The 111,776-nt window shown below is 71.2% G+C and carries 115 protein-coding genes and 4 pseudogenes (1 of these 119 running past the window's edge); 47 read left to right on the top strand and 72 right to left on the bottom strand.

All coding sequences use genetic code 11. The annotated features are described in order from the left end of the window. From IE264_RS20920 to IE264_RS20805, 24 genes are all read right to left on the bottom strand, one after another. Positions 1–121, bottom strand: partial view of an MFS transporter gene (locus IE264_RS20920; protein WP_032758771.1) — the beginning only. 1,526 nt of this gene lie to the left of the window's left edge; the window shows 121 of its 1,647 coding nt (coding positions 1–121); its start codon is at positions 119–121; its stop codon lies off the left edge, out of view. A 68-nt stretch (positions 122–189) separates the two neighbouring features. Further along, complete coding sequence (locus IE264_RS20915; RefSeq protein WP_078657539.1) at positions 190–2,664, bottom strand: SDR family oxidoreductase; 2,475 nt, start codon at positions 2,662–2,664, stop codon at positions 190–192. A gap of 4 nt (positions 2,665–2,668) precedes the next feature. Further along, complete coding sequence (locus IE264_RS20910; protein WP_031124562.1) at positions 2,669–3,613, bottom strand: aromatase/cyclase; 945 nt, start codon at positions 3,611–3,613, stop codon at positions 2,669–2,671. 58 nt (positions 3,614–3,671) lie between these two features. Next, positions 3,672–4,457: a 3-oxoacyl-ACP reductase FabG gene (gene fabG, locus IE264_RS20905; RefSeq protein WP_015610256.1), complete on the bottom strand. Its 786-nt coding sequence runs from the start codon at positions 4,455–4,457 to the stop codon at positions 3,672–3,674. 185 nt (positions 4,458–4,642) lie between these two features. Beyond that, entirely contained in the window at positions 4,643–4,915 is a 273-nt protein-coding gene (locus IE264_RS20900) for an acyl carrier protein (protein WP_015610255.1), read from the bottom strand. 40 nt (positions 4,916–4,955) lie between these two features. Next, complete coding sequence (locus IE264_RS20895) at positions 4,956–6,188, bottom strand: ketosynthase chain-length factor (RefSeq protein ID WP_051821916.1); 1,233 nt, start codon at positions 6,186–6,188, stop codon at positions 4,956–4,958. After that, positions 6,185–7,480 carry a beta-ketoacyl-[acyl-carrier-protein] synthase family protein gene (locus IE264_RS20890; protein ID WP_015610253.1) on the bottom strand — a complete coding sequence of 432 codons (1,296 nt, stop codon included), beginning with the start codon at positions 7,478–7,480 and terminating at the stop codon, positions 6,185–6,187. Before IE264_RS20890 ends, IE264_RS20895 begins: the two co-directional genes overlap by 4 nt. Further along, on the bottom strand, positions 7,477–7,806 hold the full coding sequence (locus IE264_RS20885) for a TcmI family type II polyketide cyclase (protein WP_015610252.1): 330 nt from the start codon (positions 7,804–7,806) through the stop codon (positions 7,477–7,479). The genes IE264_RS20890 and IE264_RS20885 overlap by 4 nt, the downstream gene beginning before the upstream one ends. Positions 7,807–7,901: 95 nt before the next feature. Beyond that, the gene (locus IE264_RS20880; RefSeq protein ID WP_032758770.1) at positions 7,902–9,368 is read right to left on the bottom strand and encodes an FAD-dependent monooxygenase; all 1,467 of its coding nucleotides are present in this window, start codon (positions 9,366–9,368) and stop codon (positions 7,902–7,904) included. A 73-nt stretch (positions 9,369–9,441) separates the two neighbouring features. Continuing rightward, a complete protein-coding gene (locus IE264_RS20875; RefSeq protein WP_032758769.1) occupies positions 9,442–10,533 on the bottom strand; it encodes a questin oxidase family protein in 1,092 nt (363 codons plus the stop codon). An 11-nt stretch (positions 10,534–10,544) separates the two neighbouring features. Beyond that, positions 10,545–12,293, bottom strand: coding sequence for an acetyl/propionyl/methylcrotonyl-CoA carboxylase subunit alpha (locus IE264_RS20870; RefSeq protein ID WP_190167675.1), 1,749 nt, complete (start codon positions 12,291–12,293; stop codon positions 10,545–10,547). A gap of 1 nt (position 12,294) precedes the next feature. Next, positions 12,295–12,894 carry a flavin reductase family protein gene (locus tag IE264_RS20865; RefSeq protein WP_015610248.1) on the bottom strand — a complete coding sequence of 200 codons (600 nt, stop codon included), beginning with the start codon at positions 12,892–12,894 and terminating at the stop codon, positions 12,295–12,297. A gap of 70 nt (positions 12,895–12,964) precedes the next feature. Next, a complete protein-coding gene (locus tag IE264_RS20860; protein ID WP_015610247.1) occupies positions 12,965–14,677 on the bottom strand; it encodes an NAD(P)/FAD-dependent oxidoreductase in 1,713 nt (570 codons plus the stop codon). Between the two features lie 385 nt (positions 14,678–15,062). After that, positions 15,063–16,007, bottom strand: coding sequence for a MarR family winged helix-turn-helix transcriptional regulator (locus IE264_RS20855; protein ID WP_015610246.1), 945 nt, complete (start codon positions 16,005–16,007; stop codon positions 15,063–15,065). A gap of 174 nt (positions 16,008–16,181) precedes the next feature. Further along, positions 16,182–17,651 carry an MFS transporter gene (locus tag IE264_RS20850; RefSeq protein WP_015610245.1) on the bottom strand — a complete coding sequence of 490 codons (1,470 nt, stop codon included), beginning with the start codon at positions 17,649–17,651 and terminating at the stop codon, positions 16,182–16,184. Between the two features lie 84 nt (positions 17,652–17,735). Further along, complete coding sequence (locus IE264_RS20845) at positions 17,736–18,422, bottom strand: hemerythrin domain-containing protein (RefSeq protein ID WP_015610244.1); 687 nt, start codon at positions 18,420–18,422, stop codon at positions 17,736–17,738. A 110-nt stretch (positions 18,423–18,532) separates the two neighbouring features. Then, entirely contained in the window at positions 18,533–19,900 is a 1,368-nt protein-coding gene (locus tag IE264_RS20840; protein ID WP_015610243.1) for a cation:proton antiporter, read from the bottom strand. A gap of 33 nt (positions 19,901–19,933) precedes the next feature. Next, positions 19,934–20,527, bottom strand: a complete 594-nt coding sequence (locus tag IE264_RS20835; protein WP_051822011.1) for an NADPH-dependent FMN reductase — start codon at positions 20,525–20,527, stop codon at positions 19,934–19,936. 9 nt (positions 20,528–20,536) lie between these two features. Continuing rightward, positions 20,537–20,938: a nitroreductase family deazaflavin-dependent oxidoreductase gene (locus IE264_RS20830; RefSeq protein ID WP_015610241.1), complete on the bottom strand. Its 402-nt coding sequence runs from the start codon at positions 20,936–20,938 to the stop codon at positions 20,537–20,539. Between the two features lie 97 nt (positions 20,939–21,035). Continuing rightward, entirely contained in the window at positions 21,036–21,509 is a 474-nt protein-coding gene (locus tag IE264_RS20825; RefSeq protein WP_015610240.1) for an ester cyclase, read from the bottom strand. 57 nt (positions 21,510–21,566) lie between these two features. Then, positions 21,567–22,193: a nuclear transport factor 2 family protein gene (locus IE264_RS20820; protein WP_032759756.1), complete on the bottom strand. Its 627-nt coding sequence runs from the start codon at positions 22,191–22,193 to the stop codon at positions 21,567–21,569. Then, positions 22,190–22,564: a hypothetical protein gene (locus tag IE264_RS20815; RefSeq protein ID WP_015610238.1), complete on the bottom strand. Its 375-nt coding sequence runs from the start codon at positions 22,562–22,564 to the stop codon at positions 22,190–22,192. Before IE264_RS20815 ends, IE264_RS20820 begins: the two co-directional genes overlap by 4 nt. A gap of 292 nt (positions 22,565–22,856) precedes the next feature. Further along, complete coding sequence (locus IE264_RS20810) at positions 22,857–23,069, bottom strand: hypothetical protein (RefSeq protein WP_015610237.1); 213 nt, start codon at positions 23,067–23,069, stop codon at positions 22,857–22,859. Beyond that, entirely contained in the window at positions 23,066–23,692 is a 627-nt protein-coding gene (locus IE264_RS20805) for an OvmZ protein (protein ID WP_078657616.1), read from the bottom strand. The genes IE264_RS20810 and IE264_RS20805 overlap by 4 nt, the downstream gene beginning before the upstream one ends. Positions 23,693–24,573: 881 nt before the next feature. Here IE264_RS20805 and IE264_RS20800 point away from each other — a divergent pair. The 3 genes from IE264_RS20800 to IE264_RS20790 all read left to right on the top strand — a co-directional run bounded on the left by IE264_RS20800 (position 24,574) and on the right by IE264_RS20790 (position 27,441). After that, positions 24,574–25,233 carry an HAD-IA family hydrolase gene (locus IE264_RS20800; RefSeq protein ID WP_051822010.1) on the top strand — a complete coding sequence of 220 codons (660 nt, stop codon included), beginning with the start codon at positions 24,574–24,576 and terminating at the stop codon, positions 25,231–25,233. A gap of 71 nt (positions 25,234–25,304) precedes the next feature. Then, a complete protein-coding gene (locus IE264_RS20795) occupies positions 25,305–25,793 on the top strand; it encodes a MarR family winged helix-turn-helix transcriptional regulator (protein ID WP_015610234.1) in 489 nt (162 codons plus the stop codon). 157 nt (positions 25,794–25,950) lie between these two features. Then, on the top strand, positions 25,951–27,441 hold the full coding sequence (locus tag IE264_RS20790; protein WP_032759755.1) for an MFS transporter: 1,491 nt from the start codon (positions 25,951–25,953) through the stop codon (positions 27,439–27,441). A gap of 36 nt (positions 27,442–27,477) precedes the next feature. On the opposite strand, the gene IE264_RS20785 is transcribed toward IE264_RS20790, so the two are convergent. After that, a complete protein-coding gene (locus tag IE264_RS20785) occupies positions 27,478–28,311 on the bottom strand; it encodes a TetR/AcrR family transcriptional regulator (RefSeq protein WP_032759754.1) in 834 nt (277 codons plus the stop codon). Between the two features lie 15 nt (positions 28,312–28,326). Then, complete coding sequence (locus IE264_RS20780; protein ID WP_032759771.1) at positions 28,327–29,100, bottom strand: TetR/AcrR family transcriptional regulator C-terminal domain-containing protein; 774 nt, start codon at positions 29,098–29,100, stop codon at positions 28,327–28,329. 121 nt (positions 29,101–29,221) lie between these two features. Between IE264_RS20780 and IE264_RS20775 the strand changes: the two genes are divergently transcribed. Both IE264_RS20775 and IE264_RS20770 read left to right on the top strand, forming a co-directional pair. After that, entirely contained in the window at positions 29,222–30,199 is a 978-nt protein-coding gene (locus tag IE264_RS20775) for an ATP-binding cassette domain-containing protein (RefSeq protein ID WP_051822009.1), read from the top strand. Beyond that, positions 30,192–30,986, top strand: coding sequence for an ABC transporter permease (locus tag IE264_RS20770; protein WP_032759753.1), 795 nt, complete (start codon positions 30,192–30,194; stop codon positions 30,984–30,986). The genes IE264_RS20775 and IE264_RS20770 overlap by 8 nt, the downstream gene beginning before the upstream one ends. Positions 30,987–31,036: 50 nt before the next feature. Here the strand turns inward: IE264_RS20770 and IE264_RS20765 are convergent, their stop codons facing one another. From IE264_RS20765 to IE264_RS20755, 3 genes are all read right to left on the bottom strand, one after another. Further along, positions 31,037–32,287, bottom strand: a complete 1,251-nt coding sequence (locus IE264_RS20765) for a GNAT family N-acetyltransferase (protein ID WP_032759752.1) — start codon at positions 32,285–32,287, stop codon at positions 31,037–31,039. 41 nt (positions 32,288–32,328) lie between these two features. Further along, the gene (locus tag IE264_RS20760) at positions 32,329–33,303 is read right to left on the bottom strand and encodes an asparaginase (protein WP_032759751.1); all 975 of its coding nucleotides are present in this window, start codon (positions 33,301–33,303) and stop codon (positions 32,329–32,331) included. Between the two features lie 100 nt (positions 33,304–33,403). Next, positions 33,404–33,916, bottom strand: a complete 513-nt coding sequence (locus tag IE264_RS20755; RefSeq protein WP_032759769.1) for an RsiG family protein — start codon at positions 33,914–33,916, stop codon at positions 33,404–33,406. A 235-nt stretch (positions 33,917–34,151) separates the two neighbouring features. Between IE264_RS20755 and dtd the strand changes: the two genes are divergently transcribed. Beyond that, entirely contained in the window at positions 34,152–34,601 is a 450-nt protein-coding gene (gene dtd, locus IE264_RS20750) for a D-aminoacyl-tRNA deacylase (RefSeq protein WP_078657615.1), read from the top strand. Positions 34,602–34,650: 49 nt separating this feature from the next. Here the strand turns inward: dtd and ygfZ are convergent, their stop codons facing one another. The 6 genes from ygfZ to IE264_RS20720 all read right to left on the bottom strand — a co-directional run bounded on the left by ygfZ (position 34,651) and on the right by IE264_RS20720 (position 39,618). Next, complete coding sequence (gene ygfZ / locus IE264_RS20745; protein WP_015610224.1) at positions 34,651–35,616, bottom strand: CAF17-like 4Fe-4S cluster assembly/insertion protein YgfZ; 966 nt, start codon at positions 35,614–35,616, stop codon at positions 34,651–34,653. Positions 35,617–35,637: 21 nt separating this feature from the next. Continuing rightward, positions 35,638–36,090 (bottom strand): Fur family transcriptional regulator, encoded by a 453-nt coding sequence (locus IE264_RS20740; RefSeq protein WP_015610223.1) that lies wholly within the window; start codon positions 36,088–36,090, stop codon positions 35,638–35,640. A 95-nt stretch (positions 36,091–36,185) separates the two neighbouring features. Further along, positions 36,186–36,758, bottom strand: coding sequence for a heme-binding beta-barrel domain-containing protein (locus IE264_RS20735; RefSeq protein WP_015610222.1), 573 nt, complete (start codon positions 36,756–36,758; stop codon positions 36,186–36,188). A 297-nt stretch (positions 36,759–37,055) separates the two neighbouring features. Continuing rightward, complete coding sequence (locus IE264_RS20730; RefSeq protein ID WP_032759748.1) at positions 37,056–37,928, bottom strand: hypothetical protein; 873 nt, start codon at positions 37,926–37,928, stop codon at positions 37,056–37,058. After that, positions 37,925–38,848, bottom strand: coding sequence for a hypothetical protein (locus IE264_RS20725; RefSeq protein ID WP_032759747.1), 924 nt, complete (start codon positions 38,846–38,848; stop codon positions 37,925–37,927). The genes IE264_RS20730 and IE264_RS20725 overlap by 4 nt, the downstream gene beginning before the upstream one ends. Further along, complete coding sequence (locus IE264_RS20720) at positions 38,845–39,618, bottom strand: hypothetical protein (RefSeq protein WP_032759746.1); 774 nt, start codon at positions 39,616–39,618, stop codon at positions 38,845–38,847. Before IE264_RS20720 ends, IE264_RS20725 begins: the two co-directional genes overlap by 4 nt. Before the next feature lie 106 nt (positions 39,619–39,724). Here IE264_RS20720 and IE264_RS20715 point away from each other — a divergent pair, with 106 nt between their 5' ends. Next, positions 39,725–40,087 carry a DsrE family protein gene (locus IE264_RS20715; protein ID WP_015610217.1) on the top strand — a complete coding sequence of 121 codons (363 nt, stop codon included), beginning with the start codon at positions 39,725–39,727 and terminating at the stop codon, positions 40,085–40,087. 25 nt (positions 40,088–40,112) lie between these two features. Here the strand turns inward: IE264_RS20715 and IE264_RS20710 are convergent, their stop codons facing one another. The 8 genes from IE264_RS20710 to IE264_RS20680 all read right to left on the bottom strand — a co-directional run bounded on the left by IE264_RS20710 (position 40,113) and on the right by IE264_RS20680 (position 45,596). Continuing rightward, entirely contained in the window at positions 40,113–40,370 is a 258-nt protein-coding gene (locus IE264_RS20710) for a DUF3099 domain-containing protein (RefSeq protein ID WP_031125904.1), read from the bottom strand. A gap of 179 nt (positions 40,371–40,549) precedes the next feature. Further along, entirely contained in the window at positions 40,550–40,837 is a 288-nt protein-coding gene (locus IE264_RS20705) for a DUF1416 domain-containing protein (RefSeq protein WP_003968135.1), read from the bottom strand. Between the two features lie 40 nt (positions 40,838–40,877). After that, positions 40,878–41,717, bottom strand: coding sequence for a sulfurtransferase (locus IE264_RS20700; protein WP_032759745.1), 840 nt, complete (start codon positions 41,715–41,717; stop codon positions 40,878–40,880). A gap of 171 nt (positions 41,718–41,888) precedes the next feature. Further along, positions 41,889–41,969, bottom strand: a complete 81-nt coding sequence (locus IE264_RS38695; RefSeq protein ID WP_350240574.1) for a putative leader peptide — start codon at positions 41,967–41,969, stop codon at positions 41,889–41,891. Between the two features lie 194 nt (positions 41,970–42,163). Then, positions 42,164–42,853, bottom strand: coding sequence for an LmeA family phospholipid-binding protein (locus IE264_RS20695; RefSeq protein ID WP_032759744.1), 690 nt, complete (start codon positions 42,851–42,853; stop codon positions 42,164–42,166). A 134-nt stretch (positions 42,854–42,987) separates the two neighbouring features. Further along, the gene (locus IE264_RS20690; protein WP_032759743.1) at positions 42,988–44,352 is read right to left on the bottom strand and encodes a hypothetical protein; all 1,365 of its coding nucleotides are present in this window, start codon (positions 44,350–44,352) and stop codon (positions 42,988–42,990) included. Between the two features lie 10 nt (positions 44,353–44,362). Continuing rightward, a complete protein-coding gene (locus IE264_RS20685) occupies positions 44,363–44,617 on the bottom strand; it encodes a MoaD/ThiS family protein (RefSeq protein ID WP_015610212.1) in 255 nt (84 codons plus the stop codon). Positions 44,618–44,675: 58 nt separating this feature from the next. Next, positions 44,676–45,596: an alpha/beta hydrolase gene (locus IE264_RS20680; protein ID WP_015610211.1), complete on the bottom strand. Its 921-nt coding sequence runs from the start codon at positions 45,594–45,596 to the stop codon at positions 44,676–44,678. Positions 45,597–45,872: 276 nt separating this feature from the next. Here IE264_RS20680 and IE264_RS20675 point away from each other — a divergent pair, with 276 nt between their 5' ends. The 9 genes from IE264_RS20675 (at position 45,873) to IE264_RS20635 (ending at position 53,874) form a co-directional block, all read left to right on the top strand. Then, positions 45,873–46,679, top strand: coding sequence for a response regulator transcription factor (locus IE264_RS20675; RefSeq protein WP_015610210.1), 807 nt, complete (start codon positions 45,873–45,875; stop codon positions 46,677–46,679). Positions 46,680–46,703: 24 nt separating this feature from the next. Beyond that, entirely contained in the window at positions 46,704–47,744 is a 1,041-nt protein-coding gene (locus IE264_RS20670; RefSeq protein WP_015610209.1) for a LacI family DNA-binding transcriptional regulator, read from the top strand. 45 nt (positions 47,745–47,789) lie between these two features. Continuing rightward, a complete protein-coding gene (locus tag IE264_RS20665) occupies positions 47,790–48,401 on the top strand; it encodes a hypothetical protein (RefSeq protein WP_032759742.1) in 612 nt (203 codons plus the stop codon). 97 nt (positions 48,402–48,498) lie between these two features. After that, on the top strand, positions 48,499–49,581 hold the full coding sequence (locus IE264_RS20660) for a S1C family serine protease (protein WP_032759741.1): 1,083 nt from the start codon (positions 48,499–48,501) through the stop codon (positions 49,579–49,581). 67 nt (positions 49,582–49,648) lie between these two features. Next, positions 49,649–50,386, top strand: coding sequence for a response regulator transcription factor (locus IE264_RS20655; protein WP_032759740.1), 738 nt, complete (start codon positions 49,649–49,651; stop codon positions 50,384–50,386). Positions 50,387–50,454: 68 nt separating this feature from the next. Continuing rightward, positions 50,455–51,924, top strand: coding sequence for a HAMP domain-containing sensor histidine kinase (locus tag IE264_RS20650; RefSeq protein ID WP_051822014.1), 1,470 nt, complete (start codon positions 50,455–50,457; stop codon positions 51,922–51,924). A 61-nt stretch (positions 51,925–51,985) separates the two neighbouring features. Further along, positions 51,986–52,591 carry a hypothetical protein gene (locus IE264_RS38020; RefSeq protein ID WP_032759738.1) on the top strand — a complete coding sequence of 202 codons (606 nt, stop codon included), beginning with the start codon at positions 51,986–51,988 and terminating at the stop codon, positions 52,589–52,591. Between the two features lie 103 nt (positions 52,592–52,694). After that, positions 52,695–53,216 carry a hypothetical protein gene (locus IE264_RS20640; protein ID WP_032759737.1) on the top strand — a complete coding sequence of 174 codons (522 nt, stop codon included), beginning with the start codon at positions 52,695–52,697 and terminating at the stop codon, positions 53,214–53,216. Between the two features lie 82 nt (positions 53,217–53,298). Beyond that, on the top strand, positions 53,299–53,874 hold the full coding sequence (locus tag IE264_RS20635) for an SMI1/KNR4 family protein (RefSeq protein WP_032759735.1): 576 nt from the start codon (positions 53,299–53,301) through the stop codon (positions 53,872–53,874). A gap of 99 nt (positions 53,875–53,973) precedes the next feature. On the opposite strand, the gene IE264_RS20630 is transcribed toward IE264_RS20635, so the two are convergent. The 4 genes from IE264_RS20630 to IE264_RS20615 form a co-directional block, all read right to left on the bottom strand. Next, complete coding sequence (locus IE264_RS20630) at positions 53,974–54,924, bottom strand: endonuclease/exonuclease/phosphatase family protein (protein ID WP_032759733.1); 951 nt, start codon at positions 54,922–54,924, stop codon at positions 53,974–53,976. A gap of 60 nt (positions 54,925–54,984) precedes the next feature. Further along, positions 54,985–55,917 (bottom strand): phosphatidylinositol-specific phospholipase C, encoded by a 933-nt coding sequence (locus tag IE264_RS20625; RefSeq protein ID WP_032759732.1) that lies wholly within the window; start codon positions 55,915–55,917, stop codon positions 54,985–54,987. 81 nt (positions 55,918–55,998) lie between these two features. After that, entirely contained in the window at positions 55,999–56,406 is a 408-nt protein-coding gene (locus IE264_RS20620) for a RidA family protein (RefSeq protein ID WP_032759731.1), read from the bottom strand. A gap of 79 nt (positions 56,407–56,485) precedes the next feature. Continuing rightward, positions 56,486–57,580, bottom strand: a complete 1,095-nt coding sequence (locus IE264_RS20615) for an alkene reductase (protein WP_032759730.1) — start codon at positions 57,578–57,580, stop codon at positions 56,486–56,488. 124 nt (positions 57,581–57,704) lie between these two features. On the opposite strand from IE264_RS20615, the gene IE264_RS20610 reads away from it, so the two are divergent. Further along, entirely contained in the window at positions 57,705–58,082 is a 378-nt protein-coding gene (locus tag IE264_RS20610) for a MerR family transcriptional regulator (RefSeq protein WP_032759729.1), read from the top strand. Positions 58,083–58,103: 21 nt separating this feature from the next. Here the strand turns inward: IE264_RS20610 and IE264_RS20605 are convergent, their stop codons facing one another. The 4 genes from IE264_RS20605 to IE264_RS20590 form a co-directional block, all read right to left on the bottom strand. Continuing rightward, entirely contained in the window at positions 58,104–58,445 is a 342-nt protein-coding gene (locus IE264_RS20605; protein WP_032759727.1) for a cupin domain-containing protein, read from the bottom strand. A 59-nt stretch (positions 58,446–58,504) separates the two neighbouring features. Further along, positions 58,505–58,921 (bottom strand): hypothetical protein, encoded by a 417-nt coding sequence (locus tag IE264_RS20600; protein WP_032759725.1) that lies wholly within the window; start codon positions 58,919–58,921, stop codon positions 58,505–58,507. A 287-nt stretch (positions 58,922–59,208) separates the two neighbouring features. Beyond that, positions 59,209–59,403, bottom strand: coding sequence for a DUF397 domain-containing protein (locus IE264_RS20595; protein WP_018511138.1), 195 nt, complete (start codon positions 59,401–59,403; stop codon positions 59,209–59,211). Between the two features lie 13 nt (positions 59,404–59,416). Beyond that, complete coding sequence (locus IE264_RS20590; protein WP_099126758.1) at positions 59,417–60,268, bottom strand: DUF5753 domain-containing protein; 852 nt, start codon at positions 60,266–60,268, stop codon at positions 59,417–59,419. Between the two features lie 242 nt (positions 60,269–60,510). Between IE264_RS20590 and IE264_RS20585 the strand changes: the two genes are divergently transcribed. The 4 genes from IE264_RS20585 to IE264_RS20570 all read left to right on the top strand — a co-directional run bounded on the left by IE264_RS20585 (position 60,511) and on the right by IE264_RS20570 (position 64,538). Next, entirely contained in the window at positions 60,511–60,972 is a 462-nt protein-coding gene (locus IE264_RS20585) for an ATP-binding protein (RefSeq protein WP_032759723.1), read from the top strand. A gap of 96 nt (positions 60,973–61,068) precedes the next feature. After that, the gene (locus IE264_RS20580) at positions 61,069–62,595 is read left to right on the top strand and encodes an MFS transporter (protein WP_051822008.1); all 1,527 of its coding nucleotides are present in this window, start codon (positions 61,069–61,071) and stop codon (positions 62,593–62,595) included. A 54-nt stretch (positions 62,596–62,649) separates the two neighbouring features. After that, positions 62,650–63,189 (top strand): TetR/AcrR family transcriptional regulator, encoded by a 540-nt coding sequence (locus tag IE264_RS20575; RefSeq protein WP_032759722.1) that lies wholly within the window; start codon positions 62,650–62,652, stop codon positions 63,187–63,189. 131 nt (positions 63,190–63,320) lie between these two features. Next, on the top strand, positions 63,321–64,538 hold the full coding sequence (locus IE264_RS20570; RefSeq protein ID WP_032759766.1) for a hypothetical protein: 1,218 nt from the start codon (positions 63,321–63,323) through the stop codon (positions 64,536–64,538). 2 nt (positions 64,539–64,540) lie between these two features. Here the strand turns inward: IE264_RS20570 and IE264_RS20565 are convergent, their stop codons facing one another. Beyond that, positions 64,541–65,539: a GlxA family transcriptional regulator gene (locus tag IE264_RS20565; RefSeq protein WP_032759721.1), complete on the bottom strand. Its 999-nt coding sequence runs from the start codon at positions 65,537–65,539 to the stop codon at positions 64,541–64,543. Between the two features lie 166 nt (positions 65,540–65,705). Here IE264_RS20565 and IE264_RS20560 point away from each other — a divergent pair, with 166 nt between their 5' ends. Continuing rightward, complete coding sequence (locus tag IE264_RS20560; RefSeq protein ID WP_032759720.1) at positions 65,706–66,296, top strand: isochorismatase family protein; 591 nt, start codon at positions 65,706–65,708, stop codon at positions 66,294–66,296. A gap of 25 nt (positions 66,297–66,321) precedes the next feature. On the opposite strand, the gene IE264_RS20555 is transcribed toward IE264_RS20560, so the two are convergent. From IE264_RS20555 to IE264_RS20525, 8 genes are all read right to left on the bottom strand, one after another. Beyond that, positions 66,322–67,584, bottom strand: coding sequence for a hypothetical protein (locus IE264_RS20555; RefSeq protein WP_032759719.1), 1,263 nt, complete (start codon positions 67,582–67,584; stop codon positions 66,322–66,324). Between the two features lie 142 nt (positions 67,585–67,726). Beyond that, the gene (locus tag IE264_RS20550) at positions 67,727–68,203 is read right to left on the bottom strand and encodes a nuclear transport factor 2 family protein (protein ID WP_032759718.1); all 477 of its coding nucleotides are present in this window, start codon (positions 68,201–68,203) and stop codon (positions 67,727–67,729) included. An 85-nt stretch (positions 68,204–68,288) separates the two neighbouring features. Further along, entirely contained in the window at positions 68,289–68,939 is a 651-nt protein-coding gene (locus IE264_RS20545) for a hypothetical protein (RefSeq protein ID WP_032759717.1), read from the bottom strand. Between the two features lie 133 nt (positions 68,940–69,072). Further along, positions 69,073–70,563, bottom strand: a complete 1,491-nt coding sequence (locus IE264_RS20540; protein WP_032759715.1) for an amidase — start codon at positions 70,561–70,563, stop codon at positions 69,073–69,075. Between the two features lie 116 nt (positions 70,564–70,679). Next, entirely contained in the window at positions 70,680–71,018 is a 339-nt protein-coding gene (locus tag IE264_RS20535) for a hypothetical protein (protein ID WP_229887664.1), read from the bottom strand. A gap of 65 nt (positions 71,019–71,083) precedes the next feature. After that, entirely contained in the window at positions 71,084–71,212 is a 129-nt protein-coding gene (locus tag IE264_RS38440; RefSeq protein ID WP_267884125.1) for a hypothetical protein, read from the bottom strand. Between the two features lie 107 nt (positions 71,213–71,319). Further along, a complete protein-coding gene (locus tag IE264_RS38015; RefSeq protein WP_032759713.1) occupies positions 71,320–71,577 on the bottom strand; it encodes a hypothetical protein in 258 nt (85 codons plus the stop codon). A gap of 133 nt (positions 71,578–71,710) precedes the next feature. Next, positions 71,711–73,534: a bifunctional metallophosphatase/5'-nucleotidase gene (locus tag IE264_RS20525; RefSeq protein ID WP_015610180.1), complete on the bottom strand. Its 1,824-nt coding sequence runs from the start codon at positions 73,532–73,534 to the stop codon at positions 71,711–71,713. 362 nt (positions 73,535–73,896) lie between these two features. On the opposite strand from IE264_RS20525, the gene IE264_RS20520 reads away from it, so the two are divergent. The 13 genes from IE264_RS20520 (at position 73,897) to pstB (ending at position 86,943) form a co-directional block, all read left to right on the top strand. After that, on the top strand, positions 73,897–74,109 hold the full coding sequence (locus IE264_RS20520; protein ID WP_158706578.1) for a hypothetical protein: 213 nt from the start codon (positions 73,897–73,899) through the stop codon (positions 74,107–74,109). Positions 74,110–74,163: 54 nt separating this feature from the next. After that, complete coding sequence (gene mshD / locus IE264_RS20515) at positions 74,164–75,087, top strand: mycothiol synthase (RefSeq protein WP_031125874.1); 924 nt, start codon at positions 74,164–74,166, stop codon at positions 75,085–75,087. Positions 75,088–75,631: 544 nt separating this feature from the next. Continuing rightward, entirely contained in the window at positions 75,632–75,955 is a 324-nt protein-coding gene (locus IE264_RS20510) for a MerR family transcriptional regulator (protein ID WP_015610178.1), read from the top strand. A gap of 93 nt (positions 75,956–76,048) precedes the next feature. Next, positions 76,049–76,462 (top strand): GntR family transcriptional regulator, encoded by a 414-nt coding sequence (locus IE264_RS20505; RefSeq protein WP_032759764.1) that lies wholly within the window; start codon positions 76,049–76,051, stop codon positions 76,460–76,462. Continuing rightward, positions 76,462–77,391 (top strand): ABC transporter ATP-binding protein, encoded by a 930-nt coding sequence (locus IE264_RS20500; RefSeq protein ID WP_032759712.1) that lies wholly within the window; start codon positions 76,462–76,464, stop codon positions 77,389–77,391. Before IE264_RS20505 ends, IE264_RS20500 begins: the two co-directional genes overlap by 1 nt. Further along, positions 77,388–78,380, top strand: coding sequence for an ABC-2 membrane transporter-related protein (locus IE264_RS20495; RefSeq protein ID WP_032759711.1), 993 nt, complete (start codon positions 77,388–77,390; stop codon positions 78,378–78,380). The genes IE264_RS20500 and IE264_RS20495 overlap by 4 nt, the downstream gene beginning before the upstream one ends. 330 nt (positions 78,381–78,710) lie before the next feature. Beyond that, the gene (locus tag IE264_RS20490) at positions 78,711–80,963 is read left to right on the top strand and encodes an RNA degradosome polyphosphate kinase (RefSeq protein ID WP_015610174.1); all 2,253 of its coding nucleotides are present in this window, start codon (positions 78,711–78,713) and stop codon (positions 80,961–80,963) included. Beyond that, complete coding sequence (locus IE264_RS20485) at positions 80,932–82,128, top strand: CHAD domain-containing protein (RefSeq protein WP_032759708.1); 1,197 nt, start codon at positions 80,932–80,934, stop codon at positions 82,126–82,128. The genes IE264_RS20490 and IE264_RS20485 overlap by 32 nt, the downstream gene beginning before the upstream one ends. After that, entirely contained in the window at positions 82,125–82,562 is a 438-nt protein-coding gene (locus tag IE264_RS20480; protein ID WP_032759707.1) for an NUDIX hydrolase, read from the top strand. Before IE264_RS20485 ends, IE264_RS20480 begins: the two co-directional genes overlap by 4 nt. Before the next feature lie 198 nt (positions 82,563–82,760). Continuing rightward, positions 82,761–83,897: a phosphate ABC transporter substrate-binding protein PstS gene (pstS, locus tag IE264_RS20475; protein WP_032759706.1), complete on the top strand. Its 1,137-nt coding sequence runs from the start codon at positions 82,761–82,763 to the stop codon at positions 83,895–83,897. 148 nt (positions 83,898–84,045) lie between these two features. Next, the gene (pstC, locus tag IE264_RS20470; RefSeq protein WP_015610170.1) at positions 84,046–85,047 is read left to right on the top strand and encodes a phosphate ABC transporter permease subunit PstC; all 1,002 of its coding nucleotides are present in this window, start codon (positions 84,046–84,048) and stop codon (positions 85,045–85,047) included. After that, on the top strand, positions 85,044–86,126 hold the full coding sequence (pstA, locus tag IE264_RS20465; protein WP_015610169.1) for a phosphate ABC transporter permease PstA: 1,083 nt from the start codon (positions 85,044–85,046) through the stop codon (positions 86,124–86,126). The genes pstC and pstA overlap by 4 nt, the downstream gene beginning before the upstream one ends. A gap of 40 nt (positions 86,127–86,166) precedes the next feature. Then, positions 86,167–86,943, top strand: a complete 777-nt coding sequence (gene pstB / locus IE264_RS20460) for a phosphate ABC transporter ATP-binding protein PstB (RefSeq protein WP_032759705.1) — start codon at positions 86,167–86,169, stop codon at positions 86,941–86,943. A 127-nt stretch (positions 86,944–87,070) separates the two neighbouring features. On the opposite strand, the gene IE264_RS20455 is transcribed toward pstB, so the two are convergent. After that, positions 87,071–88,069 (bottom strand): inorganic phosphate transporter, encoded by a 999-nt coding sequence (locus IE264_RS20455; RefSeq protein WP_015610167.1) that lies wholly within the window; start codon positions 88,067–88,069, stop codon positions 87,071–87,073. 5 nt (positions 88,070–88,074) lie between these two features. Next, a complete protein-coding gene (locus IE264_RS20450) occupies positions 88,075–88,695 on the bottom strand; it encodes a DUF47 domain-containing protein (RefSeq protein ID WP_015610166.1) in 621 nt (206 codons plus the stop codon). A gap of 289 nt (positions 88,696–88,984) precedes the next feature. Between IE264_RS20450 and IE264_RS20445 the strand changes: the two genes are divergently transcribed. Continuing rightward, positions 88,985–89,395 carry a metal-sensitive transcriptional regulator gene (locus tag IE264_RS20445; protein WP_032759704.1) on the top strand — a complete coding sequence of 137 codons (411 nt, stop codon included), beginning with the start codon at positions 88,985–88,987 and terminating at the stop codon, positions 89,393–89,395. A gap of 1 nt (position 89,396) precedes the next feature. On the opposite strand, the gene IE264_RS20440 is transcribed toward IE264_RS20445, so the two are convergent. Continuing rightward, the gene (locus IE264_RS20440; RefSeq protein WP_032759703.1) at positions 89,397–89,822 is read right to left on the bottom strand and encodes a hypothetical protein; all 426 of its coding nucleotides are present in this window, start codon (positions 89,820–89,822) and stop codon (positions 89,397–89,399) included. Positions 89,823–90,000: 178 nt separating this feature from the next. Next, the gene (locus IE264_RS20435; RefSeq protein ID WP_032759702.1) at positions 90,001–90,870 is read right to left on the bottom strand and encodes an SCO4651 family lipoprotein; all 870 of its coding nucleotides are present in this window, start codon (positions 90,868–90,870) and stop codon (positions 90,001–90,003) included. Between the two features lie 166 nt (positions 90,871–91,036). Here IE264_RS20435 and IE264_RS38010 point away from each other — a divergent pair, with 166 nt between their 5' ends. Continuing rightward, positions 91,037–91,243, top strand: a complete 207-nt coding sequence (locus IE264_RS38010; RefSeq protein ID WP_032759701.1) for a hypothetical protein — start codon at positions 91,037–91,039, stop codon at positions 91,241–91,243. 201 nt (positions 91,244–91,444) lie between these two features. Here the strand turns inward: IE264_RS38010 and IE264_RS20430 are convergent, their stop codons facing one another. From IE264_RS20430 to IE264_RS20400, 7 genes are all read right to left on the bottom strand, one after another. Then, positions 91,445–92,176: a phosphatase PAP2 family protein gene (locus tag IE264_RS20430; protein ID WP_032759700.1), complete on the bottom strand. Its 732-nt coding sequence runs from the start codon at positions 92,174–92,176 to the stop codon at positions 91,445–91,447. A 376-nt stretch (positions 92,177–92,552) separates the two neighbouring features. After that, positions 92,553–93,509 (bottom strand): C40 family peptidase, encoded by a 957-nt coding sequence (locus tag IE264_RS20425; protein WP_051822012.1) that lies wholly within the window; start codon positions 93,507–93,509, stop codon positions 92,553–92,555. 208 nt (positions 93,510–93,717) lie between these two features. Beyond that, positions 93,718–94,326 (bottom strand): hypothetical protein, encoded by a 609-nt coding sequence (locus IE264_RS20420; RefSeq protein WP_078657612.1) that lies wholly within the window; start codon positions 94,324–94,326, stop codon positions 93,718–93,720. Between the two features lie 11 nt (positions 94,327–94,337). Continuing rightward, positions 94,338–96,710 (bottom strand): alpha/beta hydrolase, encoded by a 2,373-nt coding sequence (locus tag IE264_RS20415; RefSeq protein ID WP_032759698.1) that lies wholly within the window; start codon positions 96,708–96,710, stop codon positions 94,338–94,340. A gap of 228 nt (positions 96,711–96,938) precedes the next feature. Continuing rightward, entirely contained in the window at positions 96,939–97,421 is a 483-nt protein-coding gene (locus IE264_RS20410; protein WP_032759762.1) for a hypothetical protein, read from the bottom strand. A gap of 80 nt (positions 97,422–97,501) precedes the next feature. Continuing rightward, a complete protein-coding gene (locus tag IE264_RS20405; RefSeq protein WP_051822007.1) occupies positions 97,502–99,337 on the bottom strand; it encodes an alpha/beta hydrolase in 1,836 nt (611 codons plus the stop codon). Positions 99,338–99,360: 23 nt separating this feature from the next. Beyond that, the gene (locus IE264_RS20400) at positions 99,361–99,777 is read right to left on the bottom strand and encodes a hypothetical protein (protein WP_180288802.1); all 417 of its coding nucleotides are present in this window, start codon (positions 99,775–99,777) and stop codon (positions 99,361–99,363) included. 538 nt (positions 99,778–100,315) lie between these two features. Here IE264_RS20400 and IE264_RS20395 point away from each other — a divergent pair. The 6 genes from IE264_RS20395 (at position 100,316) to IE264_RS20370 (ending at position 107,682) form a co-directional block, all read left to right on the top strand. Continuing rightward, complete coding sequence (locus IE264_RS20395) at positions 100,316–100,624, top strand: DUF8827 family protein (RefSeq protein WP_015610155.1); 309 nt, start codon at positions 100,316–100,318, stop codon at positions 100,622–100,624. Positions 100,625–100,804: 180 nt separating this feature from the next. Continuing rightward, positions 100,805–101,677, top strand: coding sequence for a DUF8175 domain-containg protein (locus IE264_RS20390; RefSeq protein ID WP_032759696.1), 873 nt, complete (start codon positions 100,805–100,807; stop codon positions 101,675–101,677). Next, positions 101,667–103,052, top strand: a complete 1,386-nt coding sequence (locus IE264_RS20385) for a hypothetical protein (RefSeq protein WP_015610153.1) — start codon at positions 101,667–101,669, stop codon at positions 103,050–103,052. The genes IE264_RS20390 and IE264_RS20385 overlap by 11 nt, the downstream gene beginning before the upstream one ends. Beyond that, positions 103,049–104,599, top strand: a complete 1,551-nt coding sequence (locus IE264_RS20380; protein WP_032759695.1) for an SCO6880 family protein — start codon at positions 103,049–103,051, stop codon at positions 104,597–104,599. Before IE264_RS20385 ends, IE264_RS20380 begins: the two co-directional genes overlap by 4 nt. 70 nt (positions 104,600–104,669) lie before the next feature. After that, entirely contained in the window at positions 104,670–106,088 is a 1,419-nt protein-coding gene (locus IE264_RS20375) for an ATP-binding protein (protein WP_015610151.1), read from the top strand. A gap of 1 nt (position 106,089) precedes the next feature. Beyond that, entirely contained in the window at positions 106,090–107,682 is a 1,593-nt protein-coding gene (locus tag IE264_RS20370) for a type IV secretory system conjugative DNA transfer family protein (RefSeq protein ID WP_190167674.1), read from the top strand. A gap of 45 nt (positions 107,683–107,727) precedes the next feature. Here IE264_RS20370 and IE264_RS20365 read toward each other — a convergent pair whose 3' ends face one another. Next, entirely contained in the window at positions 107,728–108,279 is a 552-nt protein-coding gene (locus IE264_RS20365; RefSeq protein WP_032761070.1) for a GNAT family N-acetyltransferase, read from the bottom strand. 192 nt (positions 108,280–108,471) lie between these two features. On the opposite strand from IE264_RS20365, the pseudogene IE264_RS20360 reads away from it, so the two are divergent. The 4 pseudogenes from IE264_RS20360 to IE264_RS20350 all read left to right on the top strand — a co-directional run. After that, positions 108,472–109,262: pseudogene (locus tag IE264_RS20360) on the top strand (ATP-binding cassette domain-containing protein). 7 nt (positions 109,263–109,269) lie between these two features. Next, positions 109,270–109,608, top strand: a pseudogene (locus IE264_RS38805) (ABC transporter permease); the annotation flags it as partial. 178 nt (positions 109,609–109,786) lie between these two features. Further along, positions 109,787–111,181, top strand: a pseudogene (locus IE264_RS20355) (sensor histidine kinase). Continuing rightward, positions 111,178–111,687, top strand: a pseudogene (locus IE264_RS20350) (response regulator); the annotation flags it as partial. The pseudogenes IE264_RS20355 and IE264_RS20350, both read left to right, overlap by 4 nt. Positions 111,688–111,776: the final 89 nt, after the last annotated feature.

Here is a 111,776-nt window from a genome sequence, read left to right as displayed (position 1 = left end):
CGAGCGCGTCGATGAGCATGTTGCCGGCGAGCACGACCAGCAGCCCCCACATCCGGGGGCTCCACCGGGCGTGCGCCGGAGCGGGTGCGGTGTGCGAAGGGAGGAGGGGAGAGCTGGTCATGATCCGGCGGCTCCTGCGGGTCGGCAGAGGCGGAGACGGGAAAGGGCGGGCAGAGGGGGCGGTGGGGGTCAGCCGAGCAGGGTGCCGCCGCTCGCGTCGACGAACGAACCGGTGACCCAGCGGGCGTCGTCGGAGACCAGGAAGGCGATGACGTCGGCGACGTCCTCGGGTTCGCCCACCCGGTTGAAGGTGGAGAGCCCCGCCATGGCCGTGACGGCTTCCGGGATGTCGAAGACCGGGTTGCTGTTGCGGGTGATGCCGGGCGCGACGGAGTTGATGGTGATGTTGCGCGGGCCCAGCAGCTTGGCGAAGTGCAGGGCGAGCATCTCGACGGCGCCCTTGCTCATCGCGTAGGCGATCTCGTCCGGGTTGGCGAACCGGGTGAGTCCGGAGGAGATGTTCACGATCCGGCCGCCGTCGGGGATGTTCGTCAGCGCCCGCTGGATGATGAAGAAGGGCGCCTTCGCGTTCACCGCGAAGATGCGGTCGAACTGCTCGGGGGTCGTGTCCTCGGCCGCGACCCCGCCCATCACCCCGGCGTTGTTGACCAGGATGTTCAGCTCCGTGGAGCCGGTGCGCTCCTTCAGGCCCTCTTCGAGCCCGAGGAAGAGTTCGTGGACGCCGCCGGGCACCCCCAGCTCGGCCTGGACCGCGAAGGCGCGTCCGCCGTCCTTCTCGATGCGCTCCACGGTCTCGGCCGCCGCGTCCGCGCCGGTCGCGTAGTGGACGGCGACGAGCGCCCCTTCCCGTGCCAGCCGCTCGGCGGTGGCCCGGCCCATGCCCCGGCTCGCGCCGGTGACCAGCGCCGTCTTTCCGGTGAGCTTGCCCATGTTCTCTCTCCTGACGATGTGTGACCTGGTGTGTGGGGTGGTGCGTGGGGTGGCGGATGAGGTGGTGGGTGGGGCGGTGGGTGGTGCGCTGTGCCGGGTGTCCCGTACGAACCAGGTGGCGAGCGCCGCTTCGAGGCCCGCCGGCGATGTACCGGCCCAGGCGACGTATCCGTCCGGCCGGACCAGGACCGCGTCCACGCCGTCCAACAGCCCTTCCGGGCCGCCCGGATCACCCGCAGGCCGGAACACCGCCACGGCGTCCACGCTCCGGCCGAACGGTCCGGCCACCCCCGTGAGCAGCTCCCGCCGCTCCTCCTCGTCCGCCGTCACCAGCAGCACCCCGCGGGCGTCCCGCAGCAGGGCCGCCGTATGCACGGGCGAGCCCTCGGATTCGGAGCCGTACGCCGAGATCGCAACGGGCGGACGGAGGTTGAGGGTCATCGGCGGCAGCCGCCACCCCGCCGACCCGTGCGGGCCACCGCCCGGCCGGCCCGCGTCCGTCAGCGCCCCGCCGTAGCGGATGTCCAGGCCGCTGACCATCCCGGCCAGCCGGGCCCGTACCGCCTCGTACGGGAGCAGCTCGCCGATCACCGCGCGCAGGCCCGTGACCTCCGGTCCGCCGAGCAGCAGCCGGGCCTGGGCGCGGATGTTGGAGAGGACCTGGCGGCCCACCTCGTGCCGCTCCTCGTGGTACGAGTCCAGGAGGCGGGCCGGGGCCCGGCCGCGGGCCGCCGCCGCCAGTTTCCAGCCCAGGTTGACCGCGTCCTGGAGGCCCAGGTTGAGGGCCTGGCCACCGATCGGCATCTGGGCGTGGGCCGCGTCCCCGGCGAGGAGGACCCGGCCGTGGCGGTAGCGCTCGGCCTGCCGGGAGACATCGCCGAACGCGTTGACCCACAAGGGAGTTCCGGCCGACAGGTCCTCGCCGGTGACGTTGTGCCAGGCGTCCACGATGTCGGCGAAGGACGCCTCGGCGGCGCGGGGCGTACGGCCGAACTCGTGGACCATCACCCGGGTGACGCCGTCCGGCCTACGGGCCGCGATGGCCAGCCCGCGAGGCAGCCGTTCGAAGCGGCGGCCGCGGATGTCGATGCCGGCGATGTCGGCCCGGATCAGCTCCCGTTCGGCGTCGTTCCCGGGGAACGCGATGGCGGTGAGCCGACGCACGGTGGACTCCTCGCCGTCGCACCCGACGACGTACGGAGCCGTGATCCGTACCGGCGCACCACCCTCCGGCCCCGCCGCCTCGACCGTGACCCGGTCCGGGTGCTGCTCCAGGCCGGTGACCCGGTGGCCGCGCCGCACCTCGGCGCCGAGCCGGACGGCCCAGGCGCCGAGGACCTCTTCGGTACGGGTCTGCGGGACCTTCCACTGCCCCGGGTACGGCCCCGGCAGCCGCAGGTCCAGCGGGAGGCCGCCGAAGTGGCCCATGGGCTCGTCCGGCGGGGTTCCGATCCCGTCCAGCAGCCCGCGCTGGTCGAGGATCTCCATGGTGCGGGCGTGCAGGGTGGAGGCGCGGGACTCGGTCGTCGGGGCGCCGAGCCGGTCCAGCACGATCACGTCGGCGCCGCCGAGCCGCAGCTCCCCGGCGAGCATCAGCCCGACGGGGCCCGCACCCACGACGACGACGTCCGTGTCCCTGGCTTCCGTGCCCCGGGCTTCCGAGTCCCTGGCTTCCGAGTCCCTGGCTTCCGTGTCCGTGACGGGGGCCCGCACGGCGTCAGCGCCGCGCTTCGGCGTAGTCCTTGGCGTGGCCGAGGGTGGCGCGGCTGTTGGTGCTGAGCGCCGCCTTCACGTACTCCCGCGCCTGCGCGACGTCCGCCTCAGGACCGAGGATCTTCTCGATGTTCTCGGCCCGGATGACCACGGTGTGCTGGGAGGTGGCGGCGACCCCGGTACCGGTCTCCCGGAAGGTCCAGACACCGGTGTGCAGGTTCATCAGGGCGGGCAGGGTGGTCTGTTTGTACGCGATCTTCTCGCCGTTCAGGCAGACCCGGTACGACTTCGTCGTGTGCACGGAGCCGTCCTTGGCGCGGGTGTCCATCTCCAGGGTCTGGAGCCCGGGGCTGTCCTCGGTGAGCCGGACGACCGCCACGTGCGGCAGCCGCTCCGACCAGAGCCCGGCCTCGTTGATGAAGTCGTAGGCGTCCTTGGCGGAGCCGGCGATCTCGACGGTGTCCTCGAACGCGAAGGTCAACTCCTCCGAGGCCGTGGCCAGTTCGACGTTGGTCTTCAGGGCGGCCAGCTCGGAGCGCGAGTTGCGGTCGACGGCCTCCTCGATCCAGGCGAGCCCGGCCGGGTCGTCGTCCACGGCGGTGTAGTCGTGCTGGAGCCGGATCCGCGACTCGGTGGCGGAGAGCGGCTCGATGATCCAGGTGCCGCCCATCGTGGCGACGGGCGGGGTCGAGACCTGCTGGCGGAAGGTGATGCGCATCGCCTCGCGGTCCAGGAAGCGGCGCGAAGTCCAGTTCTTGGCCTCGCCGTTGGCCGTGGCCCAGATCCGGATGAGCTCCTCGCCCTCGGAGCGCTCGATGTGGTCGACGTAGATGGTCGGCGGGAAGATCCGCGGCCAGTTCTCGACCTCGGCGATCAGCCGGTACACCTCCGCGGCCGGGGCGGAGACCGTGATCTCGTGCTCCACCTCGCGCGGTCGGGAGTCGGTCATGCTCTTCATCTCCTCGGGGGTCGTGGACTCAGGTCGTCTTCCAAGTGGAGGGCGCGGCTCAGAAGTTGCCGAGGCCGCCGCAGACGTTGAGTGCCTGCGCGGTGATGGAGGCCGCCGTGTCGGAGGCGAGGTAGCCCACCAGGCCCGCCACCTCCTCGGGCGTGGAGTAGCGGCCGAGCGGGATCTTCGCGGTGAACTTCTGCATGATCGCGTCCTCGGACGTGTCGTACGCGGCCGCGTAGCCGGCCCGTACGCGCTGCGCCATCGGCGTCTCGACGTACCCGGGGCAGACCGCGTTCACGGTGATGCCGGTGGGCGCGAGCTCGTTGCCGAGCGCCTTGGTGAAGCCGACGACCCCGTGCTTGGAGGCTGAGTAGGGGGCGCCGAGCACCACACCCTGCTTGCCGGCCGTGGAGGCGATGTTGATGATCCGGCCGCGGTCCTTGTGGCGCATGCCGCCGGTGTTCAGGGCGGCCCGGGTCAGCCGGAAGACGCTGGTGAGGTTGGTCTCCATGACGTCGTTCCACAGCTCGTCGTCGAGGTCGGCGGTGACCCCGCCGCCGCTGCGGCCCGCGTTGTTGACGAGGACGTCGACCGTGCCGAACCGTTCCACCGCCGTACGTACGAAGGTGTCCACGGAGTCCGGGGAGCGCACGTCGAGCACCGTGCCGTCGGCCTCCAGGCCCTCCTCGCGCAGGGACTTGACGGTGGCGGCGACGTTCTCGGCGTCACGGGCGCCGATGAAGACGCGGTGCCCCTGGGTGGCCAGCAGCCGGGCCACCGCCAGGCCGATGCCGCTGGTGGCGCCGGAGATGAGGGCGACGGGTCGGGCGTTTCCGGGCATGACTGCTCCTTCGGAGATGCGAGGGGTACGGGGGTGGGTTCAGGAAGTACGGGTGCGGGCGCCGCGGAAGGTTCAAGGGGCCGGTCAGCGGGCCGGCCAAGGAGCCGGTCAGGCGGGCCGGTCAGGCAAACCGGCCAGGGAGCCGGTCAGGCGGGCCGGTCAGGCGGGCCGGTCAGGCGGGCCGGTCAGGCCGGGGCCGTCTGCCCCAGGTGCTCGTTCACGACCTCGACCATGCGGCGCGGCGTCCGCACGTCACTGACCACCGAGTCGTCCAGCGTGATGCCGTACTCGCGCTCGATCCGGCCGCACGTCTCCAGGATCGCCAGGGACTCGTACCCCAGCTCCTCGAAGTCCGCGTCGAGGATGTCGCCGTCGAAGTCGACGCTCTCGTCGGCGCCGGCCCCCTCGCGCAGGATGCGCTTGAGGCTCTCCAGGGTGAAGGTCTGGTTGTTGTCCATGTCTGCTTCCGCTTTCTCTCTCAGCTGCTGGGACGGGAATTCAGAGCGCGCTCGCGACGGCCGCCGAGTTGAACCCGCCGTGCCCCCGGGCGAGCACCAGGGCGTTGCGGACCGGGAGCACCCGGGGCTGCCCGGTGATCAGGTCGAGCTGGTGGGCGGGGTCCGGTTCGACGTTGACGGTGGCCGGGACGAGCCCCTCCCGCATGGCGAGGAAGGCGGTCGCCACATCGAGGGGCGCGGCCCCCGAGTAGAGGCGCCCGGTCATCGTCTTCGGCGCGGTGACCGGCACCCCGCGCGGCCCGAAGACGGCGTTCAGCGCCTCGGCCTCCGCCCGGTCGAGCTCCGGGACGGCCGCCGCGTCGGCGAACACCACGTCGATGTCGGCCGCATCCAACCCCGCGTCGGTCAGGGCCAGTTCGATGGCCTTGCGGAGCCCCGGCGGGCGGCCGGAGCCGGGGGCCGGGTCGAAGGTGGAGCCGTACCCGGCGATGTGCCCGTAGACCGTGGCACCGCGCTCCCGGGCCGCCGCCTCGTCCTCCATGATCAGGATGGCGCCGCCCTCGCCGGGGACGTGCCCGGCGGCAGCCGCGTCGAAGGGGACGTACGCGGAGTCCGGGTCGTCCCCGGTGGCCAGCCGGCCGCCCGCGAGCTGGGCGACCCAGCCCCAGGGGCAGATCGAGGCGTCCACCGAACCGGAGACGACCAGGCTGGTCCCCTTACGGATCTGGCGCCGGGCCTGGGCCAGTGCGTCGAGGCCGCCCGCCTGGTCCGATACGACGACCCCGCTGGGGCCCTTCATGCCGTTGCGGATCGAGATCTGGCCGCTGTTGACCGCGTAGAACCAGGCGAAGGACTGGTACGCGGAGACGTACTGGCTGCCTTCGGCCCACAGCTTCTGCAGCTCGCCCTGGCCGAACTCGAAGCCCCCGGAGGAGCTGGCGGTGACCACGCCCATGGAGTACGCGGGCAGGTCGGCCGGGACGACCCCGGCGTCCGCGAGCGCCCAGTCGGTGGCGACGAGGGCCAGCCGCGTCATGTGGTCGGTCTGGGCCATCAGCCGGCTCGGCAGATGCTCGGACGCGGTGAACCCCGGCACCTCCCCGGCCAGCCGCGCCGGATACTGCGAGGGGTCGAAGCGGGTGATGCGGCCGATGCCGCTCTTGCCGACCCGGACCGCGTCCCAATAGGCCTCGGTGTCAAGGCCGTTGGGGGCGGTGATGCCGAGCCCCGTCACCACCGCACGCGGGGTGCCCGTACGCGTGACCGTACTCATGACTCACTCCTGTCCGGCCGGGCCAGCACCATGGCGCTCTGGAAGCCGCCGAAGCCGCTGCCGACGGTCAGGACCGTGTCCGTACGGTGCTCACGCGCCGTCAACGGCACGTAGTCCAGATCGCATTCGGGGTCCGGGGTGTGCAGGTTCGCCGTGGGGGGCACCACGTGGTGCTCCATGGCGAGGACGGACGCGGCGATCTCGATCGACCCGATCGCGCCCAGCGAGTGCCCGACCATCGACTTGATGGACGAGACCGGGGTCCGGTACGCGTGGTCGCCGAGGCTCTTCTTCAGCGCGGCCGTCTCGTGGCGGTCGTTCTGCTTGGTGCCGGAGCCGTGCGCGTTGACGTAGTCGATGGACTCGGCGTTCAGCCGGGCCTCGGCCAGCGCCACGGTGATCGCCTCGGCCATCTCCGCCCCGTCGGCGCGCAGCCCCGTCATGTGGAAGGCGTTGCAGCGCGAGGCGTACCCGGCGATCTCGGCGTAGATGTGCGCCCCGCGCCGCCGCGCGCTCTCCAGCTCCTCCAGGACGAAGACCGCCGACCCCTCCCCCAGCACGAACCCGTTACGGGTCCCGTCGAACGGCCGGGACGCGTGCTCGGCGTCGTCGTTGCGGGGGGTCGTCGCCTTGATGGCGTCGAAGCAGGCCAGGGTGATCGGGGAGATCGGCGCGTCCGTCGCCCCGGCCACCATCACGTCGGCGGAGCCCTCACGGATCAGCTCCACCGCCTGCCCCACCGCGTCGATGCCCGAGGTGCAGCCGGTCGAGACGACCGTCGCGGCACCCTCGGCCCCGACCGCCCAGGCGACCTCGGCGGCGAAGGAGCTCGGCACCAGGTAGTTGTAGAGGTGCGGGACCGCGTAGGTGTGGTCCACGTGGCTGAGCCGGCCGCCGTCGCTGACCACCCGGTACTCCTCGTCCAGGCCCATCGTCGCGCCGACCGCGCTGCCGATGGTGACGCCCGTGCGGTAAGGGTCCAGCGCGGTCAGGTCCAGGCCGCTGTCGGCGACCGCCTCCCGCGTGGTGACGACCGCCAGCTGCGCGGCCCGGTCCATCCGGCGGATCTCCTGCGGGCTCAGCCCGTGCGCCTCCGGGTCGAAGTCGATCTCGGCGGCGACCCGGGAGCGGAACGCGGAGGGGTCGAAGAAGGTGATGCCGCGGGTCGCGGTGCGCCCCTCGCTCAGCAGGCTCCAGAAGCTCTTGGCCCCGATGCCGTCGGGGGCGGTGACGCCGACCCCCGTGATGACCACCCGCCGGGGACCGGTGATGACCTCGCGCCGGGCGTTCACCCTCGTCCCTCCCAGTCGTAGAAGCGGGTGGCGAGGGCGTCGGCCGGGGACCGCCAGGTCGCCGGGTCGTACGCCTCGATGAACGGCTTGAGGTCGTCGCTGATCCGCTGGAAGCGCGGGTCGGTCTTCGCCGCCTCGATCAGCTCGCCGCCGTTCTCGGCGTCGAAGTCCTGGAGGTGGAAGTAGAGGTCGCGGTAGGAGAAGAGCTGGCGGCGGCGGGTGCCCATCAGGTGCGGCATCTCGGTGCCGTCGAAGTCGCGGAAGAGCCGGGCGACCTCCTGGCTGGAGCCGGGGTTCATCCGGGCCACGATCAACGTGCTGTGCATGGGGTCTCCGTAAGGTGTCGGGCGGCCTCGAACGGGCCGTACAAGGGCCGAGCGCGGGCCTTGCACGGGCCTCGGAAAGGCCGCGGAAGGTACGTTCAGCGCGCCGGGCCGAACCAGCGGTCCAGCGCCATCGGCAGATCGGCGAAGCTGCCCGGCGCCGCCCACGCCACATGGCCGTCGGGGCGCAGCAGCAGGGCGCTGGTGTCCCCGAGGCAGCCGGCGGTGGGGCCGGGCACGGTGGCGGTGATGAGGTCGACGCGGTCCACCCAGGGGGCGGCCCGGCGGCGCAGCTCGGCGTTGTCGGCCAGGTCCAGCAGCACGCCCCGGCCGCGGCGCAGGGCCTCGGTGCTCGACGCCGGCTGACCGGGCCCTTCGAGGGGGACGTGCGGCAGCCGCAGGCCGAGCAACGGGTGCGCGCCGCCGTCGAGTTCGTAATGGATGTCGAGGCCGCCGACCATGGCCGCGAAGTGCTTGCTGACCTCGGGGTAGCGGATGAGTTCGTGCAGGACGTCACGCAGGGGCTGCACTTCCGCGCCGCTGAGGAACAGCAGCCCCTGGGCCTGGGTGTTCATCAGCAGCCGCTTGCCGACGGGGTGACGCTCGGCGTGGTAGGTGTCCAGCAGCGTCTCCGGGGCGCGGCCCCGGACGACCGCCGCCAGCTTCCAGCCTAGGTTCACGGAGTCCTGGATGCTGGTGTTCATGCCCTGCCCGCCGGCGGGCAGGTGGATGTGGGCGGAGTCGCCGGAGAGGAAGATCCGGCCGCGCCGGTACTCGGTGGCGTGCCGGGTCGCGTCCCCGAACGAGGAGACCCAGACCGGCTCGGCGTGCGAGATGTCGTCGCCGGTGAGCCGCTGCCAGGCGTCCGCGACCTCCTTCCAGCTCGGCGGCGTCTCGCGGCGCTGCGGCGGGGTGCCGCGCTCGCAGACGATCAGCCGGGTCGTGCCGCCGGGCAGCGGGCCGACCATCACCATGCCGCCGGCCAGGGTCTCGCCGATCATGCGCGGGGCGAGGGTGATGCCCTTGACGTCGGCGAGGAACATCTCCATGGTCGCGGCGGTGCCGGGGAAGTCGAACCCGGCGGCCTTGCGTACGGTGGAGCGGCCGCCGTCGCAGCCGACCAGGTAGTCGGCGCGCAGGGTGTGGACGCCCTCGGGGCCCCGCACCTCGACCTCGACGCAGTCCTCCTTGTCGGTGACGGAGAGGAGTTCGTGGCTGCGCCGGATGTCGGCGCCGAGCTGGGTCGCCCACTCCTCCAGCACGGTCTCGGTGGCGGACTGCGGGATGGTCTTGGCCGCCTGGTGGGCGCCCCTGAGGACCCCGAAGTCGACGGGCAGGCCGCCGAAGTGGCCCACGTTGCTGATCTCGATGTCCCCGAAGCGGGAGAGCAGGCCGCGCTGGTCGAAGATCTCCATGGTCCGGGCGGTGAAGCCCAGACCGCGGGATTCTCCGGTGCGTGCCGCCAGCTTCTCCAGCACGATGACATCGGCGCCCGCGAGGCGCAGTTCACCGGCCAGCATCATGCCGGCCGGGCCCGCGCCCGCGACGATCACTTGTGCGTCCATCGGTCCTCCTCGTGACATCCCGCCGAGGGCGGGGGGACGGGTCCTGTGGTGCGCGTGAAGAGAGGTGTCCGCCTCACCTGCGGAAACGGGCCAGCCCCTGGTTCGCCGCATGGGCGGCCGCCGCGAGGCGGGGGTCGGGGGCGAGTGCCTGGTGGCGTACGGCGACCTCGGCGAGCTTGATGGCGTGCTCGTCGCCGATGGCGACGGCGGTGGCGAAGACCTCGCCGAGGTCCGGGACGCCGCTGAGCCCAACCGGGAGCGTGGTCACCGGAGTTGTGGAGAACCAGTCGAGCATCGAGGCGCTGACGTCCCGGGCCACCAGGTACGAGGGGCGGCGCTGGGCGGCCGGCAGATGCTCGACGACCAGGCGGACGGCGGCCGGGCCGGTGATGGAGTGGATCAGCGGCACGGGGTGGCGCTGGGGTGCGGAGGCGTAGATACCGGCGTACTCGGCCACCAGCCCGTCGAGCGCGGCGGCCGCACTGTCGGCGTCGGCCGTACGCGGATCCTGCTCGCCGTCGCCCGCACGCGGATCCCCGCCGCCTCCCGTACGCGGACCCTGCTCGCCGCTCCCCGTACGCGTGTCCCCGCCGCCGTCTCCCGTACGCGGGTACTCGTCGCCCTCGCCCGTGCCCGGGTACTCGTCGCCCGGCCGGATGCCGTGCGTATGGCTCGCGTACCGCGCGGCCCAATAGCCGAGGCCCTGCGCCAACTCCCAGCGGTACGCCAGGTTTTCCTCCCCGGCCCGGGAGATGGCCCGGACCGCGTGGGCGGTCCGGATCACCCCGTGGGTGAGGACGCCCGACATCCCGGGGAGCAGCCGCGGCCACCACCGGGCGAGCACTTCCGGCCAGGGGGCCTGGGCCAGTTCGCGTTCGAAGAGGGCGGTCCAGTCGGCCACCCGGCTGAAGTCGCCGAGCGCGGACCGCCAGTCGTCCGGGTCCGCCGGGTCGATCGCCCACCGGGCGTCGGGGACCTCGTGGTAGGTGTGGGTGCGGAGGTTCCGGTCGACCCAGCGGGGTACGTCGTCGGCGTACCCCATGTACGCCAGCGCCTCGGCCGCCATCGGCGCGTGGTTGACGAACCGGGGCCCGTGCTCGAACCCGACTCCGCGCAGCCGCTCCAGGGCTCCGCCCACGGCATCGGTGTAGGTCAGTGGGGACATGGGGTGCGCCCTCAGTCCTTGATGTCGCAGATGGCGGCGCCCGTGGACACGGTGGCCCCGGTGGCGGGCAGCCCGCTGACGGTGCCGGAGCGGTGGGCGGTGAGGGGCTGTTCCATCTTCATGGCCTCCAGGACGACGATCAGCTCGCCCTCCTCGACCTTCTGGCCCTCCTCCACGGCCACCTTGACGACGGTGCCCTGCATCGGGGAGGCGAGGGTGTCGCCGGAGGCCGCCGCCGTACGGGTTCCGCCGCCGCGCGGCCGGGACCTGACGGGTCCGGCCGGTGCGGGGGCGGTCCGGGCGAGGGCGAGGAAGGACGGCAGGACCACTTCGAGGCGCTGGCCGCCGACTTCGACGACGATCCGTTCACGGATGGACTCCGTGTCGGCCGCTTCGGCCGGTGTGCCGAACGGCTCGATGGTGTTGGTGAACTCGGTCTCGATCCAGCGGGTGTGGATGGTGAAGGGGTCGGCGGTGAAGGCGGGGTCGGTGACGACGGCGCGGTGGAAGGGGATGGCGGTGGCCATGCCCTCGACCTGGAACTCGGCGAGCGCGCGGGCGGCGCGCTGGAGTGCCTGTTCACGCGTGGCGCCGGTGACGATGAGTTTGGCGAGGAGGGAGTCCCAGGCGGGGCCGATCACGGACCCGGTCTCGACGCCGGCGTCCAGGCGGACACCCGGGCCGGCCGGCGGGGCGAATGTCGTCACGGTGCCCGGGGCGGGCAGGAACCCGCGGCCGGGGTCCTCGCCGTTGATGCGGAACTCGAAGGAGTGCCCGCGCACGGCCGGGTCGCCGTAGCCGAGCTCCTCACCGTCCGCGATGCGGAACATCTCCCGTACGAGGTCGATACCGGTGACCTCTTCGGTGACGGGGTGCTCGACCTGGAGGCGGGTGTTGACCTCCAGGAACGAGATCGTCCCGTCGGCCCCGACGAGGAACTCCACCGTGCCCGCGCCGACGTATCCGGCTTCCTTCAGGATCGCCTTGGACGCCGCGTACAGCTCCTCGTTCTGCGCCGGGCTCAGGAAGGGGGCCGGGGCCTCCTCCACCAGCTTCTGGTGCCGGCGCTGGAGCGAGCAGTCACGGGTCGAGACGACCACGACGTTGCCGTGGGTGTCGGCCAGGCACTGGGTCTCCACGTGGCGGGGCTTGTCGAGGTAGCGCTCGACGAAGCACTCGCCCCGCCCGAACGCGGCCACGGCCTCACGGACGGCGGAGTCGTACAGCTCCGGGATCTCCTCCAGCGTCCGGGCCACCTTCAGCCCCCGCCCGCCACCACCGAACGCCGCCTTGATCGCGATCGGCAGCCCGTTCTGCTGGGCGAACGCCACGACCTCCGCCGACCCGGCGACCGGGTCCGGCGTACCGGCCACCAGCGGGGCCCCCGCACGCTGCGCGATATGACGGGCCGCGACCTTGTCCCCCAGGTCCCGGATCGCCTGCGGCGGCGGCCCGATCCACGTCAGCCCCGCGTCCAGGACCGCCTGGGCGAACTCGGCGTTCTCCGACAGGAACCCGTACCCCGGGTGAATCGCGTCCGCCCCGGAATCCTCGGCGGCCTGCAGCACCTTGGCCATGTCCAGATAACTGTCGGCCGGGGTGTCACCGCCCAGCGCGAACGCCTCGTCGGCCGCCCGGACATGCAACGCGTCCCGGTCCGGATCGGCGTAGACCGCCACGCTCGCGATCCCCCCATCCCGGCACGCCCGAGCAACGCGGACAGCGATTTCGCCACGGTTGGCGATGAGCACCTTGCGCATGTCAGCCGGCCCGGGCCGGGCTCGCCGCCGGGCCCTTCGGTGCCGGGTCCTGCGCTCCGACGGCCTGGCCGAAGCGGCCGCCCGTGGACTCCAGGGGCCCCAGGGTCCCGTCGAAGAAGATCAGCGGTTCCTGCTCGCTGCCCGGCGCGGCCAGCTCCAGCACCTCGCCGACCACGATGTCGTGGTCCCCGCCGGAGTGCACGGCCACCGTGGAGCAGGTCAGATACGCCAGGGCCTCGCTGAGGACCGGCGGGCCGTCGGGGGCGAAGTGGTGCGGGACGCCGTGGAACCCCTCCGGGCGGCGGGCGGCGAAGGCGCGGGCCAGCTCCTGCTGGCCGCCCGCGAGGAAGTTGACGGCGAACGTCCCGTGCCGGCCGATCACGGCGTGCATCCGCGATTCCTTGTGCAGGCAGAAAAGGACCAGGGACGGGTCGAGGGAGACCGAGGTGAAGGAATTCACCGTCGTTCCTTCGGCTTCGCCTTCGGTTCCGGCGGTGATGACCGTCACCCCGGTCGCGAAAAGGCCGCAGATCCGGCGGAATTCCTTCGGTGCTATCGGCTGTTTCACCTGGCTGTGGGTCAGTGAGCGCGCTGCGGACATGGGCAATCCCTTTCCTGATCGGCTGCTGGTCTCGGAGCGTGCGTGCGTGCGCGCGTGCGAGCGATCGTTCCTAGAGCAGCTTTCGCACCTTGGAACCGGCCTTGACGATGCCGAGGAGGAATTCCCGTCCGACGCTGTTCATCTCCGGGGGCGCCTGGACCGACGCCCAGTAGAGGAAACGGGCCATGGTGGCGACCGACGGATAGATGAACCGCTTGTTCTCGTCCTTCCAGCCGAAGACGGGATTGACGATGGGCGATTCGTCGATGAGCTTGAAGATGATGTCCGCGGCCTCGTCCCCGGTCAGGGCGCCCGCCTCGTACTTCTCGCAGGCCTCCGCCGTCGTTTCGAGGAGGATCTTGAACTTGTCGCTCTGCGGCCACCACAGTCCGGGGTAGTCGTTCTGCTCCAGCTCCCGGAAGTGGCGCTGGTCCTTGTCCTTGAAGTGCTTCAGCCGGGCCCGGGTCAGGCGCATGGTGCCCGGGGTGATGAAGGAGCCCCACACCCGGAAGACGGCGTTCCAGAGGCGGAAGTGGGAGAAGGCGATGAACGAGCTGTTGACGATCTCGTCGTTGTACTGGAGCAGGCCCTGCTCCAGGCGTTCGACGTACTCGAAGCGCTCCGCCGAGTAGTCGCCGTCCTTGAAGGCCTCCAGCAGCCGGGAGGTGAGGGCGTCGACCACTTCGAGAGTGTTGGACAGGCCGCGGGAGAACAGCGGGTCCAGGAAGCCGGCCGCGTGCGACATCAGGCACCAGCGGTCGCCGATGGTCTGCTTCGAGGAGTACTGGAGCCGGTCCGTCGACACCCACTCGCGGACCTTGCTCGCACCGACGAACTGCCGCTTGACCGCCGGGTACTTGTCGAGGAAGAGCTCGAACTCCTGCTCGGGGGTGATGTCCTTGGGCTTGGGGTAGGTGCGCTCGTCCATGGTCAGGCCGACGCTGCACAGCGGGTTGCGCGAGTCCTTGTGGTTGTCGAACGGGATGATCCAGAACCAGCCGCGCTCGATGAGGTGGTGCATCGTGCCGGTGTGCCAGTCGGCCGGCGGCCGCAGCTCCTTGGGGTGGCCGCTGACGTCGTCGAACCGCTTCACTCCCACGTAGTGCGTGAACATGGAGCGGGAGTGGTGCTTGAAGCGGGCCGGCTGGTCACGCAGGTCGAACTTCTGGGCCAGCGGCGAGCGGAACCCGGAGGCGTCCACCACGTACTGCGCCCGGAACGACTCCGGCTCCGCGCCGGGGGCTCCGCTGCGGCCGGTGACCGTGACGCCGTCCTCGTCGATGTCGACCTCGTTCGCCCGCCAGCTCTGCTTCGCGACACAGCCGTACTTCACGGCGACGTGGAACATGAAGGAGTCGCTGTCCTGCCGGAACATGTGGCTGTTCTGGTGGAAGATCTTGGGCAGCGCCAGCTGGGTGGCCTCGCGCGGGTCGGGCTCCTGGCCCACCTCGTGCTTCATGAAGCCGAAGTGGGCCTTGGTCCCGAAGGTCGGCGCGATGTCCAGGGTGCTCTGTTTCACACTGGCCAGGCTCTTGAGTTCGGGGAGGTCGTGGCGTTCGGCGAGAATGTGGATCCATTCGACGAGCTGCGGGGTCATCGACTCACCGACCGCGAAACGCGGATGGGTGGTGGCGTCGACGAGAAGAACCCTCGCTCCGTGCTTCGCGAGAATGGCTCCGGTCACCGATCCGGCGATACCGGAACCCAGGATGATGACGTCGTACGTCGCTTCCTGGGGTATGCCGTCCGCTCCTTTGGGCCTTTCGTTCGTCTGGGCGACCACGGGCCGTCTCCTTCGTCAGGTGGGGTGCGATCCAGGTGGGGTGCGATCCGGTGCGAAAAGAGGGCGGTGCCGAAAGAGGGCACAAAAAACGGGCCCTTCCGGTGGCCTTGAATGGCCTTGGGGAGGAGCCCGTAAAAACGGCACGACTGAACCGCTGAAGAAAGCGTGACAGGAATTGTGCGGGCGGTCAACCCCCGCTGGGAAAAGGCAGGTTAAGGGCAGGCCGGCATGGGCTCAGCCACCCCCGGGAGGGCCGGGAACGGGCTCAGCCACCCCTGGGAGGTCGGGAACGGCCTCAGCCACGCCTGGGAGGGCCAGGAACGGGCCAGCCACCCCTGAGCGGCCGGACCTGGGCCCAGCGGGCCCCGAACGGCCGGGAACGGGCTCAGCCACGCCTTCCGGCCGCTTCGGCGACACCGGGGTGGGCGGGCTCCAGGAGCTGGACGAGCAGGGCCCGCAGCTCGTCCTCGCCGCCGGGGCCGAGGAGTACGGCGGTGTCCGCGGCCAGCAGGTCGACGGCCTCGGCGACCGCCTTCAGCTGGGTGTGCCCGAGCTCGGTGAGCTCCAGGGCGTGCCGGCGCCGGTCGTGCGGGTCGCGCCCGCGGTGGACCATCCCGCCGTCGACGAGCTCGTCGACGAGCTGGGAGGTCGCGGGGCCGGTGATGGCCAGCTCCTGGGCCAGCCGCTGCTGCGGACAGGGCCCGTGGGTGGCGAGGATGGACAGCGGCCCGTAGTGGCGGACCCGCAGTCCGGTCCCGGCCAGCTTCTCGTCGCCGAGCCGGCGCAGCCGGTGGTGGGCCTGCTCGACGAGGTGTTCGGTGCCCTGCACGAGGTCCTGGGTGCCCTGGGGGAGCAGCCGGGCCAGGAGGGTGTTGAGGCGGGTGACCTGCTCGGGGGTGAGGGCGGCGGTGAGCCGCGCGTCCCGCTCGGCGACGGCGCGGCGGCCCGCCTCCACGGCGGAGCGGCCCTCGTCGGTGAGGGAGAGGATGTACTGGCGGCGGTTGTCCGGGTTACGGGTGCGGAGCACCTGGCCGCGGCCCTCCAGGCGGTCGATGACGCCGACCATGATGGTCCGGTTGATGCCGAGGCGCTCGGCCAGGTCGAGCTGGGAGACCCAGTCGCCGCCGGTCAGCGCGTCCAGGACGAGGAAGTCCCGGGAGCCGTCCTCGGGGCCGTCCGCGAAGGTCGTGAACTGGGCGAACACCCGGCGCAGCAGATAGCCGATGAATCCGGTGAGCCCTTCCGGGAGTACGCCGGGCACCTCGGCCGTGGCCTCGGTCTCCGAGATGGGGCCTCGCGTCGCGTCGGGCTCGCCTCGCACGATCGTCATCTCCCCTTCGGAACCGGGTAACCGAGTATACGGCGGACGGCCCCGGCCGGACCGGGCCCGGACCGCCGGCCGCCTCCCCCCGGACGCGCCTGACCCCGCCCGAGGGAGGGAGGGGCCCGGGCGGGGCGGAGGAGAACCGGCGGCGGCCCGCTCGGGCGGGCCGCGGCCGGTCCGCTAGTGGGGCTGCGACTGGGGAGCCGTCGCCTTGATGGTGCCCAGGGTCACGATCAGGGCGACCAGGTAGATGCCGCCGCCGATGAGGAGCCCGTAGGAGTAGCCGGTGGTGAGCGCCTCGGACCGGTCGCCGGGCAGCCTGCCCTCGGTGATGACGGAGGCGGTCGCGGCGAGGATGGCGAGGCCGACCGCGCCACCGATCTGCTGGCTGGTGTTGATCAGGCCCGCCGCGATGCCGGTGTCCTCCGGGGATACCCCGCGGACGCTGATGATGGTGACGGTGACGAAGACCAGGCCGAGGCCGAACCCGCAGACCAGCTGGGCGGGGAGGAGGACGGCGAAGGCGTTCTGGCCGGGCTCCAGGAGGCTGAGCCAGACCATGCCGGCGATGCCGATGACGAGCCCGACGGCGATGACCGAGCGCTCGGGGACCTTGGCCAGCAGCTGGGGTCCGACGCCGCCGGCCGCGATGCCGATCCCGATGGCGAAGGGGAGGTAGGCGAGGCCGGTGATCATCGGCTCGTACCCCTTGACGATCTGCATGTAGAGCGTCAGGAAGTAGAAGGTGGCGAACATGCCCGCGCCGACCAGGAACATCACCGCGTTGGCTCCGGCGCGGCTCTTGTCGGCCAGGACGGCACCCGGCACCATCGGGGCCCGGCTGGAGCGCTGGATGGCGATGAAGGCGACGATCAGCACGATCGCGACGGCCAGGGCGATCAGGGTGGTGGAGTCGCCGAGGCCCTTCTCCCCCGCCCGGTTGATGCCGTAGACGAGGGAGCCGAAGCCGAAGGTGGCGGTGAGCGCTCCGGGCACGTCGACCTTGCCGCGGTCGCGCTCGCCCTCCTTGAGGACGCTGGTCCCGATGAGCACCGCGACGGCGATCGGGATGTTGATGTACATGACCCAGCGCCAGCTGAGGAACTCGGTCAGCGCCCCGCCGAGGAGCAGGCCGACGACCGAGCCGAGCCCGCCCATCGCCCCGTACACACCGAGCGCCTTGTTGCGCGCCGGGCCCGCGGGGAAGGTGGAGGCCAGCAGGGAGAGGGCGGTGGGTGCCGCGATCGCGGCGCCGACGCCCTGGAGGACACGGGCGATGAGCAGCACCTCGCCGCTGCCGGCGAGGCCGCCGAGGAGCGAGGCGAGGGTGAAGACCACGAGTCCGGTACGGAAGACCCGGCGGCGGCCGAAGAGGTCGCCGGCCCGGCCACCGGCCAGCAGCAGTCCGCCGAAGGCCAGGGCGTAGGCGGTGATGACCCAGCCGAGGTTGGCGTCGGAGAGGCCGAGCGCGCTCTGCATGCTCGGCAGGGCGACGGCCACGATGGTGTTGTCGAGGACGAGCATGAGCTGGGCGGCCGCGATGACCGCGAGCGCGAGTCCGAGCTTGTCACCGGACGGGGCCGGTGCGGCGGAGCCCGGGGGCGTGCCGGCTCCCGGTGGAGCGGCTTCGGTTCTGTCCTGCATAGACATGAACGTCTCCAGAGGTGATTCGGGGAGGTGGGTCCGGCCCCTCCCGGCCCCAGGAGCGGGACGGGCCGGCCCGGGGGACGGGGTTCAGCGTCCTGCGGCGTCCTTGACGGCATGGAGTTCTGCGGCGTCCTTGACGGCCCAGATGTCCAGGTCCTCGTAGGCGGCCCGCCACTCGGTCTCGTATGCGGCGCGCAGGGGCGGCGGGAGCTTGCCGAGGATGGTGGCGACCCGGGCGGCGTCGATGTCGTCCAGGAGCCAGGGGAGGTAGCGGTTGGCATCGCTGCCGATCCGGTTCTTCTGCTCGACGCTGAAGGCCTGCCACTCCTCCGGGCTCATGGTGAGGTCCATGAGCGCGAGCGCCTCCCGCTCCTCGTGGTCGAGGTGGGCGCGGAGGTCGGTGTGGAGCGTGTCGACCAGGCCGCCGAGGCGTTCGGCGCCCGTGTCGCGGTCGGCCAGGGCCGCGTCGATGTCCGTCAGCAGCGGGTCGATGACGGCGTGTTCGGCCTCCATCGCGTCGAGGAGCGCGATCTCGGCCTGCGCGTCCCGGCCGTCCAGCGCCTTGTACATCGCCGGCCACACGGTGAGGTCCTCGGACGTGTGGTGGGCGGTGAGGAACTTCTTGAACAGCTCCCAGCCGACCGCGGTGCTCAGCACGTGGCGCGGGTCCTCGTCCACCCGGGAGGTGATCCGTGCGATGCGCTCCAGTTCGCGGCGGAGCGCGTCGTGGATGGCGAACATCATCGTCATGTCGAGGTTCTTGAAGTCGCCCATCGTCTCTTCCCTCTCCCTGCATGGGTGCGGCGTGAGAAAAGGCTATCGTCAACCTGCCTAACTATCAAGCTGGGAACCATCAGAGATCCAAGCACTCCAGGAAGCGCACCCTAGGAAGCAGGGCCCGCTCCCCCGGCCCGGGCGCCCACGGCGTCCGGCGATCCGTCCGGCTGCCGGGAGACGTCCGGCTGCCGGGAGTCGTCCGCCGCCTCGTCGGCGGGCCTCCGCTCCACCTCCAGCTCCTCCTCCGGCATCCCCTTGCGGATCAGGTTGAGCGCGGGCGAGGTCGCCGCGGTGGTGATCAGCGCCATCAGCACGAGGATCGTGAACAGGTCCTGGCCGATCACCCCGAGGCCGAGCCCGACGTTCAGGACGATCAGCTCGGTCAGCCCGCGGCAGTTCATCAGCGCCCCGATCGACATCGCGTCCCGCCACGACTGGCCGGAGAGCCGTGCGGCCCCGGTCCCGCCGCCCCACTTCGCCAGCACGGCCACCGCCAGGACCGCCCCGGCCCAGAGCCACTGCACCGGGTCCGCCGCCAGCAGCGACACATCCGCCCGCAGACCCGTGGTGACGAAGAACAGCGGAAGCAGTACGGGAACGGCGAAGGCCCTCAGCCGCGCCGCCTGGAACTCGATGACCCGGCTGCCGCGCGGTGTGACCGCACCGAAGACGAAGGCCCCGAACAGGGCGTGCACCCCGATCAGGTCCGTGGCCAGGGCGCTCAGGCACAGGCCGCTGAAGAGCAGGACCAGCACCAGGCTGTCGGTGGACGTCCGCTCGGCGCGGGCGGTCAGCCGCGCCAGCACCGGCCGCAGGACACCGAACATGAAGAGGGCGAAGCCGATCGCGAACAGCGCGGTGGTGACCGCCTCCATCGGGGAGCCGGCCGCCGACACGGCGACCACCGCGGCCAGCAGGCACCAGGCGGTGACGTCGTCGAACGCGGCACAGGCCAGCGCCAGCACACCCACCCGCGTCCGGTACATGCCCCGGTCCGCCAGGATCCGGGCCATCACCGGGAAGGCCGTGATGCTCATGGCCACCGCGATGAACAGGACGAACGGCAGCCGGTCCACGCCCTCGGGCGCGAAGGAGTCGTACATCCCGAGGGCCAGGAGCGTGCCGAGCCCCAGCGGCAGGGCGACGCTCACCATGGAGACCAGCGCGGCGGTACCGCTCTGGGCCTTGAGCGAGCCGAGCTGGATCTCGTGCCCGACGAGGAACATGAAGATGAGCAGTCCCAGGTTGCCGAGCAGCCCCAGATAGGGGAGGGAGGACGGCGGGAAGAGCCACGCCTGCGCGCCGGGCCACAGCCACCCCAGGAAGGAGGGGCCGAGCAGCAGGCCGACGGCTATCTCGCCGACCACCGGCGGCTGGCCGGCCCCACGGACGACGCGCGCACCTACTTTGCAGAGCAGGATCACCGCGGGGATGGCGATCAGGAGATCAGGCAGAGGGTCAGTTGCAGCGGCCATGACAATCTCTTCTCCGGATGGGGTGAGGATCTATCAGGAGCCGTACGGGCGTACGGACTTGGCATCACGCAGGGCCCGCGCCCACCAGAGCAGCTGGTCGAGCAGGAGCTTGGCGGCGGCCTCGGCGCCCTCGGGCTCGGCGGGGAACCGCCCCTGGGCGTCGTAGTGTTCGAGGATCCGCGGGAAGAGCACCGCGTCCTTCATCCCGACCGCGTGGAACTCGGCGAAGATCTGCCGCAGGTGCTCCACCGCGCGCACCCCGCCCGCCAGGGACAGCCCGTAACTCACGAAGCCGACGGGCTTGGCCTCCCACTCGGCCTGGAAGCTGTCGATGAGCGTCTTGAGGGGGCCGGGAACACTGCGGTTGTACTCCGGGGCGATCAGGACGAACGCCTCGGCGGCCGCCAGCCGGGGCCGCAGGGCAGCCGCCACCGGATCCGACGCGTCGAGGCTGCCGGGCAGTTCGTGGTCCGCCACGTCGACGACGTCCAGGACCAGATCGTCCCGGACCCCGGCCACCGAGGTGAACCACCCGGCCACGTCCGGCGCCAGCCTCCCGGCGCGCACCGATGCGACCACGACCACGACCTTGACGGGCGGCACCGGGGAGTTCACCGGGGAATCCACCGGGGCCCCTCAGCCCGCCGCCGCGGACCGCGCGGCGACAGGGGTCAGGGAGAGGAACTGGGTGGCGTCGACCCGGGACAGGATCCGGCGGGTCAGCGCGGGCATCTTCGTCGAACCGTCGTCCGTGAAGACCACCGGGGCGGTCACCTTGATCCGCCGGCCCCGCGTGGTGATCTCGCAGCCGCCCTCCGCCAGGACGTTCTTGACCCAGTCGGACCCGGGCCCGTACGGCAGGGTGATGATGATGTCCTCGCCGCGGCGGAACAGCTTGACCGGGGTGGTGAAAGCGCGGCCGGACCTGCGGCCGTGGTGGTGCACCTTGCCGAAGCCGGGCATCCGGCTCAGGACGGGGCCCACGAAGTGGTTGGCGACCGCCTTGTTGAAGCGGGCCACGCGTCTGTTGATGGGCACGACTGCCTCCTCTTCTCTGCCGATACGGGGGGGGTTGTGCGGGGTCGGAGGGGAGGGCGGCTCCACCCGGAGCCGCCCTCCCCTCACCGCCGCCGGCTCAGGCCTGCTGCGGCGCGGCGGCCTTCGGGGTCAGCGGACCCGTCGGCTTGCCGCCGGACTTCAGGAAGCGCTCCAGGGTGAAGTTGTCCACGAGCCCCCAGCGCTCGGCGATCTTGTCGCCCTCGAAGCGGAACCAGATCATGGCCTGGTGCTGGACCTGGAGCCCGGTCGGCTGGATGCCGATGAAGGGGCCCGTGTGCTTGCCGTGCATCACCCAGCGGATCGCGGCCCGGTCGCCCTGCGAGATGAAGTCGAGGATCTCGTACTTGATCTCGCTGAACGCGGACTGCTGGATCCGGATCGTGTGCTTGAAGGCCTCCGGGCCCCGCATGGAGTCGTCGTGGCTGCCGTGGTTGCGGAAGTCCGAGGTCAGATAGCGGTCGGCGGCCGTGAGGTCGCCGAGGTCCAGCCCCTCGTGGAAGACCTTCTCGACGACTTCGCGCTGCTGTTCGGGCGTGAGTGTGGTGGGCATGGCGGTTCCTCCTCGGAACTCATGTGTCGGGTAGGGGTGTTGATGGGAGGCGAGGCCTCAGGGACGGGAGTCGGCGGCCTCAAGGGTCCGGGCGTCGACCTCGGTCACTCCGCCGGGCGGTGAGCCGGTGCTCCACACGATCCGGAGCCGCAGCCGCGCGAAACGCCAGCCGTCCGGCGTGCGACGCGCGACGCCGGTGAAGCGCCCGCCGATCTGGAAGTACGCGGAGGGCTGCGGCGGCAGGGGAGAGCCGAAGTGGACGTGTGAGGCGATCAGGCTCCAGCTGACTGCGGCCAGGTCGCCGTCCGGCTCGACGGAGGCGAGGGAGCCGTGGTGGTGCGTACGGTCCCAGCGCTCCATGATCTCCCGCAGGAAGCCGTCCGCCCCGGTCAGGCCCTGGTGGGAGCCGACCGGGAAGAGGAGTTCCACGTCCTCGGTGAACAGGGACGCGGCCCACACCGCGTCGAATCCGGAGCCGGAACCCGGACCGGGGCCGAGGCCCGAACCGGAACCCGAACCGGAACCGGAATCGGAGCCGGCTGCGGAGGTGGACGCGGAGCTCGCGAGCCCTTCGTCCAGCCCCGCCAGATAGCGGTCGATCAGATGGTTCAGGGCCGCGATGTCGGACAACCGCGCGACCTCGGCAGCGAGTTCACCGAGGCCGGGCCCCGGGGACCCGGTCACGGCACCCGGTGCGCGTCGGTCTCGGCGTCCGTCGAGTAGATCACCGTGTCGTCCGTGCCGTGCACGACCGCCTTGCCCTTGCCGGTGAACTTGCCGTCCCCCTCCAGCCGGGCCTCGATGTCGATCTTGATGTAGGCGGCCCGGAACCCGGTGGGGCTGATCTGGGTGACGTCGGTGTTGAAGTCCTCCCGGAGGAAGAACGCGAACGTGTCGTCATCGGTCTGCGACCACGAACCCGCGCCCGTGCTCTTCTGCGTGACGACGACGAGCGAACCGTCGTCCTGGAAGGTGACGGTGTAGTCGTCCACCTCACCGTCGTGCGTGACCGTGCCCGCCCACTGTCCGGCGGGCGTACGGGGAGAAACTGACATCGACACACTTCCTCTCTCGGCTGCGGACAAAAAAGAATCCGCGTCCGGCACAGGGCCGGACACGGATTCTGGTGAGAGCTGGGGCCGCCGCAACGCCCGATCCGGCCGATCGCGGGGCGATCATGGAATCAGCGCGTGGAGCCGCCGGAAGAAGTGTGACACTCAATCTTCTGAACCGTCAACCCACTTATGTTGTAGGGATCCCGCCCTCTCCCCCTCGCCCGAAAATGCGCCATCGCCGCAGGTCAGCAGCGTGCGCGCGGTCGGTCAGCCGCGCCCGACCCCCGTAACGTCATAAGCCCGGTGCCTGCTGTCCACCGGCGGAGAGCGGTGCGCCGCGCTCCCTCAGCGTGAGCAGTTCGTCGAGGTCGTACTCGGCCCGCTGCTTCCTGCCGTAGCGGGTGATCTTGCCCCGGGAGGCCCACTTGCGGATGGTGGCCTCGCTGACGCCCATGGCCAGCGCGGCCAGCTCGGTCGAAACGGTTCTGCGTCTGCGGATCGTCACTCCGACCACCTCGCCAGCTGACCGGCCACCATCAGCCACTGACGCGGCGGCAGCGTATGCCCGGCGTCGCACGAGACCTGGCCGGGGGCGGCGGCCGACCCGGCGCCTCCGCGCACCACGGCCAGCAGCGTACCCGTGCACTCGGGCTCCACGCACGCCCCGAGCGGCATCCCGCGCACCGGGGCGGGCCCGAACAGGGCGCCGAGCCGCTGGAGCAGCCGGCGCACCTCCTCGTCGAACGAGACGGCGGCGGGGTGCCCGGCGATCCACTCCACCTCGTCGCGGAGGAACGCAACCAGTGACTCGACGTCGCAGCCCGGCAGCCCCTTCGTCCCGCGCTCCTCGACGACCAGCCGCGCCCAGGACGCCAGCACGTCCGCGGTCTCGGTGCGCATCTCGACGGTCCGTTCGTCGAGCACCATGCCGACGGTTCTGCTCCCGCTCACTCGTTCTCGCATCCGGGCCGGCCCCGGCGTCAGGGCGTGGTCGCTCTCGCGGTACAGACCGCGCAGGGTGAGCAGTTCACCCCGCAGCCTCTCGACGCACATCCGGCAGATACGCCCGCAGAGCGCCGCGCAGTCCCGGCCGATGTGGCCGGCGGAAAGTTCTGGGTGCTTGTGCATCTGACTCCTCGAATCCTTCCTTCGGTGTCCGTACATGCGGCCCCGGGCGCCCGGGGCGCCGGGCGGAAAGAGGGGGCCGAGGAACGGGACTCGGAGCGGGCCGAGAACGCGGGTCCGTGGTGTATCGCTCCGGTCCGATGCGCTGATCCGTGACAGTGATGGCTGCAAACCGCCCGGTGAGCGGGAAATCCGGAATCCGAACACAGAACACGCCGTCGAGACGGCAGACGAGCGCGTGTTCACCCCCCAACGGCACCGCGGCAGGCGGATTCGATCGTGCGCCTCCCGGGACGGAGGCCCACGTCTGCTCCAGGACCGAGGACAGATGAGACACCCACCGGGGGACGACTGGCAACCGGACCGTAGTGTCCGAAAGAGAACAGACGACTACAGGAGTATTTCTGTTCGCGTCGGAGCGCTCGGCGGGCCGTCGGCGCAGACTCCGCAGCACAGCGCCGGGACCGGAAACGGAATCTGACATGTCGTCAGCTGAGCGGGCGAAATTCCGGGGGTCACGGGCAAGCGTGGCAGGTGGCTGGTACACACCACTCGGCGCGGACGTCCGGGCCGGGCGCCCGCGCGCGGAAGTGGGGTGGATTCGGCGTCGCGGAGATCGACTCCGCCGACGCGACCCGATCGACAACTACTGTATTCCCACCTCGGCGTGCAATGAGATGAAGATCACAAAACGAACGGAACGTTACTGGGCCGTCACGTGATCCCGTGGCGACGGAAGCGGCGGGTCCGCGCGCGGACCCGGAGGCGGCTGCGGAAGGTGGTGCGGACACCGGGCGACGGGGCCTGACCAGGGCCCGCGGGCCCGCCACCGGTACCGTACGACCGGCATCCCGCCCCCCGCGGAGACCTGAACGGAGCGTGGCATGAGCTCGCGGTACGCCCCTGGACACATCGGCGCCGCCCCGGCCGAGAACCGCCCCTATGACGCCGTGCTCTGCGATCTCGACAACGTGATCCGCTTCTACGACACCGCGCCCCTCGCCGCGCTGGAGCGGGCGGCCGGACTGGCCGAGGGCACGACCATGGAGATCGCCTACGCCCCCGAGATCGACCTCCCGCTCCTCCTCGGCCGGATCACCCCGGACGCCTGGGTGGAGGCCGTCGCGGCGGTACTCGCCGAGCGGCTGGGCGGGGACACCGAGCAGGCCCGCACGCTGGGGCGGGCGCTCGCCGGGGCGCCGTTCCGGGCCGAAGCCGAGGTGGTCGCGCTGCTGCGGCGGGCCCGCACCCATGTCCCGCTGGTGCTCGTCACCAACGCGACCCTGCAACTGGACGACGACCTGGCCCTGTTGGGGCTGACGGATCTGGCCGACGCGGTGGTGAGCAGTGCGGTGGAGCGGGTGGCCAAGCCGGACCCGGCCCTCTGCCGCATCGCCGCCGAGCGGGCGGGAGTGCCGGCCGAGCGGTGCCTCTTCGTGGACGACCGGCAGGAGAACGTCGACGCGGCGGCCGCCCTCGGCATGAGGGGCGTGCTGTACCGGGGACCGGAGGATCTGCGGCGGGCGCTGGGCCCGTACGCGTAGCCGGTCCCGCGGCCCGACAGTCGTCCACTTCGGGACGATCCGTCACAGATCGAACGGTTACGCTGGCTGCCATGACCGCCATGACGCCCTCGCGCCCCACCCCCGACCTCTCCTTCCTCCTGGACCACACCAGCCACGTCCTGCGGACCCGGATGGCGGCGGCGCTCGGCGAGATCGGCCTGACCGCCCGTATGCACTGCGTGCTGGTCCACGCCCTGGCGGAGGAGCGCACCCAGATCCAGCTGGCCGAGATCGGCGACATGGACAAGACCACGATGGTGGTGACGGTGGACGCCCTGGAGAGTGCGGGACTCGCCGAGCGCCGCCCCTCCGGTCAGGACCGGCGGGCCCGGATCATCGCGGTCACCGAGAAGGGCGCGGCGCTCGCCGGGCAGAGCCAGGAGATCGTCGACCGGGTCCACGAGGAGGCCCTGGGATCGCTGGCCGCGCATGACCGCGAGGCCCTGCTCCGGGCGCTGAACGCCCTGGCCGGGGGCCATCTGGCGACACCCGTGGAGAACCCCCGGCCGGTCCGCCGGGCACGTCAGGCCAAGAGATGAGCCGATCCGGGCCGGGCCCGGAACCCCTGCGGTCACGGGGCCGCACCACGCCCGAGAAGAAGAACTGAAGCCCAGAAAGAAGGACCGAAAGAAATAGTCCGCAAGAAAACCATCTGCTACGGTCACTCCTATCGCCTCGACCGACAGGAGATGGCCCATGTCATCCGCCGCCCCGGACGCCCCGCCCACCCCTGAATCACCTGTCCCACCGGCACGCCGGCCCACCTTCCGGGCCCGGCTGTCGGCTCTCGGAGTGATCGCCACGAGCATGCTGATGATCGTGCTCGACGGCTCGATCGTGACCGTCGCGATGCCCGCGATCCAGGACGACCTGGGCTTCTCGCCCGCAGGGCTCAGCTGGGTGGTCAACGCCTACCTCATCGCCTTCGGCAGCCTCCTCCTGCTCGCCGGGCGGCTCGGCGACCTGATCGGCCGCAAGCCGATGTTCCTGTCCGGGATCCTCCTGTTCACCGCCGCCTCGCTGGTCGCGGCAGCGGCCGGCTCGCCCGCCGTGCTGATCGCCGCCCGGTTCGCCCAGGGCGTCGGCAGCGCGATGAGCGCCGCGGTGGCCCTCGGCATCCTGGTCACCCTGTTCACCGAACCGGCCGAACGCGCCCGCGCCATCGCCGTGTTCTCCTTCACCGGTGCCGCCGGAGCCTCGATCGGGCAGGTCCTCGGTGGCGTCCTCACCGACGCCCTGACCTGGCACTGGATCTTCTTCATCAACCTGCCGATCGGCCTCGCCGTCCTGCTGGTCGCCGTACGCGTCCTGCCCGCCGACCGGGGCCGGGGGCTCGCCGCCGGAGCGGACGTGGCGGGCGCCCTCCTCGTCACCGCCGGCCTGATGCTCGGGATCTACACGGTCGTCGGGGTGGAGACGTACGGCTGGGTCTCGGCGCACACGCTGGGCCTCGGCGCGCTCGCCCTGGCCCTGCTGGCCGGGTTCGTCCTCCGCCAGGCCACCGCGCCGACCCCGCTGATGCCGCTGCGGATCCTGCGCTCGCGCAACGTGTCCGGGGCCAACGTGGTCCAGATGCTGATGGTGGCCGCGCTGTTCTCCTTCCAGATCATCGTGGCGCTCTACCTGCAGAAGGTCCTCGGTTACGGGGCTGCCGCGACCGGTCTCGCCATGCTTCCGGCCGCCGTCGTCATCGGGGCCGTCACGCTCGGCCTCTCGGCCCGGCTCGTGGCCCGCTTCGGTGAGCGGGCCGTTCTGCTGACCGGGATCGGGCTGCTGATCGCGGCCCTCGGCCTCCTCGCCCGGCTGCCCGTGCGGGCGGACTACGTGACCGACCTGCTCCCGGTGATGCTGCTGGCCGCCGGATTCGGGCTCGCGCTCCCGGCGCTGACCTCGCTGGGCATGTCGGGCGCGGGTGAGGACGACGCCGGACTGGCCTCGGGGCTCTTCAACACCACCCAGCAGATCGGCATGGCGCTCGGCGTCGCCGTCCTGTCCACCCTGGCCGCCGGGCGCACCGAGGCCCTCACCGCCGCCGGCCGCCCGTCCGCCGAGGCGCTGACCGGCGGCTACCGGCTGGCGTTCACCATCGGCGCGGCACTCCTCGTGGCAGCCTTCGCCGTCGCGTTCCTGACACTGCGCCGGGAGCGGGCAGCCGCCCCGGACCCGGCCGGGGCGACAGCCCCGTAACGCAGTCGGCGCCCCCGTGGCGCAGGCCGCCCTCCCTCAGCCGCGCCCCTCCGGCTCCAGGCCGCTCCGCAGCTGTACGAACGCCTCCTCGGCCGCCTGCACCGCCCCCGCGTACACCCGGTCCGCGCTCTCCCCCGCGTCGATCCGGCGCCAGTTCTCCTCGGCCAGGATGCGCAGGACCGCGATGACCTGCCCGGCCGCCAGCCGCGCGGTCACCCCGCCGCCGAGGGCGCGGGCGAGCGCGGCCTCGGAGCGGCCCTGGTACGCGTACAGGCGGGCCACCAGCGACGGCGTCCCGTACAACAGGCGGTGGAACGCCAGGACTTGGTGGGCATCACAGAGCCCGGTGGCCGGGTCGCGGCGGTCCAGGCCGGCCAGGAAGTGGCGGCGCAGCGCCTCCAGCGGGCTCGCGCCGGGGGCCCGGCCGCCGACGACCCGGGCCGCCTCGTCCTCACGGTCGGCGAACCGGTGCAGCGCCAGGTCCTCCTTGGCGGGGAAGTACCGGAACAGCGTCGGCTTGGAGATGTCGGCCGCGGCGGCCACCTCCGCCACGGAGACCTTGTCGAAGCCCCGCTCCAGGAACATCGCGACCGCCGCGTCGGAGATCGCCCGGTACGTCAGCTGCTTCTTGCGCTCCCGCAGACTGACCCGGGCCTGGGTCGGGGCCGGGGCCTGGGTCGGGGCCTGAGCCTGAGCCGAGGCCCGCGCCAGGGCCGATGCCGGGACCTGGGTCGAGGCCGATACCCCCGCCCGCTCCTCCTCCACCGCCCCGGCGACGCTTCCGTTTCCGTTCCCGCCGCCGGCCTTCTCTCCGCTCATGACCATGAAGCGTACGCCCTTGACCTCGGCCGGAGTTGATGTCACGAGCACGACAGCACGCCCCGGTCAGCCGCCCGCGGCCGTACTCCGGATCAGCGCCTCGACCCCGTCCAGCAGGGTCGCCAGGCCGAAGGTGAACTCGTAGTCGGGGTCGTCCGGCTCGCTCATCACGCCGGAGTCCAGCAGCCGGTGGATCGCGGGGTGGCGCACCGGGTCGACCAGCCGCCGCAGGGTGCGTTCCTGGCCCGCGACCACTTCCTCGGGGGAGACGCCACGCGCGGCGACGGCGGCGGAGAGGTCGCTCACCAACAGGGCTTCGCTGCGTACGAAGTTGGAGACCAGCAGGATCACCGAGATCTTGTCGCCCTCGCCGAGCCCGCTGCCCTCCAGCGCCTGGAGCCCCTGCTCCCACCAGGCGAGCGAGTTCGGGGTGGCGGGCGGGCCGCCGATCGGGATCCGGAGCACCCAGAGGTTGGCGAGGAACTGCGCGCGCTGCCCGGCCGCCCACTCGGTGAGCGCCTCGCGCCAGCCCGCCCCGGCCTCCAGGGCGGCCAGCGGGGCCGGCGGGCCGAAGGCGGCCTCCTGCATCAAGACGTACAGCTCGTCCTTGGCGGAGACGTACCGGTAGAGCGACATCGTGGAGGCGCCGACCTCCTTCGCGACCCGGCCCATGGACACGGCGGCGAGCCCCTCGGAGGCCGCCACGGCCACCGCCGCCGCCACGATCCGCTCCAGGCTCAGACCGGGTTTCGGCCCCTTGGCCGGGCGCTCCCGGAGCCCCCAGGCGGCCTCGATGGAGGCCGGCAGGTCACCGCCGCCGGTGCCGCTCTTCCCGGTCACCGCATCCCCCTTGCCCACGTCCGCCCGCCTTCCGCTCACCCCCGTGCGCCTTGACCCCATCCTAAGGATGCGTAATGCTTACGCAATAACGCGTATGTCATACGCAGAAGGGGGCCAGGCCATGACCAGCCCGACCACAGCCACCTCTCGGACGGACCGGAAGCCGTACGCCATCGAGGCGTACGGCCTCACCAAGTCCTACGGAAAGCCCGCCGTACGCGTCCTGGACGGCATCGACCTCCGCGTCGGGCACGGCAGCGTCTTCGCCCTGCTCGGCCCGAACGGGGCGGGCAAGACCACCGCCGTACGGATCCTCGCCACGCTCACCGCCGCCGACTCGGGCACCGCCCGGGTCGCGGGGCACGACGTCGTCGCCGGGCGGAGCGCGGTGCGCCGGGCGATCAGCCTCACCGGCCAGTTCGCCGCCGTCGACGAGACGCAGACCGGCGAGGAGAACCTGCGGATGATGGCCCGGCTCACCGGGCTCTCCCGCGCCGACGCCCGCCGCCGGGCCGGGGAGCTACTGGAGCGCTTCGGCCTGACCGACGCGGCCCGCCGCCCGGCCCGTACGTACTCCGGGGGCATGCGCCGCCGGCTGGACCTGGCCGCCGGGCTCGTCGGCTCACCGGAGCCCGGGGTCTTCTTCCTGGACGAGCCGACGACCGGGCTGGACCCGCGCAGCCGCCAGGAGCTCTGGGAGGTGGTCCGGGGGCTGGCCGAGCGCGGGGCGAGCGTCCTGCTGACCACGCAGTACCTGGAGGAGGCCGACCGCCTCGCCGACCGGATCGCGCTGCTGAACAAGGGCCGTATCGCCGCCGAGGGCACGGCCGCCGGCCTCAAGGGGCGGATCGCCGGGCACCGCCTCGACGCCGTCCTCACCAGCAGCGAGGCCTACCTCCGGCTGGCCGGCCGCGCGGTCCACCACTCCCCCGAGACGCTGACCCTCGGCCTCCCCACGGACGGCAGCGCCGCCCACGTACGCGCCCTGCTCGACGAGATCGACCCGGCGGGCACCGAGATCGACCGCTTCACCCTCCACAGCGCGACCCTCGACGACGTCTTCCTGGCCCTCACCTCGGAGGTACCCGCCCATGTCTGAGACCGCCGTCCTCCCGGGGAGAGCACCGGGGCCCCTCACCCACGCGGCCGTCATGGCCGGCCGCAGCCTGCGCATCAGCCGCCGCAACACCGACGCGCTGATCATGTCGCTGGCCCTGCCGATCATGTTGATGCTGATCTTCGTCTACTTCTTCGGCGGCGCGATCGACACCGGGGCGCTCCACTCCTCGTACGTCATGTACGTCGTCCCGGGCGTCATCCTCCTGTGCGCCGGGTTCGGCGCCGCGACCACCGCCACCGCCGTCAGCGAGGACATGAAGGGCGGCATCATCGACCGCTTCCGCTCCCTGGACGTGGGCGGTACACCGGTCCTCGCCGGGCATGTGGCGGCCAGCACCGTCCGCAATCTGGTCGCCACCGCCGTGGTCTTCGGCGTCGCCCTGCTGATCGGCTTCCGGCCGGCGGCCTCCTGGGACGGCTGGCTCCTCGCGGCCGGGATCCTGGTCGCCTACATCGTGGCGCTGTCGTGGATCTCGGCGGCGATCGGCCTGCTGGCCCGCTCCCCGGAAGCGGCGAGCGGGTTCACGTTCTTCATGTCGTTCCTGCCCTACCCGAGCAGCGCGTTCGTCCGGATCCAGTCGATGCCGAGCTGGCTGCACGGCTTCGCCGAGAACCAGCCGATCACCCCGGCCATCGAGTCCCTGCGCGGGCTCCTGCTGGGCCAGCAGGTGGGCAACACGCCCTGGATCGCGCTCGCCTGGGCCGGCGGGATGCTGGCGGTGGCGATCGCCGCGTCAGGAGTGCTGTTCCGGATCAGGACGCGCTGAACTGAACACCACCGACGGCTCACGACGCGCTGGACACCGCCACGAAGGGATCAGAAGACGTCCGGGCACCAGGGCCGCCGCCCCGTACGGAAGACGGCGTCCGCCGTGACCGCCGCACCGGCCCGCACCTCCTCGGCCCGCCCCAGGTCCACCAGCCGCCGGGCCGACTCGTCGCCGAGATACAGGGTCGCCAACTCATCGGCGCCCAGGGCGAGATCCGCGCTCCGGGTGGTCGGGGTGCAGCGCGCCCCGGCGGGCGAGACATCCAGCAGGAAGCGCCCCTCGGCCACTCCCCCCTCGTCCCGGACGTCGAGGACGAGCGATGCCTCACGCTCGTAGGAGCGGGCCTCCAGCGCCCGCCGCACGTCCAGGAGCCGCACCCAGAGCCAGTCCGTGTGCGTCACCGTCCTGGCCGCCCGGGGGTCCGGGAGCAGCAGGGGGAGCAGGTCGTCGGGGGCGCGGTTGCCCGAGCGGACGGTGGTGATCCAGTCGACCGAGCAGACGAAGTGCCACAGCGCCCGCTCGGCGGCCGGGTTGAGGGCGATCAGGTCCCGTACGGTCGCGGTGTTCATGGGCTGCCGGGCGTCGCCCCACGTGGCGTCGGTGCTGTAGACCATCAGGCCGTCGACGTCGCCGTCCGGAGCACGGTGGACGACGGAGAACGTCTCGGCCCGCTTCTCCCGGCCCCCCGGGCCGCCCACGCCGGTGCGCCCCTTCCACCACCGTTCGTCGCGGTCGACGACCCCGGCGCGGAGCTTCGCCAGCCGGGCGTGGATCTCGGGGCCGTACTTACGGACGGCGGCGCCGTCCACCGCCTCGATCCGGCCGCCGCCCTCCGGCTGCCCCGACCGGCGCGGGTCGAGCCCGGCGCGGTGGACGGAGACCTCCCACTCGGTGTTCCAGGTGGCGGGGCCGAAGCCGAACCGCCCGTAGATCGGGTACTCGGCGGCGATCAGCGTGGCGACCGCCTCGCCACGCTCCCTGGCCGCCGCCAGGTCCGTGGCCATCATCCGGCTCAGCAGTCCCCGGCGGCGGTGGGTGGGCGCCACCGTCACCGCGCTGACCGCGTCGGCCGGCACGGTGGCCCCGCCCACGACGGTCAGCTGCTGGGTGAACGAGCGGAACGTCGCCACGCACCGCCCGCCGTCGAACACGCCCAGGACACGCGAGAGATCGGTGCCGACGAGCCGCTCGGCGGCCTCCTCGTCGGTCGGCGCGCCGGGCGTCAGGAAACCGTTCTCCATCGCCCGCAGCCAGTCGGGGTAATCGGACGCGGTGACCGTACGGACATCGGGACTCATGCCCCCACGCTAGGGCCTCTCGTTTGGATCATGCCGGGCTCTCAGAATTTCGCGCGGATCTCCCCGACCTCCACCGCCCCGCCGAGCAGCGGCGCGCGCCCGATCCGGGAGACCACCGGGGCGTCCACGCCGAGCAGTTCCAGGGCGCGGGCCAGGACCGGGCCGAGCGCCCGGACCGACCCGTCGTCGATCTTGAAGGCGAGGGCCCGCCCGTCGGCCAGCGCCACCGCCTGGACCGCCTCGGCGCCCATCTTGGAGAGCGTGCCGGGGACCTCGGTCATCAGCCAGGTGTCGGGGCGCCGGGTGCCCGCCACGTACTCCGGGTGGGCGCGCATCGCGTCCGCCACCCGGCGCTCGGCGCTCCCCGGCTCCGCCAGCACGAACGACCGGAACGCGCGGGCCAGACCGGTCAGCCCGATCGCCATCAGCGGGGCCCCGCAGCCGTCGGTGCCGACCGCCGCGACCGGCTCGCCCGCCGCCTCGGCCACGACCTGGCCCACCAGGAGCTGGAGCGGGTGGGCGGGGTCGAGGTAGGTCGCCGTGTCCCAGCCGTTGCGGACGCAGACGGCGAGCATGGCCGCGTGCTTGCCGGAGCAGTTCATGGTGATCCGCTCGCGTACGTTCCCGGCGGCGAGGTAGGCCTCCGCGGCGACCGGGTCCAGCGGCAGATCGGGCGGGGTCTGCAGGTCGGCGGCGGACAGCCCGTGCTCGGCGAGCATCTTCGCCACGAGTTCGAGGTGGAAGGGCTCCCCCGAGTGGCTGGCCGCCGCCAGCGCCAGCCGCTCCCCGGAGAGCTCCAGGCCCGCCCGGAGGATCGCGGCGGCCTGCATCGGCTTGTTGGAGGAGCGGGGGAAGACCGGGGCGTCGGGGTCGCCGAGCGTCCGCTCCACGCTCCCGTCGGCGGCGAGCAGGACCAGCGAACCGCGGTGGTGGCCCTCGGTGAACCCGGACCGTACGACCTCGGCCAGTACGGGCGGGGCGGGGGCTATCGCGGCAGGGGCGTCGGTCGACGTCATGGTGGCCTTCCGGAGTCGGTCGGTCGGGTACGGGGACCCGCCGCCCGGAAGGATCGGCCGGGCGGGCGGGGTGCGGGACCCGCCGTCCGGAAGGGTCGCTTCAGGCGAGCAGGTCGTCCACTTGGGCTTCCCCGTCACGGTACCTGCGGGCGATCTCCGCGCTGCAATCGTCGGTGGTGCGCTGGAGCTCGTGACGGCGCCGGGAGACCTGCTGCTCGTAGCGGACCAGGCGGCCCATCGCGTCGTGCAGCTCCTCGTCCGTCCGGGCGGCCAGGTCGGAGAGCTCGACCTCGGCGAGGTTCTCGGCGGCGAGCTGCCGGAACTCGTCACCGCGCGGCGTCGTCAGCGTGACGTGCCGGGCGGAGGTGCGGTGCCGGGACGGGGCGTCGGCCAGGATCTCCGAGAGCCGGTCCACCACCGGGGCCTCGGGCACGGGGGCCTGCGGGTCCCGCCGGCGGGCCAGCTCGGCGCGGAGGATGTCGATCCGGCCCTGGACCAGCCGGCGTACGTAACTGAGGTCGGCCTCGTCCCGCTGCGCGTCCCGGCGCAGCGTCCGCAGGTCCGGCAGCCGCAGCCCGCCGAATCCGGCCTCGCCGCCGCCCTGCTCCGGCACGGACGCGAGCCCGGGAACCATGGACCGTACGGGTGAGTGCAGGGTGCTGGTACTGGCGCTGGTGCAGGTATGTCCACCCGGTACGGCCCCGGGAGATTGTCCGGCTCCATAGGTACTCATGCTGTTCCGTCCCCTCGACCGGTGCGTCGGCACACCGCCATCGTGCATCGTGCCACCCTGCGAGGGGCCCCCGCAGACACTCTGTACCCGTTCAGCCCAAGATAGGTTGGTCTGTATGCGTGCAGTGGTACAGAGAGTGGACGGCGCGACCGTCTCGGTGGCCGGGACGGGCGAGGACCCTTCGGCGACCGGCGTCGTCGGCGAGATCATCGGCGAAGGCCTGTGTGTGCTGGTCGGAGTCACCCATGGGGACACCCCGGAGAAGGCGGCGCAGCTGGCCCGCAAGCTCTGGTCCGTCCGCATCCTGGAGGGCGAGAAGTCCTGTTCGGATGTGAATGCCCCCCTCCTGGTGATTTCGCAGTTCACCCTCTACGGGGACGCCCGCAAGGGCCGCCGCCCCACCTGGAACGCGGCGGCACCGGGCGAGGTCGCCGAGCCGCTGGTGGACGAGGTGGTCGCCCAGTTGCGGGCGCTCGGCGCACAGGTGGCGACGGGCCGGTTCGGAGCGGACATGCGGGTCTCGCTCACGAACAGCGGCCCGTTCACGGTGATCATCGAGGTGTGACGGGCCCGGCCCCTGCGGCTCGACGGGGCCCTGTGACGGGCCCTGTCCCTTACGGCTCGACGACCGTCTCCTGCGCCGCCGCCGTGTCCCCGGCGATCAGCTCCGCGTCCACCGCCACGTTCCGCTTGACCAGCGCCAGGGCGATCGGCCCCAGCTCGTGGTGGCGGGCCGAGGTGGTGATGAAGCCGAGCTGCCGGCCCTCCTCGCCGTCGGCGGCCAGCCGTACCGGCGTCCCGTGGCCGGGCAGGTGCACCTCGCTGCCGTCCAGGTGCAGGAAGACGAGCCTGCGCGGCGGCTTCCCCAGGTTGTGGACGCGGGCGACGGTCTCCTGACCCCGGTAGCACCCCTTCTGGAGGTGGACGGCGGAGCCGATCCAGCCCAGCTCGTGCGGGATGGTGCGGTGGTCGGTCTCGAAGCCGACGCGCGGCAGGTGCGCCTCGATGCGCAGCGCCTCGTACGCCAGGATCCCGACGACCGGGCCGTTGGCGGCGGCGTACGCCTCCAGGTCGGCGCGCGGCAGGAACAGGTCCCGGCCCTGGGCGGTCTCCCGCACGGCGACCCCGTCCGGGACCTCCGCGATGGAACCGGCGGGGAGGTGCACGACCGCGATGTCCTCGGTGCGGTCGGCCACCTCGACCCGGTAGAAGAACTTCATCGACTCCAGGTAGGCGATGAGGTCGCCCTGGGTGTCGGGTTCGACGTGCATCCACACCGTCGTCCCGTCGTCGACGAGATACATGGCGTGCTCGATGTGCCCGTTGGCGGAGAGGATCAGCGCCTCGGTGGCCTGGTGCGGGGCGAGGTCGCTGACGTGCTGGGTGAGCAGCAGGTGCAGCCAGCTCAGCCGGTCGTCACCGGTGACGGTGACGACACCGCGGTGGGAGAGGTCGACGAGGCCGTTGCCGTCGGCGAGGGCGCGTTGCTCGCGGAACAGGTCACCGTAATGTCCGGCAACACCTTCGTCGCGGCCCTCGGCGGCGACGGCGCCGGGCAGGGACAGCAGGGGGCTCTTCATGCGTCCAGCCTACGACTTGGCCTACGACTTGGCGGAGGCGTCCTCCGCCGGCTCCTCGGCGGCCGTGCACGAGGCGCAGCGGCCGAAGATCGCGAAGTGCTTCATATCGGTCTCGAAGCCGAAGTCGGCGCGCAGTTTCCCGGTGAACTCGGCGACGACGGAGAGGTCCGCCTCGATGACGTCCTTGCAGTCCCGGCAGACCAGGTGGATGTGGTGGTGGCGGTCGGCCAGGTGGTACGTCGGGGCGCCGTGCCCCAGATGGGCATGGCTCACCAGACCGAGCTCCTCCAGGAGCTCCAAGGTCCGGTACACCGTGGAGATGTTCACCCCGGACGCGGTCTTGCGGACCTCGCACAGCAGATCATCCGGAGTCGCGTGCTCCAGGGCGTCGACGGCCTCCAGGACGAGCTGGCGCTGAGGCGTCAGCCGGTAGCCACGCTGCCGAAGATCGGTCTTCCAGTCGGTGCTCACCACAGGCCCAGTGTAGGCCGGGTGAGCACCGGTCGGCAGAGCTCGTTCCGAGGGCTCTTTACGTTCGCTCCGGGGGCTCTCTACTCGAAGAACGCGATCTACTTGAAGAACGCGATGCCGTCGTCCGGCATGTCCTCGAGGTTCCGCGCCATCTCGGCGACCTCTTCCGGGGTGACGACCTTCTTCAGGTGCGCCGACATGTAGGGGCGCAGCTCGACCTCGGGGGTCGCCTTCTCGCCGACCCACATGAGGTCGCTCTTCACGTACCCGTAGAGACGCTTGCCCCCGGTGTACGGGCCGGAGGCCGCGGTGCGGGCCACGGCGTCGGTGACCAGGTCGATCTGCGGCTTCTGCTTGGCGAGCTCGCCGTACCAGATCTCGACGACGCCCTGGTCGCGGACCATGACGACCTCGACCTTGCGGTCCTTGTCGATGCGCCAGTAGCCGGACTCCGACTCCAGCGGGCGGACCTGGTTGCCGTCGGCGTCCAGGACCCAGGTGTGGGACACGTACTCCAGGAAGTCACGGCCGTCGTGGCTGAACGTGACCTCCTGGCCGAAGTTGCACTTCTCGGCGCCGGGGAAGTCGGAGACGCCCGCACCCGCCCACTTGCCGATGAGGAAGGCCAGCGGGACGAGGTCCGGGTGGAGGTCGGACGGAATCTCGATCATGAGCTGCTCAGACGATCTGTGAGGGTGCGAAGGGTGGTCGGGCCGGATACGGCGAGGTTCAGCGCTGGCCCTGGTACAGCTTCTTCACGGCGACCACCGTGAAGGCGAGTACGCCGACACAGACCAGGATCAGCAGGGCGGAGAAGAATGCCTCAAGCACGGGGGCTCCTCGGAACGAGCGGTATGGCGGCAGTACAGGGCCGGGGCCCAGCCTAATGGGTGGGGCCCCGGCCCTCTCGTCCAGGTATGGGCCGAACGGCGTCACCACCGCCCGGCCGGCACCTCCGGGACCCGGTCTCAGCCGAGCAGCTGGTTCTGCAGGATCACGGTCTGCTGGAACGGGATCCGCGCCGCTTCCTTCTTGCCCGGCCGCTCGTGCACGATCAGGGCGAGGGTGTCACCGGCGCCGCTGTACGCCAGCCGGGTGTGCGCGGCACCGTGCGGGGCCTTCTCGGTGAGGACGTACGACGCGACCCCCTTGACCGCACGCGAGAACGTCCAGGTCGTGTCGAACGCCGTCTCCTCCGCCCCGGCCGGCGTCCGCTGCATCGTGGTGCCGAGGTTCAGCTCGTCCCTCATGTGGGTGGCAAAGGCGGTCGAGTTGAACCGCAGCAGGTAGATCCGGGCCCGGGTGCCGTCCGGCATGGTCCAGCCGCGGGCCGCGATGTGCCGGGGCGGTGCGTCCACGAGGAGCTGGGCCAGCTCCTCCCGGTCCTCGGCCGCGTACTCGGCGAGGAACCGTTCCTGCTTCACCCAGCCGCCGTCGAGCGCCTTGTCCGGGGTGGATCCCGCCGGAGCGGGCAGCAGCAGCTTCCGCAGGTCCGCGTGGTGGATCTCCGCGGTGTTGGCGTCGGTGAACGGGCGGGGCGCGCCGGCCGGCAACGCGGGGAGGGAGAGCTTCGGGTAGTCCCAGCGCCCGTCGCTCTCGGTGGCGAGCCCGGGGACGTCGGTCCGCTCGGCCGAGGTGATCGCCAGCGCCGTACCCGTACCGAGCCCGCCGAACACCAGCAGGGCCACCGTCCACCGCGCCACGGCCCGCAGGGCGCGGCGGGGCGGGCGGGGGGCCTCCGGCACGGCCGGGGCGGCGGTGGGCTCGGGGACCTCCACGGGCTCGGCGGGGACCGCAGGCTCGGCGGGCGCGGGTACTGCCGCGGTCTGCTGCTCGCTCATATGGACTCCCCCGGGGACGTGATGTGGTCGAGCTGCTCCTTGACCAGGCCGGCGACCGTGGACGCGCTGAACGGCTTCGGCCCGTCCGCCTCGACGGTCACCGAGATCCCGCCCTCGTAGGCGGAGCAGGCGATGCTGTCGAGCGGGTCCTTGCCGTCCTTGGGCATCCGGTAGCAGGTGGCGTTCTTGTGGCCTTCGATCTTCGGCCCCTTGCGCAGCACACCGAACGAGTTCAGCAGGGCGATCTGCCGCTCGTGCATGGTGCGGACCGCCCGCTCGTCCTCCATCTCGACCACCCGGACGGAGAGCACCAGATCGTCGAAACCGGTGCGTGCGTACGGGACGGAGACGCCACGGGTGTACGTGCGGTGGGCGACGCCCTTGACCCGGAGCTTGTCGAAGAACGCGTCGAGCTCACGGCGCTGCTTGCCCGCCAGCCCGCGCCCGGTCTCCTTCAGGGCGGCGGTGGCCTCCGCACCGCTCGTCTCGCCGTCGTTGCCGAGCTCGCCGATGTCCGGGCCGAGCCGGTAACCCTCGGGCACGGGCATCAGCAGCCTGCTCAGCTCGGTGTCCGTCCGGCCGCGGTCCGCCTTCGCGGCGGGGTCGAGGCCCGGCTTGGGGCCGCTGCCGTCCCAGACGACCGTGGTGACGGTCCGGTCGGCACCGTCCACGGTCCGCACGGTGTAGGCGGCGGCACCGCCCACCGCGGCGAGCACCAGCACGAAGGGCAGCACGGTGAGCAGCACCCGGCGCCGCTTCGGGGCGGGAGCCTGCGGAGCGCCAGGCGCCTCGGGCGCTGCGGGCGCTGCGGGCGCTGCGGGCGCGTCAGAGGCTGCGGGCGCGTCGGGCGCTGCGGAGGCTGCGGGCGCCTCGGGGGCTGCGGAGGCCTCGGGGGTCGTCTTCTCGACGTCGTCGCTCACAGGCGCTCCAGCTGTCGTTCGGCGAGGACGCGGATGTCCTTCTTGCTGATCGGCTTCGAGTCGGTGATGTTGATGTCGATCATGATGTCGCCGCGCACGGCCAGCGCCCTGGCGCGGTAGAAGGGCAGGTAGCCGGCCTCCCGCTCGACGGCGTACAGGAAGTAGCGGCCGGAGTCGGTGCCTTCGAGCGGGTCACCGGCGTTCCCGGCCCCTTCCTCCGCTTCCGGCATGTACGAGAGCTGTCCCCCGAAGTGATCGGCGGCGCCCATGACCGCGTTCGACCGGAACTGGACCAGGGTGACGGCGGACTCCCGGTACTTCCCCTGCATCCATCCGGTCACCGCGATCCGGCGCAGGTCGTTCTCGGCGAGGTACAGGAACATGGCCCGCTCGCCCTTGAACTCCCGGACGTACTCCGGGAACGGCAGCCACTCACCGCCCTTCCGGGGATGCGACGGAGAGGCCTTCGCCCCCTTGGGCCGCTCCACGAGCAGCTTGCGCAGATCGCCGTCCGTCCTGACCTGCCGGTCCTCGGAGGCCGGCAGCGGTGCCGGTGTCTTGCCCGCCGGGAGCGGCTTCGCCGGGTACCCGAGGCCGGGCTGGGCGAGGGTGGGCAGGGGTGTCGGTGGCCGCTGCGCCTGGATGCCGTAGCCGACGGCGGTGCCGCCGGAGATCCCGAGCAGGGCCGCGGCGGCGATGATCAGCGCCGTACGGCCACGGGGCCGGGGTCTGGGTCCGCCGGCAGGCGAAACGGTGTCGTTCGGTTCCAAAAGGGGTCCCCCGCAGAGAGTTCGAAGCGCAGTTCGCATACGTGCGCGCACAAGTGACTCGCAGGTCAGGGGGGAGGTTGCCTGCCGGACGATTACAGTTCGGTCTATGCCGAAGAAGCTTGTGATCAAGGTGACCGCCGGGCCCGAATCCGCCGAGCGCTGCTCGCAGGCCTTCACCGTCGCGGCGGTGGCCGTGGCCAGTGGCGTGGAGGTCTCGCTCTGGCTGACCGGGGAGTCCTCGTGGTTCGCGCTGCCGGGCCGGGCCGCCGAGTTCGAGCTGCCGCACGCCGCCCCGCTGCCCGATCTGCTCGACTCGATCCTGGCGGGCGGCCGGGTCACCCTCTGCACGCAGTGCGCGGCACGGCGCGAGATCACGGAGAAGGACGTGCTGGAGGGCGTACGGATCGCGGGGGCGCAGGTCTTCGTCCAGGAGGCCATGACGGACGGCACGCAGGCGCTCGTCTACTGAGCCCCGCCCCTGCCCCATAGGCCCCTCAGTACCGCTTCTTCCCGTCCAGCTCGTCCCACCACGCGTCGGACTTCGGGTCGCCGGAGGGGTCGTCCCACCACCGGTCCTCGGGACCGCGCCGGTTGGCGAGGACCGCGGCGACGGGCGGAATCACCATGGCAACGAGGCACATCGCGACGGCGGCGGGCATCGACCACAGGCGTACGACGGCCCAGGCGGAGACGAAGAGGGCGACGCAACCGCCCATCATCCAGAAGTAGCCGCGCCGGCGTCGGGCGTACATATCTCCAGCGTAGAACCGTTTCCGGGCCGGTGGAACAGAGCCGGGGTACAGAGCCGGTGGAACAGAGCAGGTGGAACAGAACGGCGCGAAGGGCCGCACCCCGCGTCAGGTGGCGTCCAACCCCCTGGGGTGCGGCCCTCCGGCCGTTCTTCTGTGCCGTGGACCGGCCATGCCGTGGATCAGACGGCGATCGCGACCTCGGAGAGCCCACCGGTCTGCGCGACGACCGTGCGGTCGGCGCTGCCGCCCGGGACCAGGGCGCGGAGCGTCCAGGTGCCCTCGGCCGCGTAGAAGCGGAACTGTCCGGTCGCCGAGGTCGGGACCTCGGCGGTGAACTCTCCGGTCGAGTCCAGCAGACGCACGTACCCGGTGACGGGCTCGCCGTCGCGGGTCACGCTGCCCTGGATGGTGGTCTCACCGGGCTTGATCGTCGAAGCGTCGGGGCCGCCGGCCTGTGCTCCACACATGGTTCTGTCCTTCTGGTCGGGTCGTGCGGGTCGGTCGGGGTTACTTGGCGGGGCCGAGCTCGATCGGCACGCCGACGAGGGAGCCGTACTCGGTCCACGAGCCGTCGTAGTTCTTGACGTTCTCCTGGCCGAGCAGCTCGTGCAGGACGAACCAGGTGAGCGCGGAGCGCTCACCGATGCGGCAGTACGCGATGGTGTCCTTCGCCAGGTCGACCTGCTCGTCCTCGTAGAGGGCCTTGAGCTCGTCGTCCGACTTGAAGGTGCCGTCGTCGTTGGCGTTCTTCGACCACGGGATGTTGCGGGCGCTCGGCACGTGGCCGGGGCGCTGCGACTGCTCCTGCGGGAGGTGCGCCGGGGCGAGCAGCTTGCCGCTGAACTCGTCGGGCGAGCGCACGTCGACCAGGTTCTGGCTGCCGATGGCCTTCACGACGTCGTCGCGGTAGGCGCGGATCGACTCGTCCTGCGGCTTGGCCTTGTACTGGGTGGCCGGGCGCGTCGGGACGGCGTCGGTCAGGTCGCGGGAGTCGAGCTCCCACTTCTTGCGGCCGCCGTCGAGGAGCTTGACGTTCTCGTGGCCGTACAGCTTGAAGTACCAGTACGCGTAGGAGGCGAACCAGTTGTTGTTGCCGCCGTAGAGGACGACCAGCGTGTCGTTGCCGATGCCCTTCTCGCTGAGCAGCTTCTCGAAGCCGGCCTGGTCCACGAAGTCACGGCGGACCGGGTCCTGGAGGTCCTTGGTCCAGTCGATCCGGATCGCGTTCTTGATGTGGTTCTTCTCGTACGCGGAGGTGTCCTCGTCGACCTCGACGATGGCGACCTGCGGGTCGTCGATGTGGGCCTCGACCCAGTCGGCGTCTACCAGGACGTCGCTGCGGCTCATGTTGTTCTCCTCCGGGGCAGTCTGCGGCGGGTGGTGCGAGATGCGGAGTGATCCTGCGGGGGTGCGGGTATACACGCGGACGGACGGAGCGCGGCGCGTACGGGGCACGGGGGCCGGCCCTGACGGTGGTCGAAGGGCCGGGGAGAGACGGGGACGGAACGAACGCCCCGCTCAGGAGGTACGACAGAGCATGGCGGCGACGCGGCACAGGTCTACTGCCCGCCGCTTCGTGAGATCCGCCTGTCGCTTCATGGGTCCGATCGTAGGGAGGTACGGGCGGAGATGTCACCGTCGTGTCGCATGGTGAGACGCGATCATCCATGATGCGAGACGCGATGCGGGGAGGCGCGCCCCGGAGCCGGTTTCCCGTCCCCCTTCGCCCGCCGGGCATCTACGGACCGGACACCGGCGTCTCACTATCCGGATCCGGCGGTGTTCCGGTGCTCTCAGCCGGTGAGCGACACGTCCGAGCCGTTCAGCGCGATCTCCAGGCCGTTCTGCGTCACCTGGATCTTCTGGAGTTCGAGCCCCTTGGGCAGACCGTCGATGTCGCGCTCGAAGTCCGTCCTCGTACGGACCAGTTGCTCCAGCCCCGGGATGCCCTCCCCCGGCACCTCGTCCGCCCTCACCTTGATCGTGTGGGCGTCGACGCGGGTCACGGTGGAGACCACGCTGCGGGAGATCTGGCGGCCGAGGATCTCGACCGTGCCGGTGACCTTCACCTTGCCGTCGCCGCCGTACGCGACGGTGACGCCGTCCTCCGCGGCCGCCGTCAGGTCCGCGTACGAGACGACGGCGGTGCCGGTGGCACGGGCGGCCGTGGCGCTGGAGTAGCCGGAGCCGAGCTTCACGTCGTGCAGCCGCGCCCGCACCTCGCCGACGCGTATCGCGCGGCCCGCGGCCTCGGTCTTCATGTCCTTGAGGGTGACATCGACCTGGCCGAACTCCGAGGCGGCGAGCTGGGTCAGGAACGGGAAGCCCTTGATCGAGATCTCGGTCGTCCCGGCGCTGCCACCGCTGATCCTGACCCGGTCCTCGGCCTCCGACTCGGCGAAGTGGAGCGCCAGCCGGTCGGCGGCGACGAAGAGGCCGCCGACCACCGCCAGCAGGACCAGCAGGATTCGCAGTGCGCGCATGTGTGTGGTTCCCCCACCTCGGCCGTACGGTCAATGCCCCCGGGTGACCGACGAGCGGCACCACCCGATCGGTTCCCGGGGCGTGTACCCCCTTTGAGGGCGCGTCAGGCCCGTCGTCCGAGATCGACCGCACGTCAGACGAGCGCGCGGCCGATCAGATAGACCGCCGGGGCCGCCACCGTGAGCGGCAGCGCCACCCCGGCCGTCATGTGGACGAAGCGCGAGGGGTAGTCGTAGCTCGCCACCCGCAGCCCGATCAGCGCGCCGGCGCCCGCCGCGAGGCCGAGGAGCGCCCCCTGGCTGCCGTAATCCGTGAACCCGCCCACCGCGATGCCGGCGCCCGCACTCGCGAGCAGCGCCACCACGACGGACGCGATGCCCGGCAGCGGCAGCGCACGGGTGAGTACGGCGGCCGCGACCGCCACCCCGCCGACCGTCACCGCGTCCGGGAGAGCCGCGAGGTGTCCGGCGGCGAGCACCGCGAGGGCCGCCGAGACGACCGTGGCCATCAGCCCGGACATCCGCTCCTCGCCGGTCGCCGGGGAGCGGAGCTGGAGGACCACGGTGAGCAGCACCCAGACCCCCAGGGTGCCCAGGAGCGCGGCGGGACCGTTCTCGCGGCCCGCCGCGAGGAGCGCGACATCGGCGACGAGGCCGCCGGCGAAGGCGAGCGCGATGCCCTGGCGGGCCGGCCACATGCCGTTGAGCCGGAACCATCCGGCGGCGGTCACCGCCTGGAGGAGGACGAGCGGGACGAGCAGGGCGTACGGGCCGACGGCCGCGCCGCCCGCGAGGAGCAGGCCGAGACCGGCGGTGATCGCGGCGGGCTGCATCCCGGGCGCGATGATCGGCGAACGCCCCTCGGCCCGGGCCCGCTGGGCGTCGGTGAGCCGGGCGTTGCCGAGGGTGGTGGGCGCGCTGTAGCCGGAGGCGTCGGGGCCCGGCTGCGACGGCTGGGGCGCGGCCGGGGTCACGGGCCCGGGGGCCGCCTGCGCCTCGGGCGGCAGCGGGAGCGAGCCGGAGGCGCCCTGCGGGGGCAGGTAGCCGGTATCGGCGGCGGGCCGGAACGGCTGCTGCTGCTGATGCTGCCCGGAGGGGAACTGCTGGTACGGCTGATGCTGCTGAGGCTGGGGTTCCTGGTACTGCGGCTGCGGAGTCCCGTACGGGTCGGGCTGGTGCGCCCCCGTCGCGTACGCACCCGACTGCTGCGGCCCCGTACCGTACGGGTCCTGCTGCCCGGCCCCGTACGCGTCCGGCTGCTGCGGCTGCCTGTAGGCCGGTGCCTGCCCGGCGTGCTGGTCCCGCTGGATCGTCGGCTGGTACTGCGTGTCCCAGGTCGGCGCCTGCCACGTCTGCGTCGCGCCCTGGCCGTGGCCGCCCGGCTCCTGGGGCGGCGCGGGCTGCCCGGCCGTCCCGTCGGGCCAGTACTGCGGCGCCTGGGGCTGCTGCGGCTGCTGGGGGTCGTACGGATACGGGTACTGCTGATCGCTGCTGCTCATGGCCTGCGGTTCACCCTCCTGCGAACGGCGGGAGCACCTCGACCGTGCCGCCCTCGGCAAGGCGTACGGTCTCATGCCCGCGGGTACCGACGGGGTTGCCGTCGATGAGGAACGAGCACCGCCGGAGCACCTGGCTCAGCTCTCCGGGGTGCCGCGTGCGCACCGCGTCGAGCGCCTCCGCGAGGGTCTCCGCCGCGTACGGCTCCTCCGCGGTGCCCGCGGCGGCCTTGGCCGCGGCCCAGTAGCGGATCGTCCCCGCTGCCATGGCGCCACTCCTTAGGTCGGTCGGTCGCACGCCTCGTGCGTCAGCTCTCCATGATGGGTCACGCGGGCGGCGGGCCCGTCGCCCAGTCGGCGATCCGGGCGAGGAGGGCGTCGTCCGCCGCGTTCTCCGCGTGCCCCATCCCCCGCTCCAGCCACAGCTCAGCCCCACCCTCGCCCGCCGCCCGGGCCAGCATCCGGGGGTGGTCCAGCGGGAAGTACGGGTCCCGGTCGCCGTGCACGAGCAGCAGCGGGGCCGGGGCGATGAGCGGGACCGCCTCGACCGGGGAGAGCGGGACCGGGTCCCAGTCGTCGGTGGCGATCCGGGTACGGAATCCGTACCGCCCGACGAACCTCCCCGAGGGGCGGGTGACCACCCAGTGCAGGCGGCGCATCGGGGCCGTACCCCGGTAGTACCAGCGGGCGGGAGAGCTGACCGCCACCACCGCGTCCGAGTGCGCCCCCAAGTGCTCCCCCATGCGCCGTTCGCGCACCGGTACACGGACGGACGCATCCCGTGCCTCGGATTCTTCCGTATACAGAGCGCCGTGCCGGAGCACCACGGAACCGCCCATGGAGAACCCGACCGTAACGACCCGGACGTGCCCCAGGGTCCGCGCCCAGGCCACCGCGGCGGCCAGATCCAGCACCTCGCGGTCGCCCACCGTGGAGCGCCCGCCGGACCGTCCGTGGCCCCGGAACGAGAACGTGATCACGGCCGCACGCTGGGAGAACACCCGCGCGGCACGGCGTACGGCGGGCCGGTCGACCGAGCCGGTGAACCCGTGCGCCACCACGATCGCGGGGGTGTCCGCCACCGCGTCCCCCGGACCGCTCCCCCGGGCCCCGAAACCTGCCGTACACGGCTCGTACACCGCCTCGACCGGGACCCCGTCATCGGTCAGCAATGTGGCGTACCGGTGGTTCGGCGTGAGCAAGGGAACAGAAGAACTCAGGAATGGACCCTCGGACACAGAACTCATGTGGGCTATTCTGCTGCGAAGAGGATCCGGGCAATGCAGCCCCCGGGTCCTTTTGTGCTTCCCGGGCGTTGTTACGGAGACGTTTCAACAAGCTCAGCGGTCCCAGGGCGCGGGGCCGCACCGTAACAACCGCATGACGCATGACGTACGAAGCAGTGCCGCATACTCCCCCGGGTCCGACCCGGGAGTGCCCCTCTCGCAGGGAACGAGGAGGACCGACGTAATGGGCGAGCGAACCGTGCACAACGATCGACCGAACCAGGCAGGTGGGCGGCGATGAGTTCACTGCTGCTGTTGACGAACGCACTCCAGCCGTCGACGGAGGTGCTTCCCGCCCTCGGCCTCCTGCTGCACAGCGTGCGGGTGGCCCCCGCCGAGGGCCCGGCCCTGGTGGACACCCCGGGCGCCGATGTGATCCTCATCGACGGGCGCCGCGACCTGCCTCAGGTCCGCTCGCTCTGTCAGCTGCTGCGGTCCACCGGACCGGGCTGTCCGCTGATCCTCGTCGTCACCGAGGGCGGCCTCGCGGCCGTCACCGCCGACTGGGGCATCGACGACGTCCTGCTGGACACAGCGGGGCCCGCCGAGGTCGAGGCCCGGCTGCGGCTGGCCACCGGCCGGCAGCAGATCACCTCCGACGACTCCCCGATGGAGATCCGCAACGGCGATCTCTCCGTCGACGAGGCCACGTACAGCGCGAAACTCAAGGGCCGGGTCCTGGACCTGACCTTCAAGGAATTCGAACTGCTGAAATACCTGGCCCAGCACCCGGGCCGGGTATTCACCCGCGCCCAGCTCCTCCAGGAGGTCTGGGGCTACGACTACTTCGGCGGTACGCGGACGGTCGACGTCCACGTCCGGCGGCTGCGCGCCAAGCTCGGCCCCGAGCACGAGTCACTGATCGGGACCGTCCGTAACGTCGGCTACCGCTTCGTCACCCCCGAGAAGGTGGAGCGCGCCGCCGAGGAGGCGAAGGAGCGGCAGGCCGCCCAGCAGAAGGCCGCCGAGCCCGTCACCCGATCGGAGCAGTCGTCTTCGGCCACAGCGGCGGAAGAAGCCCCGGTAGAGGCTGCCAAGAGGTAGTTCCATCCGCGTAGACTGCCGCGCGTGGCCAAGGTGACGCGGGACGATGTGGCGAGACTGGCGGGGACGTCGACCGCGGTCGTCAGTTACGTCATCAACAACGGACCCCGGCCGGTCGCCCCGGCCACGCGCGAGCGGGTGCTCGCCGCGATCAAGCAGCTGGGCTACCGGCCCGACCGGGTCGCCCAGGCCATGGCCTCGCGGCGGACCGACCTCATAGGAATGATCGTCCCGGACGCCCGGCAGCCCTTCTTCGCGGAGATGGCGCACGCGGTCGAACAGGCCGCCGCCGAGCGCGGGAAAATGGTGCTCGTCGGCAACTCCGACTACCGCGACGAGCGCGAGGTCCACTATCTGCGCGCCTTCCTCGGCATGCGCGTCTCCGGGCTGATCCTGGTCAGCCAGGGCCCCAGCGAGCGGGCGGCGGCGGAGATAGAGGCGTGGGACGCCCGGGTGGTGCTGCTGCACGAGCGCCCCGAGGCGATCGACGACGTCGCGGTGGTCACGGACGACGTCGGCGGCGCCCAGCTCGCCACCCGCCACCTGCTGGAGCACGGCAACGCGTACGTGGCCTGCCTCGGCGGTACGGAGGAGACCCCGGCCGTCGGTGACCCGGTCGCCGACCACGTCGAGGGCTGGCGCCGGGCGATGCACGAGTCCGGCCGCTCGACGGAGGGCCGGCTCTTCCAGGCCCCGTACAACCGGTACGACGCCTATCAGGTGGCGCTCGGGCTGCTCGCCGGCCCGGACCGCCCCCCGGCGATCTTCTGCGCCACCGACGACCAGGCCATCGGGGTGCTGCGGGCGGCGCGCGAGCTGCGCATCGACGTACCCGGTGAGCTGGCGGTCGCGGGCTTCGACGACGTGAAGGAGGCCGGGCTCACGGATCCGCCGCTGACCACGGTCTTCTCCGACCGTCCGGCGATGGCGCGGGCCGCCGTGGACCTGGTGCTCGACGACTCGCTCCGGGTCGTCGGCTCGCGGCGGGAGCGGCTGAAGCAGTTCCCCTCGGCGCTGGTGATCCGGCGCTCGTGCGGCTGCGGGGAGCCGAACGCGTCGGAGTGACCGCCGCCTCCTGAGGTGTCGGAGGCGCGTCCTAGACTCCCGCGCATGCCACAGACCCTGATGATCTACGACGGCACGACGGGCGAGACCGCCCCCGGGCTGCGCACCGGCGGGATACCGCTCGTCCCCGTCGGCTTCTCCTGGCCCCGGTGCGCCACCTGCGAGGGCGCGATGCAGTTCCTGGCGCAGCTGCCGGTGGACGAGGGCACCGTCGCCGTCTTCATCTGCGCGAACGACCCGGGCCTGTGTGAGGAGTGGGACCCCTTCGACGGCGGGAACCGGGCGTACCTCTTCCCGTCCGCAGTATCCGGCGGACTCGTCCCGGCGACGGTCCCCGCCGAGGGGGAGACCCGGCTGGGGGCGGTGTCGGCGGTCAAAACCGTGACCGTCGAGGAGGACACGTACGACGACGCCCGTTCCGCGTACGCCGAGCTCTGCGGCCGGGGGCGGGCGGTGCTGGGCTCCCTGGGCGGCGAGCCCGACTGGTACTACGCGGACCGGGTGCCCAACTGCCCGGAGTGCGAGAAGCCGATGGCGTTCGTGGCGCACCTGGAGGAGGGCAACGAGACGGCCACGGCCGCCAACTACGGGGGCGGCCTCGGGTACGTCCTGACGTGCGCGCCCTGCACATGGGCCGTGTTCCTCACCCAGAGCTAGTACGGACATCGCGGGGCGCCCTTACAGCGGGCATACGCGGTTCTTCCGGGCTTCTCAGGACGTACTCAGGCTGCTCTCATCTTGGCTCGCGAGGCTGATGCACATGACGGAGAGCCCCCGCCCGAGCGGCGCGTACACGACGGACCAGGACCCCACCCCGTACCCGTACGACACGGCGTACAGCACCGCGTACGACGGCGCGGCAGGCGGCTACCCGCCGCCGCCCCCGTACGCCCCCGACCCCTCCTCGTACGCCTCCGAGCCCCCCGCCCCCGGGCACCGCGACCGCCGGGCGAAGCGGCCGGTTGCCCTGCTGGCGGCGGTCGCCCTCGCCGCGGCCGTGATCGGCGGCGGTACGGCCACGCTGGTCGGGCAGCTCAGCGACGGCGGGGCGAGCGCCACCGGCTCCACCGGCACGGTCCAGGGCACCACCGTCTCGCAGAGCAGCAAGGGAACCGTCTCCGGCGTCGCCGAGGCGGTCTCCCCCGCGATCGTCGAGATCGGCGCGGCCTCCTCGGCGGGCAAGTCCACCGGGTCCGGGGTGGTGATCACCGAGGACGGCGAGATCGTCACCAACAACCACGTGATCTCGGGCGCCCAGCAGATCGAGGTCACGCTCTCCACCGGCAAGACCTACACCGCCGACGTCGTGGGCACCGACCCCGACAAGGACCTCGCGCTCATCAAGCTGCGTGGCGCGAGCGGCCTGAAGACGGCCTCGCTCGGCGACTCCTCGCAGGTCAAGGTGGGTGACCAGGTCGTGGCGATCGGCTCGCCCGAGGGCCTGACCGGCACCGTCACCAGCGGAATCATCTCCGCCCTCGACCGAAACGTCACGGTCGCCAAGGACGACTCCGGCAGCTCGGGGGAGAACCAAGGGGGTGGCGGCCAGCAGTGGCCGTTCGAGTTCGGGGGGCAGCAGTTCAACGGCGACACGGGCGAGAAGACGACCACGTACAAGGCGCTCCAGACCGACGCCTCGCTCAACCCCGGCAACTCCGGCGGCGCGCTGATCAACATGGACGGCGAGATCATCGGCATCAACTCCGCGATGTACGCGCCCAGTTCCTCGGCGGCGGGCAGCGGCTCCACGGCGGGCAGCGTGGGCCTCGGCTTCGCGATCCCGGTGAACACGCTCAAGGCCGACCTGGACACCCTGCGCGCGGGCGACGGCTCCTGACCGTGCGAGGCTGAGACACTCCCGCAGACCGCCCCATCGGCCGGAACGAGAAGAGGACGACACAGCGATGAGCCCCGCCGAAGACGATCCCCAGCGCATCCTGATCGTCGACGACGAACCGGCCGTACGGGAGGCGCTCCAGCGCAGCCTCGCCTTCGAGGGGTACGGCACCCGGGTCGCGGTCGACGGGTACGACGCCCTGGCGATGGCCGAGGCGTACGCCCCCGACCTCATCGTCCTGGACATCCAGATGCCCCGCATGGACGGCCTCACCGCCGCCCGCCGCATCCGGGCCACCGGCTCCACCACACCCATCCTCATGCTCACCGCCCGCGACACCGTCGGGGACCGGGTCACCGGCCTCGACGCGGGCGCGGACGACTACCTGGTCAAGCCGTTCGAGCTGGACGAGCTGTTCGCCCGGATCCGGGCCCTGCTGCGCCGCAGCTCGTACGCGGCGTCGGCGGCGGGCGCGGAGGCCCCGGACGACGATGTCCTCTCCTTCGCCGATCTGCGGATGGACCTGGCCACCCGCGAGGTCACCCGGGGCGACCGCCGGGTCGAGCTGACCCGTACCGAGTTCACGCTCCTGGAGATGTTCCTGGCCCACCCGCGCCAGGTGCTGACCCGGGAGCAGATCCTCAAGGCGGTCTGGGGCTTCGACTTCGAGCCGAGCTCCAACTCCCTGGACGTGTACGTGATGTACCTGCGCCGCAAGACGGAGGCGGGCGGCGAGCCGCGCCTGGTCCACACCGTGCGCGGGGTCGGCTACGCGCTCCGCACGGGCGGGAGCGGCGAGGCGTGAGCAGGCTGGAACCCACCGGCGCGCACGGCACGGGCCCCACCGGCGCGGACGGCACGGAACCCACCGGCGTGCACGGCGCGGAACCCTCCGCGGACGAGGCGACTCCCGCCAGGAAAGGGCTCGTACGCCGCTTCCGAGCGCTGCCGCTGCGCTCCCGGCTCGCGATCCTCGTGGCCACGGCGGTCGCGGTGGCGGTCGCGGCGGTGGCGGTGGCGTGCTGGTTCGTGACTCGGGCCCAGCTGGAGGACCAGCTCGACGACTCGCTGCGCAACGCGAAGATGGACAACGAGCCGATGCGCGATCTGCTGACCTCGTGCCTGAGCGGCGGGCAGCTGCCCGCCCAGGAGTTCCCCGGCCAGTACACCGTGCAGATCGTCGCGGCCAACGGCAGCTACTGCACGGCCCCGAACACCACGCCCGTACCCGCCCAGCCGAAGGACGTCGCCGTGGCGGCCGGCCGGGAGGCCGACGCCCTGCACACGACGGAGAACGACGACGGCCAGGACATGCGGGTCTACACCCGCAAGCTGCCGCCGGTGGTCGGCTCCGGCCAGGCCAACAACCAGCTCGCCGTCTCGGTGGCCCGCCCGCTCAGCGAGATCGACGCACCGCTCTCCACCCTCGCCTGGGTGCTCGCCCTCGTCGGCGGCATCGGCGTGGTCGGCGCGGGCGCGGCCGGGCTCTGGGTGGCGCGGGCGGGCCTGCGCCCGGTGGACGAGCTGACCGAGGCCGTCGAGCACGTGGCGCGTACGGAGGACCTGACCGTACGGATCCCGGTCGACGGCGAGGACGAGATCGCCCGCCTGTCGCACTCCTTCAACTCCATGGCGGCCCAGCTCGCCTCGTCGCGCGACCGCCAGGCCCAGCTGATCGCGGATGCGGGCCATGAGCTGCGCACCCCGCTCACCTCGCTCCGGACGAACGTGGAGCTGCTGGCGCGCAGCGACGAGACGGGCCGGGTGATCCCGCCGGACGACCGCAAGGCGTTGATGGCCTCGGTGAAGGCCCAGATGACGGAGCTGGCCGCGTTGATCGGCGACCTCCAGGAACTGGCCCGCCCCGACGCCGCCCAGCCCGGCCCGCTCCAGGTGGTGGGCCTGCACGACATCACCCGTACCGCCCTGCAACGCGCCCGCCTCCGCGGCCCCGAGCTGACGATCACCGCCGACCTGGCCCCCTGGTACGTCCGGGCCGAACCGGCGGCCCTGGAGCGGGCGATCGTCAACATCCTGGACAACGCGGTGAAGTTCAGCCCGCCCCGCGCCACGATCGACGTGCACCTGCACCGGGGCGAACTCTCGGTCCGGGACCGGGGCCCCGGCATCCCCGCCGAGGAACTCCCCCACGTCTTCGAACGCTTCTGGCGCTCCCCCTTGGCCCGCCAGCTCCCCGGCTCAGGCCTGGGCCTGTCCATCGTGGCCCGCACGATCCAGCAGGCGGGCGGCGAGATCACCCTCCGCCCGGCCCCGGACAACGGCCCCGGCACGGTCGCGACGATCAGGCTGCCGGGGGCGCCCACGCCGCCGCCGGGGATGTGAGTGAGAACCGGACAGCCGGTACGGTGACCGGCAGCGCCACCGGCCCGAAGAGAGATGCGCCGTGACAACAACGAGCAGCCTGAGGGCAGTTCTGGACATACTGGGCGAGCCGGTCACCGAGCGCGGCGGAACCGACGATGCCTGGCGGGGTCTCGAAGACGACCTTGGGTTCGCGCTTCCCGACGACTACAAGACGATCGTCGACGCCTACGCCCCGGTCCAGTTGTACGAGCACCTCTACCTCCATCACCCGGCGTCGGAATGCTGGAACCTTCGGCGCTGGATCAGCGAGACCGTCACGGCGTGGTCCGAGGTGGAGTGGGACGACGAGATCGACGGAGATCCACGGGCGGTTCTGGGCACGGACGAACTGCGGTTCGGAGCACCGGACGGGCTCACCCCCCTCCTCGGCTCGGACCGGGGCGAAACCGTCTTCCTCGCACGGGACGGCGCGGGCAAGCCGCTCATCTTCGCGGAGAACGGGGAGGAGGAGTTCTTCTGCCAGGCCATCCCGTTCTCCGAATGGCTACGCCAGTACGTGAGTGGGGAGGACGCCGTCGGCCCCGGCAGCGGCATCCTCCATCCGGGCCCGGTCAAGTTCAGGAGCCTGCCCATGACACCGCAGGACACCGAATCCGTGTGGTTCGGCCCCGAGCGCTCCGGGTGAGGGCCTGCTGACCGGGAAGCTCGGCGAACGACGAGACGGCCCAGGTTATGATCCCGCCACCGAAGCGTCGGCCGGACGGCCCGGAGTGGGGGAGTGAGCGCGCATGACCGACTTCTCCGCACTCCTCGGCCCTGCGGAGCGGTTCCGGCCCGCCGCTCCCGCCTCCTGGCAGGAGGTCGAGGCATGGGTCGGGGCGGAACTGCCGAGCGACTACAAGGCCCTGGTGGACGGCTACGGCGACGCCGTGCTTCTGGGCCACCTGTTCCTGCCGCACCCCCAGGGCGGCGACCCCCTGCTCACCTTCATGCAGGAGGAGCAGGACCACTTCCACCACGCCTACGACCATCACCGCGACTCCCCGGCACTCGCACTCGTATGGGACCGATTGGTCCCGTGGGCGTACCACGACTGGAACGGGGACGTCTGCCTGCTGGTCCCTCCGATCGACGACGAGGGCGCATGGGCCGTCGCGGTGGCGTTCCGGCAGTGCCCGCGCATCGACGTGCTCAAGGGGGGTGTGGGTGACTTCCTCACCGCGGTCCTGAGAGGCGGCAGAGGACTGCCTGCCGGCTGGCCCGGGGGCCTGCAACGATGGCAGTCGGCAGAAGGGTCCCCGCTGATCTGAAGGGCCACGGACCCGGTCCGGCGGGGGCACGGACCCTGCCAACAGCACGTCGACAGCGCAGCACCAGCCCGGGAGATCAGGAATGTCACCGAACTACGTGGACAGGGTCATCTCGATGCTGGGCCCGTCCGGGAACAGCCATGCGGACCCGGCGGCCTGGCAGAGGCTCGAGAACGAACTCGGTGTGGAGTTGCCCGGCGAATACAAGACGCTGATCGACCTCTACGGCCCGCTCCTCCTGAACCAGCACCTCTTCATCAAGCATCCCGCGACGGAGCGACGGAACCTGGGGGCGTGGATCCAGTCCACCGTCACCGCTTTTCGGCGGAGCAGGCTGCCAGGCCCCGAGGGAGAGATTCGGTTTGGCGGTCCTGACGGTCTTGTTCCCCTCTCCAGTACGGACCGTGGCGAGTACGTCTTCGGTGTCCACAACCGGAACGGTGAAGGCTGGACGCTGCTGGCCTGCGACGGCAACGAGCCGGACTTCTTCGAATTCCGCATGGGCTACGCCGAATGGCTGTACCGCTACCTGATCGGCGAATCGATGTTCGGGCCCGAGACCGATGTGTTCTACCCGGGTCCGGTTGTCATGGAGAGCATGCCGGTGTCCGAGACCGACGAGATGCGCGTCCTCCACGGCCCCGATCGCGGCATGTGATCCCACCCCCTGTCGGCCGGACAGGCCCCAGGGGTACGTACGACGAAGAGGGGCGGCGGGCCCATGGCTCCGCCGCCCCTCTCGTGCGTCAGCCGGCCGTCAGCCGACCGCCACGCTCTCGATCATCACGTGGTGGTCCGAGTACACCGAGTCCGCGACGGCGCACCAGCGCCGGGTCTCGCTGCTGAAGATGTAGTCGATCTTCACCCCGGAACCGTGCGTCGCGCGGCCGGTGCGGGACGTCCCCGTCTGGTCGCACTCCTGGTAGCCCTCGGTGCCCGGGCCCTGGGAGTAGAGGCCCTGCGGCCACACCCAGGCGTGGGCGTTGTTCGGCGCGTCCGGCGACTTCGCGTTGAAGTCACCGCCGAAGACCGTACGGGGGAACTGGTCGACGACCGCCTTGATCTCCGCGAACTGGTCGTCCCGGTAGTCCCAGGTGGGGTGGTCCGGGTTGATGCCCAGCCAGGAGGCGTGGACGTTGCAGAGCCGGATGTTGTCCCAGTACGGGGCCGTCGCGCAGTGGAACGGTGCCTGGAGCCCCGTCCACGGCTGGGTCGTCGGGTACGTACTGGCGTCCTGGATCCCGCCCTTGACGATGATCGCGGTGCCCGCCCGCTCGGGCTGCCCCTCCACGCACGGGCTGTCGTGCTTCACGCCGTTCTGCGACCAGCGGTACGGGTGGAACGCCTTGCCCCACCCCGGGCCGAGCTCGGTCATCAGCGTGGCGAGGGTGTTCTCGCAGACCTCCTGGAGGAGAACGGCGTGCACCCAGGTGTTGTCGACGTGCATCTTGACCACGCCCGCCTTCTGGGCGCTCGTGCCGGTGTCCGTACAGCCCCAGCGCGGAACGTCGCACATGTTCCACGACATGACCTGGAGGTTCTTCGGCTCCGCAGCGACCGCAGCGACCGCATCGGCCGCAGCGACCGCATCGGCCGCGGCGACCGCCTTGGCCGGCGGCACCGCGGCCACGGCGGCGAGCAGCAGAGCCAGGACGATCAGCGCCCCGGCGGGTCTTCTCAGTATTCCGAACAGGTTCATGGCATTCATGGCATCCCCACCCCTTACGAAATGATCACGTAAGGGATGAGCCTACGATCCGACCGCTCCTCACCCCACCGGGTTGTGCCGGATCAGCGACTCCACCAGCCCGCCCCGCTGGTTCGGGTAGTCCAGCGGGACGATGCCGAGCCCTGTCCACCCGGCGGTCTCGGACCGCTCCAGGAACGAGTGCACCTGCGGGTTGAGCCGGTCGGCGTTCCAGCGGGGCGGCATCAGGGCGGCGGTGGAGACGTAGTTCATGAAGAACTTGCCCGGCTGCTGGGCGGCCTTGCGGAACTGGGCCTCGATCTTCGGGTACTTGGCGAACGGCTCCGCCATGTAGTCGTCCTGGATGTCGAAGACGGCCGAATCGCCGTACCGCACCCCGGGCAGCCCGCCGTTGTCGGCCAGCAGCACCACCTTGCCCCGGGCCCCGCCCAGCGTGGGCAGCGTGGAGTCCAGCCGGAACAGCGACCGCCACCCCCGCGCGTCGAGGTAGTCGTCGAAGATCGCCCGGAACGCCGCGTCGCTCTCGGAGGAGTACTCCTGCTTCACCCGCATCAGCACGGTCTCGCTCGGCCGCGCGGCCAGGAAGTTCCAGCAGGCCACGAGGACATCGCCGAACATCATGTTCTGGAACGAGGCCCCGTGATGGATCGCGAACGACCCCCCGGTGATCCGGCACCGCACGTCGAGGAAGCGGATCCCGCTCTCCAACTGCTGCGCGATCGTGGTGTTCTGGCACTCCGACCACGGCCCGCCGAACCGCGCGCCCGAGTCGTGCGTACCCGGGATCGTCAGCCGCTGGAGAGCAGTGCCGTCGGGCAGGCCGCCCATCCAGTCCTGCGTCCCCCGGACCGCCCGCTCCCGTTCCCGGGTGGCGGCGACGGCAGGCGCGACCCCGGCGATCGCCGTGGCGGATACGGCGAGCGCACCGGCCAGGAAGCCTCTGCGCGTGCTCAAGAGACCTGAGGGAGCAGGGTGGTTCGTGGGCGTGGACATGGGAGCGCCTCCGAGGGCCGTGGGGGGCAGGCCCTTGGATTCTGACGGGTGCACGTCACGGCGGGAAGAGGGCCGGGCCCCTCAGTCCGGCAGCGCCGCCGTGAGGTCAACCTCCACGAGCTGCCCGGGAAAGCCCAGCTGCGCGACGCCCAGCAGCGTGCTCGCGGTGGTGAACGCCGGCCCGAGGGCGGAGGCGTTGAGCCGGGCCCACACCGACGCGAGGGTCGGCCCGTCGTCGCTCTTCACGTAGATCACCGACCGCACCACGTGGTGCGGCCCGGCGTTCACCGCCGCCAGAGCGACGAGCGCGTTGGCGGCGACCTGGTCCGCCTGTTCCAGGTAGGAGCCGGGCACGACGTCACCGTCCGGGCCGATCGGGCACTGCCCCGCCAGATAGGCCGTGCGGCCGGCCTCCACCACGGTGATGTGGTGATATCCGGGCGTATCGTGCAGCTGCTCGGGGTTGATGCGAGTGATCTTCTCCGTCATGCGCACGAGTCTGGCAAGCGCACTCCCGGCCCGCACCGCCTTTTCCCCCGCCTCCCGCCTCCCCGGCGGACGGCCGGGCTCAGCCCGCGTGCTGGTACGCCGGATACGTGACGTACCCTGCGTCACCCCCCTGGAAGTACGTCGCCGAGTCCTCCGCGGCCAGCGGCAGCCCGGCCCGCAGCCGTTCGACCAGGTCGGGGTTGGCGATGAAGGCCCGGCCGAAGCTGATCAGGTCCGCCCCCAGCCCGAGCCACCGGTCCGCGTCCGGACGCTCGGCGCGCCGGTCCCCCATCGGCAGCACCGGGTTCATGACCAGGGTCCCGGGCCACGCCCGGCGCAGAGCCACCAGGATCTCGTCCTCGACGGTCGCCTCCAGGTGCACGTACGCGGGCTCCAGCCGCGCCAGCTCCCCCAGCAGTACGGCGTAGAGCTCGGGTACGTCCTTCTCCTCGACGCCCCAGAACGTCCCGCCCGGCGAGAGCCGGATACCGGTCCGCGCCGCACCCACGGCGTCGATGGTCGCCTCCACCGCCTCGACCGCGAACCGTACGCGGTTGGCGATGGACCCGCCGTAACGGTCCGTCCTCAGGTTGGCGTTGGAGGAGAGGAACTGGGAGATCAAGTAGCCGTTCGCGCCGTGCAGTTCGACCCCGTCGAACCCGGCGTCGACAGCCCGGCGGGCAGCCGCCGCGTACGACTGGGCGTGCTCGGGGACCTCGGCGGTGTCCAGGGCGCGGGGCATCGGCGCGGCCTGGGGACCGGTCGGCGTGAAGACCTCCCCCACCGCCGGCACGGCGGACGGCCCGACCGGCACCAGCCCGGTCGTGTCGGGGTGCGAGACCCGCCCCCCGTGCATGATCTGCGCGAAGATCCGGCCCCCGTTCGCGTGCACGGCGGCGGTGACCGGCCGCCACGAGGCGACCTGCTCATCGGTGTACAGCCCCGGCGTACCCGGATTCGACTGCCCGATCAGACTCGGCTGAACGCCTTCACTCACGATGAGCCCGGCGGTCGCCCGCTGGGCGTAGTACGTCGCCATCGACGGCGTCGCCAGGCCCTCGGCTGCGGCCCGGACGCGGGTCATGGGGGCCATCACGACCCGGTTGGGGAGGGTGAGACCACCGAGCCGGTAGCCGGTGAACAGGGTGTCGGAGTGGGTGTCGATCAGGGTCATGCCGAACGTCCTCCTGGTTCCGTGGCGCCCGCGAACCGGGCACTGCGGCTACGCTAAAACCTGACATCAATGTCAGAGGCAAGCCCGAAGAGCGACGAAGACGAAGACGGAAGAGGACGGACGCATGCGCATCGGGGAACTCGCGAAGGCGGCCGGCGTCAGCGTCCGGTCCCTGCGCTACTACGAGGAGCAGCGCCTGCTCACCAGTACGCGCAGCCCCAGCGGACAGCGGCATTTCCGGGACGCCGACATCGACCGGGTCGGCTTCATCCAGCGGCTCTACGCGGCCGGCCTGTCCAGCAGGACCATCACGGAACTGCTGCCCTGCGTGGACGCCCCGAGCGAGACGACCTCCGACGCCGCCATGGAACGGATGGAGCAGGAGCGGGAACGGCTCTCCGCCCACATCGAGGAGCTGGTCCGCACCCGGGACGCCCTCGACGTGCTGATGGCGACGAACCGGGCCCACCGCAAGACACTGCGGCGGGCCACGGCGGCCTGACGGCTCAGGCGTTCACCTGCTTCAGGCGTTCATCATCGAGATGCCGAGCATCCGGGCCCCGGTCTCGGTACGCGGCCGGTGCTCACTGCCCGGCGCGAACACGACGTACGACCCCGGCCCGTGCCGCTCGCCGCCGTCGATCACCTCGCCGCTGATGACGAAGTACCGCTCCTCGGTGGGGTGTTGATCGACCTCGGGCCACTCGGTACCGGCGGCGAAGTCGATCAGCCAGCCTCGGGCGTAGTCGGTGGCGGGCAGCTTGCGGCGCAGGATGCCGGGGGCCACTTCGCGGGGCTCCACGTCCTCGACATGGATGACCGTCTTGAGGTTGTTCTCGGTGCCCGACTGTGTCTCGTTGCTCATGACCTCACCCTGTCGCGGAACGGGGCCCCGGGCGAGCACCACACGCGGCACGGCCCGCCTCAAGCACCCTGCGCACAGAGCGCGCACACACCGCACGGCACGGCTTCCGTGAACGACACGGCCGTTGCACCCGCCGGATCGGCGGAGCCCCTGGAGACGGGCCGCACGACCCATTCGCTCCACCCGTCCCCGTGCCGCAACGAGAACCCGCAGGTACGCCCCCCGTGCAGGGCACCGAGGGCCCGTACGCAGCCCACCCCCTCGGCCCATCCCAGCACCGGGCGCTCCGCCTCCGGTAACCCGGCGAGCAGGATCCGCGCCTCGTCCCGGAGCCGCTGGATCGCCAGTTCGGGTGTGGTGGCGGAGTACCGCGCGAAGCAGTCGGGCTCGTCGCGATCCTCCGATGCGTAGGTGGACCGCTCGCACCGGTAGGCGTACGAAGGTGAGTTGGCGGGTTCGGGGACGTGGTCGAGCATGGCGCGGCCTCCTGGCAGGGACACCAGGGACGCCCCCTGCCCGCGGCCGGCGTGACGAGCTGCGGGTCGGGGGCGCCCTGGCACACGGCTCCCCCAACGGGCGCAGACGACAGGGGAGTTGGCCGCCTCGTGACGGGGCGACACATCAGGAAGCTAGCGCGCCGGGCGCACCCGTATCAAGTGTTTGACGTCTAACGAGTGATTCTGCGCGTATAAACAAGTGATACGAATGACAAGTGGCCCCCGCCTGCGCCGACGGGGGCCACTCACTACCGGATCACGAAGACTCAGGCGAAGTCGTCGAACTCGCCTTCCTTCGCTCCTCCGAGGAACGCCCGGAGCTTGGCCCGCGTCGTGTGGACGACCACATCGGGGTTGTCACTCTCGCGCAGCAGGATCTCGCCGCCGTACTCGGCAAGCTCCAGGCAGGCGTTGCCCTCGGCCCCTGACGACTTCGAGGACTTGCGCCACTGAATTTCCACGTACCTCACGCCTTCACACTTGTTGTGCGACCTCACGGATGAAGTCTCTCGACTTCCGAGGGTCGAGAGACAGCCCCTCGACCCGGTCCATCGCTGCCCGGTAGTTCGCCAGACGCGTCTCGGCGTCCAGGAACGCGGGCCCGGTTGCCGTGTCCGACAGAACGGTATCCAACTGCGGAACAGGACCGTAGACGTACTGCGTCGAGCTTCCCGTCTCCGGGAGACCGCCTGCGGCGAACGGGACGACCTTGACGATGACATTGTCGCGCTCGGATTCGCGCAGCAGGTAGGCCAACTGGCCCCGCGCCACGCCGGAGTCGCCGTAGACCATCCGTAGCGCCGCCTCATGGATGAGGAACGTGCAGGTGGGCGGGGTCTCCCGGTCCAGGACGTCCCGGCGCTTCAGCCGGTGGGAGAGCAGTCGGCGCCTGCGGGCCAACGGCAGCTCGGGCACCGCTTCCGCGAAGACGGCCCGCGCGTAGTCCTCGCTCTGGATCAGCCCCGGCATGTGCATGAGCTGTACCGCCCGGATGCCGGCCGCATGGTGCTCCAGCTCGGCCAGATCGAGCGGTCCGCTGGTCAGCTCGTTCCGGTAGTCCTCCCACCAGCCGCGCCCCCGCTCCTCAGCCATCGCGACGAGCGCCTCCACGTACGCCTCATCGGCACACGCATAGCCCGCCGCCCAGGTACGGACCCGGTCACCGCTCACACCGAAGCGACCCGACTCCGTATTGCTGATGGTGGTGCGGTCCGTGCTGAGCAGGGCGGCGGCTTCAGCGAGGGCGAGTCCCGCGTTCTGCCGCATCTTGCGCAGCTCGATCCCCACCCGGCACTGCCGCGCCGTGGGCGCCTTCCTCGGTGGCATCGGCCCCTCCTCTTGTCGCCCCACAGTGTCGCTGGAGTCCCCACCGTAATCCATCTGGTTACTCAATGGTCCAACTAGGTAGAACAAGTGAGACTTCGCGCCATGGTCCCCTCAGCGCCGCACTTCGGAGGCCCGAAGTGCGCCTGCATGGGCGCATGTTCACACGCGCACCCATGCAGCCGTCAGCACGGGCCTGAGGCGGCGAGCCAGTTCGCAGATCCGGACCGCATGGGGAGACCGACATGCCCGCTGCAACCCCAACCCCCGTACAGCCGAACCCCCTTGGCGGCGAGAGCTACCGCCTCACCCTCCCGAACACCGCCAATGCCCCCAAGCTCGCGCGGGACTTCCTCACCTCGCTGCTGAGGGTCAGTCGACACCCCGGCCTCGTCGACGACGCCCGCCTCTGCGTCACCGAGCTGGTCACCAACGCCCACTGCCACACCCGTACGCCGCTGATCCGGGTCCACGTCGCCGTCAACCGGAAGCGCGTCACCGTCGCCGTAACGGATGACGGCGGGCCGGTGGGTACAGCGTTCGGAACGGCCTTGCGACCGACCCCGGAGCAGGAGCAGGAGCACGGCCGCGGGCTCGTCCTCGTGGAAAGCCTGGCGCTGGCGTGGGGAACGGGCAGCGGGGGCGACCGGCACCCCGGGCGCACGGTCGTGTGGTTCACGCTGGGGCGGCCGGAGGTGACCGCGTGAGCGGCGCCCCCTGGGGGTTCCTCGCGGCCGCCGCCACTCTCGGGCAGGCCGCGCGCCGCATTCGTAACTGTACCTTTCGGAAGGTACAGTTACGGCATGAGAACGGTACCGACCGAGAGGTCTGCGGCAACGGCTCCGAGTGCGCGGCGGCGCTGGCTGCTGCTGACGGTGGTGAGCGCGGGGCTGCTCCTGATCACCCTGGACAACTCGATCCTGTACGCGGCGCTGCCGACACTGGTGCAGGAGCTGGGTGCGAGCAGCTCCGAGGGGCTGTGGATCATCAACGCCTATCCGGTGGTGATGGCCGGGCTTCTGCTGGGCAGCGGCACCCTGGGTGACCGGGTGGGCCACCGGAGGATGTTCCTGATCGGCCTGGTGGTCTTCGGCGCCGCCTCGCTGGCCGCCGCGTTCTCCGGTACCCCGGAGACCCTGATCGCGGCACGGGCGCTGCTGGCCGTGGGGGCGGCGGCGATGATGCCCGCGACGCTGGCACTGATCCGCATCACGTTCGAGGACGAGCGCGAGCGCAACGTGGCCATCGCGATCTGGGGCACGCTGGCGATCGTCGGCAGCGCGCTGGGCCCGATCATCAGCGGGCTGCTGCTCCAGAGCTTCTGGTGGGGGTCGGTGTTCCTGATCAACGTGCCCGTGGTCGTCGCGGCGATCGTGGCCACGCTGGTCCTCGCGCCGCCCAACGTGGCGGACCCCGGCCGGAAGTGGGACCTGCCCTCGTCGCTCCTCGCGCTGGTCGCCCTGGTGGGGCTCGTCATCGCGATCAAGGAGACAGCGAAGCCGGAGCCCGCGCTCCTGCCCATCGCGGCCGCCGGGCTGGCGGCCGTGGTCGGCGGGTGGGCGTTCGCCCGGAGGCAGCGCCGCCTGCCCGACCCGCTGCTGGACTTCTCGATCTTCCGCAACCGGGCCTTCCTCGCCGGGGTCCTGGCCGCCGGGTTCTCCCTGTTCGCCATCGCTGGTATCCAGCTGATCACGACACAGCGGTTCCAGCTGGTGGAGGGCTTCACCCCGCTGCGCGCCGGGCTCCTGGTCGCCGCCGTCGCCCTGGGAGCACTTCCGACAGCGATGGCGGGCGGGGCCACCCTGCACCGGGTCGGGCTGCTGCCCATCATCGCGGGGGGCCTGGCCCTGAGCACGATCGGCTCCGCGCTGATCCTGCTGACCTTCGACACCAGCATGGGACTGCTCATCACCGGGCTGCTCATCACCGGTGCGGGGCTTGGCGCGGCCATGTCCGTGGCCTCCAGCGCGATCATGGGCAACGTTCCGGCCCGCCGCGCGGGCATGGCGTCCTCCGTCGAGGAGGTCTCGTACGAATTCGGCAGCCTCATCGCGGTCGCCCTCCTCGGCTCCCTCCTGACCTCCGTCTACACCGCGACCATCGATCTGCCCGCCGGAGCCCCGGACTCCGCGCGCGACAGCCTGGACAGCGCGCTCGCCCAGGCCGCAGCCCACCCGGGGCTGATCGACGCGGCGTCCACCGCCTTCGACGGCGCCTACTCCACCGTCATGGTGGTGGTCACCGCCGTCATCGCCGTCGGTGCGATCATGACGGGCGTCCTCCTGCGCCGCCACGGCCCCGGATCGGCCCTTTCCGGCCCTCACCACTGACCGCCCCCAGCACCGACACCCCCGAGCACTGACACCCCCGCCCAGGGAGCACCCATGCGGACGAGCAAACGAACCCAGATCCTCGAAGCGGCCACGCGGGTCGTGGAGCGCGAAGGCGTCAAGAGCGTCACCTTCGACTCCGTGGCCGCCGAGGCCGGCCTGACCAAGGGCGGTCTCCTCTACCACTTCGCCTCCCGCGACGACCTCGTACAGGCCATCCATCAGCACCTGGCCGACGAGTGGGAAGCCCAGATGGCCGCGGCGGCGGGCAAGCCGGCCGATCTGGCCACCCCTGAGGAGAGGCTGACCGCCTACAGCCGCATCTCCTCCCAGAGCGCCAACCGGGCCGAACTCCTCCTCATGCTCGAAGGCTCCACCACTCCCGGGCTCGCGGCCCCCTGGGACGCGGTCATGGAACGGTGGGCCCCGTCCCTGACCACGGCCGACGTCGACAATCAGGTCGCGCTCGACCGGTTCATCGCCCGCCTCGCCGCCGACGGCCTGTGGCTGTACGAATCCCTCAACACCGAGCCGCTGGACCCGGAGCTGCGCCGCGCCCTGGCCGAGCGCATCGCCGGGGCCCTGGACCACTAGGGGACCTGAGCCCACGCGGGCGACGGCGCCGGACCCGGCTCGTTGTCAGTGGTGTGCAGCATGATCGGTCCTACGCGGTCGGCTCGCCCGGAGCCATCGAGGCCGTCCTCGACTCGGGTACAGGGGGTGCCGTGCGCAGACCAGTCGTAGGTGAAGTGCATGTCAGCTACAGCCAGATCTACGTCGAGAGCGATCCCGACGGTACGAACCCGGGCCTCGGGGAGGCGTTCGCGGGGCAGAGCGGGGGCCTCTGCGGGGCGGCGGTCCCCGGTGCGATGTGGCTGGTCACCGGACTGCACACGGGCAGTGTCGGCTTCACCGTGGAGGTCCACGACGAGGCACCACCGCTGACCCCGGGCTGGGAGGACGTCGTCGAGGTGTCCTTCCGGCCGGTGTCGGAAGGAACGAGCCTGGTCCAGTGGGCGGGCGAGGCCGCGTGGGACCTGGAGCTCCCCGTGACGGACTACCGGGTGCGGTACAGCGCCCGGGGCATGGACCAGGGCCGCGACCTAGACACCAGAACGGCCAAGGAGCCGCGGGCGGACAGCTACCTGCTGCAGTTCTGGCCCGCCCCTCCCGGCCCGGACCAGGTGATCCGCCAGACCTCGGAGATCGCCGCCTACTGGCACGAGGCAGCACGCGGGCTGCCGTCCCCACCCGCCCCCGAGCAGCGGGCCGAGGCCGAACGCCTGGCCCGCCAGGCGAAGGAACGGGACGCCGAGGATCGGCGCCTGCACTACGAACGGTGGGAATGGGGCGGGCGGTTGCCGAACGAGGCGCTGCGCGGTGCCCGTGCCAGCAACGTCCTCGGGCTCCTCACCTTCGACAGCGACCTGGTGCACACGCTCGGCGCATCGGCCCCAGGGGTGCAGCACACGGTGGCGCTGCTGTCCGCGCGACGAGCCTGCGAGGCCGCCGGTCTGACCGACGTACCGTGGGTCGCCGACGCACTGGCCGCGTTGGAGGCGGGCCGGCCGCTGCCGCCGCCGTTCGACGATCCGGCCCGAATGTCGGACGCCCTGCGCTCCGACCCCCGGGTCCCGGACACGTCGGTGCTGGAAGCGGTGCCGCCCGAGCGCCCCCCGTACCAGCCTCCACCGCCCGGGCCAGGCGATCCGTACGCCGTCGTGGAGACGTTCCCCCGCACACCGCGCGCCCTCCACCGGATCTCCCAGCCGCACTTCGCGCTCCCCGCCGTGCTCGCCGCCGCAGGCCCCGCTCCGCTCATAGCGGCGCTGGACGCGGTGTGGCACGCGCTGAACACGTGCGGCGAGCACTGGCCGGAGTTCCTGGACGAGATCCGGTCGGTCCGCGCTGTGACAGTCCCCGAACCGCCCCGTACAGCGTGACGTCAGACCACGTGTGAAGCCGCCCTGAACCGGTTCCGGTACTCCGTCGGCGTCGTGTCCAGCCGCCGTCGGAACGCCCGTACCAGCGTGTCCGTCGTACCGAACCCGCAAGCGGACGCGATGCGTTCCAGCGTGGCATCGGTGGACTCCAGTTCGTTACGGGCCTTCTCGACCCGGACGGACTCGATGTAGGCGTACGGGGTCATGCCGAGCTCGCTCTTGAAGATCCGCGTGAGGTGGCGGTCGCTGACGTGGGCGAACTCCGCCAGGTCCATCACCGTCAGCGGCTCTCCGAGGTTCCGCAGGATGTGGTGCCGCAGGTCCTCGATGCGGCGGGTCGTCGCGACCTGCTCCAGCGGCACGCTGAACTGGCTCTGCCCGCTCGGCCGCTTCACGTACATCACCAACTGCCGTGCCACGCGCAGCGCGACGGCCTCACCGAGGTCGTCGGCGACCAGGGCGAGTGACAGGTCCAGGCAGGCGCTGATCCCCGCCCCCGTCCACACATCGCCCTCGCGGATGAAGATCGGGTCGGCGTCGACCTCCACCGCCGGGTGCTCGGCGGCCAGTTGACGGGCGGTGGACCAGTGGGTGGTGGCGCGCTTGCCGTCCAGGAGGCCTGCGGCTGCCAGGAGATGCGCTCCGACGCATACGGAGGTGACCCGGCGGGTCCGCGCGGCGAGGATCTTCACCCGGCGGACCAGCTCCGGGTCGACCACGGCCCGGACCCGGCGTTCGCTGTCGACCTCGACCGAGCCGGGCACGATCAGGGTGTCGATGCCCAGGGCCGCCGCCTCGCGGAACGTGATGTCCGGGAGGATGCGGACCCCGGCGCCGGTGGTGACCGGCTCCAGGCTCTCGGCGGCGAGGACGACCTCGTAACCCGCCGCGTCCTCCGTCTCGCGCCGGGCGAGCGAGAAGACCTCCGGCGGGCCGGTGACGTCGAGCAGATCGACGCCGTCGAAGAGAACGATGACGACGAGTCGTCGGACCTTGCCCACTGCCGGCTCCTCCGATTGGCCACACCGATGTCGGTATCTGCAGGTTAGCCGTCATTGCCGACATGCGGGCGAGGCCATAGCGTCGAATGCACGGCTCACAGGCACCGGAGTTCCTTCCCCAGGCCTCCTGCCCCTCCTCCACACGACGCGAATCGGCGGTACACCCATGTCCCGAACCACCCTGCGCGAGCTAAACGGCTTCGACGCGACCCCGGCCACCCTGTCCGGCTCGACGCTGATCCTGATCGACTTCCAGAACACCTACACGCGGGGCGTGATGGAACTCGACGGCTGGCAGGCCTCCCTCGAAGCCGCCGCCGAGCTGCTGGCCCGGGCCCGTGAGGCGGGGACCCAAATCGTCCACGTCATCAACGACGGCGGCGAGGGAACTCCGTACGACATCCGGGCCGAGATCGGCCGGATCCACCCGGCCGTCGCACCGGTCGACGGCGAGCCCGTCGTCGTCAAGCAGGCGCCGAACGCCTTCCACGGCACGGACCTGGGCGCGTACGTCCCCGAGGGCCAGGACGTCATCGTCGTCGGCTGGATGACGCACATGTGCGTGGCGTTCACCGCGCAGGGCGCGTTCCTGCGCGGCAACCGCCCCACCGTCGCCGCGGACGCCTGCGCGACCCGGTCGCTGCCGGTCCTGGGCACCGACCTCGACGCCCGCCAGGTGCACGCCAGCGCCCTGGCCACGATCGGGGATCTGTACGGAGTCGTCGTCGCCTCGCAGAAGTCACTGTCGCCGACGTGACGCCCGGCTCTGTTCGGGGGGAGCGTCAGTCCTTCGGGGAGGGCTGCGGCCGGAGATCCGGTCCGGGGCCCGTGAGGTCGGCGCCCGTAACGCCGGGGCCCGTAGCGTCGGGGCCGGGCTCCACAGGGCCGGAGTCCGTAACGTCGGCGCCTGAGGTTTCGGCACCCGCCCGGCCACCCGCCACCCGCAGCGTCATGGCCGCGGCCACCCCCGCCACCAGGCCGAACGTCAGGGCGGCCGGGACACCGCCGCCGATGCCTGCGGACAACTGCACCAGCCCCCAGCGCATGCCGGCATCGCTCACGGTCAGGGCCATCCGCACCAACTGGCCGACCAGCAGCCCGAGTACGGTCGCGCAGACCGCGCCGAGCGCCATCGCCGGAACCGTGGTCCGGGTGAGCAGGACGGGCAGCCGCCGCAGCGCCCACCACACCGCGGCGAGCATCAGCGCGTCGGCCACCCGGTACAGGAACCAGTCGCCGACCGGCGTACCGGCCGGGCCCGCCCAGGAGCCCAGCAGCAGCCACTGGCGAAGCAGATCGCCCGGCTCGGCGAACAGGCCACTGCCCGTGAAGGCCGTCTGGAAGGTGGCGGCCACGGGCTGGTACGAGAGGACGACCAGGGACACGGCGATCACCGCGGTCCCGACGGTGGCGGCCAGGCGGGCGGCAGCCACCGGGACGACGGCCTGCGGGAGCGGGCCGGCACCCTTGGCGGTGACCCGGGCCGCCAGCACGGCGACCACCGCCGCGACGAGTGCGGCGAACACCAGGATCTGCCGCCCGCCGGAGGCCATGCCCGCGAGCTGGGGCAGGAAACGGTAACTGCCGCGCCCGTTCGCCGCGATCAGCCAGGGCGCGGAGACGGCGACGGCCAGCGTCCCGGCCATCACACCCCAGGCCCAGACCGCGAGCAGCGTGGCGGGCACCCGGCCGTTCACCGGGGGGAGCCTGCGGACCAGGAGCAGCGCACCGGGAACGAAGAAGAGCAGGACCGCCACGAACCGGATCTGCATCGCCGTCGTGTACAGCGACAGATAGCGGGAGTTGTCGACGGTCGCCCCGTCCTCGCCCACGCCGAACGTCTCGGCGCCGATCCGGACGGAGGCCGGAGGGTCGTACGACCACGGGGTGAGCCAGTATTCGAGCTCGCCGACGGCCCGCCCGCCGAGCACATCGACGGTGCCCGGCAGGTACAGCGCCTGGGTGCTCGCCCCCGCCCACCAGAGAAGCGCCGTGAGCAGCAGCCCGCCGACCAGTGCCGGTATCGCCGCGCGCCGGTATTCCATGTCCGTCCCCCGCCTTGACCGCACGTGCTCTCGTCCGCCGTGCATCCCCTGCCGGGGGAGACTACGGGGCGTTGATCACATACGGATCACTGTCTGTACATGGTCATGCAAGGCCCTTCGCCCCAGGGGCCCCGGCGGCCGTTCAGAGGTTGCCGCCCGCCCCGCCCACGTTCTCGGTGGGCCCGCCGAAGGCCAGGAACAGGGCGCGCCGGCTGAGCAGCCACCGGCCGTCGACCTTACGGAAGGTGTCCTCGTAGTGGCCCACCTGCGTCGGGGGCCTCGGCGGCAGCATCCCGCCGGAGTGGCCGTCGACGCGGTACGTCGTGAAGTACGTGGTCGCCGTCGCCGTCGACGCGGAGGTGAGCGTCACCAGGATGTTCGTACAGATGCGGCGCGAGAGCCGGTCGGCGGGCCGCGCACCGAAGTAGGCGCGCAGCCCGTCCCGCCCCTCGATCCTGCGGTCGCCCTCGGCCCACTCCCAAACCCCATCGGCCGTGAACAGCGCGGCCACCCGCCCGGGTTCACCGAGGTCCAGCTCGTGGGCGAACTCCACGATCAGGCGCTCACAGGCGCGTTCGGCGGTCAGACGGTCCAGGGGATCGAGCGATGCGTCGGCCATCGCTCTTTCCTACCCGGCCAACACCGCCTGCCGCGAGGGGTTTTCGAGGAGGGCCACGCCCCCTGCAGCGGCCACCGACGAGAGTTCATCGTGCGGACGACGATGGCGGGGGCGGCAGCTCGGCGTGCCGGACCGTGTAACCGCCCTTGGTCACCGGGGCGTACGGGGCGGGGGCCATGCAGGTGCCGACCGGGGCGTCCTCGGGCGGGTTGTCGTCGCCCGTCGGCAGCAGGTTCACGCCGTTCCAGGAGAAGCCCACGCGGTCCTTGGAACGGCCCTTGCCCTCGCCGCCGTCGTAGACGCTGAATCCGAGCCGCTCCCCGAGGACGGGAGGGCCGCCGGGGCTCACCTCGGTGATGACCGCCGTCAGGGTCGCGGTGCGCACCCCGGTGACCAGGCAGTCCACGCGTCCCTCGGCCGTGTACGTGATGTCGTTCTCGGCCGAGTAGTGGGAGACCGTGACCGTCCCGCGCGCGTCGGTCGGCAGACCGGTGGGAATCCCGGGCAGCGGGCGGGTGTACGGGTCCGCACGGGCATCGAAGGCGAAGGACCGGACGTCATCGTCCTGGTGGTAGGGCAGGACGAACTCGGCCTTCCCGGTGACGCTCGCACCGGCCGGCCGCGCCACCTCCTGATGACCGGAAGCGGAAGCGGCGGAGGTGGTGCTCGACAGTGTGAGACCTGCGGCAAGTGCGGCAAGCGCGGCGAGAGTTCGACGTCCGGTCCTGAGCGACATGGTGTTTTCCTCTTCTCCTGAGGGGCTGGTGCTCGGTGGAATTCATCCTGTTCGTTCGCACCGCCCACGCCATCAGCTCCCGGGCTGGACATCCGGAGTCCGCTCCCGCCGCGCGGGGGAGGAGCCGTCAGCCTCAGGACCCACGAACGGCGTCACCCCGGGCCCCGGGCCCCTGCTCCGGCGCCCGGAACCCGCCGATCCTCTGCTCAAGCAGTTCGGCCAGCCGCAACGGAGTCCGGTCCTCGAACATCGGGCCGATGATCTGCACCCCCACCGGCAGACCTTCCGGTGACCGGCCCGCGGGTACGGCGGTGGCGGGCAGACCGGGCATGGTGGGCAGGCCGGCCCAGACGAGTTGGTCGAAGTACGGGAACTCGACGCCGTCGACGGCGATCAGGCGCTCCAGCGGATCGGGGTGGTGGTCGTGCGGGAACGCGGGAGTGGGCGTGACGGGACACACCACGGCGTCGAACTCGGTGAACAGCCGCCGCCAGCCGTGGCGGTGGAGCTCGCGAAGGTTGTTCACCTCGATCCAGTCGCGGTGGCTGAGCACCATGCCGCGCAGCCGTGCCGCTTGGAGACTCCGGTCGCCCACCGGCAACTCGGCAACCATGGAGCGCAGTTGCTCGTACGCGTCGGTGGGGAATCGCGCGACGGATCCCGAGACCAGCAACTGCATGTAGAGCACGCCCGCTTCGGCCGGATCGGGCAGCAGGGGACTGTGCCGCTCGACCCGGGCACCGCCGTCGACCAGCGCGTCGGCCACCCGTTCCACGCCCGCCCGCACGGCGGCCCCGGTCGGAATGAGCGGATGCTCGTCGAGGACCAGGACGCGGAAATCGCGGAGCCGCTCGTGGCGCGCGGGCGGCAGCGTCAGGCCGTACGCCGTACCGAGCGTCAGCGGGTCCGGTCCGGCCATGACGTCGAGCAGGAGCGTGAGGTCGCGGGCAGAGCGCGCCATCGGACCGACGACGGCGAGGTCGTGCTCGGCGGGAAGCGCCGGGGCGTCCGGCGGGACCATTCCGCGGCTCGCCACCAGCCCGAGCGTCGGCTTGTGGGCGTAGATGCCACAGAAGTGTGCGGGGGTGCGCAGCGATCCGGCGAGGTCGGAGCCGATGGACAGCGCGCCGAATCCGGACGCGAGGGCCGCCGCCGATCCGCCGGAGGATCCGCCCGGAGTACGGCGGTGGTCCCACGGGTTGTTGGTGGTGCCGTAGATGTCGTTGAAGGTCTGCACGTCCTGCAGCCCCAGGGGCACATTGGTCTTGCCGAGCACCACCGCGCCCGCCGCCTTGAGCCGCGACACCTGCACGGCGTCCTCGGCCGGCTGGTGGTCGCGGTACGGCGGCATGCCCCAGGTCGTCGGAAGCCCGGCGATGTCGTACGACTCCTTGACCGTCACGGGGATGCCGAGCAACGGCCGGTCCTCACCCCGGGCACGCGCCCGGTCGGCACCGCGCGCGGCGGCCCGTGCACGGTCGAAGTCCGGCACACATATCGCGTTGATCGCCTTGTCGTCCCGCTCGATGCGGGTGATCGCCTCGTCGGTCAGCTCCACCGAGGTCACGTCACCGGCACGCAGGGCGGCGCCGAGGTTCTCGGCCGTCTCAAGATTCCAGTCCATGATTCCGACCGTAGGGACACCTGGCCGAAGCCATAAAATCCCGCCTCGCACAACGGGGTTGACGCACCGAGTCCCGGCCCTGGAGCGGCGTAACCGGGAAGTCAGTACCCAGGAAGTCAGTGCGTACGGGACGAGGACCGCACCCGCCGCGTCATGACCACGCCGGGGATGCCGACCGCCAGCAGGACCGGGATCGCGGCGGTGATACCGAACCAGAGGAAGATCGCGAGATAGCCGTGGGAAGCCTTCCGCACATCCGCGTCCGCCTGGGCGAGGAGGACAAGGCTCACCACGAACGCACCCACCACAAGCACCGCGATGATGATCGCGGACCAGAGCAGGATGCCGGCCCACCGCCGGTAGCCGACGCTGAACTCCCGGGCCTGCGGAGGCGCGTACGACCCGGGTACACCAGGCGCCCAGGGCTGGTAGGGGGGCTGCTGCCGGTCGGGCACGGGGCCCAGTTCTCCTGGGCGCGGCCCCGGAACACCACCCCCGCCGGCGTGGTCCGCGCGGCCGGTCACTTCTTCCTGCCTTCCCACGAGCCGGGCATGAAGCTGCGCAGCAGGGCGATGAGCGCGGCCCCGAGCCGCCAGTCCAGGCCCGGCGAGTGCAGATGCAGCTTGTCGCCGCCGGATCTGAACTCCACCGGGAGCTGTCCCTGTGCGCGCCACCTGATGCGCCGGGGGCCGCGCGCGACACCTCCCTCGTTGCCGGGGGTACCGTCGAAGACGGAGAACACGAGGACCAGCGCCGTCAAAGGCAGGCACAGCGGCGGTGCTCGTCGGCCCACAGGGCGAAGGAGCGAGCGCCGCTGCCGCGGGCCGCACGGTAGGCGGGTATGCCTCCCGGAGGCAGCTCGCGCTCCGCGTAGGCAACCACCCGGGGCGGTACCGATCCGGTTCCCGGTCCGGTTCCCGATCCGTCGGAGAAGTCGACCATGTCCGTGACGGTCCCCGACGCCTGGTGGTCAGCCCGTACCCGGGCGGATCTCATGGTCAGTACGTTGCTCACCCGACGTGCTCCTTGGGGACTGGGAAGCGGTGTGTCCGACAACCGGCCCCCTGCTCCGGGAGCCTGATCTCCAGGAGCGTAAAGGAGGAGGGGCGGCAGGCCACAGGCCCACCGCCCCTCATCCACAGGAGATCTACTGGATGACCGTGATCCGGTCCGTCGCCGGCGGGGCGAGCGGGGCCGCGGCCGTGGAGTGGGCCGCCAGGTAGGCGTTGAACAGGTCCAGGTCGGACGCGCCGACCAGCTTGTTCGTGCCCTGGCCGAGGGCCGCGAAGCCGTCGCCGCCGCCCGCGAGGAACTCGTTCATCGCGACGCGGTACGTCTTGGCCGGGTCGATCGCCGCACCGTTGAGCTTGATGGTGTCGGTGACCACGCGGGCCGCGCCGGTCTTCGTCAGGTCGAGGGTGTAGGTGAGGCCCTTGGAGACCTGGAGGATCTTCGGGCTGGCCTCGTTGGAGCCGCTGACCTGCTGCTGGAGCGCGGTGACCAGCTGGGCGCCGGTCAGGTCGACGACGTTCATCATGTTGGTGAACGGCTGGACGGTGAACGCCTCGCCGTACGTGACGACCCCGTCGCCCTCACTGCCGGACGCCTTGTGGACCAGGTCCGCGCGGATGCCGCCCGGGTTCATGAACGCGACTTCCGCGCCGCCCTTGTCGGCCGGGGCGAGGCCTTCGAGCTGGGCGTCGGCGATGACGTTGCCGAGCGGCTTCTCGGGGGCCGTGGAGCCGCGGCCGTTGATGTCGGCGCTGATCCAGCCCTGCGGCCGGTTGGCGATCGGGGCGGCCAGCTTGTTCCAGCGCTCGATCAGGCGGGTCATGTCCGTGGCCTTGGGCTGGTCCCGGGTCACAACGTGGTTCGCGGACTTCACCGACGTACGGACGATGTCGTTGGTGCGGCGGTCGTAGGTGAGCGTGGTGTCCGTGTACAGCTTGCCGAACGACGAGGCCGAGGTGACCATGCGCGGCTTGCCCGCCGGGTCCGGGACGGTGCACACGTACGCCTGGTGGGTGTGGCCCGTGACCAGGGCGTCCACCTTCGGCGTGATGCCCTTCGCGATGTCGACGATCGGGCCGGAGATGCCGTCGCCCGCGCCGGGGCTGTCGCAGTCGTAGTTGTACGAGGTGGAGGCCGGGGCCCCGCCCTCGTGGATCAACGCGACGATGGACTTGACGCCCTTGCGGTCGAGCTCCTTGGCGTACTTGTTGATCGTCTTGACCTCGTCGTGGAACTTGAGGCCCTTGACCCCGTTCGCGGTGACGATGTCCGGGGTGCCCTCCAGGGTCACACCGATGAAGCCGATCTTGACGCCGTTCTTCTTCCAGACCGTGTACGGCTTGAGCAGCGGCTTGCCGGTCTTCTCCTTGGTGACGTTGGCCGCCAGGTAGGGGAAGTCCGCGCCCTTGAACTTCTTGCCCTTCTCGTAACAGCCCTCGACCGGGTGACAGCCGCCGTTCTGGAGGCGGGCCAGCTCGGTCGCGCCCTCGTCGAACTCGTGGTTGCCGACCGCCGAGACGTCCAGGTCTATCTTGTTGAGCGCCTCGATCGTGGGCTCGTCGTGGAAGAGGCCCGACAGCAGCGGGCTCGCGCCGACCATGTCGCCGCCGGCCGCCGTGACGGAGTACGGGTTGCCCTTGCGCGCGGTGCGCAGCGAGGTCGCCAGGTACTCGACGCCACCGGCGGGGATCGCCTTCACCGTGCCGTCGGGCTGCGTCTCGGAGACGTTGCCCGCAGAACCGGCCGGGGGCTCCAGGTTGCCGTGCAGGTCGTTGAAGGACAGCAACTGCACATCTACGGTACGGGGCTTGTGGCCGTGCCCGTTGCCATGACCGTGCCCGTTGCCCCGGTCATGGGCACCGGCCGGCATCGCGGCGACGAGGGCGCCCACGGTGGCCAGACCGGCGGCGGCGGCGAGCATCCGCCGGGCCGAACGGTTCTTCTGCGGAGTCGCTGACATCGGTCCCCTTGTGGTGTCAGTGGTGTCGGTAGTGACGCTGGTCGGTGTCACACCTCGGTGTCACACGTCTGGAATCCTGCGTGCCGCAGCCTAGAGTCAACGCGCGTAGCGCAACAGGTGTTCGGGGTTACGGACTGGTTGCCATCCGGCCAAATGGCGTGTCTGAAACGGTTCGGAAGGGGCTCCTGTCACCTGTTTGGATCACATATCCGGGCAGAAACGTCACGGCGCCGCGGGGGCTCGGAGGTCAACACCGAGATGCTCCGGATGTACTGGCAGATCGGCCGTACCTGGCCCGACTCAATTGCGCAACAGGCTGTTGCGCAATAGCCCTGGGGTCACATCGTGCTCCTCATGGGCAAGTGCCCGACCCGCTTCGAGCTGGACTCAGCACGTATGCCGGGCTCCCGGAAGGGGTGCGGCATCTGCTGCCCAGCGCGGAGGACCTCTCCCGCATCGCGGACGACGTCCTGAACGCCCCGGCCCCGTCCGATGCCCACCCGGACACCGCGCCCGACACCCACCCGGACACCGCGCCCCACACCGATGCAGGCGCCCCTTCCAGGAGCACATGACCGGCCGCCCCCGCACGCCCCCGCCCCCCACTCCCTCGCCGTACGCTCGTCCTCATGACGACTGACGCACCCCTCCCCTCCCCCGGGCGCGAGATTCAGGCCCTCGACGCGCTCGATCCCGCCCAGGCCGACGCCGTTCTCGAACTCCTCGGCGAGGCGGCCCGGTTCGACGGCAGGCAGGCGGTCTCCGAGCAGGGGAGGCTCCGGATCCGGGGCGGACACCGCGTCGGTGTACGCCACTTCCTGCTCACCAGCGACGGGACCCTCGCCGGTTACGCGCAGTTGGAGGACACCGACCCGGTCGAGGCCCCGGCCGCCGAGCTCGTCGTCCATCCCGAGCGGCGCGGCACCGGGCACGGGCGGGCGCTGGGCGCCGCGCTCCTCGCCGCGACCGGCAAGCGGCTGCGGGTCTGGGCGCACGGCGGCAGCTCGGCCGCCCGGCACCTGGCCCAGGTCCTCGGCCTCTCCCTCTTCCGCGAGCTGCGCCAGCTCCGGCGGAGCCTGGTCCCCCTCGACCTCGCGGAGCCCGTACTGCCCGAGGGCGTCACCGTACGGACCTTCGAGCCGGGCCGTGACGACGCCGCCTGGCTCGCCGTGAACCGCGCCGCCTTTGCTCACCACCCCGAGCAGGGGTCGCTGACCCAGCAGGACCTGGACGACCGCAAGGCGGAGCCCTGGTTCGACCCGAAGGGGTTCTTCCTGGCCGAGCGGGACGGCGCGCTCATCGGCTTCCACTGGACGAAGGTGCACGCCGAGGAGGGGCTGGGCGAGGTGTACGTCGTCGGCGTGCTGCCCGACGCGCAGGGCGGCGGCCTCGGCAAGGCGCTGACCTCGATCGGCCTGCACCACCTGGCCGCCGAGGGGCTGCCCACCGTGATGCTCTACGTCGACGCGGACAACACGCCGGCGGTGACGGTGTACGAGCGGATGGGCTTCACCACCCACGAGGTGGACCTGATGTACCGGACCGAGTCCTGAGCCGCACGTACCGCACCGAGTCCTGAGCCTCAGTACCTCATGTACCGCGCCGAGCCCTGAACCTCGCATCTTCACCCGGAAGAAAATCTATCGTGGCGGGAGTAGACATCTCCCGTACGTCGGGTCTAGTGTTTTTCTCGTAGCCGGACAGCGAAGAGGGCACGGCAGTGGAGTGGTGGAGCCGGAAACGGTGGGTTCCTCCGCTGATTGCCGGGCCGGGCGGCCCCCGGGGTCGCGCAGCCGTATTCCTCCTGTCCGTCCAGTAACCGAACCGAACGAGGTAAGGAGCAGACGCCATCAGGATCGCCCGGGCGAGGCACACACCGCCCGGGTACCGCAGGCCCCAGATCGGAAGGTGGTCCCCGGTCACGCATCCGCGATCCCCGCTCTCCCGCCCTCACCGGCGGACCGGCGGAAAAAGAAGGCCGACGTAAGTCAGTCGGCAGATGGTGTTGAAGCTCGGGGCCCGAGTGCCGTACGGCACTCGGGCCCCCCGACGTGTCCCCACGGCGTGCCTCCGCGCGTCCCCGAAAGAGAAGGTGTTATGCCCCCTAGCAGTACCCGCCCCACCGACAACCTGGACGACGACGACTATCCCGCCTACACCATGGGCCGGGCCGCCGAGATGCTCTCCACCTCGCCCGCCTTCCTCCGCGCGCTCGGCGAGAACCGCCTGATCACCCCGCTGCGCTCCGAAGGCGGCCACCGCCGCTACTCCCGCTACCAGCTGCGCATCGCCTCCCGTGCCCGCGAACTCGTGGACCAGGGCACCAAGATCGAGGATGCCTGCCGCATCGTCATCCTCGAGGACCAGCTCGAAGAGGCCCAGCGCATCAACGAGGAACTGCGCTCCGCACGGACGCGGTAGCCCTCCCCCCGCACGTACAGGGGCGGCGTCACTTGACGCCGCCCCTCCCTTAGGCCACCCTTTCACTACTCAATTAGTGAAAGGGTGGTGGTCATGGCAGAGTCAGCAGCGGTCGAGTTCCGCATCGACCGGCGCAGCGGCGTCGCGACCTACCTCCAGATCGTCCAGCAGACGAAGCAGGCCCTGCGCCTGGGCGTTCTGCAGCCCGGCGACCGGCTGCCCACCGCCCGCGAGGTCGTCGAGGCCACCGCCATCAACCCGAACACCGTCCTCAAGGCGTACCGGGAGCTGGAGCGCGAGGGCCTCGTCGAGGCGCGGCGCGGGCTCGGCACCTTCGTCCGCAGGACGCTCGGCACCGCGGCCGGGGCATCCGCCACCGACTCGCCGCTGCGCACCGAACTCGCCGACTGGGCCCGCCGGGCACGGTCGGCCGGGCTGGAGAAGGACGACGTCAGCGCGCTCTTCACCGCCGTACTGGACAGCACGTACAAGGGGGACCAGGACTGATGACAGGTGCTGCGATGGAGGCCCGGGGCCTCACGATGACCTACGGGCGAAGAAGGGGCGCGCACACGGCCCTGGACGGCTGCTCCTTCCGGCTCCCCGCCGGGCGGGTCTGCGCCCTGGTCGGTCCCAACGGGGCGGGCAAGTCGACCCTGTTGAACCTGGCGGCGGGACTCGCCCGGCCGAACGCCGGGTCCCTCACCGTCCTCGGCTCCGCCGACCTCTCCGCCGTACGCGGGCGCATCGCCTACGTGCCCCAGGACAAGCCCCTGTACCCGCAGCTCACCGTGGCCGACACGCTGTGGTCCGGGGGCGAGCTCAACCCCGTGCGCTGGGACGCCGGGACCGCCGACCGGATCGCCGGGAAGCTGCCGCGCAAGGCCCGCGTCCGTACGCTCTCCGGCGGGCAGCGGACCCGGCTCGCCCTGGCCCTCGCGCTGGGGAAGCGGCCCGAACTGATGCTGCTGGACGAGCCGATGGCCGACCTCGACCCCCTCGCCCGGCACGAGCTGATGGGCGTGCTGATGGCGGAGACCGCCGAGCACGGCACCACCATCGTGATGTCCTCGCACATCCTCACCGAGCTGGAGGGCGCCTGCGACTTCCTGCTGTTCGTCGACGGCGGCCGCGTCCGGCTCGGCGGCGAGGCCGAGGACATCGTCTCCGCGCACGCCTTGGTCACCGGCCGCACAGACCACGGCCTGGCCCCGCACACCGTCGTCGAATCCCGTACGACGGGACGTCAGCTCACCGCCCTCGTAAGGAAGGAGGGCCCCGTGGACGAGTCCCTCTGGGCCACCACGGAACCCTCCCTGGAGGAGCTCCTCCTCGCCCACCTCCGCTCCCCGGACGCCCCGCCGCTGCTCACCCCGAGCGCGTCGGCCGGGACCGCCGGAGCCCACGAGACGCGTGCGGCGGTGGCGTCCGCATGAGCACGCTCACCCCGACGAGGAAGGTCCGGACGCTGCGGGGTCCCTCCCGGATCCTGTTGCGCCTGCACCGACGGATCCTGTGGGCCGCCGGTGCTGCCGCCGTCGCCGCGATCGTGTGCATGATCGCCGTGGCGATCCTGGCGGACCGTGCCGTCGCGGACTTGGCCGGCACCGGATGCACCCTGAGTTCCCTCACGGAGGCCTGCTTCCAGCCGGCTCGCAACTACACCGACCGGATGCTCGGACTCAGCCGACTGCTCGGCTACGCGGGCCTTGCCCTCATCGCGCTGCCCACGCTCGTCGGAGCCTTCGTCGCGGGCCCGATGATCGCCAGGGAGTGGGAGACCGGCAGCATCAAGTTCTCCTGGACCCAGTCGGCCCCGCCATCCGCCTGGCTGACCGCGCGGCTCGCCGTCCTCGCCGTACCTGTGGTCGGCGGGATCGTGGTGCTGTCCGCCGTCCTCACCTGGTCCCGAAGCCGGCTCGCCTACCCGTTCCCGGCCCTCTGGGAGGACGGGTCGGCCTTCGGGGCCACGGGAACGGTCCCGGTCGCCAGTGCGCTGCTGGCGCTCGCGCTGGGCTCCCTCGCCGGTCTGCTCCTGCGCCGCACGGTTCCCGCGCTGGCGGTGGCCCTGCTCGCCTCCGGGCTGGTGACGGTCGTGCTCGGCCAGGTGCGCGATCACTTGTGGCCGGTGGTGAAGGCGACCTACCCCCTGAAAGGCGACTACCCCCTCCCCAAGTGGGCCTACGCCGTCGAGGAGGGCTTCCTGACGACCGGCGGCGACCGGCTGCCCACCGACATCTGCACGAGCCCCACCCGCGAATTCGAGGACTGCCTGGCCGGGCATGACGTGGCGCTCAACTACGTCTACTACCACCCCGCCTCCCACTACTGGCCTCTCCAGCTCGTCGAGACCGGCATCCTGCTGGCCCTCGCCGCGCTCGCCGTGTTCGCCGCCTTCCGGGTCCTGCGCCGCCTGCACGGCTGATACCGGCCGCACCTGCCTCGCCGTCCGGGCCCCACGAGGGGAGGGCCCGGACGGCGATCACGTACGGGAGAACGGTCACGCACAGTCACCGTGCGACCGACCCGCAGGCACACCGCTTCCTGTACGTCATGTCGCCGTTACCGGCCATTCAGACGCCCTTGCGACCCTCACGGGATGCAGCCAGCTCTGCCAGCCCCCCGCCGCAACGGGAGCGCCCGGGGTAACGCCTCCGCCGCGTCCCCCGGCCGTGACCCCGGGTTTCCCGGGCCTTCCGCGATCTTTCCCGGCTCCGACGCGCCTACCGGGGCCCCCACGCGGAACAATGGGTCCATGAGCCAGCAGCCCAGCTCCGAGGTCCCGGTCCAGCCCGCGCAGCCGTCCGTCGGCTCGCTCGCCGCGCACCGGCCGCACGCCGTCGCCCACTCCTCCTCCGGCAACGTCGGCTTCTCCACCGCCGCCGACCTGGATCCCGATCTCGACGCCGACGCCGACGCGTACGAGCCCGACCGGGACGGCGACGAGCTGCCCCAGGGCCGTTTCCTGGACCGCGAGCGCTCCTGGCTCGCCTTCAACGAACGCGTGCTGGAGCTGGCCGAGGACCCGGCGACGCCGATCCTGGAGCGGGCCAACTTCCTCGCGATCTTCGCCTCGAACCTGGACGAGTTCTTCATGGTCCGGGTGGCCGGCCTCAAGCGCCGCATCGCCACCGGCGTCGCCACCCGCTCCGCCTCCGGCCTCCAGCCCCGCGAGGTGCTGGACCTGATCTGGACCCGCTCGCGCGAGCTCATGGCCCGGCACGCCGCCTGCTTCCAGCAGGACATCGCCCCGGCCCTCTCCGACGAGTCCATCCAGCTGATCCGGTGGCCGGATCTGACCGAGAAGGAGCAGGCCCGCCTGTTCACCTTCTTCCGGCAGCGCGTCTTCCCGGTCCTGACCCCGCTGGCCGTCGACCCCGCGCACCCCTTCCCGTACATCTCCGGGCTCTCCCTCAACCTGGCCGTCGTCGTCCGCAACCCGGTCAGCGGCCACCGCCACTTCGCCCGGGTCAAGGTCCCGCCGCTGCTGACCCGCTTCTTGGAGGCGTCCCCGCAGCGGTACGTGCCCATCGAGGACGTCATCGCGGCCCACCTGGAGGAGCTGTTCCCGGGGATGGAGGTGCTGGCGCACCACATGTTCCGGGTCACCAGGAACGAGGACCTGGAGGTCGAGGAGGACGACGCGGAGAACCTGCTCCAGGCGCTGGAGAAGGAGCTCATGCGGCGCCGCTTCGGCCCGCCGGTGCGGCTGGAGGTCGAGGAGTCCATCGACCCGTACGTCCTCGATCTGCTGGTCCGCGAGCTGAAGGTGTCCGACGCGGAGGTCTACCCGCTGCCCGGCCCCCTGGACCTCACCGGTCTCTTCGCGATCGCCTCGCTGGACCGGCCTGAGCTGAAGTTCCCCAAGTTCATCGCGGGCACCCACCGGGACCTGGCCGAGGTGGAGTCCGCCTCCGCGCCCGACATCTTCGCCGCCCTGCGCGAGCGGGACGTCCTGCTCCACCACCCGTACGACTCGTTCTCCACCTCCGTCCAGGCGTTCCTGGAGCAGGCGGCGGGCGACCCGGACGTGCTGGCCATCAAGCAGACGCTGTACCGCACCTCCGGCGACTCCCCGATAGTGGACGCCCTCATCGACGCGGCCGAGTCCGGCAAGCAGGTCCTCGTCCTGGTCGAGATCAAGGCCCGCTTCGACGAACAGGCCAACATCAAGTGGGCCCGCAAGCTGGAGGAGGCGGGCTGCCATGTGGTGTACGGGCTCGTCGGGCTGAAGACCCACTGCAAGCTCTCGCTCGTCGTCCGCCAGGAGGGCGACACCCTGCGCCGCTACTCCCACGTCGGCACCGGCAACTACCACCCCAAGACGGCCAGGCTGTACGAGGACCTCGGCCTGCTCACGGCGGACCCGCAGGTCGGGGCGGACCTCTCCGACCTGTTCAACCGGCTCTCCGGCTACTCCCGCCGCGAGACCTACCGCCGCCTCCTCGTCGCCCCGAAGTCGCTGCGGGACGGGCTGATCGCCCGGATCAACAAGGAGATCGCCCACCACCGTGCCGGGCGCCCCGCCTACGTACGCATCAAGGTCAACTCGATGGTCGACGAAGCGATCATCGACGCCTGCTACCGGGCGGCCCAGGCCGGCGTGCCCGTCGACATCTGGGTGCGCGGGATCTGCGCGATCCGCCCCGGGGTCGCCGGTCTCTCGGAGAACATCCGGGTCCGCTCCATACTCGGCCGCTTCCTCGAACACTCCCGGGTCTTCTCCTTCGGCAACGGCGGCGAACCCGAGGTGTGGTTCGGCAGCGCCGACATGATGCACCGCAACCTCGACCGCCGGATCGAAGCCCTCGTCCGGGTCACCGACCCCGCCCACCGCGCCGCACTCAGCCGACTCCTGGAGACCGGTATGGCCGACACCACCTCTTCCTGGCACCTGGGCCCCGACGGCAACTGGACCCGGCACGCCACGGACGCGGAGGGGCAGCCGCTGCGGCACGTCCAGGAGATGCTCATCGATGCCCGGAGGCGCAGGCGTGCGACGCCCTGACCACCAGACGACGACCCGGCCCACCGCGGGGCCCGCTGCGGACGGGGGCCCGGAGGACGGGCTCCCCGAGAGCCGGGGCACGCTCCCGGACGCTGCCGGGGGCCTCCCCGGCACCGGCGCGGGTGCGGCCGCCCCGCCCCGCCCCACCGACCCCGACGGCGTGACCGCCGAGGCCGTGCTCGCGCCGTACCTCCGGGGGCAGGCGGCGGACTTCCTGCGCAGCCTGCGCCTGCACCGCGAGCACAGCGCCCCCTCGGACGCGGGCGGCCAGGGCGCCGAGGCCGCGTCCCGCGCCCTGCGCCGCTCGGCCCGGCGCATCAGCGGCTCCCTCCACACCTTCCGCAGCGCGCTCGACCCGGTCTGGGCCGATCACCTCCGTACGGAACTGGCCTGGCTCTCCGGCACCCTCGCCCGCGAACACGCGTACGCCGGCCGGCTCACCCGCCTCGTGGACGCCCTGCACCAGCTCTCGGGAGCCGCCCTCCCCGCAGCCCGAGGGACCGAACCCACCGGGTCCACCAGACCCGCCGCCGGATCCCCCGGAAAAACCCCCAGCGCATCGTCCGAGGCCCAGGGCCGGGCCGTGCTCGGCGTCGGGGCCGCGCGGGCCGGGGCGCTGCTGGAGCGCCAGCTCACCCTGGCCCGGACCCGGGCCCACTCCGCGGCGCTCCAGGCCCTCGGCTCGTCCCGCTTCCACGCGGTCGCCGACGCCGTGGCGCTGCTCGCCTCCGAGGTCCCCCTGGCCCCCGGCACCACCGGCCGGGGCACCGAAGCGCTCCTGGAGCCCGCCGAACGCGCCGAGCAGCGGCTGATCGGGGCGGTGGCGGCCCTCCCGCCCGACGAGTCGGCGGAGCCGTACAACGAGGCGCAGGACGCGCCGTGGCACCAGGCCCGCCTGCTGCTGCGGCTGCACCGGTACGCCCACGAGGTCGTCCTCGGCGCCGCCGACCCGGTACTCACCGGCGCCGGGCACGCCCTGGACCTGCACCGGGACGCGGCGGAAGCGGCCGGGGCAGCGGCAGCGGCGGCCCGCACCCCACGGATCGCCCCGGCCACGGCGTACGCGCTGGGCGTGCTCCACGCCGACCAGCGCCACGAGGTGGAGGCCGCGCGGGCGGTGTTCCGGGAGACCTGGCCGTACGCCGCGGCCATGACGGCCCCATGAGCGGCGCCGGGCAGTCCCGTGTGCAGACCGGCACCGTCCTGGCCGCGGGGTGCGTCCTGTGGCGCCGCGCCCCCGGCGGCGGTGGGGTGGAGGTGTGCCTGGTCCACCGGCCCCGCTACGACGACTGGTCCCACCCCAAGGGCAAGCTGAAGCGCGGCGAGGAGCCGCTCGCCGCCGCCGTACGGGAAGTCCTGGAGGAGACCGGCCACCACTGCGCCCCGGGCGTCCGGCTCCCGACGGCCCGGTATCTCGTTGACGGCCGCCCCAAGGAGGTCGCCTACTGGGCCGCCGAGGCGACGGGCGGCGCCTTCGAGGCCAACGACGAGGTGGACCGCCTGCTGTGGCTGACGCCCGAGGCCGCCCGCGTACGCCTCACCCAGCCCCGCGACCGCGAGCAGCTCACGGCCCTGCTCGACGCCCTCCCCGGAGCCTGAGCCGACCACCGGCAGCGACCCGCACCCGCCTGCCCGACACGGTTCACCTCCCGTTCACTCTCCCCCGTAGGCGGCTTCACCTGTTCTGCCTAATTTCGGACGTACACGGTGCGCGGCGCCAAGCCGTAGCAACCCTCCTCATCGCACGCCGTCGTAGAACGAACAGATCACGGCGGCTCCTGGAAGGAACACCCGAAAGTGAAGCTTCAGCGCAAGAACCGGCTTCGTGCCACCGCGCTCGGTGCCCTCGCCGTCTCCGGCGCCCTGGTCCTCACGGCGTGCGGTTCGGACGACAACAGCGCCGGCGACGCGCCGAGCACCGGCGACAAGACCACCGCGGCGTCGAGCATCGACTGCGGCAAGGCCAAGGGCCAGCTCCGCGCCTCCGGCTCCAGCGCGCAGAAGAACGCCATGGACCTCTGGGTCAAGAACTACATGGCCGCCTGTTCCGGAGTGGAGATCAACTACAACTCCTCCTCCTCCGGTGAGGGCATCGTCGCCTTCAACCAGGGCACCGTCGGCTTCGCCGGCTCCGACTCCGCGCTGAAGCCGGAAGAGGTCGCCGAGTCGAAGAAGTCCTGCAAGACCGGCCAGGGCATCAACCTCCCGATGGTCGGCGGCCCGGTCGCGGTCGGCTACAACCTGGAGGGTGTCGACAAGCTCACGCTGGACGCCCCGACGCTCGCCAAGATCTTCGACACGAAGATCAAGAAGTGGAACGACCCGGCGATCGCCAAGCTCAACGACGGCGTCAAGCTGCCGGACAAGGCCATCCAGGCCTTCCACCGCTCCGAGGACTCCGGCACCACGCAGAACCTCGGCAAGTACCTCGGCGCGGCCGCCCCGAACGACTGGAAGTACGAGGCCGAGAAGAAGTGGCCGGCCCCCGGTGGCCAGGCCGCGTCCGGCTCCTCCGGCATCGCCGCCCAGGTGAAGCAGGTCGACGGCGCGATCGGCTACTTCGAGCTCTCCTACGCCAAGTCCCAGAGCATCTCCACGGTCGCCATCAACACCGGCGGCTCCGCCCCGGCCGAGGCCACCTCGGAGAACGCCTCCAAGGCCATCGCCGCCGCCAAGATCAAGGGCACCGGCAAGGACCTGGCCCTGGAGCTCGACTACACCACCAAGGCCGACGGCGCCTACCCGCTGGTCCTGGTCACGTACGAGGTCGTCTGCGACACCGGCAACAAGCCCGAGACGCTCGACACGGTCAAGTCCTTCCTCTCCTACGCCGCCTCCGACGACGGCCAGAAGATCCTGACCGAGGCGGGCTACGCCCCGATCCCGGCCGAGATCAACACGAAGGTCCGCGAGACCGTCAACAGCCTCTCGTAACGGCCCGCCGCGTCCCCGGGGTCCCGCCCCGGGGACGCGACCCCGGCAGGCCGGCCCGGCGCACCCCTCCGGACCGGCCCGCCGCCCCGACCATCCGGTGCACCGCCGCCAGGGGAGCCTCGGCTCCCCCACACAGACCGGAAAGACCATGGCTTCCACCACACCGATAGACACACCACCGGCCCCGCCGGCACCCCCGGACCGCAAGGAGCGCCCCAAGTCCACCGGGCGCGCTGGCGACAAGGTCTTCGTCGGCCTCTCGCGCGGTTCGGGCATCCTGCTGCTCGTGCTCATGGCGTCGATCGCCGTGTTCCTCAGCTACCGGGCCGCCATCGCCATCTCGAAGGACGAGGGCAACTTCCTCACCACCTTCGACTGGAACCCGGCGGGCGACCCGCCGGTCTTCGGCATCGCCGTCCTGCTCTTCGGCACGGTCGTCAGCTCGATCATCGCGATGGTCATCGCGGTTCCGATCGCTGTCGGCATCGCCCTGTTCATCTCGCACTACGCGCCGCGCAAGCTGGCCGCCCCCATCGCGTACGTCGTCGACCTGCTCGCCGCCGTACCCAGCATCGTCTACGGCATCTGGGGCGCCCTCGTCCTGGTGCCGTACCTGGAGGGCCTGAACCTCTGGCTCGACCAGTTCTTCGGCTGGACGTACATCTTCGAGAAGACCGAGGTCGGCGTCGCCCGCTCGCTCTTCACCGTCGGCGTCCTGCTCGCGATCATGATCCTGCCGATCGTGACCAGCGTCAGCCGCGAGGTCTTCCTCCAGGTCCCGAAGATGAACGAGGAGGCCGCCCTCGCCCTGGGCGCCACCCGCTGGGAGGTCATCCGCCTCTCGGTGCTGCCGTTCGGCCGCTCCGGCATCATCTCCGCCTCGATGCTCGGCCTCGGCCGGGCGCTCGGCGAGACGATGGCCGTCGCCACGGTCCTCTCCCCGAGCTTCATCATCTCGCTGCACGTGCTCAATCCGGGCGGCGGGACGTTCGCGCAGAACATCGCGGCGAAGTTCGGCGAGGCCGACGAGTTCGGGCGCGACGCCCTGATCGCCTCGGGCCTCGTCCTCTTCGTCCTCACCCTGCTGGTCAACGGTGCGGCCCGGCTCATCATCGCCCGCCGCAAGGAGTACTCGGGGGCCAACGCATGAGCCACGCAACCGCCGTCCAGGACCGCCCGACGCCGCCCACGGGGCCCGCGCCGAGGTCCGGCCTGAGCAGCCGCTCGCTGCCCCGCCTGGCACCCGTCGGCTTCGCCGTCGTGTCGGTCGCGCTCGCCATCGGCATCAGCCTCGCCGCCGGCTGGCACAGCAAGGTGCAGTGGGGCATGATCGCCGCGCTGCTCTTCCTGGCCATCTCGTACGTCGCCACCACCGTCGTGGAGAACAAGCGCCAGGCCAAGGACCGCCTGGCCACCAGCATCGTCTGGGTCTGCTTCCTGATCGCGATCGTCCCGCTGGCCTCCCTGCTGTGGACGACCGTCAGCCGCGGCGCCGAGCGCCTCGACGGCTACTTCCTGACCCACTCCATGGCCGGTGTGCTCGGCTCCGAGGCCAGCGGCGGCGTCTACCACGCGCTGATCGGCACCCTGGAGCAGGTCGGCATCGCCACGGTGATCTCCGCCCCGCTCGGCCTGCTGACCGCCGTCTACCTGGTCGAGTACGGCAAGGGCTCGCTCGCCAAGGCCGTCACGTTCTTCGTCGACGTGATGACGGGCATCCCGTCCATCGTGGCCGGTCTCTTCATCCTGTCGATCATGCTGATCTTCGAGATCCAGCCGTCCGGCCTGATGGGCGCGCTCGCCCTGACGATCCTGATGGTCCCGGTCGTGGTCCGCTCCACCGAGGAGATGCTCAAGCTCGTCCCCAACGAGCTCCGCGAAGCCTCGCTCGCCCTGGGCATCCCGAAGTGGCGCACTATCCTGAAGGTGGTCCTGCCGACCGCGATCGGCGGCATCACCACCGGCGTCATGCTGGCCATCGCCCGCATCGCCGGTGAGACCGCCCCGATCATCCTGCTGGTCTTCGGCAGCCAGCTGATCAACGCGAACCCCTTCGAAGGCGCCCAGTCCTCGCTGCCGTTCTACATCTACGAGCAGTACAAGATCGGCGAGGCCGCCTCGTACGACCGCGCCTGGGCAGCTGCCCTGGTACTGATCGCCTTCGTCATGATCCTCAACCTCGTGGCCCGCGGAATCGCCCGCTGGAAGGCCCCGAAGACCGGTCGCTGACGCGGCCATCAGCGACCTCCCGAAAGAAGCAGTGATTTCCATGGCCAAGCGCATCGACATCAGCGGCCTCAGCGCCTTCTACGGCAACCACAAGGCCATCGAGGACATCTCGATGACCGTGGAGCCCCGCTCCGTGACCGCCTTCATCGGCCCGTCCGGCTGCGGCAAGTCCACCTTCCTGCGCACCCTGAACCGGATGCACGAGGTCACCCCCGGCGGCCGCGTCGAGGGCAAGGTGCTGCTGGACGACGAGAACCTGTACGCCTCCAACGTCGACCCGGTCACCGTGCGCCGCACGGTCGGCATGGTCTTCCAGCGCCCCAACCCCTTCCCCACCATGTCGATCTTCGACAACGTGGCGGCGGGCCTGCGGCTCAACGGCAGCTACCGCAAGAGCGAGCTGAACGACGTCGTGGAGAAGTCCCTGCGCGGCGCCAACCTCTGGAACGAGGTCAAGGACCGGCTCAACAAGCCCGGCTCCGGCCTCTCCGGCGGCCAGCAGCAGCGCCTGTGCATCGCCCGCGCCATCGCGGTCGAGCCGCAGGTCCTGCTGATGGACGAGCCGTGCTCGGCGCTCGACCCGATCTCGACCCTCGCCATCGAGGACCTGATCGGCGAGCTGAAGGAGCGCTTCACGATCGTCATCGTGACGCACAACATGCAGCAGGCGGCCCGCGTCTCGGACCGCACCGCGTTCTTCAACCTCGCGGCGGTCGGCAAGCCCGGCCGGCTCATCGAGATAGACGAGACGGAGCGGATCTTCTCCAACCCGTCGGTCCAGGCCACGGAGGACTACATCTCGGGCCGCTTCGGCTGAGCCGTACGCCTCCTCCCCCGATACGGCCTTGCGGTGCTGCATGGCGGTGCCACCACAAGGCGAAAGGGTCCGCCCCCGCTCTCCTCGGAGAACGGGGGCGGACCCATATGCGTACTGCGGCGAGGGCTCAGCCGAAGAGCAGCAGCACCGCGCCGTAGCTCAGCGCGGCGACCAGCGCCGCGGCCGGCATGGTGATGAACCAGCCGAGGATGATGTTCTTCGCGACGCCCCAGCGCACGGCGTTCACCCGCTTCGTGGCGCCGACGCCCATGATCGCGGAGGTGATGACGTGCGTCGTGGAGATCGGGGCGTGGAACAGGAACGCCGAACCGAACATGATCGACGCGCCGGTCGTCTCGGCCGCGAAACCCTGCGGCGGGTCCAGCTCGATGATCTTCCGGCCGAGGGTCCGCATGATGCGCCAGCCGCCCGCGTACGTACCGAGCGAGAGCATCAGCGCACAGGCGATCTTGACCCAGACCGGGATCTCGTCGTTGGGGCCCTCGACATCGGCGATGACCAGGGCCATCACCACGATGCCCATCGTCTTCTGCGCGTCCTGGAGGCCGTGGCCGAGCGCCATGCCCGCCGCCGAGACCGTCTGCGCGATCCGGAAGCCGCGCTTGGCCTTGTGCGGGTTGGCGTTCCGGAATATCCACATGATGCCGACCATCACCAGATAGCCGGCGATCAGGCCGACGAACGGGGAGATGAACATCGGGATGACGACCTTCTCCAGCACCCCGGACCAGATGACGTCCGTCCCGCCGGCCAGCGCCGCCCCGACCATGCCGCCGAAGAGGGCGTGGGAGGACGAGGAGGGGAGGCCGAAGTACCAGGTGACGAGGTTCCAGATGATCGCGCCGACCAGCGCCGCGAACAGGATGCCCATCCCCTTCTGCCCGACGGGCGTGGCGATCAGGCCTTCGCTGACGGTCTTGGCGACCCCCTGGCCCAGGAAGGCGCCGGCGAGGTTCATCACCGCCGCCATCGCCAGGGCCGCACGCGGGGTCAGCGCCCGGGTGGAGACCGAGGTGGCGATGGCGTTCGCCGAGTCGTGGAAGCCGTTCGTATACGTGAAGCCGAGCGCGACACCGATGGTCACGATCAGCGCAAAGGTGTCCACGAGGTTCAGGACTCCTTGACCGCGATGGTCTCCACGGTGTTGGCGACGTGCTCGAACGCGTCAGCCGCCTCTTCCAGCACGTCCACGATCTGCTTGAGCTTCAGCACCTCCATGGCGTCGTACTTGCCGTTGAAGAGCTGGGCCAGCAGCTTGCGGTGGACCTGATCGGCCTGGTTCTCCAGGCGGTTGATCTCGATCCAGTACTCGGTGAGGTTGGCCATGGTCCGCAGCCCCGGCATGGCCTCGGCGGTGAGCTCCGCCGCCCGGGCCAGTACCTCGATCTGCTGCTCGACGCCCTTGGGGAGCTCCTGGACCTGGTAGAGGACGACCAGGTCGACGGCCTCCTCCATGAAGTCCATGATGTCGTCGAGCGAGGACGCCAGCTTGTAGATGTCCTCGCGGTCGAACGGCGTGATGAAGGAGGAGTTCAGCTGGTGGAAGATCGCGTGGGTGGCATCGTCCCCCGCGTGCTCCGCTGCCCGCATACGCTCCGCGATCTCGACTCGGGAGGCAGAATCCGCCCCGAGCAGTTCCATCAGGAGTTTCGAGCCCGTGACAATGTTGTCCGCAGACGCGGAGAACATGTCGTAGAAGCTCGTCTCCCTGGGGGTCAGACGAAAGCGCACGTGGGGTCCTCGGGATGCTTTGGATTCGGTCAGGCTGATGCTAGGCGCATCATCCGGCCACGGCTAACCGGCGTTCTTCAGTGTCGCCCATCGGGAACGGGGATCAGCACGGGCCCCCGGTCACGTTTCCGCCGGATTCGTTACGATATACCCGGCAGGGGTATATCGGGGTCAGGTGTGCGGGCCCGGATCGCGGACGGCCGGCGGAACGGCACCACCGGCCACATCCGGCCAGAGCACGCCGTAAGCAGGCTGTAACAGGTTGCACGAGGACTACGGGAGGACGCAGATGACCACCACCGAGACGACGGGCACGGGAGCGGCAGCGGAACCGGCGGGAACCCCGGAGACGCCCGCGGCGGCGCCCGCAACGGCTCCCGTCGGCGCCGAGGAGATCGTCACCGACCACGACCGCGGCATCCACGGCTACCACTACCAGAAGGACGAGCACCTCAAACGGCTGCGCCGGATCGAGGGCCAGATCCGCGGCCTCCAGCGCATGGTCGACGAGGACGTCTACTGCATCGACATACTCACCCAGGTCTCGGCCTCGACCAAGGCCCTGCAGTCCTTCGCCCTCCAGCTGCTGGAGGAGCACCTGCGCCACTGCGTCGCCGACGCGGCGGTCAAGGGCGGCGAAGAGGTCGACGCGAAGGTCGCGGAGGCCACGAAGGCGATCGCCCGGCTGCTGCGGACGTGAGTCAGGGGGCGGGAGGCGTAGCAGCAGCAGTAGCGGAGAGCGTCCCGGAGGACGTCACCCCCCGGTGAGGGGCCTGCCGGGGGACGGTCGTCCACGCCCCCACACCTCGGACGCCGAGCATCCCGCCTGTGACATCGCGTACATGACCGGCGTCACGCACGTGATCGACATCGCCCACGGGGTCGCCGCCACGCACACCATCCGCACCACGCACCCCGTCCACGTCACGCACACCGTCGGCACCGCACCCGTCGTCGGCATCGTGCCCGTCGTCCCTGACGTTGAGCACTTCGTCGATACGGTCGGGACTGAGGCGCTCCTCATGCGCCGTCGAGGCCGCGATCATCAGCTCGCCGCACAGCTCGATCTCGGCGAGAGCCACACAGTCCTGAGCGTTCGGAGCGCTGAGCGTCACCACCTGCGTCACCTCTCCCTGCCGTCTCTCTGCCGTCGCCGACCCTGCTGGCGACCCTTGGGCGCACCGGCTTCCTAGCGTAGGGAGCGGGATACGTGCCGCGCATGGCACGGACGGACCATTTAGCCCCCTCCCAACCGGCCCCTCCCGCCCCCGCTCCTCCCGTGGGCACGGCTTGGGGGAAGGCCGCTCAGCCCTGCCGGATCTCCCCCGTGTAGATGTCGTCGTCGTCCGGCAGCGTCACTGTGACCGGCACCCCGAACCCGTACAGCAGCAGCGTCGAGACCACCGTGACCTCCTTCGCCTCCGGGCCCTCGGAGGCGAAGTTGAAGCGGTGCCGGACCTTCCGCAGCCGCCCCTCCTCGTCGAGGTACGCGTCGAACGGAACGGCGTCCTTGCTGAACCCTTTCGCCGCCGCGCTCAGCGCCCCGCGCGACTGCGGCGACGCGGCCAGCGCCGCCCGGTTCAGGTCGGTGACGCCCCGGTAGTGATGCACCGTCACCCCGGCCAGCTCCGACTTCCCCGCGTACGTCACATCGCCGGCCCCGCGCAGCAGTTCGGCGGCCGCCATCGGATCGGTGACCCCGCCGGTGACGAGGTTGCCGTCCTTGAGGGCGGTCGTGTCGATCCTGACCCACTTGTCGTCGGGGACCCCGGCGCCGCGGTTCTTCATGTAGAGCGCGCCCGGCGCCAGCAGCTCGGTGATCGGCCGATGGTCGTCCGCGCCCGCCGCGTCCGTGGGCAGCACGACCTTGAGCCGCCCCACCTGGTTGCGGAAGTCGTACGTGCCCTGCCCCCGGATCGTCACCCGCGTCCCGCCGGCCGCCGTCTCCATCGACGTACGGGCTTCCGCGCCACCCGCCCGGGCGAGTACGTCGGCGGCCTGGCCGAGCACGTCGAGCGGGCGTTCCGCGGCCACGGCGCGCTGCCCGGAGCCGTCGCCGCCACCGCTGCCGCCGTCCCCGCCGACGCATCCGGCGGTGGCCGCGATCACCCCGGCCACGGCGAGGGCGCAGGCAGCGCGGGCCCCGTCTCCATACCTGTACTGCTGCACCGCCATCGCCTGCCAACCCCCAACGACTGCCGCTCGACCGAGCCCTCACCCGCCGGGCATAACGACCACCGGCGCCCCCCGTCACGCCGCCCCGGCGCGTCCGCCGCGCGGCCAGGGGGTTGCCGGGCGCACGCACCCCCCGCCGGGAGGCCGCTCCCAGTACCGTGGTCGGGTGCACGAGGAACCCTCCGCCCCAGCCCGCGCGACGGCACCGCACCCCACTTCGTGCCCCGCACCGCCCCCGGCGGAGCACAGCACCACGACGACCGAGCGCGGCTCGTTCTGCCTGGCCCGCTGCACCTGCGGCTGGGTGGGCCCCGCACGCAGATCGCGGGACCGGGCACGCACGGACGCCGCCGAACACCTCGCTGCGCCCTGACCGCCCGCCGGCCCAGGACATGGCCGGAAACAGCACGATCCCCCAGGTGCTCGAAGCACCTGGGGGATCGTGGTGGATGTCCGTCCGACTCCGGGACTCCGGGGACTTCGCAGCCTCCGGGGGCTTCGGGGTCTCCGGGGGCTTCGGGGTCTCCGTCGACTCGGGGCCTCCGTCGACTTGGGGCCTCCGTCGACTCGGGGGTCAGGCGGCGAGATCCTTCTCCCCCGGGTTGCCACGCCCGGTGCCCGGCCGTGGCTCGGGGATTCCCAGCGAGTCCCCGCGCTCCTCGGCGTACGCCGCGTCCGCCTTCTTCGACCGGACGATCCAGCCGACCCGGTCGGAACGGGAGACCGCCGCCATCAGCGGGGTCAGCATGGCCATCGCGAGCGGTGCCAGCAGCAGGGCGGTGGCCGTGCCGAGAGCGAATCCGCCGATCACGTCGGTCGGGTAGTGGACGCCCATGTAGACCCGGCTGACGCCCGCGAAGAGCGCGAGGCCGAGCGCGACGAAGCCGAACTTCCGGTTGGCCACGAAGATGCCGACGGCGAGGGCCATGGCGAGGGTCGCGTGGTCGCTGACGAAGGAGTAGTCCGTCTTGCCGTGGATCAGGACCTCGAGCCCCTCGTGGTCGTTGAACGGGCGCGGCCGTTCGACGAAACCACGGATCGGGATGTTGATCACGACCGCGAGCGCGGCGGCGAGCGGCGCCCAGACGAGCCCGGCGACCGCGGTCACCGAATCCTCGGCGCTCCCGCGCTTGCGCATGCTCCACCAGCACCAGAGGCCCACCAGGACGAGGCCGAACATGGTCCCGTACTCACCGACGAACTCCATGACCCGGTCGAACCAGGTCGGAGCGGCCTTCGCCAGCCCGTTGATGTCGTAGAGCAGACTGACGTCCGGGTTCGACCCTTCGAGTTCGAGTCCAGCCATCTGCTGCGGCCCCTTGCCTTGTCTGCTTCATCTGTGGCGACGCGCGTCCATGCGCGCCACCGTGGTCGAACCCCCGTGGTCGGTGTGGTCCCGTTCCTGCGCACGCATGGTCAGTGCGCATGCCGTCCCTGTCCAGGGAACGGCCCGGCGCCCGTCCGCGTTCCACTCTCCACCGAATGATCACCATGACGTTATCGAAGAGTGACAGGTCGTCGCAGCTCAGGGCCCAGGCTTCACGGAGAGTTCCGGCCACGGCCGACTCCCCGTCAGGCCTGCCTCTGACCGTCCACGCGGGAGAGCCCCTTCCGCGCGGGAGGATCCCTCCGTGCGGGAAGGTCCCTCCGTACGTCGGGAGAGATCCGTCACCCGGCGGACGTCACCCCGGTGGCAGGTTGGTCGGCAGGGCCGCGGCACCATCCTTGGTGACCCGCGTCGCACCGAAGTAGTCCGGCGTATCGATCTTGTCGAACCGGATGACCGCCCCCGTGAAGGGCGCGTTGATCATGTATCCGCCCCCGACGTACAGCCCGACGTGCCGGATGGCCCGCGAGTCGGTGAGGTCGTCGGAGAAGAAGACGAGATCCCCCGGAAGCAGCTCGTCCCGCGAGGGGTGCGGCCCGGCGTTGTACTGGTCGTTGGCGACGCGCGGCAGCTCGATCCCGACCGTCCGGTACGCGGCCTGGGTCAGCCCCGAACAGTCGAACCGCCCCTGCTGCTCCGGCGTCCCGTTGCCGCCCCACAGATACGGCGTACCGAGCTTCTTCTGCGCGAAGTAGATGGCACCGGCCGCCTGCCGGGAGGGCGCGACGCGGCCGACGGGCCGGGCGAAGCTCTTCTCCAGGGACCGGATGATCTTTACGTAGTTCTGCGTCTCCTTGTAGGGCGGCACGCCGCCGTACTTGATCACCGCGTAGGCGCCGGCGTTGTACGCCGCCAGCATGTTGCTCGTGGGGTCGCCCGGCACCTTCTTCACGTATCCGGCGAGCTCGCAGTCGTACGAGGCGGCCGAGGGGATCGCATCGGCGGGGTCCCACACATCCCGCTTGCCGTCACCGTTGCCGTCGATCCCGTGGGTGGCCCAGGTGCCCGGGATGAACTGGGCGATGCCCTGCGCGGCGGCGTGGCTCTGCGCGCTCGGGTTCCAGCCACTCTCCTGGTACAACTGCGCGGCGAGGAGCGCGGGGTTGATGGCGGGACAGAGGTTGCCCCACTTCTGCACGAGCGGCTGGAACCGCGCCGGCACCGCCCCCTTGGCGAGCGCGACGGCACCACCGCCGCCCGCCCCGGCGAGACCGGCGGCGGCCGAGTACGTACCGACGAGGAGCAGCGCCATGAAGGCCGCCGCCACGCCCACGCCGATGCCACCGAAGACCCAGAATTTCCGCACCCCTCAACCATCCCCCATCGGGGAACGGTTCAGGGGTGTTTTCGACGGTGTGTACGAGTCATCCGCGGCACACCACCGGCGCACCCGGAGCACACGGGGGCGGTGGCGGCTCACCAGCACCAGGACTGACGGCACCTCAGCACCTCAGCCCCCTTCAGCTCCCCTCCCCCGACTCCCCCGACTTCCTTGACCAGAATTCGGAGCGAACGGCGGGCCGGGGCAACGGATAGACGCCTTCATAGGCGGGACCGTTCGGTTCGGTGGCGGGAGGGGCCACCTTCGACTCCTTCACACAGGGGCTGTCCGATTCGAGGAAGGCCTGCCCCTTCCCGCGGAAGGAGACGCTCACACCGAACCCGGCCTTCGTGACCGCGTAGACGGCCGGGAACACGTCATCCTTGTTGACGGCCTTGATCCGGTAGTCGCTCTTCCGCCAGAAGGCCTCCGCCCGGTCCAGGAAGGTCTGGCGCCGGTCGGCGGAGATGACGGTCATGACGGCCCGCCGCCGGGTCACGCCGCAGGCCCGGGTGGTGGTGGGCCCGTGGGCCCACTGCACGTCCGGGTCGATGGCCCCGAGGACGGCGTCCAGCATGGCGTCGGACCGCTCGGCGGCTTCCTGCATGTCCATGCGGCCGTTCTCCCCGCTCTCCACACCTTGCACGCCCCCACCACCGCCCACCCCCTCCTCGCTCCCACAGGCGGAGAGGGCGAGCGCGAGGGCCAGGACCAGGGTCGTCGTGACGACCGGGAACAACCGCCTCACTTCGGTTCCTCTCACTTCGGTTCCTCCATCTTGAGCCGGTCCGAGTGCCCCGACACGATCAGGGCGATGCTGTCCGCGGAGACGGCGTCGCGCTCCGGGCTGAAGTAGTTCGAGTGCGAGTCGAGACTGATGCCGCCCCCGCCGACCAGGGGAGGCCCGTCCGCCACGGGGAAGCGCCGCGCCCCGAACGCCTTGCTCGCCGGATCCTTCCCGAACCAGAGGTCGTCATCTCCCGGATCGGCGAGGTCTCCCGCGAGATAGGCCCCACCGGGCCCGCCCACGACCAGCCCGACCCCGCCCACCACGACCTGGGTCTTCGACGGCAGCTTGGTCACCGGGTCGTTGGCAGCGGCCCCGACGAAGACATGCTCGCTGCCGACGCCGAGGTCCACGGCGTGGTCGACGCCGACTCCCGGGCTGCCGACGAGGATGATGTCGTCGACGCCGGGTATCCCGCCCGGCACGGCGGCCGCGGCACCGACGGTCCGGGAGCCGTAGGAGTGCCCGATGGCGGTCAGATGGGGATCCTTGTTCCCGTTGGTAGCGGCGATCCCGCCCATGAAGTCGCGGTAGGCGAGGCCGCCCTTCTCCGCCCGCGACGTCCCCATGACGGCGAAATACCCGGCCACCCCGTCGCTGTCCGGCAGCTGGGGGGCGTCGTAGCCGAGCCAGACGATGGAGGCGGTGGACTCGTCGTACCCCTGCGCCCCGATGGCGGTGTCCCGGGCCCGCCCGAGGTCGTTCTTGGCGAACTCCTCGTCGAGGGAGGTGTTGAGCCCCGGGACGTACGCCGACACATGCTGGGAGGCGTCCGGGTTACCGAACGAGACGATGGCGCGCCCGTTCCCCTCGTCACCGATCCCGATGAGATACATGGGCGGTTGCCCGTTCTCCTTGAGCTGCCGGTCGATCTCCCGGAGCCCGGCGAGCTGCTTGCGGGCCTTGTCGGTGTCGACGCCCTCCAGCTTCTCGATGAGCGCCGGGAGGTTCTTCCGGTTGGCGGCGTCGCGGGCGGCGACGGGGATGCCGTCGAGGTTCCCGATCCGTTCCGGGGTGAGCTCGATGTACCGCTCGCGCTGCTCGGGCGTGAGCCCGTCCCACCAGGCCTTGCGCTGCTGCGGGGTGGCGTTCTGCGGGATCCGCGCGTCGAGATACCGCCGCTCGTCCTCCCGCACCCGCTGGTCGACCCGCCCCCCGGACCCGGGAAGCCCGAGCCCGGTCCCCCCGCCACCGACGGCCTTGTTCCACTCCCAGGCGGCCCCCACGTAGTCCCCGCGCGCCCACTGGTTACGCGCCCCCTGGGAATCCCGCTCCCACTGATCCGCGATGCGCCGCCCGCTCTCGACGGGCCGGAGGACGACGTCGGCGACGCCCTGGAAATCCCCGCCGAGCCCGTCCCCCAGGAAGCCGTCGAGGAAGCCGGGGCGGTGGGGGGTGGCGGGGGTGCTGGGCCGGGTGAGGCCGTTGGGCCCGCTGGAAGCGCTGGAACCGCTGGAGCCGCTGGAGCCGTCCGATCCGCTGGGACCGCTGGAACCGTCGGGTCCGCTGGGACCGCTGGAACCGCTGGATCTACCCGCGTCGACTCGACTGGAAGAGTCACTTCCGCCGGACGCGGTGGACGCCCCGGGCGTGCCGGAGCCGCCACCGGTGGGTCCACCGGAGGTGGTGGAGGTACCCGAGGTGGTGGAGGGGTCGGCCCCACCAGAGGCTCCACCCCCGGACGTGCCGGAGGCTCCTCCGGCATCGCCACCGGAGCCGTCGGCACCGGCCCCCTCACTTGCCCCGGGGCCGGCGACGACGTCGTTGCCAGGGGCGGAGCACGAACTGCCGGTCAGAGAGCAGATGGCGGCCCGCATCTCCATGGTGAGTTGCCGCCCGATCCCGGTGGCCATCATCGCGCCGACGAGGGCGACGACCACCAGTACGAGCCCGAGGTACTCCAGCGCGCTCTGCCCACCGTCGCGGCGCAGCTTCACCATCCGGGCGAGGCTGAACGGCCGCTGCCCGCCCCGCTCCTCAGGCCCGAGCCGGAACCACCGCCGACTCTCCGGCCGCGCCAACAACACGGCGACGGCCACCGGTACCACCAGCCGCGCGACCCCTTGCGCCCCAGTCCCGCCGCTCAGCTCCGCGAGCGCACCGAGGATGAACCACACCTGTACGACGAAGAGGCCGCGCCAGACGCCGATGCCGCCGGTACGCACGTACAGGGAGAGCACGAAGGCGCTGACGCCCGGTAAGGACGCATAGAGCAGTAACCCGAGCAGATGCCCATCCACGGCATCCACCGAGGATGCCGTGGAGAGCGCGCCGATCGCGCCCACCAAGGTGGCCACGAACAGCAGCTGAACGAGGATCAGGACCGCCTGCAGCGGCCGAGGCATCGACCGCCCGCCCGAACTCGCAGTGGCAGCGCTTACATCGGCGCCAGCGGAAACCGCACTTCCTCGTATGCCGGACAAGGGCAGTCCCCTACCTCGTGAGCGGGCGGCACAGCGACAGGTCAGTCACTCCGCGTATGCGACCACACGAGCAGGGGACGCGACATGGGCCCCAGGACCCAATGCAGGGCTCAAAGCCCTTGAGCAGAAGGCGAGTTGGCCCACCTTGCCCTAATCACCCCCCACCGTCACACCAACCTCCGGCGTCTGTGCGGACCAGAAGTCGGAGTGGATGTTGGGGCGGGGGATGACCTCCGCCTCCGGGTCGAGGGGTGCGGTGGCCTGGCGGGGGGAGTCGGCCACCTCTGAATAGCTGACGCAGGGGCTGTTTACGTCGAAGTGCACCTGCCCCTTGTCAGCGACGATCAGACTCACCGCGAACCCATCCTTGGTTTCGGCGTACATCGCAGGAGCATCTACGTGATTGTTGACGGTCCTCATGCGATAGCCACTATTTCGCCAGTACCGGTCTACCACTCCCAGAAGGCTTCCCCTCCGCTGAGCGGAGATGACGGTCATCACCGTCCTCCTGCGGGTCACCGTGCAGTTGCCTGTCGTCGTCGGACCGTGCACCCAGCGCACATCCGGTTGAACCTCCGCGAGAACTCCGTCGAGAATCTGATCCGCTCGTTCCGCAGCACCCTGCATGTTCATACTCTCGCCTCTCATCCCAGTGCACCCCACAAGTAGCGCCCCCAAGAGAAGGGCCAAAAGAGTTGATCGAGCTTGGACCCTCAACGCAGCTCCTCCACTCTGACCATATGAGAACGCCCTGCGGCGATTAGCGCCATGTTGTCCACAGAAGTCTTATCGGCCACGGGATCGAAATACTGCGAGTGTGCATCCACAGACAACCCGGCCGGTCCGACCAGAGGCGGACCGTCCCCCACCTCGAACCTCCTCGCCCCGAACGACTCGCTTGCCGGGTCCTTACCGAACCAGACGTCGTCGTCTCCTCGATCGGCCAGATCGCCGACGACATAGGCGGCCGCTGGCCCTCCGAACAGCATCTCGGCCGCACCCACAGCCGCCTGGCCCTTCGACGGCAGCTTGGTCACGACATCGTTGGCCGCCGCTCCAACGAACACATGACCTCGGCCCACCCCCAATTCGTCGGCACTGTCGACCCCCACCCCCGGGCTTCCGACGAACACGATGTCGTCGACACCGGGAATTCCGCCCTCCTGTTGCGTCGCCGCTCCTACGGTCCGCGAGCCATAGGAGTGGCCGATGGCTGTCATATGCGGGTCCGCATGCTCATTTGTGACCGCGAGGCCGCCCATGAACCCGCTGAACGACCGCCCGCCATCCTCAGCCCTGCCGCCGCCGGCGACAGCGAGAGTTCCCCACCCGTCCGGCGATTGCGGCGCGTCATATCCGAGCCAGGTAATAGCAGCTGCAGATTCCCCATGCCGGTTCGAAGCGATAGCCAGATCGCGCGCCCGTCCGAGATCACCTCTGGCGAACTCCTCATCCAGCGACGTATTCAGCCCCGGCACATAAGCCGCCACATTCTTCGACGTATCCGGGTTCCCATACGAAACAATGGCCCGCCCGTTCCCCTGATCCCCGATACCGAGCAGGTATATCGGCGGATCCCCCGGCTTCTGCACCGCCCTCAGTTGCCGGTCGATCTCCCGCAGCGCCGCCAGCTTCGTCACCGCGTCCTCGTCGTCCCGCCCCGCCAGCTTCCCCATCAGCAGCTGGAGGTTGTCCCGGTTCGCCGCATCCCGGACCAGGGCCGGGATCCCGTCCAGGTTGCCGATCTGGTCCGGGTACACCGCGAGGTACTCCTCGCGCTGTTCGTCCGTCAGCCCCGCCCACCACGCCTTGCGCTCGGCCGGAGACGCGTCATGCGGGATCCCCTGCCTGAGGTACCCGCCCGCCGCCTGCCGCACCGCTGCCGCATCGCCCGCGGCATCCGTCCATGTCGCGACCGGTACGCCCAGGCCCTCCTCCGCCTTCAGGCCCCGCAGGATCCTCGCGTACCGCCAGTCCGCGTCGCCCGCCGCCCGCACCGCCCTGGCGACCCGGTCCGCGATGTCCTGGGCCTTCGCGGCGTTCGGGTTGGGCGCGACGAGCCCGGAGGGGACGGCCAGGCCCGGATTGGGGACCCCGGACGCCCGACCGCCCGCCAACGGCTTCCCGTCGACCAGCCCTTCGCCCGCATCCGGGTACGAGACCGAACCGTCCGCGTGCACCGTGAACTTCAGGGCCGCCGCATCGTCGAGCGCTCCTCGGAGAACGCGCTGCTGGGCTTTCATCTCATGGGCCAGGCTGTTCAGTGCCGTCCGCAACAGCCCGCACTCCGTATAGATGTACTGGAAGTTCATCGACAGCCGGCGCAACCTCCTCACCGCCGCCCGTGCCGCCTCGCCCTTCTGCGTCCGGCGCAGGTCGTTGACGAGCTGGGTGTCGATGCGGTCCCGGGCGGCGTCGGCGCGGTTGCTGGCCCTGCCCCACCCGTCGGCCGCCTCCTCCAGCTCGGCGCACTTCACCTCACGTAACTTCGCCCAGGTCAGGGTCGCCCCCAGCCCGCCGATGCCGCTCGCCCCGCCCGGACCACCCATCCCACCCAGCCCACCAGGCCCGCTCACCGCCCCTCCCCCGTCCCCGCCACCCGCACCCGGCCGAAGGAGCCCTTGACGGCTTCGTTCACCTCGGACTGGGTAGAGGCCACCGCCCGCAGCTTCCCGGTGAGGCTCCGGCACTCGTCGCGGGCGTCCTCGATCCGCCGCTCCCACGAGGCCCGTACGGCGCCCAGCTCGGCGAGCGCCGACAACTCTCCGGCCCCGGCCGTCAGTCCCTGGTGGGCCCGCCCCAAGTCCGCCTTCACCGGACCGAGGTGCGCGACCAGGCCCTCCGCTCCCCCGGCAGCCCGCAACCACGGCCCGTCGCTGTGTTTCAGGTCACCACCACCGGCACCCGCCTCGCCGCGCGGCTCACCCCACCACCACGGCCGGTCACCGCCCGGCTGCCCCGGCACGGTCACTCCGCCCACGCCGCTCACCCCGTTCCTCGACGTTCCTCGATCGTGGAGCGGCACTGTGCCAAACGCGGCATGGACGACATGCCGCCCATCTGCGCGGCCGGGCGGCAGCGGCGGGGGCAGGCAGCCCTGATCACAGGGGCTTCCCACCGCACCGGGCGAACACGGGATTCACCCGGACGATGGACGCAGGATCTGCCGCCTTCCCCTGCTGCACGTCCTCCTGACGGCGCATCGACCCGGCTCACCGGCGCACCGGCAGCCCTCGAACGGCGCATACGAACACGTCGTGCCCCACGAACGCTGCAACCGCACCGGGAACCCATGGCCACCGTCGTTGCTCGTGGTCACAACGCGTGATACACAGAGTGACCAGGCATATGCGTGTGGATACCGGGACGAGCCGCAGGTCAGGGCGGCCGTGTCGGTCGAACGTGCGAGATCCGGGTAAAGAGACCGGGAAGGCGTCGTGCGAGCGCGGTTTCATCAGCGAAGATAGAAGGCAACCCGTGCCATACGGGCACGCGAAGCTAACTACCCAACAGGGGCGGTGACTTACATGATCCTGGCAGCGGAGAAGGGCGACATCACCACCATCATCGGCGGAATCGCTCCCAACTGGGGGCCGTTCGGCACGCTGGGCAACGAGGCACGCATCATGATCGAGGTGGTGATGGCGATCGCCATCCTGCTCTGCCTCGGCATCGCGATCTGGGGCGCGGCGAAGCAGCGCATCGGAGCGACGGCGCTGCGCGACACGTTCAGCGCGGAACAGGGCAAGGGCCTGATCGTGGCGGGCCTGACCGGGGTCTTCATCATCGGCTCCCTCGGCACCCTCTTCACCATCGTGTACGGAATGGCTGTCTGACCCACCGTCGGCCAGCCCACACCGGGCCGTCCCCGCCCGCTCCCCACCATCCGTCGTCGTGCCCACCGGCTGAGGTTGCGTCTCCCTGATGTCGAGTCACTCCACCGCGCTCACGCGGCAACCAGCACAGCTACCGTCGTCATGCGCGGATCCGCACACGACCGAGGGAGCGAACGCGGCATGAGTCCCGGCGACGAGCACGACTACCGCGGCAAGGACCAGGGCGGGCGCGCGGACGACCCGTACAGCACCCTCGGCGGCACCCGACAGACCCGTACCCGCCTCCCGGACGGCGACGCGGGCCACCCCCACGCCCGCCGGCCCGTCCGGAACTCCCGCTCCCTCGTCACGATCACCGGGGTCGTGGTCCTCCTCATCGCCGCCATCGCCTTCGCCAACCGGGGCGGCACCAGCGACGACAACAACGCCTCCCCCGGCACGAAGAACCCGGGGACCGCCGGCTCGGCCCCCACCGCCGCAAGCGGCACCAAGCCGGTCCAGGGCAAGAACGGCACAATCGCCTCCGGGTTCGCCCATGACGAGCAGGGGGCGCAGAGCGCGGCGGCGAACTACTCCGTGGCTCTGGGGTCGGCGGAGATGTTCACCGCGGAATCCCGCCGCAGCATCATTCAGGCGACGCATGATCCAGCGGTCACCCCGGAGCTCCAGAACAGCCTGGACACCGCCTATTCGCCCGCGTTCTACAAGAACGTCGGCCTCAACGACGACGGCACCACGCCCACCGGGCTCACCTTCGTCTCACGGACCGTTCCGGTCGGCACGAAGGTCGTCAAGATGGAGACCGATGCCGCCACGGTGGAGGTCTGGTGCACCGGTCTTGTCGGGCTGGCCGGGCAAGGCTCCACCAAGCCTGTCACCGAGACCTGGTTCACCATCTCGCAGGAGCTCAAGTGGATCGCCGGCGACTGGAAGATCTCTTCGTCGAGCCAGGCGGAGGGGCCGACACCGGTCAACGGTGACAACCGTGCCTCCACCGCCGACGAGATGGCCGCAGCGGTTGATGCATACGGAGGCTTCACCTATGCCCGATAGCCGCCGCTTCCGCCTCTCCTCACTGGCCGGCGCCGCAGGCCTCGTGCCTGCCGCGCTGGCCGTCACGGCGTCACATGCCGTCGCAGCCCCCGCGCCGACGCCGACCCCGTCACCCAGTGCGAGCGACAACCCCTGCGACCTCATCGTCGGACTCGCCCGGGACTACTGCGAGGACGGCGAGAACGCCCGCAGCGGGTCGCGTGCTCCGACCGACATCGACAACCCCGCCGATCCCCTCACCTCCCTGGCCCAAGGCTGCGCCGACGCCGCGGCCTGGATCGTCGGCAAGCTCAGCGAGGCCGTCGACTCCACCGCGAACGTCGACTTCACCAACCCCAAGTTCCTCCAGCAGTACGCCGTCATCTTCGCCGCCTCCACCATCCTCACCCTCGTCCTCTGGCTCCTCGCCGTGACCAAGCGCGCCATCCGCGGCGTCCCGCTCACCACCGCGATCTCCGAGGCCGTCGGCTTCCTCTGGCTCACCGTCCTCGCCTCGGCCTTCACGCCACTGATCCTCTACACGATCGTCTCCGCCACCGACGGCGTCACCGAGGTCATCGCCTCCTCCACCGGCGGCCAGACCGACGTCTTCTTCGGCTCGTTCGCCGAGGCCCTCAAGAAGGGCACCGACATCGGCGGCGGACCGATCATGCTGATCGTCGTCTCGCTCGTCTCGATCGTCGCGGCCGGCGTCCTGTGGCTGGAGCTCGTCATCCGAGCCGCCCTGCTCTACGTCGGCGCCCTGCTCGGCATCGTCGTCTACGCCGGCCTCGTCGACAAGAACATGTGGGGCCACGTCCGCCGCTGGGCCGGCATCATGATCGCGGTGATCATGGTCAAGCCGGTCATCGTCATCGTCCTCGGCCTCGCCGGAGCGCTCTCCGCCGGCGACGGCCCCGACGCCTTCTCGGCCGTCGTCTCCGGCCTCGCCATCATCCTGCTGGCCATCTTCGCCTCCGCCATGATCTACCGCTTCGTCCCCGGCTTCGGCGACGAGATCCAGGGCGCCCGCACCAACCGCAAGCAGGCCACCGACGGCGCCCAGGCCGCCGCCCTCATCAGCTCTCCCGCCGCCCTCGTCTCCCAGGGCATCAAGACCCACAGCGGCCGCAACGACCAGAACAGCGGAGGGGGAGGCGGCGGCGCCCGCCCCTCCAACCCGGCCAGCGGCGGCGTCGCCGCACACAGCTCCCGCACCTCCAGCGGAGGCGGAGGCGGGGGCGGGGTCGGCGGCGGATCTGTCCCCTCCGCCGCACCCTCGCCCCGCAGCGGCGGCTCCGGTCCCACATCCGGCACCCCCCACAGCAGCCGCCCCTTCAGGGGAAGCGGCTCAGGCAGCACAGGTAACTCGAGCACAGGAGGTGGAGGGCGTTGACGACTCAGTCCCACACGATGACGCCCCGCCGCACGTATCTCATCGGCCGCGCCCGGCCGAACGCGATCGTCGGCAAGAACCGCGAGACCGGCGAGATCGCCCTGATCATCGTCGGCGCGTTCCTCGGCATGATGAGCGGACTCCTTGTCCCCGTCCTCTCCCTGCGCATCGTCTGCCTGGTGGGCTTCCCCCTGCTGGCCCTCGCCATCGTGTACGTCCCGTACAAGCACCGGACGTTCTACAAGTGGTTCGAGATCAACCGCAGCTTCAAGCGCTCCCTGCGCCGCGGCACCGCCTACCGCTCCAGCGCCATGGAGGCAGGCGTCAGCTCCGACGGCCGCGAGGTCGAGATCGGCCCGCCCCCCGGCATCGGCCGCATCAGCTGGCTCGCCGCCCCCTTCGGCCCCGACGAGATCGCCGCACTCCTCCACGCCGACCGCCGCACCGTCACCGCCGCCATCGAGATCGAGGGCCCCGGCGTCGGCCTCCGCGACAGCGAGGACCAGGAAGCCCTGGTCGACCGGTTCGGCACGCTCCTCAAGCACGTGGCCAACGGCGACGGCTTCGTCACCCGCCTCCAGATGCTCGCCCGCACCCTCCCCGCCGACCCCGACGCCCACGCCAAGGACGTCGCCCAGCGCGGCGACAAGGCGTCCCCCGGCTGGCTCCAGGAGTCCTACGAGCAGCTCCAGTCGATGGTCTCCACCTCCAGCGAGCAACACCGCGCCTATCTCGTCGCCTGCATGCACTACAGCCGCGAACTGGCCGCCGAGGCCAACGCCATGGCCCGCGCCGCCCGCCCCCACGGCGGCCGCAAGCTCGACCGCGACGCCGGGCTCGCCGTCGTCATGGCCCGCGAGCTCACCGACATCTGCGCCCGCCTCGCCGAGGCCGACATCCGGGTACGCCAGCCGCTCGGCCAGAGCCGCCTCGCCTCCCTCGTGCACTCCATGTACGACCCCGACCACCCCATCGACCACATCCAGGCGATGACCAAGCGCAACGCCTGGCCCGCCGAACTCGACGCCGTAGAACCCACGTTCCTCCAGGCCAAGACCCGTGAGTCCACCACCCGCGCCCCCTGGTGCCACGCCACGGCCTGGGTGAAGGAGTGGCCGATGACCCCCGTCGGCGTCAACTTCCTCGCCCCGCTCCTCGTCCACACCCCCGACGTCATCCGCACCGTCGCCGTCTGCATGGACCTCGAGCCCACCGAGGTCGCCATCGAACGCATGCTGACCGAGAAGACCAACGACGACGCCGAGGCCAGCCGCCAGGCCAAGATGAACCGCACCGTCGACCCCCGCGACATCGCCGCCCACGGCCGGCTCGACCAGCGGGGTGAAGATCTCGCCAGCGGCGCGGCCGGAGTCAACCTGGTGGGGTACATCACGGTGTCGTCCCGTTCACCCGAGGCCCTCGCCCGCGACAAGCGGACGATCCGCGCCTCGGCCGGCAAGTCGTATCTGAAGCTGGAGTGGTGCGACCGCGAACACCACCGCGCCTTCGTGAACACGCTCCCGTTCGCCACCGGCATCCGCCGCTGACGACGTATCACCTCCGGTCGAAGCTCCACCACCTGCAGGAAGAACCGCAACAAGAGAGGGCACCCCCACCATGCGAGACCCCCTGTCCGCATTGTCGGATGCCTTCACCGCCTTCCTCTTCGGCAAGGTGGAGACGACCCGCCTCCCCGTCCGTACGTCGACGGGCCAGGCCCAGGCCGTCTACCTGCCCACCGCCGCCCCCGGCCTCGGCGACTCCGGCGTGATCATCGGCCGCGAGGTCTACAGCGGCAAGGGCTACATCTACGACCCCTTCCAGCTGTACGGGCAGCAGCTCCCCGCCCCCCACTGGCTCGTCCTCGGCGAGTCCGGCAACGGCAAGTCCGCGCTGGAGAAGACGTACGTCCTGCGCCAGCTCCGCTTCCGCGACCGCCAGGTCGTCGTCCTGGACGCCCAGGGCGAGGACGGCGTCGGCGAATGGAACCTCATCGCCCAGGAGCTGGGCATAACCCCCATCCGCCTGGACCCGACCGCAGCCCTCAACGGCGGCATCCGACTCAACCCCCTCGACCCCTCCATCACCACCACCGGCCAGCTCGCCCTGCTCCGTACGATCATCGAAGTCGCGATGGGCCACGGGCTCGACGAGCGTTCCGGCTTCGCGCTGAAGGTCGCCCACGCCTACGTGACCGCGACCAACACCGACCGCCAGCCGGTCCTGATGGACATCGTCGAGCAGCTGCGCCACCCCAAGCCCGAGTCCGCCGAGGCGATGAACGTCGACATAGACGATGTACGGGCCTGGGGCCTGGACGTCGCCCTCGTCCTGGACCGGCTCGTCGACGGCGACCTGCGCGGCATGTTCGACGGCCCCACCAGCGTCGGCATCGACCTGGACGCGCCCCTCATCGTCTTCGACCTCTCGCACATCGACCGCAACTCGATCGCGATGCCGATCCTGATGGCGATCGTCGGCGTCTGGCTGGAACACACCTGGATCAGGCCCGACCGCAAGAAGCGCATCTTCCTGGTCGAAGAGGCGTGGCACATCATCAACTCCCCCTTCGTCGCCCAGCTCTTCCAGCGCCTGCTGAAGTTCGGACGCCGGCTCGGCCTCTCCTTCGTCGCCGTCGTCCACCACCTCAGCGACGTGGTGGACGGAGCCGCCGCGAAGGAAGCGGCGGCCATCCTCAAGATGGCCTCCACCCGCACGATCTACGCCCAGAAGTCCGACGAGGCACGCGCGACCGGGCGGGTCATCGGGCTGCCCCGGTGGGCGGTCGAGATCATCCCGACCCTCACCCCCGGCATCGCGGTCTGGGACGTCAACGGCAACGTACAGGTCGTCAAACACCTGATCACCGAGGCCGAACGCCCCCTCGTCTTCACCGACCGCGCCATGACCGAGGGCTCGTCGGACGACCTGCTCCCCGAGGACATCCGCGCCGCGGAGCTGGAGGCGGAACAACGGGCGGCCCGGATGGAGAACCAGCAGCGGATGAACGACTCGTCCCGGTCGACGGTGGCCTGACATGGCACGCCGGGCAGCCCACGGACCCGTACCCGAGCGGGGCGACCGGTACCGCCCCCGGAACGAGGACTCCCGCAGCGGAGGCGTCCCCGACGGCCTGCTGGTCGGGCTGCTCGGCTTCCTGTTCGCGGCAACCCTGCTCGCCTGGACGGCCACCGGCCTGGCCGGCCTCTTCGCGCACGGATCCTGGCCGGACGGCGTCACGTTCACCCAGACCCCGCTCGCCCTGCGCGAACTGGCCACCGCCCCGCAGGACCTCCCCGGCGCCTGGCCGAACACTCCCCCGGCCCAGCTCTCCGGCTACGGGCTGTTCTGGGGCCTGTTCATCGGCGAGCTGATGGTGCTGGGTGTCCTGACGGTGTTCGTCCTAGGAGTCCTGGCCCGCTGGCGGCTGGTACGGGAACAGCGCCGCGAGGACCGCCTGTACGGAACTCCCCACGGAACCCACGGGACCCGCGAACCACACGAACCGCACGGCCCGCACGAGCCCCAAGAGATGGCTGCCCCCACACAGCCCTCGCCGTCCCCACGCACCAAAGCCCCTCAGGCTCCCCCCGCCCCGGAGACCCACACCACGCATCAAACAGCGGGTCACACCACGGGGAACGCCACGCAGCACACCACCCCCATCCCCCTCTCCCTCCCCTCCCCCCGCACCCCCCTCCTCGTCTACGCCCCCGCCCCCGTCCGGCGCCCCACAGTCGTCCAGGCCATCCAGGACGCCGAGGGCCCCGCCCTGGTCGTCACATCGGACCCCACCGTCTGGGCCGAGACGAAGGACGCCCGCGCCAAGCTCGGCCCGGTCCTCATCTACGACCCCGGCCACCTCTGCGACACCCCCGCCCGCCTCCACTGGGCGCCCACCGCGGGCTGCGAGCACCCCGACACTGCCGCCGTGCGCGCCGCCGCCCTGCTCGCCCCGGTCCGCCCGCAGGCCCGGATCGACGCGGCGGTGGCCGACACCGCACAGACCCTCCTCCAGTGCTGGCTGCACGCCGCAGCGGTGGACGGCCGCCCCTTCCGCCAGGTCGCCCGCTGGGCCTCCGGGGCCGGCGCCCACGAACCCGTACGCCTCCTCCGTACGCACCCCAAGGCCGCCTCCGGACTCGCCGGGCTCCTGGAGTCCGCGCTCACGGCCTACCCGGAACGGCGCGAGGTGGCGCAGGAGTTGAACGTACGGGCTTTCTCGGCGCTCTCCTCGGTGCACATCCGCGACGCCTGCACGCCCAACCGATCGGATACGGCCGCGCTGGAATCTTTTGCCCGTGAGGGGGGAACGCTCTATCTGGTCGGTGAACCCATCGAGGATCCCCGCACCCGCCCCGGCGCGATGCCCCTCCTCACCGCGCTCGCCTCACACGTGGTCGAGCACGGCCGCCGCATGGCCGCACGGTCATCCGACGGTCGGCTCGACCCACCAATGACACTGGTCCTGGACGACGTGGCCGCGGTGGCCCCGCTCCCCCAGCTCCCCGAGCTGCTGGCGAAGGGCCAGGACCTGGGCCTGCCCGCGATCGTGCTGCTCCGCTCCCGCGAACAGGGCCGGGCCCGCTGGCAGCAACACCTCCACGCCCCGACCCCGGGCGCGGTCTGAGCGCACAGGGTGAACGAACACGGGTGAACGCTCAGGGGCGGCCGCCTACCCCCGCTCGATCACGTACTCCAGCTCCCACTCCCCCCGTTCGCCAGGCATCGGCGTCCGCTGCCCCGACGGTACGAACCCGAACCGGCGGTAGAACGCCGCGGCCCGCGGGTTGTTCTCGTGCACGTACAGGCGCACCCGCTCCAGCCGGGGCGCCGAGAGCGACCAGGCCCAGTCGACGGCCACCCGGAACAACGCGTCCGTCACCCCGGCCCCCCGCGCCTCGGGCCGGACGAAGACACCGACCAGGTGCGCCTGGTCCACCTCCGCGGCCTCCCCGAAGCGCACATCGTCGTCCGGGCGCTCGATCAGCACGGTGACCGTGCCCACCCACTCCCCCTCGGGCGACTCCGCGACGAACTGCCGCACGTACCTGCCCTCGGCAGCCGAGGCCGTACGGTCCTGCCAGAAGGAATCCGGCCGGGCCCGCGCCTCCTCGTACGACTCCAGGAACGCTACGGGAGCCGCCGGATCCTGCAGGGCCTCCAGCCGCAGCTGCCTGGCCAGCGGCCACTCCTCGGCCCGCACGGAACGCATCACATAGTCCATGCCCCGATCCTCGCCCCCACCCGCGCGCCGCTCAACCGACTAAAACCTCCAGAACCTGCAGAACCCCCAGCACCCCTAGAACCTCCGGACGCTCCCCGCCCCCATCTCCTCGTACCCCGGTACTACGCCCCCGCCCACGTCCCACCCCCGGGCGGACGACCACCCCCGGGGCCGCTCCGTAGCGTCGGCCGCATGATCAAGGCATACGGACTCACCAAGCGGTACGGCGACAGAACCGTCGTCCAGGACCTCGACTTCACGGTCCACCCCGGTACGGTCACCGGCTTCCTCGGCCCCAACGGCGCCGGGAAGTCCACCACGATGCGCATGCTGCTCGGCCTCGATACGCCGACTCGCGGCCGGTCCACGATCGGCGGGAGCTCCTACGCCACCCATGGCGCACCCCTCACCCAGGTCGGCACCCTGCTGGAGGCCCGTTCCGTGCACCCGGCCGGTCCGCCCGCAACCACCTCCTCGCGCTGGCGCACACGCACGGCATCCCGCGCAGCCGAGTCGAGGAGGTCATCGCCCTCGCCGGTCTGACCGGGGCCGCCGACCGCCGGGTCAAGGGGTTCTCGCTCGGCATGGGCCAGCGCCTGGGCATCGCCGCCGCGCTCCTCGGCGACCCGGCCACCGTCATCCTGGACGAACCGGTCAACGGCCTCGACCCGGAAGGGGTGCTCTGGCTCCGCACCCTGCTCAGATCCCTCGCCGCCGAAGGCCGTACGGTCCTCGTCTCCTCCCACCTGATGACCGAGATGGCCCTCACCGCAGACCACTTGCACGAGCTGCGCATCCGTGGCGCGGAGGCAGCCCACATCGGCACGGTCGCCGCCGCGTACGGCATCACGCTCCACGAACTCACGCCACAGACGGTCTCGTTGGAAGAGGCCTTCATGGACCTCACCCAGGACGCGGCCGACCACAGGTCCCAGCCCCCGGCAACCGGGAACCCCACCCACCTCACCGGAGCCGCAGCATGACCACCACATCGCACACCCCGCCCCCGCCCCCACACGCCAGGCACCCCCGTACCGCATCACCCCGGCCCGGGTCCTGCGCTCCGAGTGGCACAAGCTCCTCTCCCTGCGCTCCACTTGGACCACGCTGGCAACGGCGGCCGCGCTCGTCCTGGGAGTCGGCCTGATCATGGGCGGGACCTACACCACGGGCGGCGGGGACGCCGACGTCGACACCGTCGTCCTGACGCTGTACGGCAGCCTGCTCGGCCAGCTCTGCGTCATCGTCCTGGGCATCCTGGTCACCGCGGGCGAGTACGCGACCGGCATGATCCGCTCCTCCCTCACCGCGGTACCCACCCGGTTCCCCCCAGGCCGCCGGCCCTCGGCTCCGCCACCCCGATCCCGGGCACAGCAGCCCCCGGCCCTGCCCTGCTGGCCCGGTGCCTGTGGGGGGCGGCGACACTGGCGGCGGCCGCTCTGGCCCTACGCCACCGAGCCGCCTGACCGACCCCATTCCCCCGGACGCTCCACAGGAGAATGCCCAGGTGACGGACCACCCCACTGACGCCAACCTCCATGTCGATGTCGATGCCCACACGGCACCGCCCACCCAAGCGGCTCCCTCCGGCCCGGGCCCGGACGCCGCCCCGCTCACCCGGGCCGTCCGCAGCGGTCTGGACCGCCTCCGCGCCTTGGACCGCCGTCGGCCACTGGCCTGGGACACGGCAGTGACCGCGTTCTGGGCCGTGGCGGCCGTCCTCGACTACACCTCCGGCGGCTGGCGGAACGTCGCCCACGATGTGACGGCACCCGAACCGCTGGTGCTGCTGATGAGCCTGTGCTTCTCCCTGCCGCTGCTGCTGCGCCGCAAGTACCCCATGGCCGTGCTGCCGCTGATGGCACCGGTGTCCCTGGTCAACGTCTGGACGGGAGCCGTGGTGCAGGCAGCCCTCCACCAGCTGATCCCCGCCTTCCAGATCGCGTTGCGCCTCCCTCTCCGGAGGCTCGAGGCCGCCGGGCTCGTCCTCTGCGCCCCGGTGGTGGCCGGCCCGACGCGCATCCCGGACATCTGGGACCGGCAACTCGTCTCGTACCTCTGAGGGTTCGTCTTCGTGGCGCTCCTGGGTATCGCGGTACGTACGCGCCGCGACTACACCGAGGCCCTGGTCGAACGGGCCCACCGGCTGGAGCACGAACGCGACCAGCAGGCCCGCCTGGCGGCCGCAGCCGAACGGGCCCGCATCGCGCGGGAGATGCACGACATCATCGGCCACAACCTGTCCGTCATCACGGGCCTGGCGGACGGCGGGGCCTATGCGGCAGCCAGGAGCCCGGAGCGCGCGGCCCAGGCGCTGGAGGCGATCGGCACCACCAGCAGACAGGCCCTGTCCGAACTCCGCCGCTTCCTGGGCGTCCTGCGCGACGACCACCCCGACGCCGACCGCGCCCCCCAGCCGACCATGGACGACCTGGCCCCCCTCATCGAACAGGTCCGCCGCGCGGGCCTCCCCGTACACCTGGAGCTCCGTGGCGAGCCAGGACCGCCCGCCCCGCTCACCCCGGGCCGCCAACTGACCGTCTACCGGGTGGTCCAGGAGTCCCTCACCAACACCCTCAAGCACGCATCCGCCTCCGCCGATGCGCCCCTGTCCGCAGCGGTGACCCTCACCTACACCCGCACGCACGTAGACGCCTACATCACGGACACGGGCACGAACACAGCCACCAGGACCGGCACCGGGGACGGCTACCCGCAGCAGCAGAACGGGACGGAACGGGAACCGCCCACACCCCCGCCCATACCCACCCTCCCCCAGGGCATCATGGGCATGCGCGAACGCGCGGCCCTCTACAACGGCACGGTCGAGGCCGACCCCCTGCCGGAACACGGCGGATGGCACGTACGCCTCCGCCTTCCCCTGGAGGACACCCCCCAGTGACGACCGTACCCATCGCGGACGACCAGCCGATGCAGCGCTTCGGGTTCCGCATGCTGCTGGAGAGCCAGGACGACATGACGGTCGTCGGCGAGGCGGGCAATGGCACCGAGGCCATCACCCTGATCGCCCGGCACCAGCCGGACGTCACCCTGATGGACATCCGCATGCCCGGCCTGGACGGGATCGAGGGGACCCGCCGCATCATCAGGTCGGGCGCCCGCACCCGCATCCTCATCGTCACGACCTTCGACCTCGACGAGTACGCGTACGACGGTCTCCGCGCCGGAGCCAGCGGCTTCCTGGTCAAGGACGCCCTGCCGGAGGAGCTGCTCTCGGGCATACGCGCGGTCGCCGCCGGCGACGCCGTGGTCGCCCCCTCCCTGACCCGCCACCTGCCGGTCACACCCGGCACCGGCGGTGCACCCGCCACCTCGGACCCCCGCATCACCGCGCTGACGGACCGGGAACGCGAGATCCTGACGGTGATCGGCCAGGGCTGGTCCAACTGGGGGGCCCGGGGGAAAGTCCTGTGAACACAGAAAAGCCCCGCACCATAGGTGCGGGGCTTTCCCGGAAAAATTGTTCGGCGGCGTCC

Origin of the sequence: Streptomyces microflavus (assembly GCF_014650075.1) — a bacterium.
Classification (GTDB): Bacteria; Actinomycetota; Actinomycetes; order Streptomycetales; family Streptomycetaceae; genus Streptomyces; species Streptomyces microflavus.
Note: the sequence above shows the minus strand (reverse complement) of the source record. Positions and strands in the feature narration are given on the sequence as shown.

Excerpts from the sequence above, each read along its gene's own strand:
- IE264_RS20590 (WP_099126758.1), bottom strand. The coding sequence starts at position 60,268 with ATGCCACCGAGGAAGGCGCCCACGGCGCGGCAGTGCCGGGTGGGGATC.
- IE264_RS20800 (WP_051822010.1), top strand. The coding sequence starts at position 24,574 with ATGAGCTCGCGGTACGCCCCTGGACACATCGGCGCCGCCCCGGCCGAG.
- ygfZ (WP_015610224.1), bottom strand. The coding sequence starts at position 35,616 with ATGAAGAGCCCCCTGCTGTCCCTGCCCGGCGCCGTCGCCGCCGAGGGC.
- IE264_RS20525 (WP_015610180.1), bottom strand. The coding sequence starts at position 73,534 with ATGTCAGCGACTCCGCAGAAGAACCGTTCGGCCCGGCGGATGCTCGCC.
- IE264_RS20790 (WP_032759755.1), top strand. The coding sequence starts at position 25,951 with ATGTCATCCGCCGCCCCGGACGCCCCGCCCACCCCTGAATCACCTGTC.
- IE264_RS20630 (WP_032759733.1), bottom strand. The coding sequence starts at position 54,924 with ATGAATGCCATGAACCTGTTCGGAATACTGAGAAGACCCGCCGGGGCG.
- IE264_RS20850 (WP_015610245.1), bottom strand. The coding sequence starts at position 17,651 with ATGTCTATGCAGGACAGAACCGAAGCCGCTCCACCGGGAGCCGGCACG.
- IE264_RS20610 (WP_032759729.1), top strand. The coding sequence starts at position 57,705 with ATGCGCATCGGGGAACTCGCGAAGGCGGCCGGCGTCAGCGTCCGGTCC.
- IE264_RS20375 (WP_015610151.1), top strand. The coding sequence starts at position 104,670 with ATGCGAGACCCCCTGTCCGCATTGTCGGATGCCTTCACCGCCTTCCTC.
- IE264_RS20690 (WP_032759743.1), bottom strand. The coding sequence starts at position 44,352 with ATGAGCAGCAGCGATCAGCAGTACCCGTATCCGTACGACCCCCAGCAG.
- IE264_RS20370 (WP_190167674.1), top strand. The coding sequence starts at position 106,090 with ATGGCACGCCGGGCAGCCCACGGACCCGTACCCGAGCGGGGCGACCGG.
- IE264_RS20635 (WP_032759735.1), top strand. The coding sequence starts at position 53,299 with ATGTCACCGAACTACGTGGACAGGGTCATCTCGATGCTGGGCCCGTCC.
- IE264_RS20410 (WP_032759762.1), bottom strand. The coding sequence starts at position 97,421 with ATGAACATGCAGGGTGCTGCGGAACGAGCGGATCAGATTCTCGACGGA.
- IE264_RS20485 (WP_032759708.1), top strand. The coding sequence starts at position 80,932 with ATGCCCGGAGGCGCAGGCGTGCGACGCCCTGACCACCAGACGACGACC.
- IE264_RS20870 (WP_190167675.1), bottom strand. The coding sequence starts at position 12,293 with ATGCGCAAGGTGCTCATCGCCAACCGTGGCGAAATCGCTGTCCGCGTT.
- IE264_RS20585 (WP_032759723.1), top strand. The coding sequence starts at position 60,511 with ATGCCCGCTGCAACCCCAACCCCCGTACAGCCGAACCCCCTTGGCGGC.
- IE264_RS20825 (WP_015610240.1), bottom strand. The coding sequence starts at position 21,509 with ATGCCCACCACACTCACGCCCGAACAGCAGCGCGAAGTCGTCGAGAAG.
- IE264_RS20615 (WP_032759730.1), bottom strand. The coding sequence starts at position 57,580 with ATGACCCTGATCGACACCCACTCCGACACCCTGTTCACCGGCTACCGG.
- mshD (WP_031125874.1), top strand. The coding sequence starts at position 74,164 with ATGACGACTGACGCACCCCTCCCCTCCCCCGGGCGCGAGATTCAGGCC.
- IE264_RS20715 (WP_015610217.1), top strand. The coding sequence starts at position 39,725 with ATGCCGAAGAAGCTTGTGATCAAGGTGACCGCCGGGCCCGAATCCGCC.
- IE264_RS20735 (WP_015610222.1), bottom strand. The coding sequence starts at position 36,758 with ATGATCGAGATTCCGTCCGACCTCCACCCGGACCTCGTCCCGCTGGCC.
- IE264_RS20405 (WP_051822007.1), bottom strand. The coding sequence starts at position 99,337 with ATGGGTGGTCCGGGCGGGGCGAGCGGCATCGGCGGGCTGGGGGCGACC.
- IE264_RS20880 (WP_032758770.1), bottom strand. The coding sequence starts at position 9,368 with ATGGACGCACAAGTGATCGTCGCGGGCGCGGGCCCGGCCGGCATGATG.
- IE264_RS20775 (WP_051822009.1), top strand. The coding sequence starts at position 29,222 with ATGACCAGCCCGACCACAGCCACCTCTCGGACGGACCGGAAGCCGTAC.
- IE264_RS20620 (WP_032759731.1), bottom strand. The coding sequence starts at position 56,406 with ATGACGGAGAAGATCACTCGCATCAACCCCGAGCAGCTGCACGATACG.
- IE264_RS20510 (WP_015610178.1), top strand. The coding sequence starts at position 75,632 with ATGCCCCCTAGCAGTACCCGCCCCACCGACAACCTGGACGACGACGAC.
- pstA (WP_015610169.1), top strand. The coding sequence starts at position 85,044 with ATGAGCCACGCAACCGCCGTCCAGGACCGCCCGACGCCGCCCACGGGG.
- IE264_RS20705 (WP_003968135.1), bottom strand. The coding sequence starts at position 40,837 with ATGTGTGGAGCACAGGCCGGCGGCCCCGACGCTTCGACGATCAAGCCC.
- IE264_RS20365 (WP_032761070.1), bottom strand. The coding sequence starts at position 108,279 with ATGGACTATGTGATGCGTTCCGTGCGGGCCGAGGAGTGGCCGCTGGCC.
- IE264_RS20425 (WP_051822012.1), bottom strand. The coding sequence starts at position 93,509 with ATGGCGCTGCTCCTCGTCGGTACGTACTCGGCCGCCGCCGGTCTCGCC.
- IE264_RS20480 (WP_032759707.1), top strand. The coding sequence starts at position 82,125 with ATGAGCGGCGCCGGGCAGTCCCGTGTGCAGACCGGCACCGTCCTGGCC.
- IE264_RS20640 (WP_032759737.1), top strand. The coding sequence starts at position 52,695 with ATGACCGACTTCTCCGCACTCCTCGGCCCTGCGGAGCGGTTCCGGCCC.
- IE264_RS20490 (WP_015610174.1), top strand. The coding sequence starts at position 78,711 with ATGAGCCAGCAGCCCAGCTCCGAGGTCCCGGTCCAGCCCGCGCAGCCG.
- IE264_RS20805 (WP_078657616.1), bottom strand. The coding sequence starts at position 23,692 with ATGCACAAGCACCCAGAACTTTCCGCCGGCCACATCGGCCGGGACTGC.
- IE264_RS20865 (WP_015610248.1), bottom strand. The coding sequence starts at position 12,894 with ATGTCCGCAGCGCGCTCACTGACCCACAGCCAGGTGAAACAGCCGATA.
- IE264_RS20685 (WP_015610212.1), bottom strand. The coding sequence starts at position 44,617 with ATGGCAGCGGGGACGATCCGCTACTGGGCCGCGGCCAAGGCCGCCGCG.
- IE264_RS20840 (WP_015610243.1), bottom strand. The coding sequence starts at position 19,900 with ATGGCCGCTGCAACTGACCCTCTGCCTGATCTCCTGATCGCCATCCCC.
- IE264_RS20845 (WP_015610244.1), bottom strand. The coding sequence starts at position 18,422 with ATGGGCGACTTCAAGAACCTCGACATGACGATGATGTTCGCCATCCAC.
- IE264_RS20390 (WP_032759696.1), top strand. The coding sequence starts at position 100,805 with ATGAGTCCCGGCGACGAGCACGACTACCGCGGCAAGGACCAGGGCGGG.
- IE264_RS20415 (WP_032759698.1), bottom strand. The coding sequence starts at position 96,710 with ATGCCTCGGCCGCTGCAGGCGGTCCTGATCCTCGTTCAGCTGCTGTTC.
- IE264_RS20730 (WP_032759748.1), bottom strand. The coding sequence starts at position 37,928 with ATGAGCGAGCAGCAGACCGCGGCAGTACCCGCGCCCGCCGAGCCTGCG.
- IE264_RS20655 (WP_032759740.1), top strand. The coding sequence starts at position 49,649 with ATGAGCCCCGCCGAAGACGATCCCCAGCGCATCCTGATCGTCGACGAC.
- IE264_RS20885 (WP_015610252.1), bottom strand. The coding sequence starts at position 7,806 with ATGCACAGCACGTTGATCGTGGCCCGGATGAACCCCGGCTCCAGCCAG.
- IE264_RS20895 (WP_051821916.1), bottom strand. The coding sequence starts at position 6,188 with ATGAGTACGGTCACGCGTACGGGCACCCCGCGTGCGGTGGTGACGGGG.
- IE264_RS20680 (WP_015610211.1), bottom strand. The coding sequence starts at position 45,596 with ATGAGTTCTGTGTCCGAGGGTCCATTCCTGAGTTCTTCTGTTCCCTTG.
- IE264_RS20695 (WP_032759744.1), bottom strand. The coding sequence starts at position 42,853 with ATGCGCGCACTGCGAATCCTGCTGGTCCTGCTGGCGGTGGTCGGCGGC.
- fabG (WP_015610256.1), bottom strand. The coding sequence starts at position 4,457 with ATGCCCGGAAACGCCCGACCCGTCGCCCTCATCTCCGGCGCCACCAGC.
- pstC (WP_015610170.1), top strand. The coding sequence starts at position 84,046 with ATGGCTTCCACCACACCGATAGACACACCACCGGCCCCGCCGGCACCC.
- IE264_RS20795 (WP_015610234.1), top strand. The coding sequence starts at position 25,305 with ATGACCGCCATGACGCCCTCGCGCCCCACCCCCGACCTCTCCTTCCTC.
- IE264_RS20430 (WP_032759700.1), bottom strand. The coding sequence starts at position 92,176 with ATGGCTGGACTCGAACTCGAAGGGTCGAACCCGGACGTCAGTCTGCTC.
- IE264_RS20710 (WP_031125904.1), bottom strand. The coding sequence starts at position 40,370 with ATGTACGCCCGACGCCGGCGCGGCTACTTCTGGATGATGGGCGGTTGC.
- IE264_RS20665 (WP_032759742.1), top strand. The coding sequence starts at position 47,790 with ATGCCACAGACCCTGATGATCTACGACGGCACGACGGGCGAGACCGCC.
- IE264_RS20675 (WP_015610210.1), top strand. The coding sequence starts at position 45,873 with ATGAGTTCACTGCTGCTGTTGACGAACGCACTCCAGCCGTCGACGGAG.
- IE264_RS20760 (WP_032759751.1), bottom strand. The coding sequence starts at position 33,303 with ATGACGTCGACCGACGCCCCTGCCGCGATAGCCCCCGCCCCGCCCGTA.
- IE264_RS20770 (WP_032759753.1), top strand. The coding sequence starts at position 30,192 with ATGTCTGAGACCGCCGTCCTCCCGGGGAGAGCACCGGGGCCCCTCACC.
- IE264_RS20700 (WP_032759745.1), bottom strand. The coding sequence starts at position 41,717 with ATGAGCCGCAGCGACGTCCTGGTAGACGCCGACTGGGTCGAGGCCCAC.
- IE264_RS20505 (WP_032759764.1), top strand. The coding sequence starts at position 76,049 with ATGGCAGAGTCAGCAGCGGTCGAGTTCCGCATCGACCGGCGCAGCGGC.
- IE264_RS20660 (WP_032759741.1), top strand. The coding sequence starts at position 48,499 with ATGCACATGACGGAGAGCCCCCGCCCGAGCGGCGCGTACACGACGGAC.
- pstB (WP_032759705.1), top strand. The coding sequence starts at position 86,167 with ATGGCCAAGCGCATCGACATCAGCGGCCTCAGCGCCTTCTACGGCAAC.
- IE264_RS20555 (WP_032759719.1), bottom strand. The coding sequence starts at position 67,584 with ATGGAATACCGGCGCGCGGCGATACCGGCACTGGTCGGCGGGCTGCTG.
- IE264_RS20550 (WP_032759718.1), bottom strand. The coding sequence starts at position 68,203 with ATGGCCGACGCATCGCTCGATCCCCTGGACCGTCTGACCGCCGAACGC.
- IE264_RS20385 (WP_015610153.1), top strand. The coding sequence starts at position 101,667 with ATGCCCGATAGCCGCCGCTTCCGCCTCTCCTCACTGGCCGGCGCCGCA.
- IE264_RS20765 (WP_032759752.1), bottom strand. The coding sequence starts at position 32,287 with ATGAGTCCCGATGTCCGTACGGTCACCGCGTCCGATTACCCCGACTGG.
- IE264_RS20435 (WP_032759702.1), bottom strand. The coding sequence starts at position 90,870 with ATGGCGGTGCAGCAGTACAGGTATGGAGACGGGGCCCGCGCTGCCTGC.
- IE264_RS20395 (WP_015610155.1), top strand. The coding sequence starts at position 100,316 with ATGATCCTGGCAGCGGAGAAGGGCGACATCACCACCATCATCGGCGGA.
- IE264_RS20575 (WP_032759722.1), top strand. The coding sequence starts at position 62,650 with ATGCGGACGAGCAAACGAACCCAGATCCTCGAAGCGGCCACGCGGGTC.
- IE264_RS38695 (WP_350240574.1), bottom strand. The coding sequence starts at position 41,969 with ATGAAGCGACAGGCGGATCTCACGAAGCGGCGGGCAGTAGACCTGTGC.
- IE264_RS20540 (WP_032759715.1), bottom strand. The coding sequence starts at position 70,563 with ATGGACTGGAATCTTGAGACGGCCGAGAACCTCGGCGCCGCCCTGCGT.
- dtd (WP_078657615.1), top strand. The coding sequence starts at position 34,152 with ATGCGTGCAGTGGTACAGAGAGTGGACGGCGCGACCGTCTCGGTGGCC.
- IE264_RS20910 (WP_031124562.1), bottom strand. The coding sequence starts at position 3,613 with ATGACCGACTCCCGACCGCGCGAGGTGGAGCACGAGATCACGGTCTCC.
- IE264_RS20580 (WP_051822008.1), top strand. The coding sequence starts at position 61,069 with ATGAGAACGGTACCGACCGAGAGGTCTGCGGCAACGGCTCCGAGTGCG.
- IE264_RS20500 (WP_032759712.1), top strand. The coding sequence starts at position 76,462 with ATGACAGGTGCTGCGATGGAGGCCCGGGGCCTCACGATGACCTACGGG.
- IE264_RS20600 (WP_032759725.1), bottom strand. The coding sequence starts at position 58,921 with ATGCTCGACCACGTCCCCGAACCCGCCAACTCACCTTCGTACGCCTAC.
- IE264_RS20445 (WP_032759704.1), top strand. The coding sequence starts at position 88,985 with ATGACCACCACCGAGACGACGGGCACGGGAGCGGCAGCGGAACCGGCG.
- IE264_RS20625 (WP_032759732.1), bottom strand. The coding sequence starts at position 55,917 with ATGTCCACGCCCACGAACCACCCTGCTCCCTCAGGTCTCTTGAGCACG.
- IE264_RS20605 (WP_032759727.1), bottom strand. The coding sequence starts at position 58,445 with ATGAGCAACGAGACACAGTCGGGCACCGAGAACAACCTCAAGACGGTC.
- IE264_RS20560 (WP_032759720.1), top strand. The coding sequence starts at position 65,706 with ATGTCCCGAACCACCCTGCGCGAGCTAAACGGCTTCGACGCGACCCCG.
- IE264_RS20875 (WP_032758769.1), bottom strand. The coding sequence starts at position 10,533 with ATGTCCCCACTGACCTACACCGATGCCGTGGGCGGAGCCCTGGAGCGG.
- IE264_RS20900 (WP_015610255.1), bottom strand. The coding sequence starts at position 4,915 with ATGGACAACAACCAGACCTTCACCCTGGAGAGCCTCAAGCGCATCCTG.
- IE264_RS20545 (WP_032759717.1), bottom strand. The coding sequence starts at position 68,939 with ATGTCGCTCAGGACCGGACGTCGAACTCTCGCCGCGCTTGCCGCACTT.
- IE264_RS20855 (WP_015610246.1), bottom strand. The coding sequence starts at position 16,007 with ATGACGATCGTGCGAGGCGAGCCCGACGCGACGCGAGGCCCCATCTCG.
- IE264_RS20815 (WP_015610238.1), bottom strand. The coding sequence starts at position 22,564 with ATGTCAGTTTCTCCCCGTACGCCCGCCGGACAGTGGGCGGGCACGGTC.
- IE264_RS20495 (WP_032759711.1), top strand. The coding sequence starts at position 77,388 with ATGAGCACGCTCACCCCGACGAGGAAGGTCCGGACGCTGCGGGGTCCC.